General features: G+C 65.2%; 110 protein-coding genes and 1 tRNA gene (2 of these 111 only partly in view). 52 read left to right on the top strand and 59 right to left on the bottom strand.

The annotated features are described in order from the left end of the window. Positions 1-882: the 3' portion of a GntP family permease gene (locus QM615_RS08240; RefSeq protein ID WP_094640457.1), read on the top strand. Its footprint begins 522 nt before the window's first position; 882 of the gene's 1404 nt are visible here — the last part of the coding sequence; its start codon lies beyond the left edge, outside the window; the stop codon is at positions 880-882. Here the strand turns inward: QM615_RS08240 and QM615_RS08235 are convergent. Next, positions 879-1664 (bottom strand): SDR family oxidoreductase, encoded by a 786-nt coding sequence (locus QM615_RS08235; RefSeq protein ID WP_149406911.1) that lies wholly within the window; start codon positions 1662-1664, stop codon positions 879-881. The genes QM615_RS08240 and QM615_RS08235 overlap by 4 nt on opposite strands. Then, complete coding sequence (gene heR, locus QM615_RS08230; protein WP_149406910.1) at positions 1661-2443, bottom strand: heliorhodopsin HeR; 783 nt, start codon at positions 2441-2443, stop codon at positions 1661-1663. Before heR ends, QM615_RS08235 begins: the two co-directional genes overlap by 4 nt. A gap of 56 nt (positions 2444-2499) precedes the next feature. On the opposite strand from heR, the gene QM615_RS08225 reads away from it, so the two are divergent. Continuing rightward, the gene (locus QM615_RS08225; RefSeq protein ID WP_149406909.1) at positions 2500-3078 is read left to right on the top strand and encodes a TetR/AcrR family transcriptional regulator; all 579 of its coding nucleotides are present in this window, start codon (positions 2500-2502) and stop codon (positions 3076-3078) included. A gap of 7 nt (positions 3079-3085) precedes the next feature. On the opposite strand, the gene QM615_RS08220 is transcribed toward QM615_RS08225, so the two are convergent. Together QM615_RS08220 and QM615_RS08215 are read right to left on the bottom strand one after the other, a co-directional pair. Further along, the gene (locus tag QM615_RS08220; RefSeq protein WP_149406908.1) at positions 3086-3694 is read right to left on the bottom strand and encodes a YdeI/OmpD-associated family protein; all 609 of its coding nucleotides are present in this window, start codon (positions 3692-3694) and stop codon (positions 3086-3088) included. 40 nt (positions 3695-3734) lie between these two features. Further along, entirely contained in the window at positions 3735-4697 is a 963-nt protein-coding gene (locus tag QM615_RS08215) for an SMI1/KNR4 family protein (RefSeq protein WP_149406907.1), read from the bottom strand. Positions 4698-4827: 130 nt separating this feature from the next. Between QM615_RS08215 and QM615_RS08210 the strand changes: the two genes are divergently transcribed. Next, positions 4828-5298, top strand: a complete 471-nt coding sequence (locus QM615_RS08210; protein WP_188078737.1) for a YdeI/OmpD-associated family protein — start codon at positions 4828-4830, stop codon at positions 5296-5298. Positions 5299-5323: 25 nt separating this feature from the next. Here QM615_RS08210 and QM615_RS08205 read toward each other — a convergent pair whose 3' ends face one another. Continuing rightward, positions 5324-6028, bottom strand: a complete 705-nt coding sequence (locus tag QM615_RS08205) for a M50 family metallopeptidase (protein ID WP_094640494.1) — start codon at positions 6026-6028, stop codon at positions 5324-5326. A 109-nt stretch (positions 6029-6137) separates the two neighbouring features. On the opposite strand from QM615_RS08205, the gene QM615_RS08200 reads away from it, so the two are divergent. The 4 genes from QM615_RS08200 (at position 6138) to QM615_RS08185 (ending at position 11042) form a co-directional block, all read left to right on the top strand. Next, positions 6138-7151, top strand: a complete 1014-nt coding sequence (locus tag QM615_RS08200) for a Bug family tripartite tricarboxylate transporter substrate binding protein (protein ID WP_262498490.1) — start codon at positions 6138-6140, stop codon at positions 7149-7151. Between the two features lie 90 nt (positions 7152-7241). Beyond that, positions 7242-8627, top strand: a complete 1386-nt coding sequence (locus QM615_RS08195) for a GntP family permease (RefSeq protein WP_149406905.1) — start codon at positions 7242-7244, stop codon at positions 8625-8627. Positions 8628-8674: 47 nt separating this feature from the next. After that, positions 8675-10357 (top strand): sensor histidine kinase, encoded by a 1683-nt coding sequence (locus QM615_RS08190; RefSeq protein ID WP_410482247.1) that lies wholly within the window; start codon positions 8675-8677, stop codon positions 10355-10357. Continuing rightward, positions 10350-11042 carry a response regulator gene (locus QM615_RS08185; RefSeq protein ID WP_149406903.1) on the top strand — a complete coding sequence of 231 codons (693 nt, stop codon included), beginning with the start codon at positions 10350-10352 and terminating at the stop codon, positions 11040-11042. Before QM615_RS08190 ends, QM615_RS08185 begins: the two co-directional genes overlap by 8 nt. Before the next feature lie 17 nt (positions 11043-11059). Here QM615_RS08185 and QM615_RS08180 read toward each other — a convergent pair whose 3' ends face one another. From QM615_RS08180 to QM615_RS08165, 4 genes are all read right to left on the bottom strand, one after another. Further along, the gene (locus tag QM615_RS08180; RefSeq protein WP_149406902.1) at positions 11060-12016 is read right to left on the bottom strand and encodes an acyl-ACP desaturase; all 957 of its coding nucleotides are present in this window, start codon (positions 12014-12016) and stop codon (positions 11060-11062) included. A gap of 128 nt (positions 12017-12144) precedes the next feature. Continuing rightward, positions 12145-12579 (bottom strand): GtrA family protein, encoded by a 435-nt coding sequence (locus QM615_RS08175; RefSeq protein WP_149407082.1) that lies wholly within the window; start codon positions 12577-12579, stop codon positions 12145-12147. 164 nt (positions 12580-12743) lie between these two features. Further along, positions 12744-12911 carry a hypothetical protein gene (locus tag QM615_RS08170; protein ID WP_156516139.1) on the bottom strand — a complete coding sequence of 56 codons (168 nt, stop codon included), beginning with the start codon at positions 12909-12911 and terminating at the stop codon, positions 12744-12746. A gap of 107 nt (positions 12912-13018) precedes the next feature. Then, complete coding sequence (locus QM615_RS08165) at positions 13019-14404, bottom strand: maltokinase N-terminal cap-like domain-containing protein (RefSeq protein ID WP_149406901.1); 1386 nt, start codon at positions 14402-14404, stop codon at positions 13019-13021. Positions 14405-14561: 157 nt separating this feature from the next. Between QM615_RS08165 and QM615_RS08160 the strand changes: the two genes are divergently transcribed. Together QM615_RS08160 and QM615_RS08155 are read left to right on the top strand one after the other, a co-directional pair. After that, a complete protein-coding gene (locus QM615_RS08160) occupies positions 14562-15326 on the top strand; it encodes a pirin family protein (RefSeq protein ID WP_149406900.1) in 765 nt (254 codons plus the stop codon). Positions 15327-15438: 112 nt separating this feature from the next. After that, entirely contained in the window at positions 15439-15933 is a 495-nt protein-coding gene (locus QM615_RS08155) for a DUF4190 domain-containing protein (protein ID WP_283347237.1), read from the top strand. Between the two features lie 18 nt (positions 15934-15951). Here the strand turns inward: QM615_RS08155 and QM615_RS08150 are convergent, their stop codons facing one another. The 4 genes from QM615_RS08150 to QM615_RS08135 all read right to left on the bottom strand — a co-directional run bounded on the left by QM615_RS08150 (position 15952) and on the right by QM615_RS08135 (position 20241). Beyond that, entirely contained in the window at positions 15952-17070 is a 1119-nt protein-coding gene (locus QM615_RS08150; RefSeq protein WP_149406899.1) for a GGDEF domain-containing protein, read from the bottom strand. 101 nt (positions 17071-17171) lie between these two features. After that, the gene (locus QM615_RS08145) at positions 17172-18755 is read right to left on the bottom strand and encodes an ABC transporter permease (protein WP_262498488.1); all 1584 of its coding nucleotides are present in this window, start codon (positions 18753-18755) and stop codon (positions 17172-17174) included. Beyond that, the gene (locus QM615_RS08140; RefSeq protein ID WP_149406898.1) at positions 18752-19630 is read right to left on the bottom strand and encodes an ABC transporter ATP-binding protein; all 879 of its coding nucleotides are present in this window, start codon (positions 19628-19630) and stop codon (positions 18752-18754) included. The genes QM615_RS08145 and QM615_RS08140 overlap by 4 nt, the downstream gene beginning before the upstream one ends. Continuing rightward, positions 19627-20241 (bottom strand): TetR/AcrR family transcriptional regulator, encoded by a 615-nt coding sequence (locus QM615_RS08135; protein ID WP_149406897.1) that lies wholly within the window; start codon positions 20239-20241, stop codon positions 19627-19629. Before QM615_RS08135 ends, QM615_RS08140 begins: the two co-directional genes overlap by 4 nt. A gap of 54 nt (positions 20242-20295) precedes the next feature. Between QM615_RS08135 and QM615_RS08130 the strand changes: the two genes are divergently transcribed. Then, positions 20296-22254, top strand: a complete 1959-nt coding sequence (locus tag QM615_RS08130) for a M13 family metallopeptidase (RefSeq protein WP_149406896.1) — start codon at positions 20296-20298, stop codon at positions 22252-22254. Positions 22255-22287: 33 nt separating this feature from the next. Next, positions 22288-23598, top strand: a complete 1311-nt coding sequence (locus QM615_RS08125; protein ID WP_149406895.1) for a cytochrome P450 — start codon at positions 22288-22290, stop codon at positions 23596-23598. Here the strand turns inward: QM615_RS08125 and QM615_RS08120 are convergent. The 5 genes from QM615_RS08120 to QM615_RS08100 all read right to left on the bottom strand — a co-directional run bounded on the left by QM615_RS08120 (position 23576) and on the right by QM615_RS08100 (position 28875). Then, positions 23576-24655 carry an ABC transporter ATP-binding protein gene (locus tag QM615_RS08120; protein WP_149406894.1) on the bottom strand — a complete coding sequence of 360 codons (1080 nt, stop codon included), beginning with the start codon at positions 24653-24655 and terminating at the stop codon, positions 23576-23578. The genes QM615_RS08125 and QM615_RS08120 overlap by 23 nt on opposite strands. Beyond that, positions 24655-25980 (bottom strand): ABC transporter substrate-binding protein, encoded by a 1326-nt coding sequence (locus QM615_RS08115; RefSeq protein ID WP_149406893.1) that lies wholly within the window; start codon positions 25978-25980, stop codon positions 24655-24657. Before QM615_RS08115 ends, QM615_RS08120 begins: the two co-directional genes overlap by 1 nt. Before the next feature lie 28 nt (positions 25981-26008). Continuing rightward, positions 26009-26899, bottom strand: coding sequence for a carbohydrate ABC transporter permease (locus QM615_RS08110; protein WP_149406892.1), 891 nt, complete (start codon positions 26897-26899; stop codon positions 26009-26011). After that, positions 26896-27828: a carbohydrate ABC transporter permease gene (locus QM615_RS08105; protein ID WP_176460333.1), complete on the bottom strand. Its 933-nt coding sequence runs from the start codon at positions 27826-27828 to the stop codon at positions 26896-26898. The genes QM615_RS08110 and QM615_RS08105 overlap by 4 nt, the downstream gene beginning before the upstream one ends. Positions 27829-27963: 135 nt before the next feature. Further along, on the bottom strand, positions 27964-28875 hold the full coding sequence (locus QM615_RS08100) for a L,D-transpeptidase (protein WP_149406891.1): 912 nt from the start codon (positions 28873-28875) through the stop codon (positions 27964-27966). 296 nt (positions 28876-29171) lie between these two features. On the opposite strand from QM615_RS08100, the gene QM615_RS08095 reads away from it, so the two are divergent. Genes QM615_RS08095 through QM615_RS08080 form a run of 4 tightly spaced genes read left to right on the top strand, consistent with a single transcriptional unit; the run spans position 29172 to position 32294 of the window. Beyond that, positions 29172-29897 carry a glycosyltransferase family 2 protein gene (locus QM615_RS08095; protein WP_149406890.1) on the top strand — a complete coding sequence of 242 codons (726 nt, stop codon included), beginning with the start codon at positions 29172-29174 and terminating at the stop codon, positions 29895-29897. Then, positions 29894-30889, top strand: coding sequence for an acyl-CoA dehydrogenase family protein (locus QM615_RS08090; RefSeq protein WP_068048771.1), 996 nt, complete (start codon positions 29894-29896; stop codon positions 30887-30889). Before QM615_RS08095 ends, QM615_RS08090 begins: the two co-directional genes overlap by 4 nt. Continuing rightward, on the top strand, positions 30883-31632 hold the full coding sequence (locus QM615_RS08085) for a PIG-L deacetylase family protein (RefSeq protein WP_149406889.1): 750 nt from the start codon (positions 30883-30885) through the stop codon (positions 31630-31632). Before QM615_RS08090 ends, QM615_RS08085 begins: the two co-directional genes overlap by 7 nt. Further along, the gene (locus QM615_RS08080; protein ID WP_262498487.1) at positions 31629-32294 is read left to right on the top strand and encodes a class I SAM-dependent DNA methyltransferase; all 666 of its coding nucleotides are present in this window, start codon (positions 31629-31631) and stop codon (positions 32292-32294) included. The genes QM615_RS08085 and QM615_RS08080 overlap by 4 nt, the downstream gene beginning before the upstream one ends. A gap of 27 nt (positions 32295-32321) precedes the next feature. Here the strand turns inward: QM615_RS08080 and QM615_RS08075 are convergent, their stop codons facing one another. Together QM615_RS08075 and QM615_RS08070 are read right to left on the bottom strand one after the other, a co-directional pair. Continuing rightward, the gene (locus tag QM615_RS08075) at positions 32322-33062 is read right to left on the bottom strand and encodes a GAF and ANTAR domain-containing protein (protein ID WP_149407079.1); all 741 of its coding nucleotides are present in this window, start codon (positions 33060-33062) and stop codon (positions 32322-32324) included. A 118-nt stretch (positions 33063-33180) separates the two neighbouring features. Further along, positions 33181-34206, bottom strand: a complete 1026-nt coding sequence (locus QM615_RS08070; RefSeq protein WP_149406888.1) for a zinc-binding metallopeptidase family protein — start codon at positions 34204-34206, stop codon at positions 33181-33183. Positions 34207-34428: 222 nt separating this feature from the next. Here QM615_RS08070 and nhaA point away from each other — a divergent pair, with 222 nt between their 5' ends. Together nhaA and QM615_RS08060 are read left to right on the top strand one after the other, a co-directional pair. Beyond that, the gene (gene nhaA / locus QM615_RS08065) at positions 34429-36285 is read left to right on the top strand and encodes a Na+/H+ antiporter NhaA (protein WP_149406887.1); all 1857 of its coding nucleotides are present in this window, start codon (positions 34429-34431) and stop codon (positions 36283-36285) included. Positions 36286-36428: 143 nt separating this feature from the next. Next, positions 36429-36815 carry an SdpI family protein gene (locus QM615_RS08060; protein WP_149406886.1) on the top strand — a complete coding sequence of 129 codons (387 nt, stop codon included), beginning with the start codon at positions 36429-36431 and terminating at the stop codon, positions 36813-36815. Between the two features lie 130 nt (positions 36816-36945). Here QM615_RS08060 and QM615_RS08055 read toward each other — a convergent pair whose 3' ends face one another. Both QM615_RS08055 and QM615_RS08050 read right to left on the bottom strand, forming a co-directional pair. Next, positions 36946-38031, bottom strand: coding sequence for a DNA polymerase domain-containing protein (locus QM615_RS08055; RefSeq protein ID WP_149406885.1), 1086 nt, complete (start codon positions 38029-38031; stop codon positions 36946-36948). A gap of 2 nt (positions 38032-38033) precedes the next feature. Next, entirely contained in the window at positions 38034-39083 is a 1050-nt protein-coding gene (locus QM615_RS08050) for an ATP-dependent DNA ligase (RefSeq protein WP_094669158.1), read from the bottom strand. An 86-nt stretch (positions 39084-39169) separates the two neighbouring features. Between QM615_RS08050 and lppU the strand changes: the two genes are divergently transcribed. Then, a complete protein-coding gene (gene lppU, locus QM615_RS08045; protein WP_094669155.1) occupies positions 39170-39769 on the top strand; it encodes an LppU family putative lipoprotein in 600 nt (199 codons plus the stop codon). After that, positions 39766-41202 carry an MFS transporter gene (locus QM615_RS08040; RefSeq protein ID WP_149406884.1) on the top strand — a complete coding sequence of 479 codons (1437 nt, stop codon included), beginning with the start codon at positions 39766-39768 and terminating at the stop codon, positions 41200-41202. Before lppU ends, QM615_RS08040 begins: the two co-directional genes overlap by 4 nt. Positions 41203-41216: 14 nt before the next feature. Here the strand turns inward: QM615_RS08040 and QM615_RS08035 are convergent, their stop codons facing one another. Genes QM615_RS08035 through QM615_RS08020 form a run of 4 tightly spaced genes read right to left on the bottom strand, consistent with a single transcriptional unit; the run spans position 41217 to position 44389 of the window. Continuing rightward, positions 41217-42092: a universal stress protein gene (locus QM615_RS08035; protein WP_149406883.1), complete on the bottom strand. Its 876-nt coding sequence runs from the start codon at positions 42090-42092 to the stop codon at positions 41217-41219. Between the two features lie 37 nt (positions 42093-42129). After that, positions 42130-42492 carry a hypothetical protein gene (locus QM615_RS08030; RefSeq protein WP_149406882.1) on the bottom strand — a complete coding sequence of 121 codons (363 nt, stop codon included), beginning with the start codon at positions 42490-42492 and terminating at the stop codon, positions 42130-42132. After that, positions 42489-43391, bottom strand: a complete 903-nt coding sequence (locus QM615_RS08025; RefSeq protein WP_188078735.1) for a universal stress protein — start codon at positions 43389-43391, stop codon at positions 42489-42491. Before QM615_RS08025 ends, QM615_RS08030 begins: the two co-directional genes overlap by 4 nt. Beyond that, positions 43388-44389: an Acg family FMN-binding oxidoreductase gene (locus tag QM615_RS08020; RefSeq protein WP_149406880.1), complete on the bottom strand. Its 1002-nt coding sequence runs from the start codon at positions 44387-44389 to the stop codon at positions 43388-43390. The genes QM615_RS08025 and QM615_RS08020 overlap by 4 nt, the downstream gene beginning before the upstream one ends. A gap of 223 nt (positions 44390-44612) precedes the next feature. Between QM615_RS08020 and ilvD the strand changes: the two genes are divergently transcribed. Next, complete coding sequence (gene ilvD, locus QM615_RS08015) at positions 44613-46328, top strand: dihydroxy-acid dehydratase (RefSeq protein ID WP_094687186.1); 1716 nt, start codon at positions 44613-44615, stop codon at positions 46326-46328. Between the two features lie 205 nt (positions 46329-46533). Here ilvD and QM615_RS08010 read toward each other — a convergent pair whose 3' ends face one another. Next, positions 46534-48672, bottom strand: coding sequence for an MFS transporter (locus QM615_RS08010; protein ID WP_149406879.1), 2139 nt, complete (start codon positions 48670-48672; stop codon positions 46534-46536). Between the two features lie 138 nt (positions 48673-48810). Between QM615_RS08010 and QM615_RS08005 the strand changes: the two genes are divergently transcribed. Further along, on the top strand, positions 48811-49473 hold the full coding sequence (locus QM615_RS08005; protein ID WP_283347236.1) for a TetR/AcrR family transcriptional regulator: 663 nt from the start codon (positions 48811-48813) through the stop codon (positions 49471-49473). A gap of 82 nt (positions 49474-49555) precedes the next feature. Here QM615_RS08005 and QM615_RS08000 read toward each other — a convergent pair whose 3' ends face one another. Both QM615_RS08000 and QM615_RS07995 read right to left on the bottom strand, forming a co-directional pair. Next, positions 49556-50212 carry a chymotrypsin family serine protease gene (locus QM615_RS08000; RefSeq protein WP_149406877.1) on the bottom strand — a complete coding sequence of 219 codons (657 nt, stop codon included), beginning with the start codon at positions 50210-50212 and terminating at the stop codon, positions 49556-49558. Positions 50213-50278: 66 nt separating this feature from the next. After that, positions 50279-51004: a DUF6319 family protein gene (locus tag QM615_RS07995; protein WP_149406876.1), complete on the bottom strand. Its 726-nt coding sequence runs from the start codon at positions 51002-51004 to the stop codon at positions 50279-50281. Between the two features lie 395 nt (positions 51005-51399). Here QM615_RS07995 and QM615_RS07990 point away from each other — a divergent pair, with 395 nt between their 5' ends. The 3 genes from QM615_RS07990 to QM615_RS07980 are packed head-to-tail and all read left to right on the top strand — an operon-like array spanning position 51400 to position 56145. Next, positions 51400-53697: a glycerol-3-phosphate 1-O-acyltransferase gene (locus QM615_RS07990; RefSeq protein ID WP_283347235.1), complete on the top strand. Its 2298-nt coding sequence runs from the start codon at positions 51400-51402 to the stop codon at positions 53695-53697. Then, complete coding sequence (locus QM615_RS07985) at positions 53694-55121, top strand: HAD-IB family hydrolase (RefSeq protein WP_149406874.1); 1428 nt, start codon at positions 53694-53696, stop codon at positions 55119-55121. The genes QM615_RS07990 and QM615_RS07985 overlap by 4 nt, the downstream gene beginning before the upstream one ends. Continuing rightward, positions 55114-56145, top strand: a complete 1032-nt coding sequence (locus tag QM615_RS07980) for an adenylate/guanylate cyclase domain-containing protein (RefSeq protein WP_149406873.1) — start codon at positions 55114-55116, stop codon at positions 56143-56145. The genes QM615_RS07985 and QM615_RS07980 overlap by 8 nt, the downstream gene beginning before the upstream one ends. On the opposite strand, the gene QM615_RS07975 is transcribed toward QM615_RS07980, so the two are convergent. The 8 genes from QM615_RS07975 to QM615_RS07940 are packed head-to-tail and all read right to left on the bottom strand — an operon-like array spanning position 56127 to position 63494. Beyond that, positions 56127-57188, bottom strand: coding sequence for an MSMEG_0565 family glycosyltransferase (locus QM615_RS07975; protein WP_283347234.1), 1062 nt, complete (start codon positions 57186-57188; stop codon positions 56127-56129). The two genes, QM615_RS07980 and QM615_RS07975, sit on opposite strands and share 19 nt — an antisense overlap. Further along, a complete protein-coding gene (locus QM615_RS07970; RefSeq protein WP_037194809.1) occupies positions 57185-58036 on the bottom strand; it encodes a carbon-nitrogen hydrolase family protein in 852 nt (283 codons plus the stop codon). Before QM615_RS07970 ends, QM615_RS07975 begins: the two co-directional genes overlap by 4 nt. Positions 58037-58043: 7 nt before the next feature. Then, the gene (locus QM615_RS07965) at positions 58044-59318 is read right to left on the bottom strand and encodes an MSMEG_0569 family flavin-dependent oxidoreductase (RefSeq protein ID WP_283347233.1); all 1275 of its coding nucleotides are present in this window, start codon (positions 59316-59318) and stop codon (positions 58044-58046) included. Further along, entirely contained in the window at positions 59315-59605 is a 291-nt protein-coding gene (locus QM615_RS07960) for an MSMEG_0570 family nitrogen starvation response protein (RefSeq protein ID WP_283347232.1), read from the bottom strand. The genes QM615_RS07965 and QM615_RS07960 overlap by 4 nt, the downstream gene beginning before the upstream one ends. Beyond that, positions 59598-60491, bottom strand: a complete 894-nt coding sequence (locus QM615_RS07955; RefSeq protein ID WP_283347231.1) for a carbon-nitrogen hydrolase family protein — start codon at positions 60489-60491, stop codon at positions 59598-59600. The genes QM615_RS07960 and QM615_RS07955 overlap by 8 nt, the downstream gene beginning before the upstream one ends. Then, the gene (locus tag QM615_RS07950; protein ID WP_283347230.1) at positions 60488-61918 is read right to left on the bottom strand and encodes an MSMEG_0567/sll0787 family protein; all 1431 of its coding nucleotides are present in this window, start codon (positions 61916-61918) and stop codon (positions 60488-60490) included. Before QM615_RS07950 ends, QM615_RS07955 begins: the two co-directional genes overlap by 4 nt. Beyond that, positions 61905-62960, bottom strand: a complete 1056-nt coding sequence (locus tag QM615_RS07945) for an MSMEG_0568 family radical SAM protein (RefSeq protein WP_149406868.1) — start codon at positions 62958-62960, stop codon at positions 61905-61907. Before QM615_RS07945 ends, QM615_RS07950 begins: the two co-directional genes overlap by 14 nt. Before the next feature lie 9 nt (positions 62961-62969). After that, on the bottom strand, positions 62970-63494 hold the full coding sequence (locus QM615_RS07940) for an MSMEG_0572/Sll0783 family nitrogen starvation response protein (protein ID WP_068048684.1): 525 nt from the start codon (positions 63492-63494) through the stop codon (positions 62970-62972). 250 nt (positions 63495-63744) lie between these two features. Here QM615_RS07940 and QM615_RS07935 point away from each other — a divergent pair, with 250 nt between their 5' ends. Both QM615_RS07935 and QM615_RS07930 read left to right on the top strand, forming a co-directional pair. Then, positions 63745-64125 carry a hypothetical protein gene (locus QM615_RS07935; RefSeq protein ID WP_149406867.1) on the top strand — a complete coding sequence of 127 codons (381 nt, stop codon included), beginning with the start codon at positions 63745-63747 and terminating at the stop codon, positions 64123-64125. Continuing rightward, a complete protein-coding gene (locus QM615_RS07930; protein ID WP_283347229.1) occupies positions 64118-64522 on the top strand; it encodes a hypothetical protein in 405 nt (134 codons plus the stop codon). Before QM615_RS07935 ends, QM615_RS07930 begins: the two co-directional genes overlap by 8 nt. Before the next feature lie 158 nt (positions 64523-64680). On the opposite strand, the gene QM615_RS07925 is transcribed toward QM615_RS07930, so the two are convergent. Next, complete coding sequence (locus QM615_RS07925; RefSeq protein WP_179272040.1) at positions 64681-65109, bottom strand: type II toxin-antitoxin system Rv0910 family toxin; 429 nt, start codon at positions 65107-65109, stop codon at positions 64681-64683. 59 nt (positions 65110-65168) lie between these two features. On the opposite strand from QM615_RS07925, the gene QM615_RS07920 reads away from it, so the two are divergent. From QM615_RS07920 to QM615_RS07910, 3 genes are all read left to right on the top strand, one after another. Further along, complete coding sequence (locus tag QM615_RS07920; RefSeq protein ID WP_283347228.1) at positions 65169-67439, top strand: ATP-dependent DNA ligase; 2271 nt, start codon at positions 65169-65171, stop codon at positions 67437-67439. A 226-nt stretch (positions 67440-67665) separates the two neighbouring features. Further along, positions 67666-68880: a lipase family protein gene (locus QM615_RS07915; protein ID WP_068048673.1), complete on the top strand. Its 1215-nt coding sequence runs from the start codon at positions 67666-67668 to the stop codon at positions 68878-68880. Between the two features lie 85 nt (positions 68881-68965). Then, complete coding sequence (locus QM615_RS07910; protein WP_149406864.1) at positions 68966-69955, top strand: iron-siderophore ABC transporter substrate-binding protein; 990 nt, start codon at positions 68966-68968, stop codon at positions 69953-69955. Here the strand turns inward: QM615_RS07910 and QM615_RS07905 are convergent. The 5 genes from QM615_RS07905 to QM615_RS07885 form a co-directional block, all read right to left on the bottom strand. Beyond that, the gene (locus QM615_RS07905) at positions 69952-71817 is read right to left on the bottom strand and encodes an ABC transporter ATP-binding protein (RefSeq protein ID WP_149406863.1); all 1866 of its coding nucleotides are present in this window, start codon (positions 71815-71817) and stop codon (positions 69952-69954) included. The two genes, QM615_RS07910 and QM615_RS07905, sit on opposite strands and share 4 nt — an antisense overlap. 87 nt (positions 71818-71904) lie before the next feature. Then, a complete protein-coding gene (lon, locus tag QM615_RS07900) occupies positions 71905-74220 on the bottom strand; it encodes an endopeptidase La (protein WP_149406862.1) in 2316 nt (771 codons plus the stop codon). Between the two features lie 108 nt (positions 74221-74328). After that, on the bottom strand, positions 74329-75030 hold the full coding sequence (locus QM615_RS07895) for a type 1 glutamine amidotransferase domain-containing protein (protein ID WP_149406861.1): 702 nt from the start codon (positions 75028-75030) through the stop codon (positions 74329-74331). 45 nt (positions 75031-75075) lie between these two features. Then, the gene (locus tag QM615_RS07890) at positions 75076-75858 is read right to left on the bottom strand and encodes a putative protein N(5)-glutamine methyltransferase (RefSeq protein ID WP_149406860.1); all 783 of its coding nucleotides are present in this window, start codon (positions 75856-75858) and stop codon (positions 75076-75078) included. A 211-nt stretch (positions 75859-76069) separates the two neighbouring features. After that, entirely contained in the window at positions 76070-76279 is a 210-nt protein-coding gene (locus QM615_RS07885; RefSeq protein WP_149406859.1) for a helix-hairpin-helix domain-containing protein, read from the bottom strand. A 35-nt stretch (positions 76280-76314) separates the two neighbouring features. On the opposite strand from QM615_RS07885, the gene QM615_RS07880 reads away from it, so the two are divergent. After that, positions 76315-77202: an oxidoreductase gene (locus QM615_RS07880; protein WP_149406858.1), complete on the top strand. Its 888-nt coding sequence runs from the start codon at positions 76315-76317 to the stop codon at positions 77200-77202. Positions 77203-77212: 10 nt separating this feature from the next. On the opposite strand, the gene QM615_RS07875 is transcribed toward QM615_RS07880, so the two are convergent. Together QM615_RS07875 and QM615_RS07870 are read right to left on the bottom strand one after the other, a co-directional pair. After that, entirely contained in the window at positions 77213-78256 is a 1044-nt protein-coding gene (locus tag QM615_RS07875; protein ID WP_149406857.1) for a glycerophosphodiester phosphodiesterase family protein, read from the bottom strand. Positions 78257-78569: 313 nt separating this feature from the next. After that, complete coding sequence (locus QM615_RS07870; RefSeq protein ID WP_188078734.1) at positions 78570-79601, bottom strand: GGDEF domain-containing protein; 1032 nt, start codon at positions 79599-79601, stop codon at positions 78570-78572. 541 nt (positions 79602-80142) lie between these two features. Between QM615_RS07870 and QM615_RS07865 the strand changes: the two genes are divergently transcribed. Both QM615_RS07865 and QM615_RS07860 read left to right on the top strand, forming a co-directional pair. After that, the gene (locus QM615_RS07865) at positions 80143-80514 is read left to right on the top strand and encodes a hypothetical protein (protein ID WP_149406855.1); all 372 of its coding nucleotides are present in this window, start codon (positions 80143-80145) and stop codon (positions 80512-80514) included. Then, a complete protein-coding gene (locus tag QM615_RS07860) occupies positions 80511-81398 on the top strand; it encodes a pirin family protein (protein WP_149406854.1) in 888 nt (295 codons plus the stop codon). Before QM615_RS07865 ends, QM615_RS07860 begins: the two co-directional genes overlap by 4 nt. On the opposite strand, the gene QM615_RS07855 is transcribed toward QM615_RS07860, so the two are convergent. The 4 genes from QM615_RS07855 to QM615_RS07840 form a co-directional block, all read right to left on the bottom strand. Continuing rightward, the gene (locus QM615_RS07855; RefSeq protein ID WP_149406853.1) at positions 81366-82421 is read right to left on the bottom strand and encodes a hemolysin family protein; all 1056 of its coding nucleotides are present in this window, start codon (positions 82419-82421) and stop codon (positions 81366-81368) included. The genes QM615_RS07860 and QM615_RS07855 overlap by 33 nt on opposite strands. Continuing rightward, positions 82418-83827, bottom strand: coding sequence for a hemolysin family protein (locus QM615_RS07850; protein ID WP_223145655.1), 1410 nt, complete (start codon positions 83825-83827; stop codon positions 82418-82420). The genes QM615_RS07855 and QM615_RS07850 overlap by 4 nt, the downstream gene beginning before the upstream one ends. Positions 83828-83998: 171 nt before the next feature. Beyond that, a complete protein-coding gene (locus tag QM615_RS07845; protein ID WP_283347227.1) occupies positions 83999-84541 on the bottom strand; it encodes a ribonuclease H family protein in 543 nt (180 codons plus the stop codon). Between the two features lie 120 nt (positions 84542-84661). Continuing rightward, a complete protein-coding gene (locus QM615_RS07840) occupies positions 84662-85855 on the bottom strand; it encodes an MFS transporter (RefSeq protein WP_283347226.1) in 1194 nt (397 codons plus the stop codon). A gap of 176 nt (positions 85856-86031) precedes the next feature. Here QM615_RS07840 and QM615_RS07835 point away from each other — a divergent pair, with 176 nt between their 5' ends. The 5 genes from QM615_RS07835 (at position 86032) to QM615_RS07815 (ending at position 90605) form a co-directional block, all read left to right on the top strand. Then, positions 86032-86964 carry a DNA-3-methyladenine glycosylase family protein gene (locus tag QM615_RS07835; RefSeq protein WP_283347225.1) on the top strand — a complete coding sequence of 311 codons (933 nt, stop codon included), beginning with the start codon at positions 86032-86034 and terminating at the stop codon, positions 86962-86964. A 52-nt stretch (positions 86965-87016) separates the two neighbouring features. Next, entirely contained in the window at positions 87017-87961 is a 945-nt protein-coding gene (locus tag QM615_RS07830; protein WP_283347282.1) for an aldo/keto reductase, read from the top strand. A 60-nt stretch (positions 87962-88021) separates the two neighbouring features. Next, on the top strand, positions 88022-89287 hold the full coding sequence (locus QM615_RS07825) for a multidrug effflux MFS transporter (protein ID WP_394855441.1): 1266 nt from the start codon (positions 88022-88024) through the stop codon (positions 89285-89287). 39 nt (positions 89288-89326) lie between these two features. Further along, positions 89327-89803 carry a DUF309 domain-containing protein gene (locus QM615_RS07820; RefSeq protein ID WP_149406849.1) on the top strand — a complete coding sequence of 159 codons (477 nt, stop codon included), beginning with the start codon at positions 89327-89329 and terminating at the stop codon, positions 89801-89803. A 106-nt stretch (positions 89804-89909) separates the two neighbouring features. Then, positions 89910-90605, top strand: coding sequence for a condensation domain-containing protein (locus tag QM615_RS07815; protein ID WP_149406848.1), 696 nt, complete (start codon positions 89910-89912; stop codon positions 90603-90605). On the opposite strand, the gene QM615_RS07810 is transcribed toward QM615_RS07815, so the two are convergent. After that, complete coding sequence (locus QM615_RS07810) at positions 90583-91347, bottom strand: deoxyribonuclease IV (RefSeq protein WP_283347224.1); 765 nt, start codon at positions 91345-91347, stop codon at positions 90583-90585. The genes QM615_RS07815 and QM615_RS07810 overlap by 23 nt on opposite strands. A gap of 75 nt (positions 91348-91422) precedes the next feature. Here QM615_RS07810 and QM615_RS07805 point away from each other — a divergent pair, with 75 nt between their 5' ends. The 5 genes from QM615_RS07805 (at position 91423) to QM615_RS07785 (ending at position 99136) form a co-directional block, all read left to right on the top strand. Continuing rightward, positions 91423-92157 (top strand): ABC transporter ATP-binding protein, encoded by a 735-nt coding sequence (locus QM615_RS07805; protein ID WP_068048639.1) that lies wholly within the window; start codon positions 91423-91425, stop codon positions 92155-92157. A gap of 68 nt (positions 92158-92225) precedes the next feature. Continuing rightward, positions 92226-94748, top strand: a complete 2523-nt coding sequence (locus tag QM615_RS07800) for an ABC transporter permease (protein WP_283347223.1) — start codon at positions 92226-92228, stop codon at positions 94746-94748. Between the two features lie 183 nt (positions 94749-94931). Then, entirely contained in the window at positions 94932-97487 is a 2556-nt protein-coding gene (locus tag QM615_RS07795; protein ID WP_283347222.1) for an alpha/beta fold hydrolase, read from the top strand. A gap of 99 nt (positions 97488-97586) precedes the next feature. Further along, positions 97587-98501, top strand: a complete 915-nt coding sequence (locus QM615_RS07790; protein WP_149406843.1) for an alpha/beta fold hydrolase — start codon at positions 97587-97589, stop codon at positions 98499-98501. Beyond that, positions 98498-99136 (top strand): LON peptidase substrate-binding domain-containing protein, encoded by a 639-nt coding sequence (locus tag QM615_RS07785; protein WP_149406842.1) that lies wholly within the window; start codon positions 98498-98500, stop codon positions 99134-99136. The genes QM615_RS07790 and QM615_RS07785 overlap by 4 nt, the downstream gene beginning before the upstream one ends. A gap of 55 nt (positions 99137-99191) precedes the next feature. Here QM615_RS07785 and QM615_RS07780 read toward each other — a convergent pair. Next, a tRNA-Met gene (locus tag QM615_RS07780) sits at positions 99192-99265 on the bottom strand. Positions 99266-99342: 77 nt separating this feature from the next. Between QM615_RS07780 and QM615_RS07775 the strand changes: the two genes are divergently transcribed. Further along, entirely contained in the window at positions 99343-100122 is a 780-nt protein-coding gene (locus QM615_RS07775) for an enoyl-CoA hydratase/isomerase family protein (protein WP_283347221.1), read from the top strand. Here the strand turns inward: QM615_RS07775 and QM615_RS07770 are convergent. Beyond that, complete coding sequence (locus tag QM615_RS07770) at positions 100105-100722, bottom strand: DUF998 domain-containing protein (protein ID WP_188078732.1); 618 nt, start codon at positions 100720-100722, stop codon at positions 100105-100107. The two genes, QM615_RS07775 and QM615_RS07770, sit on opposite strands and share 18 nt — an antisense overlap. 101 nt (positions 100723-100823) lie before the next feature. On the opposite strand from QM615_RS07770, the gene QM615_RS07765 reads away from it, so the two are divergent. Next, positions 100824-101387 carry a TetR/AcrR family transcriptional regulator gene (locus tag QM615_RS07765; RefSeq protein ID WP_283347220.1) on the top strand — a complete coding sequence of 188 codons (564 nt, stop codon included), beginning with the start codon at positions 100824-100826 and terminating at the stop codon, positions 101385-101387. Next, positions 101384-102724 carry an ABC1 kinase family protein gene (locus QM615_RS07760; RefSeq protein ID WP_283347219.1) on the top strand — a complete coding sequence of 447 codons (1341 nt, stop codon included), beginning with the start codon at positions 101384-101386 and terminating at the stop codon, positions 102722-102724. The genes QM615_RS07765 and QM615_RS07760 overlap by 4 nt, the downstream gene beginning before the upstream one ends. A gap of 20 nt (positions 102725-102744) precedes the next feature. On the opposite strand, the gene QM615_RS07755 is transcribed toward QM615_RS07760, so the two are convergent. After that, entirely contained in the window at positions 102745-103722 is a 978-nt protein-coding gene (locus tag QM615_RS07755; protein WP_283347218.1) for an NADPH:quinone oxidoreductase family protein, read from the bottom strand. A 138-nt stretch (positions 103723-103860) separates the two neighbouring features. On the opposite strand from QM615_RS07755, the gene QM615_RS07750 reads away from it, so the two are divergent. Together QM615_RS07750 and QM615_RS07745 are read left to right on the top strand one after the other, a co-directional pair. Then, positions 103861-104547, top strand: a complete 687-nt coding sequence (locus tag QM615_RS07750; RefSeq protein WP_283347217.1) for a dienelactone hydrolase family protein — start codon at positions 103861-103863, stop codon at positions 104545-104547. Continuing rightward, positions 104534-105442: an amidohydrolase family protein gene (locus tag QM615_RS07745; RefSeq protein WP_283347216.1), complete on the top strand. Its 909-nt coding sequence runs from the start codon at positions 104534-104536 to the stop codon at positions 105440-105442. Before QM615_RS07750 ends, QM615_RS07745 begins: the two co-directional genes overlap by 14 nt. Positions 105443-105451: 9 nt before the next feature. Here the strand turns inward: QM615_RS07745 and QM615_RS07740 are convergent, their stop codons facing one another. Together QM615_RS07740 and QM615_RS07735 are read right to left on the bottom strand one after the other, a co-directional pair. Then, a complete protein-coding gene (locus tag QM615_RS07740; protein WP_269595660.1) occupies positions 105452-106297 on the bottom strand; it encodes a patatin-like phospholipase family protein in 846 nt (281 codons plus the stop codon). 28 nt (positions 106298-106325) lie between these two features. Then, a complete protein-coding gene (locus QM615_RS07735; RefSeq protein WP_283347215.1) occupies positions 106326-107180 on the bottom strand; it encodes an alpha/beta hydrolase in 855 nt (284 codons plus the stop codon). A gap of 174 nt (positions 107181-107354) precedes the next feature. Here QM615_RS07735 and QM615_RS07730 point away from each other — a divergent pair, with 174 nt between their 5' ends. Further along, positions 107355-108536, top strand: coding sequence for an alkane 1-monooxygenase (locus QM615_RS07730; protein WP_283347214.1), 1182 nt, complete (start codon positions 107355-107357; stop codon positions 108534-108536). Between the two features lie 7 nt (positions 108537-108543). Here the strand turns inward: QM615_RS07730 and QM615_RS07725 are convergent, their stop codons facing one another. Then, entirely contained in the window at positions 108544-109746 is a 1203-nt protein-coding gene (locus QM615_RS07725) for an ATP-binding protein (protein ID WP_068048586.1), read from the bottom strand. Between the two features lie 229 nt (positions 109747-109975). Between QM615_RS07725 and QM615_RS07720 the strand changes: the two genes are divergently transcribed. Then, positions 109976-110443, top strand: a complete 468-nt coding sequence (locus tag QM615_RS07720; protein ID WP_283347213.1) for an alpha-isopropylmalate synthase regulatory domain-containing protein — start codon at positions 109976-109978, stop codon at positions 110441-110443. A 78-nt stretch (positions 110444-110521) separates the two neighbouring features. On the opposite strand, the gene QM615_RS07715 is transcribed toward QM615_RS07720, so the two are convergent. Continuing rightward, a complete protein-coding gene (locus QM615_RS07715) occupies positions 110522-111037 on the bottom strand; it encodes a hypothetical protein (RefSeq protein ID WP_149406833.1) in 516 nt (171 codons plus the stop codon). 114 nt (positions 111038-111151) lie between these two features. On the opposite strand from QM615_RS07715, the gene QM615_RS07710 reads away from it, so the two are divergent. From QM615_RS07710 to QM615_RS07700, 3 genes are read left to right on the top strand one after another with little or no spacing between them, the layout of a single operon-like run. After that, entirely contained in the window at positions 111152-112051 is a 900-nt protein-coding gene (locus tag QM615_RS07710) for a metal-dependent hydrolase (protein ID WP_094669920.1), read from the top strand. Next, positions 112048-113154 carry a PDR/VanB family oxidoreductase gene (locus QM615_RS07705; protein ID WP_149406832.1) on the top strand — a complete coding sequence of 369 codons (1107 nt, stop codon included), beginning with the start codon at positions 112048-112050 and terminating at the stop codon, positions 113152-113154. The genes QM615_RS07710 and QM615_RS07705 overlap by 4 nt, the downstream gene beginning before the upstream one ends. Positions 113155-113166: 12 nt before the next feature. After that, on the top strand, positions 113167-114057 hold the full coding sequence (locus tag QM615_RS07700; RefSeq protein WP_149406831.1) for an alpha/beta fold hydrolase: 891 nt from the start codon (positions 113167-113169) through the stop codon (positions 114055-114057). A 10-nt stretch (positions 114058-114067) separates the two neighbouring features. On the opposite strand, the gene QM615_RS07695 is transcribed toward QM615_RS07700, so the two are convergent. Beyond that, positions 114068-115336 carry an LLM class flavin-dependent oxidoreductase gene (locus tag QM615_RS07695; protein WP_149406830.1) on the bottom strand — a complete coding sequence of 423 codons (1269 nt, stop codon included), beginning with the start codon at positions 115334-115336 and terminating at the stop codon, positions 114068-114070. A 1-nt stretch (position 115337) separates the two neighbouring features. Then, a protein-coding gene (locus QM615_RS07690) for a 3-oxoacyl-ACP reductase (RefSeq protein ID WP_149406829.1) crosses the window boundary here: on the bottom strand, positions 115338-115343 show its 3' end. Its footprint extends 756 nt past the window's final position; only the last 6 of its 762 coding nucleotides appear in the window; its start codon lies off the right edge, out of view; the stop codon is at positions 115338-115340.

Genomic DNA, 115343 nt, shown 5'->3' with positions numbered 1-115343 from the left:
ACCGAACTCCTCGGCGGCGACATCGGATCGGTACTGCTCGTCGGCGTTCCCGTTGCCGTCGTCTCCTGGTTCGTCGGCTCGTACCTCGTCGGTACCCAGCTCGGCAAGCGTTTCCACACCTTGCCTGCAGATCTCTTCTCCGACGGCGCTGCCAACTCCGAGGAGCACGACAAGGAAATGGCCGCGCTGCGCGATCCGGCTCCGAAGTTCGGTGCGGTGCTGTTCATTCTGCTGACGCCTCTGGTGTTGATCTCTCTCAACACCGTCGTCAACACACTGACCACGTCGGGTGTGCTGACCGGAGACGAGACCTGGGCCGCAGCGCTGACGCTCATCGGTCAGACACCGATCGCGCTGCTCATCACGCTGCTGCTGGCTCTGTTCATCCTCGCGCCGGGACGCTTCCCGGTGGCCGACGGTGCCAAGTACATGGATCAGGCGCTCGGGCCCATCTGCTCGATCATCCTGATCACCGGTGCCGGCGGCATGTTCGGTGGCGTGCTCCGGGCCAGCGGCATCGGGCAGTCGCTCACCTCCTCGCTGTCCGGCCTCGGACTGCCGATCCTGCTGCAGGCCTTCCTGATCGCCACCGCGCTACGCGTCGCGCAGGGTTCGGCCACCGTCGCTCTCACCACGACCGCCGGACTGATCTCGGTGCAGGTGGCCGAATTGGATCTGAGCAACTTCAAGATCGCGCTGTTGGTGTTCGCCCTGGCCGCTGGAGCCACCGTGCTCTCCCACGTCAACGACTCCGGCTTCTGGCTCGTCAGCCGCTTCTTCGGCATGGACGAGAAGACGACCCTCAAGACCTGGACCGTCATGGAAACGACACTGGGACTGGCGATCTTCGCCCTGGCATCGCTGCTGTGGGTGGTGTTCTAGCGGGGTGGACTGCCTCGATTGACGAGTCCGAGCAAGACCGACGGGGCGAGCCTCGACCCGATGATCGACACTCGGCCCAGTCCGATGGCGATCTCGTCGCGGCCTCTGTCGAGTCCGGCCATCGTCTTGTCGAGAAACTTCTCCAGCGGCATCGCCATCGGCGGCGCGCTGTCCATGCTGCGGTGCAACGGTGTGTCGACTATCGGCGGGACGAGTTCGACGACCTGAACGGTGGTTCGGCGCAGTTGATGCCGAAGACTGACGGTGAACGAATGCACGGCTGCCTTGGTCGCGGAGTACACGGGAGCGCCGGTGAGCGGAACGAAACCGAGGCCGGAGCCCACGTGCACCACCCTCGCGCGAGGAGCACGGCGCAGGAGGGGCAGCGCTGCCGAGGTGACGTTCACGAGGCCGGTGAAATTGGTGGCGATCTCGTCGGCGATGTCGACACTCTCCGGCTGCTCGTGCGCCGAGAAGTCCAGTGGGCGTTGGACTCCGGCATTGTTGATCAGAGTCGTCAGATGCGGAATCGAACCGGCGATCTCCGCTATCGCGCGGCCCACGGATTCCGGGTCGCAGACGTCCATGACGATCGGCGTCATGCCGGGGTGCTCCGCGGCCATCACACTCAGGCGCACGCTGTCGCGACCGGTGACGACGACGTGGGCCCCACGAGCGTGGAACCGGGTGGCGAGTCCGGCACCGATGCCCGATGTCGCGCCGGTGATGAGAACCACGTCGTCGTCGAAGGACCCCGGGTGTGACCTTCCGCGTCCGATCATGCGAGCGACCCGGCAACGATCTGCCAGGCCAGAGCAGATTTCGCGGCGAGGCTGAGTACGAGGTAGACGAACTCGCCGAATGCGTAGTCCCGCCACGGCCCGATCCTTCGGTACTGCAGCCATTGGTTGGCCGCGAAGCTCATGAAGAAGACGAACAGCGAGAAGAAGATTCCGTAGACGAACCCGGGAACTTCCGAGGCACCGACGAGGTTCACGGTGATCGCTACCCAGGGTGCGGCACCGGCGACACAGCCGAACCAGAACGCGGTGAGGTCCGGTCGCTGTCCAGGTGGGTTGAAGCGCTCCTGGAGCCAACCGAACAGGATCATCGCGACGTTGGCACCCACGATCGCGATCAGCGCGCTGATCTGCGTGATGCCGGCGTACAGGGCGATAAGGACCACCATGATCGTGGCGCTGACGCTGTACTCGAGCCATCGAAACGGGTTGATACCGCGAGAGAGGTTGCGTTCGTATGACTTTCGTAGTGGAACCCCGGTGACGAAGTGATCCACCGCCGCCAGTGCGAGGAAGACGGCGACGGCGATACCGATGGGAACCGCGAACGCTTCCTGCGCTTGCGGAACCACCGTTCCCGGCGGTCCCGCGGGGTAGGCGGTGGTCACATCGATGGCGAAGTCGGATGCGATGACGAGCACCGCGATGGCCTGAACAGCGTGCAGCGCGGACAGCGAGAGGTTCCAGATGCGGAGTCGCCTCAGCCTGTCCGGAGACAGAGGATGCTCGGTCGCGACGGCCGGGTGCGGAGTGCGTGCCATGACCGATAGCCTTACAGGTTGTAAGGCTGCTGACAAGGAGTGGTGGGGAGAACGCTGTGAAGACGGACGAAGAGCTGTCCGCTCGCCAACGGATCATGCTCGCCGCGATCGAATTGGCCGGCCAGCAGGGGACCGGGCGCATGACGATGTCCGCAGTAGCCGCGCGTGCGAAGGTGTCCCGACCTACTCTGTACAGCTACTTTCCGGACGTGCATCGGATTCTGGAAGCCTGGGTCGAGCAGGAAGTGGTGCGCGTCGAGGCGCGGCTTCAGGACGTGTTGGACCGGGGCGCAGGGTCGGATCCGATGACGGTGCTGGGTGACTACATCGACCTGCAGTTGAACTATTTCGTCGAATCCCCGACGAGGGCCCTGCTCACGGCGGCCGCACTGGGATCGCCGCCGCAGGCCGTCACCGGACACATCGAACGGTTCCGCGCAGACGTACACGGGCTGCTGTCGGTTCTGGGCAGGCAAGGACGTCTTCGGGCCGATGTGGACGTCGAGATGCTGGCCGGGCTTGTCATCGCGGGGATCACCTCGATGACCTCTCACGTGCTGGAGGAACAGCTATCGCCTACCGAGGCGCGACGCCGATTGCTGGACATCATCTTTCGAGGATCGCTTCGCGTGTGACGGTCGGCTACCCCGGCTGTCGGTCCCGCTTGGGTTGCCATCGAGCTGCGCGCTCGCCGATCGAAGCGAGCCGAGCAGTCTCGTGCACTCGAGAGGCTCGGGTCTCGGGCCGCTTGGCGGTCACGATCCACTCCAGAATCCCGCGACGCGCGGACGGCGGAAACTGGTTCCAATTATTTTCCGCATCAACGTGTTCGGCGAAGGCGGCGGCCAGGTCCTCGGGAACGATCAGATCCTCGACCTCGTCGAGAACGGTCCATGCTCCGTTGGCCACGGCAACCTGGACGGCGCGCTCTCCCGCCGGAAGCATCAGGCCTGCTTCACGAAGGGCCTCGATACGGATCTTGTTCGGACGGGACCACGCGCTCGCGGGTTTGCGGGGCGAGAAATACAACATGGTTCGCTCGTCGTCCAGCTTGCGGGGTCGACTGTCCACCCAGCCCACCGCGAGCGCTTCCGCGACGGCGTCGTCGTAGCTGATCGCCGGTTTTCCAGTGGCCTTCTTCCACGACACCAGCCACGCCGATTCCGCAGTTCCGTGATGGGCGGACAACCACGTCCGCCACTGCGCACGTGTCTCGGCATGCACTCTCGGTGCGTCGTCCATGACGGCCATGCGTATCCCTTCGTTCGTCGGGATCAGTCCAGCGCCCGTCTCACTCGTCCACTTCGAAGACGCATCCCCCGGATGGAAGCTCCAGGACGACGACGTCGTGATCTTCTCCGGTGACGATCGCGGTGTAGACCACCTCCGACCCATCCATCGACACCCACCAGTTCATGTTGGCACCGCGCACGCGCGGCACCTGCCGATATACCGCTCTGGCGTCCTCCACAACGGAATGCGGATGCAGCTTCCGAGCGGTATCGACGACGGTGCGACGGACATGGTCGAGACTGATCAGGTCGTCGTCGTCCGAGAGCTGCGATGGTCGAAAATCGATAAGCGGGAATGGCACTCGAACGACTGGCAGAGTAGCCGCGTATGCCATCGATCCCTCCGATAACGCGGGGTCACGCCAATGGAGCACGCCGTCAACGAACGTGGGCGTCACGTCGTCGTAGATCGCCGATCCGGTCTCGACGCTGCGGTGCACCGCTGCGATGTACTCGGTCAGCGAGTTGAACCAGGGCGCGCCTTGGTCTGCGGAATCGTACGAGAAACTGCGGATACAGCCTTGCCGAGCACCCGGGCGCGTGTCGACGTAAAGTGTGCTGCCTGAACCGTCTTCGGCGATGGGAACATATGCCGGGACGAACATCTCGGCCGTCTCACCTGCCTCCTGAGCAAGCACTTCGGCCGGCCAGTCCTCACCCAGATCGTCGATCGGATGCAGATTTTCGAGACTGAACCGGTGCCGATCCACAGCTCGGTCGAGCGAGCAGAGAGTGAAGTCCGGCAACACCGAGCCGACCGGAACGTAGTCCTCGCCGTAGGTTTCGTGCTGCCCGTCGTGCAGTCCGTAGAACTCTCGCAGTTCCGACGTCCACGGCGTGGTCTCACGTTCCGCGGCCTCGCGCTCATCCAATGTCCGTGGGGGCCGAATCGAGGCGGCGGTGACGGGCGCACGTTCACGAAGCATCGCCATGTATGCGGTCCATACCTCGGAGAGGTTCACGACTCGAATCTAATGGTTCTCGATCTGCAAGGGGGTTCGATGCGAGTCTCCATTCCGCAGAGATCGTTCGTTTATGCTGCGATCGTGGGCGAATTTTCCCTCAGCGGTGTGTCTACGATGCGAGGTAATCGTGAGTGATCGCATTCGATTCGACGGAGTGCTCGAACCGTTGACGTGGGGCAAGAACACGTATGCCATCGTCCGAGTCCCGGCAGAATTGGTCGAGGCCGCGAAGCGATGGCCGACGCGCCGGATCGACGGTTCGATCGACGGCCTCAGCCTCAACTTGGGACTGAACAAGGCTGATGCAGATGTGATGCCCGGGTCCTTCGTCTATGTCGGTGCGGGCCTTCAGCGCCGATTGGGCGTCAACATCGGTGATCTGTTGTCGTGCGAATTCGAGCCGGCCGACCCCGATCTGGTGCCGGTTCCGAAAGACCTCGAGCAGGCAATGGAGAACGCAGAGTGCACAGCGGCCTGGGAGCGCAAGCGCGCCAGCGAACGGCGCCAATTGTTGATGCCGATCGACAACGCGGCGCGCGAGCAGACCCGCGCAGATCGGGTGGCCCGACTGGTGAGGATGTTGACCGACAATTCGTAGACCGGTAGGACCACCCGGCTTCCCGTCACTGCACCGGCATCAGAATTCGCCACGCCCCCAACGCCAGTGAGCCGACGGTGACGAGCAGGAACAGGCCGACCCAGACGATGCCGGGGAGGAAGGTCAACCGAGCCAGCTGATCGGCGTCGGAGTCCCTGGCCCGTCCTGCGCTGCGTGATTTCTGCAGTTCGAGAACGGGACGCGGACCGGCGATCAGCAGGAAGAACGTGATGAAGTACGCCGCAGCGACCTGCTGCTCTCCGGTGCCCCACCAGGACACGACGAACAGGGCAGCTCCGACGACGACGAGCGAGAGCAGCCCGTAGATGTTGCGAATCATCAACAGCATCAACGCAATCGATACGACGCCGATCCACAACACCGCGACTGCATGCTGGGTTCCGAGCACGAACGCGGCGCCGAGACCGAGCAGCGACGGCCCCACGTAGCCGGCGAAGGTCATCGCGATCACGCCGAGGCCGGTGGGCTTGCCCTTCGAGATAGCGACGCCCGAGGTGTCGGAGTGCAGTCGCAGGCCCATCAGCTGTCGGCCGGTGATCAGCGCAACGAACAGGTGCGCACCCTCGTGCGCGATGGTCACGACATTGCGAGCGATGCGCCAGGTCTGCGGCAGTACCACGATGACAAGAGCGGCCAGCGCGGCAACTTGGACGATCCACACCGGCGGATCAGGACTCACCGCGGAAATGCGGTCCCAGAATTCGTTCACACCCCAGTATGCGGCAACGCCGAAGCACCGCAGGACCACAAAGAACTTTGTGATCATTGGTTACCTATGGGTGACGGCGGTCACGGCCGTGGGTCAAGATGAAAGCACGATGACGAATCCACCGAGCTCGATGACGCGACGGCGCGCGCTGGCGTGCCTGGCGACGTTGCCGATGGCATTCTCGGCCGGGTGTACCGGCTTCGGTCGGTCGACGACTCCGTCGGATCTACGGATGCTCATTCCCAACACTCCGGGCGGCGGTTACGACGTGACTGCCAGAACCGCGTCGCGCATTCTCGAGAAGCACGGCTTGACCGGGCCCATCGAGAAGTTCAACGTCATCGGCGGTGGCGGTTCCGTCGCGCTGGCCAGGCTCGTTCGTGAGACCGGCAACAGTGCGTTGATCGGCATGGTCGGGGTGGGTGTTGTCGGAGTCGCGCAGGTGGCCGAGGCACCTTGGGGACTGTCGGACGCCACCGCACTTGCACGGCTGGTGGACGAACCGGAGGCTCTCGTCGTTCGATCGGGCTCACCGATGCCGTCGTTGAATGGCTTCCTCGACGCCTGGCGTCGCGGACCGCAGCAGGTGGTCGTCGGCGTGGGCTCTGCGTTGGGCGGGCCCGATCACCTGTTCACCGTGGAGTTGGCCCGTGCAGCCGACATCGACACCGAGGCCCTGAACCTGGTGACGTTCGACGGTGCCGGTGATCTCCTCGCGGCAGTACTCGACGGCACTGTGGACGTGGGCGTGGCAGGCGCGGGTGAGTACATCGATCAAGTCGACAATGGTTCGCTTCGCATCCTCGCAGTATCGAAGCCGCCCGACGCACGGTCCCGCGGTGTCACCGCCGCGTACGACGCCCCGACACTCACCGAGTCCGGGATCCCGCTCGAATTCACCAATTGGCGCGGATTCGTAGCTCCACCCGGCATTTCGGACTCGGCCCGGAACGGCTTGGTCGACGCGCTGACCCGTATGCGCGACACCGACGAATGGCAGGCCGCGATGCCTCTGCGCGGTTGGACCGACTCGTTCCTCACTGGGGATGAGTTCTCGGAATTCATTGCGACAGAGGATATTCGAGTAAGAACCACCTTGGCCGAATTCGGCATCACCCGGTAACAACCACCCCGAACTGCCGATCGAGGTCGGCGTCCAACAGTGCACTGCGAGGTTTCGCCGTGCGCTGATCGAATCACGGAAGGACATCTCGTGGACGAATGGGTCCAAACCCTTTCCACAACGGCGCTGCTGTCGATCGCCGGTATCGCCATCGCGGTACTACTGCTGATGATCATCAAGCTGAAGGTACATCCGCTTCTGGCACTCGTGATCGTCTCTCTCGGAACGGCTTTCGCTGCGCGCATTCCGATCTCGGAGATCCAGGACGTACTGATCGACGGATTCGGTACCACCCTCGGTGAAGTTGCGCTTCTCGTGGGATTGGGTGCCATGTTCGGCCGGCTCGCCGAGATCAGCGGTGGAGCACAGGCGCTGTCCAGTGCGCTCGTCCGGAAGTTCGGCGACAAACGCGCCCCGTTCGCGCTGGGAGTCGCGTCGCTGCTGTTCGGGTTCCCGATCTTCTTCGACGCCGCTTTCATGGTGATGCTCCCCATCATCTTCGGCGTGGCTCGGCGGCTCGGTGGAAGCGTCCTGCTGTACGCCCTGCCCGCTGCAGCGGCACTGTCGACCATGCACGTGTTTCTGCCGCCGCACCCAGGTGCCGTCGCATCGACCATCCTGTTGGGCGGCGACGTCGGACTGACGATCCTGATCGGCATTCTCGTGGCAGTGCCCACCTGGTTCATCGCCGGGCATCTGTACGGCACCTTCATCGGCAAGCGGATCTATCTCCCGGTGCCGGATCTGCTGAGCGGTGGCCCGCAGGTGGAGACGGTGGAGAACCCTCCCAAGCCGGGTGTGATCATCGCGCTGCTCATGCTTCCGCTGCTGCTCATCTTCGCCAACACGGCGCTCACAACAGCGGCCAGAACCGGCAACCTCGACGAGAACTCGCCGCTGGTCACCGTCCCGCAGGTCATCGGATCCACACCCGTTGCCCTGCTCATCACGGTCATGGTCTCGATCTACGTGCTCGCACTTCGTCGCGGCCGCACGGCCACGTTCGTGGAAGATCTGCTCGACAACGCGCTCAAGCCGATTGCTCCCGTCGTACTCATCACCGGGGCCGGCGGGATGTTCGGCGCGGTGTTGCTCGCCAGCGGCATCGGTGACGCCCTCGCCGAGACGCTTCGCGACCTGGGCCTTCCGCTCATCGTCTCCACCTTCGCCGTCGCAGCCATCCTGCGCATCGCCCTCGGCACTGCCACCGTGGCCATCACCACGTCGGCCGGGCTCCTCGGTGCTTCGATCATGGCAGCGGGGCTGAACCCGGTACAGACGGTCGCGATGATTCTCGCCCTCGCTGCAGGGTCGTCGATCTTCCCCCATGTCAACGACGCCAGCTTCTGGCTCATCGGCAAGCTTCTGGGTATGGACGTCCCGACGACGTTCAAGACGTGGAGTGTCATCAAGACCCTGATCTCGCTCGTCGGGTTCGCCTTGTCGTCGGTCGTGTACGTCCTGGCGTCGATCTGACTCCGTACTCGACACGGTCGGAGGGGGTTGCAGGCATCATGAGGCACATGCGACGACGACCGGCACCGCGCAGCCTGGCAGGCCAGGTTCTGCTGTTGCAGCTGGTCGTCGTCGCCGTGGTCCTGGTCGCGGTAGCAGGCGTCTCGGTGCACCAGGCCGGTGCGGAATTCCGCGACACCCAGGGCGGACGCCTACTCGCCGTTGCCGAGAACCTCGCCTCGACTCCTGTTGTCCGCGAACAGGTTGCATCCGTCGAAGCAGACAAGGTCTTGGCACCGGAGGTGGACCGGGCCGTCGACCTGTCCGGGGCATCCGTCGCCGACGTCGTCGTGTTGGACGCGACCGACGTGGGCAGATCCGTGATCGTCGCTTCCTCCGTTCCGGATCGCGTCGGGATCGCCGGGGAACTCGGTGCGAGTGATGCCGAGGACGGACGGGCCTGGACCGGCGATGTCCGGGTCGACGGACAAGAATCGATCTCCGGTCACGTCCCGGTTCTCTCGCCGACAGGCGAGGTTCTGGCCGTGGTTGCCGTCAGCTCGACGTACCCGTCCACCTGGCGCCTCGTCGCCGATGCCGGGGCACCGCTGCTGTTGTATCTCGGACTCGGAGCAGTCCTCGGGCTCATCGGTTCCTTGCTGCTCTCTCGGCGTATCAAGACCCACACACGGGGGCTGGAGGTCGAGGAGATCGCCAGTCTCGCTGATCATCGAGAAGCGTTGCTGCACAGCATCGGTGAGGGGGTGATTGCAGTCAACACGGAGGGTGTGATCACGGTCCTCAACGACAGCGCCGCCGAACTCCTCGGCCTGACCGAGCATGCTTCCGGTGCAGCCACGGTGATCGGCCAGAGTATTCACGAGGTTCCCTTGGATCCAGTTGTCCGCCGGTACCTGATCGACGCCCAGGACAGCGGCGATGTGGTGCTCCCGACGGCGACGAGAATGCTGGTGCTCAGTCGGCGGTCGGCCTCGAGCAGGGGCCGACGTATCGGTACGGTCACCACCATGCGTGACAGCACCGAGCTGGCTCGGCTGCAGAGTCAGCTGTCCTCCCACAAGTCGGTCACCGACACATTGCGTGCGCAGACTCATGAATTCGCCAACCAGTTGCACACCATTTCGGGTCTGACTCAACTCGGCGACCACGACGCAGTGACGGACTTCGTCGGTGCGCTGACACGCCGTCGAGCGGAAATCAGTGACGCCGTCACCCGAAGTATCTCCGACCCGGCCGTCGCGGCATTGTTGATCGCGAAGACATCGTTGGCTGCCGAGACCGGTGTTGCGCTGGAACTGAATCCGACCTCTCGGCTGCGGACCTTGGATCCCATGCTCGCCACCGACATCATCACCGTGCTCGGCAACCTGATCGACAACGCCGTGGATGCGTCGACCGGAAGCACGGGTGCCCGCGTCGTGGTCGACATCGATGATTCCGACGGCATCGAGATGCAGGTCGCCGATTCCGGACCAGGTGTTCCCGACAGTATGCGCGCCGAAATCTTCTCGCGCGGCGTCACATCGAAGACGGAGACACCGGGAGGGCGAGGCATCGGACTCGCGCTCGTCCGGATCGTCAGCACCCAGCATGGTGGCACCGCCGAGGTCGACGATGCTCCGGGAACCGGCGGTGCACGATTCACCGTCCGTATTCCGTACGACCACGAATCACCGCGACACGGGAACGCGCGCGTGGCAGGCGTCGGAGGTGACGGGACAGATGAGTGAATCGGACCGCACCTACGAAGTCCTCGTCGTCGACGACGATTTCATGGTTGCAGACATACACCGACGATTCGTCGATGCCACCCCTGGTTTTCGCACCGTCGGCGTGGTTCATACCGCGGCAGATGCGGTCGCTGCAGTCCGCACGCTTGCACCCGATCTGGTGCTGCTCGACGTCCATCTCCCGGACCGTTCGGGTCTCGACGCGCTGCAACGCCTCCGCAGCGAAGGTAACGGCGTGGCAGTCGTCGTCGTCACCGCAGCCCGAGAACTGGACACCGTGCGCCGTGCCCTCCACGGTGGAGCGGCCGACTATCTGGTGAAGCCGTTCGAGTACCCACAATTACTGGACAAACTCGGAAACTTCCGCCGACGAGCTCGTGCGCTGTCGAGCTCGAAAGGCATGAACCAGTCGGTGATCGACTCGCTGTTCGGGGCACCGAGTCCGTCCGCGGGCCCGAGCCTGCCGAAGGGGCTGAGCCGGGAAACCGGGTCGCTGGTGCTACGGACAGTTCGCGAGGGCGGCGAGGTATCGGCCAGTGAATGCGCAGACCTCGCTGGTCTGTCGCGGGTGAGCGCGCGGCGATACCTGGAGCACTATGCCTCTACGGGGATCCTCACGGTCCGACTCGAATACGGCCGCGCCGGAAGGCCGGTACACCGATACCGAGCAACCGACTCGACCTGAACAGCGGCTTCGCTGCACTAGGAGGCGCGTGCTTCGGCCTTCGCGCGTTCGCGGGCGAGGGAGCGATCACGCATCTCCTCGAACTTGGTGGCCTGCCGCTCGAGGTCTTCGAGGAACGCGGCGAGTTCTTCGCGCTTGTTCTCCCCGCGTGCGGTGAAGTCGTTGCGCTCGAACACGCTCCACTTGCGCAGCACCGGCCAGACGACGTCCTCGAGGTGCTGACGCAGGTCGTAGATTCCGTGCTTGGCCATGAGCACACCGTTACGGCGGAAGTTCGGCATCCCGGCACCGGGCATGACGAAGTTCATCACGATGTCCGAGACAGCCTGCAACGTCTGATCGGGCGAGATGTCCATCGCTGCGCCGGTGATGTTGCGGTAGAAGATCATGTGCAGGTTCTCGTCGGCGGCGATGCGCTGGAGCATTCGGTCGGCGATCGGATCGTCGCAGACCTTGCCCGTGTTGCGGTGTGAGACGCGGGTGGCGAGTTCCTGGAAGGTCACGTAGGCGACCGAGTGCAGCAGACCGACCCCCGCACCGGCGGGCGAGACGTAGCCGTTGGTCATGTGGATCATGCGGGCTTCTTCGAGGGCGACGGGATCGACGCCGCGGGTGACGACGAGGTAGTCGCGCATGACGATGCCGTGGCGGTTCTCCTCGGCGGTCCAGCGACCGACCCAGGTTCCCCAGGCACCGTCCTGGGAGAAGTTCTCGGCGATCTCACGGTGGTAGGACGGCAGGTTGTCCTCGGTGAGCAGGTTGGTGATCATCGCGGCCTGTGCGACGTCGGAGAGCTTGGACTGCTCCGGGTCGTAGTCCTGGCCGCCGAGTGCGGCGAAGTTGCGACCTTCGTCCCACGGGACGTAGTCGTGAGGGTGCCACTCCCGCGCCATCGAGATGTGACGGTTCACATTGTCCTCGGCAGTGGGCACCAGCTCTTGCAGAAGCTCGAGTTGTGTCAGATCCCTGGCCATCGAGATGCCTCCTCGCGTTGACGTCAGCTCGCAAGCCTAGGGCGATCGATGCGCAACACGCGGAGTCTTGCCCGGATTCTGTTAGAGGTAGCAATCGATGTCTGCACGCAGTGGTGCAACGTCACAGCTCAGCGAGCGGCGAGACCGGAACCCGAGGACGCGAGCGTCGCCGGACGGAACACCCAGCCACGGAGTGCGAGGAACCGGGCGGATCCGAAGATGCCACCCACAGCGATGACGACCAGAACCTGGACGTACGTCGGCGCTGCCGGGAACAGGATGTGCACTGCGGCCAGTGAGGCGGTACTCAGACCAAGCCCGATCAGGGCCAGTCCCCCGGCTTCCCACTGCGTCTGGAACCAGCCGACACGACCGGCCGCATGAAAGGTGTGACGGCGGTGCAGCTCGTTGGCGAGCACGGTACTTGCGGCCACACCTGCGAGGTTGGCAGTGAACGATCCGAGAGAAGCGAGGGCGACGAACAACAGGGCGTACACACCGTTGCTCGATACCCCGACGATCACGAAGCGCGTGAACTGAGCGAGCACCGACTCGCCGAGCATCCGCGACCTGATGCGGGGCGCACAGCCCGACGACCCGGACGCGGCCGGAGCTTTCAGGGAAGTGCTCACGAGGACTCCAGTTGTAGAACCGGAAGCGTCGGTCGGCGCTTCGACTCGATACAACTCCGCCCGAGAACGAATTGGTCTCGGGCGTGACGGAAGTCTCAGGCCTTCGTGGAACTTTCTTCCCGAGCGCGCTTCTTGCGGTCCAGGTCGATGTTGAGACTGTTGGGCTTGATCGATGCGACGAACAACACCGCAACGAGCACGACCACCACGACGATGGTGATGACGACCACCGCGATGCCGAAAATTGCCAAGATACCGTTCATGTCCTGCCTCCCGTGTCAGGCAATACGGTACTTGTCGTAGACGGGCCGGTCGACCACGACCCCTGGGTCGTTACTGCAGGCTCCACTCCCGCCCCCCAGCTCACCGATCAGCTCACCAGGCGCGCCACGGCGCGCAGCGGCAACGACAGCCAGGTGGGCCGGTTGCGTGCCTCGTACAGAACTTCGTACACGGCCTTGTCCAGCTCGTATGCGCGCAACAGGTCGGCCTCCTCGCGGGGATCGTGCCCGGCCACCGAGGCGTAGCCGTCGAAGAATGCAGCGATGCTGCGGGCCGCCCACTTCTCGGCTCGCTCTCGCGCCGACTGGTCCTCGGGCAGATCGACCAGCAGGTGGTTGGCGGCGTAGTCGAACGAGCGCAACATTCCCGCCACGTCACGCAGAGCGCTGTCCATCTGCCGACGCTCGGCCAAGGTCTTCGCCGGCTCACCCTCGAAATCGATGAGCAGCCACCGTTCGGGAGTGCCCAACACCTGACCCAGATGCAGGTCGCCGTGGATGCGCTGCACCGTGGTGCTGTTCGACGCCTCCGCCCGCGAGATCAGTGCGGTCGCCGCCGGGATGTACTGCGCGATCTCCGGCACCACCCTGGCCACTCCCGAGATGCGGGCGAGGATCTCCTCGACGGCGGTGGATTCGACGGACCGTTCGGCGGTGCCCAGCACCGATGCGAGGTCGTGGTGCACCTGCGCCACGGCTGCTCCGATTCGGTGGGCGTCCGGGGCGAAATCTGCGGGCAGGTCTTCGATCGGCGTCTCCGGTGAGTCGAACACCTCCTGCACGCTGGCCAGCGCCGCAGTCCAGCCCTCGGCGGAGTTCGCAGCGAAATCCTGAGCCATGCCGAGTGTCGTGGGTTCACCGCCGACTTCGGTTTCCAGCCAGCCCCGAAGCGGTGCCACGTTGACGCTCCCCGCCTGCGCCAGCGCGCGATGCAGTTCCACATCCGGACTGATTCCCGGCGGCACCTGACGAAACAGCTTGAGCAACAGCAGATCACCGAGAATCACCGAGGTGTTGGACTGCTCGGCCCCGAGAACCCGACCACGCAGACCGCTCGGCACACTCGAACCGTCGACGACCTTGAATTCGATGCTGCCAGTAGCTTTTCCGGCGGCAAGCGCGTCTCCGTACAGGCCGATGATCTCGGGGTCGCGTAGACCGTCGTAGACGGCCACCTCGCCCGCCACGGGCAGCAACCACGGTCGGAGGTCGTCGGTCGGTTCGGTTCGGAAGCCCAGGGGCACCTGGTAGGTCTGCACCACGGCCGCGCCGTCCTGCGTCAACTGCACCTCCACCAGCAGATGCTCGGCCGCGAAGTGCGGTTCGTCTCGGAGCACGTCGCGCGCGACGATCCGCACCGAACTCACCGTCGAACCCTTTGCGCCGAACCACCGTTGACCTGGCAACCACGCCGCCAAAGCGTCCTCGAGCTGGGGTTCGACCGTGCGTGCCACACTCGAGCTGGAACCGACCATGAGAATCTCTCGCCGCCTTCTTCGGAGTTTGCGAAGCATGTGAGCGTACGTAGCGAAACCTACCCACTCCCGGTGCCGCCCACACACCGACGGCAAAGACACCCGAACGTTATGCAGGTCGTACGCCGGTGCACAGACATGCTCGTAGAGTGGTCTCATGTCCGCTCCACTGACCGCCCACATCGACGTACATCGCGCCGGTGATCGATCGAAAACCCGTGTGTCCTGGCTGGACTCGAAACATTCGTTCTCCTTCGGCCAGCACTACGACCCCGACAACACCCATCACGGACTGCTGCTGGTCAACAACGACGACATCGTCACTGCCGGTCAGGGATTCGAGACGCATCCGCATCGCGACATGGAGATCGTCACGTGGGTGATGCAGGGTTCACTGGTGCATCAGGACTCCATCGGGCACTCCGGAATCATCTATCCCGGCCTCGCGCAACGGATGACCGCGGGCAAGGGCATCATGCACTCCGAGAAGAACGACTCCTGGAGCATCGACGGCAACAGGCACACCGAACCCGTTCGCTTCGTGCAGATGTGGGTACTTCCGGACAGTCCCGGTGTCACTCCCGGGTACGAACAGCTCGAAATCGGCGACGAATTACTGCGAGGCGGCTTGGTCACCGTCGCGTCGGGGATGGACAAGCACCGCGGGCAGGCGGCGATCGGCATCTCACAGAAGTCGGCGGCACTGCACGCCGCCAGGCTGTTGCCCGGAAATTCGGCAACGGTGCCCGACGCCCCGTTCGTGCACCTGTTCGTCGCGCGCGGCACCGTCACGCTCGAGGGGGTGGGCGAGCTCTGGGAGGGCGACGCCGTCCGCATGAGTTCGACTGGTGGACAAACCATCACCGCTACCGAGCCGGCCGAGGTGCTGATCTGGGAGATGCACTCGCGACTCGGCGGTTGACGACCACGTTCGATGACAAGTTGATCACGGGAGCGCGTGGGGGTCTGTGCGCACCGGAGACACCTGCATACACTCCGAGCGTTCACGATCGCCGATTTCGGAGGTACTCAACGTGTCGAATCAGAATCCGCCGCCTGGAAACTATCCCCCGCCCGGAAACTATCCTTCACCTGGTGAGTACCCCCAGCAGGGCGGCACCCCCCAGCAGGGCGGGTACCCACAACAGCCGATAGCCCCGAAGAACACGGTCGGCACCGTGGCTCTGGTCCTGGCGATTCTGGGTTTGTTGTTCTCCTGGACCATCGTCGGCGGAATTCTTCTCGGCCTGATCGCCATCGTTCTCGGCTTCATCGGACGGTCCCGGTACAAGAAGCGCACCGCCACCAACGGCACCGTGTCACTCGTCGCGATCATTCTCGGCTTCGTGGCCGCAGCTCTGTCGATCGTTCTCGTCGTCGTCGGCGTCGGCCTGTTCAACGCAGTCGGTGGCCAGGACTTCACCGACTGCCTGAGCAACGCAGGCAGCGATACTGCGGCGCAACAGCAATGTGCCGACGAATTCCAGCAGAACGTCGAGAACCAATACGACGACTCGACTCCGAACTGAGTCGCAGCGTCGCTGCACTCACGTCTCGGTGCCTGAGGGAGTCCGATCGTTTCGGGGCGTCGAACCCGCCACGACCACCTGATTGCCGCCCTGCTGTTTGGCCTCGTACATCGCCGCGTCGGCACGTCGCAGCAACAGTGTGGTGAGTTCGACGACGTCGAAACCGATGCCTTCGGCAACGGGATACGTGCAGTGCGCGACGCCGATGCTCACTGTCAGTGGTGCGGGGTCGTCCGCGAAGTAGGCGGCAGATCGGTACTTCTCGGCCAGTGCGAGGGCCTCGTTCTCGGCCGATTTGGTCACCACCGCGAATTCTTCACCGCCCACCCGCGCGACCAGCACACCGTCCGTGGTCAACCGGCGTGCGACGAGCTGCAGGGCGGCGTCGCCCTGGTGGTGACCGAATCTGTCGTTGATCGACTTGAATCGGTCCACGTCGACGACCATCACCGACACATCGGTCGCACCGAGGAAATACACCGGTAGTGCCTCGTCGAGCCCTCGTCGGTTGCGCACCTGTGTGAGCGGGTCGAAGTTGGCCGACTGCGCCTGGACCTGCAGTTTGAGGAGCAGGTACTGGAAGAAGGTGGGGCCCATGAACGTGATGGGGACGAGCACCACGAGTTGCGCGACCGCCAGACCGTGATCGGCCTCGGGCGAGAGCAGGATCAGCACGAAGAACAGCGTCACGGCCGCTCCGGCCCACAGCAGGTGGAGCGCCATAACTTTCGGACTGTGGAAGAGCTGGACGTACACGCTGTTGGCAGCGAGCATCGCGAGGGCCACGAATGCGGTCTGCGGCGATCCGTAGGACAACAGAACCAGCGTTACTCCGATGTCCGAGTACGCGGCGAACATCATTGACACGCGCTTCGACGGCCACGGAGCCTTCAGCCAGGCGATACCGACCAGGAGTGTCGACACGATCGCAACGACGAAGACCGACCTGGCGATCGCCGAGGTCGGCGGGGCGTCGGTGAGCCAGAGCAGCGCAGCAGCACCGAGTCCGTACGTGAACGTGCTCAGAGCTGCAGCGAGGCGATACGGCGCGAGCGCACCGTGCAGCGCAAGGTAACTGACAACCGACTCGTAGCTGTGCGGCTGGTTCCACCAGGTGCGCAGGAATGTCGTTTGCACATAACCTCCATGCACGTTCCAGCCGACCATCACCGGACCGGACGCTTCGTCGTCGGACCGGGCCGGACATATCGGCCACGGAGAATGCTATTCGAACGCCGTCAGCCTCGGATGTCTCTTCGCCGGAATGCTGTGAAACCTCCTATGCCGACGACGATGGCAACCGCGACGAGCCAGCCGATCGGCACCAGGCTGAGCGTTGCTCCCGGCAGTCTCGCAACGTGGGTGAAGGGCGACAGATCGAGCCACGGCTGAGGTAAGCCGACCACGGACCCGACCTGGCCGAGCGCGACGAAACCGGCCAGAACGGCCCACAGGACGGTCGCGAATCGAGGAAGAGCGCCGAACAGTGCCACGCCGATGGCCGTCACCACCCATACGGCCGGCAGCTGACCTAGTGCACCGACCAGGACGGACGGCAGTTCGCCTGCGATGTCGCCGGTGGCCGACCCGTACGTCAGCCCGATGGTGAAACCGACGACCAGCAGCAGCCACGCTGCGCCGAGGACGGCGCACAGCAGGTGACCTGCCAGCCATCGCGCGCGCGAGACCCCGGTGGCCAGCACGATCTCGGCCAGGCCCGCCTCTTCCTCGCTGTGCAACCGCAGCAGGGCCGAGACAGCGAACGCGGCGACGACGACGCCCACGATGCTCAACACGGCGGCGATGAACGACTGTTCGACGGTGCTGCCACCGAACTTCTCCAGTGCGTCACCGATGGCAGCGCTGCTGCCGAGTTGGTCACCGATCCCGCCGGTGGACGATCCGATAGCGATGCCGAACAGAGCGAGCCCGACGGTCCAGACGGCAACGGTCCCGCGCGAGAGACGCCACGCGAGAGCGATCGGCCCGGACAGAGAGGGTAGGGCCGCTGCACGGCCGCGGCGTCCGGCCCGCAAGCCGGCACCGAGATCGCGTCGATTCGCAGCGGCGAACGCGGCGACGCAGAACGCTGTGGCGGTTGTCAGTGACAGCAGCATCGGCCACCACCGCTCGTCGGCGAACGGCCGCACCTGCGACGACCAGCCGATCGGCGAGAACCACGAGAGGGTGCCCGAGCCTGCGTCGCCGATCGCACGCGCTGCGAACGCCGCGGCCAGCACGCCGAGGGCGTAACCGCGAGCCGCTCGCGCCCCCGACGCCACCTGTGCCGCCACGGCCGCACAGCCGACGAATACCGCTCCGACCACGGCGACCGACGCCCCGTATGCGACGCTCCCGGCCACCGGGAGCCCGAATCCCCACAGCGAGATCGACGACAACGCGCCCGTCGCCGCCACCCCGCCGACCGCCGACAGCATCGCTGCCGCCAGACCCGCGTAACGTCCGACGGCCGTCGACCCGATCAGCTCGGTCCGACCCGCATCCTCCTCACCGCGGGTGTGCCGAACCACGGTGAGGATCGCCGCCAGCGGAACCAATGCCAACACCAGCCCCGATCGCCACGACACCAGGGCACCGAGATCGCTGCCGAAGATCGGGCCGACGAGCGCCGCCTGTGCCGGTGCCGACAGTGTGCCGCGATAGAAGGCCTGACGATCCGCCGCCGTCGGATACAGACCCTCGAAGCTGACCGCGTAGAGCAAGGGCAGCGCGCCGAGCAGAACGATCCACACCGGTGCCACCAGACGATCGCGGCGCAGATACAACCGCAGCAACGCCCCCGTTCCGGTCAGGGCATTCATGCGTAGTACCTCAGGAACAGTTCCTCGAGCGTCGGCGCGGAACTGGTCAAGCTCTGCACTCCCGCGTCGGCCAGCACGTGCATCGTCGCCGCGAGGGCGTCGTTCTCGACGGTGCAGGTGACGGAGGAACGGTCCACGCTCACCGCGCTCACACCGGGCAGTGTCGCCAGACCGTCGGGCACTCGGTCGAGCACCGCGGTGATCGTGGTGCGGGTCAGGTGCCGCATCGAGGCCAGAGTCCCGGTATCGACCGTCCGCCCCTCTCTGACGATGGTCACCGAACTGCACAGCGCATCCACCTCGGACAGGATGTGCGAAGACAACAGCACCGTGACTCCGCGTCGGGCAGCATCTTTCACGCAATCGCCGAAGTGCTGTTCCATCAGCGGATCGAGTCCCGATGTGGGTTCGTCGAGGATCAGCAACTCGACGTCGGAAGCCAGGGCCGAGATCAGCGCGACCTTCTGCCGATTGCCCTTGGAGTAGGTCCGGGTGCGTTTACCGGGGTCGAGGGAGAACCGTTCGAGCAGTTCGGCGCGGCGGGCGGGGTCGAGTCCGCCGCGCATCCGGCCGAGCAGATCGATCACCTCACCGCCGGTGAGCGACGGCCACAGGGTCACGTCGCCGGGAACGTAGGCCAGACGTCGATGCAGCGCCACGGTGTCGGCCCACGGGTCGCCGCCGAGCAACCGCACCTGTCCCGACGTGGGGCGGACGAGACCGAGCAGAACCCGAATGGTCGTGGATTTGCCTGCCCCGTTGGGGCCGAGGAATCCGTGCACCTCACCGGTCGGTACGTGCAGGTCGAGTCCGTCGAGCGCCCGGACCGAACCGAACGTCTTCACCAGCCCGTCCACGGAAATTGCTTCGGTCATGACGTGGCCTCCAGGTAGGTGTCCAAAGCCTGGGAGTCGGTGAACAATCCGTCGGTGTAGAGCTCGAGTGCAGGAAGCATGATCTCGTCACCGAGCGCGCTCAGGGCCTCCCGGAAATCGACGTCGGGGCCGGCCATCTGCACGTACAGCAGCAGTCCGCCGACGTTCTGCCGCGTCAGGAATCGGGCGCGTGCCGCAGGGTCTCGACTGGGTGTGAAACGGCCGTCGCGAACACCGTCGTCGATGTAGCGGACGGCGTCGGCGACCATGTGCTCGAACAACTCTCGTGCCAACGTGCCGCCCGCGGCGAAACTGCGGACGATGTAGGCCACGAGCGGTGCGTACTCGTCGATGGCCGCGAGCTGTTCCATCATCGCGGTGGGCGCGGCCGAGGCGGCCTTCGACTCCCGGATCACCCGCAGGACGTGCTCATCGCATGCAGTGCGCAGGCCGTCCTTGGACCCGAAGTGGTGGTTGAGCAGCCCGGGAGAGACACCTGCCGCTGTGGCGATGGACCGCACGCCCGCGGTGAAACCCTGCGAGCCGAACACGCCGATCGCGGTGTCACGGATTCGAGCCCTGGTACTGAGATCCTCCGACGCTGTACGCATGTACAGCACATTAAACACCCGTTCAATCGAGCGCAAGAGTGTAAAGATGGACGGATGACTTCAGTAGTGAACTCGGGCATCGATCTCAGCTACCAGGACGAGAACACACGCGCACAGGACGACCTGTTCGTGCACGTCAACGGCAAATGGCTCGACGAATACGCCATCCCGGCCGACCGAGCCGTCGACGGCGCATTCCGCACCTTGTACGACCGGGCCGAGGTCGACGTCCAGACCATCATCGAAGAGTCCGCCGCCGCGAACCCGCCCGCCGGAAGCGTCGCGCAGAAGATCGGCGACCTGTTCTCGAGCTTCATGGATGCCGACCGCGCGGAGCAGCTCGGCGTGACATCCATCGCCGACGAGCTCACCGCCATCTCCGACGCGGCCGACCTCGTCACCCTCGCGGGTGTTCTCGGCTCCCTGCAGCGCACGGGCGTCGGCGGGGCCATCGGACACTACGTCGACACCGACGCCAAGCAGTCCGACCGCTACCTCGTGCACTTCAGCCAGTCCGGAATCGGCCTGCCCGACGAGTCGTACTACCGCCAGGACGAGTACGCCGAGATCCGCGCGAGCTACATCGCGCACATCTCGAAGATGTTCGCGCTCAGCGGTATCGAGTACGACGCGCAGACGGTATTCGACCTCGAGCAGAAGATTGCCGCCGGTCACTGGGATGTCGTCGCCCGGCGTGATGCCGAGAAGAGCTACAACCTCGTCGATTTCGACACACTGGTCAAGAGCGGTGCCGGATTCAATTGGGCCGCATGGATTTCCGGGCTCGGCGCAACCACCGAGCAGTTCGCCGAGATCGTGGTTCGGCAGCCTCCGTTCCTCACCACTTTCGTCTCGCTGTGGAATTCCGAGGACATCGAAGCGTGGAAGGCGTGGCTGGCCTGGCGCGTCGTGCATTCACGGGCACCGTTTCTGACGAGCGCAATCGTCGACGAGAACTTCGCGTTCTACGGAACGACGCTGACCGGAACGGAGGAGAACCGCGAGCGCTGGAAGCGCGGCGTCTCCCTGGTGCAGGACGTGCTCGGTGAGGCCGTCGGAAAGCTGTACGTCGAACGCCACTTCCCGGCCGACTCCAAGGCTCGAATGAAGGTGCTGGTCGACAATCTCACCGAGGCGTACCGCCGCAACATCTCCGAGCTCGAATGGATGAGCCCGGAGACTCGGCAGAAGGCGTTGGACAAGCTGGGCAAGTTCACCCCCAAGATCGGCTACCCCGATCGGTGGCGTGATTACTCGGGCGTCGAGATCAGCGCCGACGACCTGCTCGGTAACTACCGCCGCGGCTACACCGCGGACTACCAGCGCGACCTCGACAAGCTCGGCGGACCCGTCGACCGCGACGAGTGGTTCATGACGCCCCAGACCGTCAACGCGTACTACAACCCCGGCATGAACGAGATCGTCTTTCCCGCAGCCATTCTGCAGCCACCGTTCTTCGACCCCGAGGCGGACGACGCGGCCAACTACGGCGGTATCGGAGCGGTGATCGGCCACGAGATCGGCCACGGATTCGACGATCAGGGTGCCAAGTACGACGGTGACGGCAACATGGTCGACTGGTGGACCGACAGCGACCGCACCGAATTCGGCAAGCGCACCACGGCCCTGATCGAGCAGTACAACGAGTTCGAGCCCAAGGCCCTGCCCGGCCACAAGGTGAACGGCGAGTTCACCATCAGCGAGAACATCGGCGACCTCGGTGGTCTGTCGATCGCCGTCGCCGCGTACGAGATCTCGCTCGAAGGCAAGGACGCCCCGGTGCTCGACGGTCTGACCGGCCTGCAGCGAGTGTTCTTCGGCTGGTCGCAGGTGTGGCGTACCAAGGCTCGCGACGCCGAGGCGATCCGCCGACTCGCCGTCGATCCGCACTCGCCGCCGGAGTTCCGCTGCAACGGCGTCGTGCGAAATCTCGACAGTTTTCACGAAGCATTCGACGTACAGCCCGGAGATGCGCTGTACTTGGACCCGGGGAAGCGCGTCAAGATCTGGTAATTCCAGGTAGGGCAATCGGGGAGGGAATTTCTGATGAGGGAATACGCACGCTGGCTTGCTGCTCACGGGGTGATTCGGTTCGCGGCCAAACGAGCAGCGGCTGCGGGCGATCCGCAGGCGATGCTGGTGGCCGATCCGGTGACGCGGGCCGATCCGACGCCGGTCTACGAGAAGCTGCGCGCCACCGCGCCGCTGGTGAAGACTCGAATCTCGAACATCACCGTGCATCATCGGGTGGCGTTCGACCTGCTGCGCTCGGACGACTTCCGCGTCACGCAGCTGGGTGCGACCCTTCCCGGGCCGTTGCGGTGGATCGAGCAGCACACCAGATCCGGCGCACTGCACCCGATTCTGCCGCCCTCACTGCTCTCGGTGGAGCCGCCGGACCACACCAGGTACCGGAAGCTGGTGTCCTCGGTCTTCACCGTCCGCGCGGTGCAGAAGATGCGCGATCAGGTGCAGGAAACGGCCGATGCTCTGCTCGACGAGCTGTCCGACGGCTCTCCGGTCGTGGACATCGTCGATCGCTACTGCGCGCGCCTGCCGGTTGCTGTGATCGGGCGGATCCTCGGTGTACCGGTCGAGGACAATCAGCGGGTTCTCGAATTCGGTGAGATGGCTGCACCCAGTCTCGACATCGGCTTGTCGTGGGATCAGTTCAAGCAGGTCGAGCGTGGCCTGATCGGATTCGACGCCTGGCTCTCGCAACACATCGCAGGACTGCGCCGCAATCCCGGTGACGATCTGATGAGTCAGCTGATCGCCGCGAAGGACGAGGGCGTCGGCCTCAACGACGAGGAGCTCCGGGCCACGGCGGGATTGGTGTTGGCCGCAGGTTTCGAAACCACCGTCAACCTCCTCGGCAGCGGAATCCAACTGCTGCTCGACAACCCCGACCAGCTCGCCGTACTGCAGCAGGACCCGTCGCACTGGCCGACGGCCATCGACGAAATGTTGCGGATGGAATCACCGGTACAGCTGACCGCACGGATGGCCAAGCGCGACGTCGAGGTCGAGGGAGTGACGGTGCACGAGGGCAAGCTCGTCGTGCTGGTGCTCGCCGGTGCCAATCGGGATCCGCTGGTGTTCGAGGACCCGGACAGGTTCGACGTCACCCGCGCCAATGCCGGCAAACACCTGTCGTTCTCGGGTGGACGCCACTACTGCCTCGGGGCAGCGCTCGCGAAGGCAGAATCCGAAGTGGGCTTGAAGGCGTTGTTCGACAGATTCCCCCACCTGCGCTCGGCAGGCGAAGGAACCCGTCGCAACACCCGCGTCCTGCACGGATGGGCCACGCTGCCCATCGATCTCGGTGAACCGGCTACGACAACCGCAGGCCGGTAACGGAGTCGAAGAAGAACAACTCGTCCAGCTTGGGCACCAGTCGAATGGTTTCGGCCAGGGAGATCGACAACTTGCGGTCGACGCGAACCGCGATGCGGCCGGAGGTTGTCGACCAACCGCCGTCGGTGCTGGGCGCGGAGGCATAGACGAACGACTCCGCACCCAGCTCCTCGATCAGCTCGACGGTGAGCTGCAACCCACCACCGTCACCCACCAGATCCCACGACTCCGGGCGGATACCGACAACGACGCGCTCGCCCGCCGAGGACGGGACCGGGATGCGCAATTCGCCGAGTACGGCCGCGCCGTCGCGCACGGGGGCGTCGACCAGATTCATTCCGGGTGACCCGATGAATCCCGCGACGAACGTGTTGACGGGGTTGTCGTACAGCTCCCGCGGAGCGGCGATCTGCTGCAGCTTTCCGTCGAGCAGAACCGCGACGCGATCACCCATCGTCATGGCCTCGACCTGATCGTGGGTGACGTACACCGTCGTGGTGCCCAGTCGTCTTTGCAGACCGGCGATCTGGGCTCTGGTCGACACTCGCAGCTTGGCGTCGAGGTTGGACAGCGGTTCGTCCATGCAGAACACCTTGGGTTGACGCACGATGGCGCGCCCCATGGCCACTCGCTGACGCTGCCCGCCGGAGAGCTTGCCGGGCTTGCGACCCAGCAACGGCTCGAGCTCGAGCATCCTCGCCGCGTCGAGTACTCGTGCTGCGGTGTCGGACTTGCTCATTCCGGCATTGCGCAGCGCAAATCCCATGTTGTCGCCGACGGTCATGTTGGGGTACAGCGCGTAGTTCTGGAACACCATCGCAACGTCCCTGGCCCGCGGAGCCAGCGAGGTGACGTCCACTCCGCCGATGTCGATACGGCCGCTTTCGACGGACTCGAGACCGGCGAGCATCCGCAGACTGGTCGACTTCCCACAGCCCGAAGGCCCGACGAGAACGATGAATTCACCGTCCGCGATGTCGAGTTCGAGATTGTCGACAGCGAGCGAATCGGCACCCGGGTACCGGTGCGAGACACCGGCGTAGTGAACGGCGGCCATTACTTCGGCAGCTTCGGGGTGATCTGGCGGTCGATGATCTGCTGCAGCTGATCCGAGATGGACGCGAACGTCGTTGCGACATCGGCGTTCTGCAGCGCGATCTGCTCGAGTCCGCTGCCGATGATCTTGTCGCCACCGGGGACGAACACGCGGGCGTAGTCCTGCGAGCGAGTCAGCGCCAATTGGTCGACGGCCGTCTTCGCGTTGGGGTTCGCCTCGAGGAATGCGATCTCCGACGGGTCCTGCTGTGCAGACTTACGGACCGGCATGTAGCCGGTGTTCTGCGAGAAGTAGGCGGTGTTGGCACCGTTGGTGACGAAGTCGATGAACTTGAGCGCGTTCACCTTTCGCTCCTCGGAGATCTTCGCCGGAATGGCCAGGCCGGCTCCACCGGTGGGGCAACCGGGGGTGCCGTCGGCGGCCGGCAGGAAGGCAGTACCGAACTCGAACGCGGCACCGGCCTTGATGGTGGAGAGGTCGCCCGTCGAGGCGATGGTGGACGCCAGGATGCCCGCGGCGAAGTCGTTGGCGATGTCGTTGGACACCGCCGCGTACTTCTTCGTGTGGATCATGTCCTGCAGGAACTTGCCTGCCGCAATGGTATTGGGGTCGTCGAACTTCAGCTCGAACTGATCGGAGTACGATCCGCCGAACGTCCAGATCGGTCCCTCGAACGTCCACCCGAGGTAGTCGACAGCGTTGCCCCAACCGTGAGCGAGCTTGCCGTCTCCGACGACGGCCTGGATGCGCGGGCCCCACTCGTCGAACTCCTGCCAGGTGGCCGGCCCGCGATCGGGCAGTCCGGCCTGCTGCCACACGGCCTTGTTGTAGTAGAACAGCGGCGTCGAACGCGCGTACGGCAAAGCCCAGTGGTTGCCGTTCCAGTTGTAGTCGGCCAGCAGCGAATCCACGTAATCGGACTGGTCGACGCCTGCTGCGGAAAAGTGCTTGTCGAGCGGCTCGATGGCACCGGTGAGCGCGTAGTTGAACCACCAGACGTCCGAGAGCACGACGACGTCGGGCACATCGTTGCCCGAGAGCGCCGCGTTGAACTTCTGCGACACCTCCTCGTAGTTCTTGCCACCGTCGATGAGATTGACCGTCAGGCCTGGGTTCTCCGCCTGGAAGCGCGAGATCAGTTCCCTCTCGAACTCCTGGGACTTGCCCGGGTGGTTCGACCAGAAGTTGATGGTGTTCGCATCGCCTTCGACAGCCTCGCCGCCCGACCCGCCCGACCCGGGGCCGCTGCACGCCGCGAGGGCTGCGGCGGCCGCAGCTGCGCCGGTGAGCGTGAGGAAGCCACGCCGATTGATGATGTGTGCCATGGTGTTCGACTCCTGATAGTGAGGTGAATCAGCCCTTGACCGCACCGGAGGTGAGGCCCTTGATCATGTGGCGTTGCAGGACGAGAAAGACGAGAAGAATCGGCAGAATGGTCAGCACCGTCGCGGCCATCACCGCGCCCCAGTTGGTGTAGCCCTCGCTGTTCTGGAGCAGCGTCAATCCCACCGGAAGCGGTGCGACCGAGGAGTCGTCGGACATCAGGAACGGCCAGAGGTATTCGTTCCATTCGGTGACGATCGTGATGATGGCGAAGGCCACCATGGTCGGGCCCGACAGCGGCAGGATCACCCGGAACATCAGCCGTACCGGCCCGGCACCGTCCATCCGCGCGGCTTCGATGATCTCGGGCGGCAACGACAGGAAGTGGTTGCGCATAAGGAAAGTACCGAAGGCGACGCCGGCCAGCGGAATGATGATGCCCTGGAACGAGTTCCGCCAACCCAACTCGGAGATGAGCGAGTAGTTGGAGATGACGGTGATCTGATTGGGCACCATGAGCGCGGCGATGATGACGAGAAAGACGATGTTCTTGCCCGGGAAGCGCAGGAACACCAGCCCGTAGGCGCTGAGTACCCCGAGGACGAACTTGATGGACGACACGGCCGTGGTGATGATGATGGAGTTGCGCAGGTAGGTGAAGAACGGCACCTCCGTCGTCGCCTCGTCGTAGTTCTGCGGGTGAAACACGCTGGGCCACCACGTGACCGGCTGCACGTAGATGTCCGGTCGATCCTTGAAGGAGGTGATCAGGATCCAGAACAGTGGCAGCCCGATCATCAGCAGGACGGCGACCATGGCCGCGTATCCGAGGATGTTCGCGCTGCGCCGCGCACGCTGCGGGTCGCGCGGCCCTGGCACTTTCTCCGGCGTCGCCGTATCGGGCTTGTCGGTCACAGTCATCGCTGATCGTCTCGATCCATGATTCGTACCTGCACGAGCGTGACGATCAACAGCACGAGGAACAGGATCGTCGCGACGGTGGCTCCGTAGCCGGCTCGGAAGTTGCGGAACGTCTCCTCGTAGACCTGGTAGACCATCGTGGTGGTGCCGGTGCCCAGCGGGCCGCCGCGCGTCATGACATTGATGATGTCGAAGACCTGCAGCGAGTTGAGCAGCACCGTGATCGACAGGAAGAACGTCGTCGGACGTAGTTGCGGCAGAAGCACTTTGCGGAACGTGGTCCAGCGGCTCGCCTGATCGATCTCGGCCGCTTCCATCAATTCCTTGCGCACGCCCTGCAGGGCCGCCAGGTAGATGACGAAGGTGTAGCCCAGGTTCTTCCACAGGTAGGTCACCGTGATCATGACCATCGCCCACTTCGGGTCCTGATAGAAGTCCGGAACCGCGCCCAGGCCGAGGCGTCGCATCAGATCCTGGACCAGCCCGAAGTTGGGGTCGAAGACGAATTGGAACGCGATGCCGATCGCGGCACCCGAGATGACGTACGGGGCGAAGACTGCGGATCGAACGAAGTTGCGGCCCCTGAGCTTTCGATCGAGCAGCAGCGCCAGCACCAGGCCGAGAACCAATGAGCCCACCACCGCGGCGACCGTGAACACGACGGTGTTGCCGACGATCTGCCAGGTGTCCTCGCGGGAGGCCCACTCGCGGTAGTTGTCGAAGCCGACGAACGTGGAGGTGGGCGAGGACAGGTTCCAGTCGAAGAACGAGAACTGGAAGTTCTCGACCAGCGGCCGATACGTGAACACGCCCAGCAGAACCAGGTTGGGGCCCACCAGAATCAGGAACAGTGCGTAATCGGTCCACGGTCGCGAGAAGAAACGCTTCTCGCGTGCCCTGGGCAGCACTCGTTCGGTTGTTGCACTCACTGCGAGGACTGTGCTCAGCCTCGGCCAACGAATGGTGAACTGAGCCCCAACGTCCCCTGTCGCTCAGGCCAATTGCTGCGCAGTGGTGCGGTTATGTGCCCGCTATGGCACCTGATCGCACCACTGCCGCAGGCACTAGCGGTTCCAGTCTCCGAGACCGTCGGATCCGCTCAGGGTGCCGCCGTCGGTGTTGACGACGATGACGGGGTCGCCCTTCTGGACGTTCTCGAAGAACCACTTGCCGTCTTCGGTGCTGACGTTGAGGCAGCCGTGCGAGGCGTTGGAGTAGCCCTGCTGCGATTCCGACCACGGGGCCGCGTGCACGAAGATGCCGCTGTAGGAGATGCGCGTCGCGTACTCGACGTACGTGCGGTAGCCCTCCTCGGAGTCGATCGGGACGCCGTACGTGGAGGAGTCCATGTACATGTCACGGAACCGCTCGCCGACGATGTAGGTGCCGTTGGGGGTTTCGTGTCCGACCTTGCCCATCGAGGTGGGCATGGTGCGGACGACCTCGCCGTTGCGGGTGACGGTGATCTGCTTGGTGTTGTCGTCGGCCGTGGTGATGATGGAGTCGCCGGTGGAGAATTCGGCTTTCGCTCCGCCTGCCTCGACGGTCACCTGGGTGTGCGCCGGGTAGAACTCGTTGGGCAGCCAGCGGACCTGGGTGTCGTTGATCCAATAGAAGTGGCCGTCGACGGACGGGTTCGTCGTGACGCGAATGGCTCGCAGGGCGGCGTCACGATCACCGATTGCCTCGTCGAAGCGGATGGCGATGGGCTGCGCGACTCCGACGACCTCGCCGCCGGAGGGGCTGATGCTCGGATCGGCGAAGTTCGCGGGCGCGAGCTGCGGGACGATCTGCTGCTGGGGAGCGGGCGCAGCCGGATCCGAGGACCCCGGCATGCCGGGAATGGAGACGTCCGGGCCGCCCGGCCACAGTGGCGCGGCCTGTGCCGAACCGAATGCGGCGGACGCAGCAAGGGCTGTACCTGCAACGATCGCGCCGATACGGGCGAATCTGCGTGTGCGAACCGGTGATGCCATGTAACCCGACCATCCTTCGTGCTGCGTCGCGATGCCCACCGACAGAGCTGTGCGTGAGCAAAGCCCATTAACACATACCGCCCCGACATTTGCTAATCGGATATTTCCGAAACGGGCGAAAGAAACCGCGAGTACGAGTATCTTCCCGCAACCGGTCCCGAGCACTGTCTTTGCAGGCCAGGACGCATGTGTCGGCAGCCGGGGAACGGGTATGTGCGAGGGGAGCACATCCCGTCCAGACACCGGCGGTTTCCGAAACGGACTCTTCTTCGTCCGGTGTCCGAAAAGGGTGGACCGTGATCTCCGATGCTTTCCCCCGTACCCCAGTCAGTCACATCGTCGTCGTCGTACCCGCACACAACGAGCAGGATCTGCTCGACGCCTGTCTGACGGCCCTGTCACGGGCGGAGCGCCGCGCAGTCGAAGTGGCGGCGGTGACCGTCTCGACGGTTGTCGTACTCGATGCCTGCACCGACGACTCGGCGCACATCGCGGCACGTCACCCGTCGGTGTCGGCGATCGAGGTAGCCCATCGCAACGTCGGAGCGGCCCGAGCCGCCGGGTTCGCGACCGGCTCGCGAGACGGCAGTCGGCTCGACGCCACCTGGTTCGTCACCACCGATGCGGACACCAGGGTGGGTGAGAACTGGCTGCTCGGCCATCTCCGGCATGCCGCCGAGGGCGCTCGAGCGATAGCGGGAACAGTGGCGGTCGATTTCGAGGGCCACGTCGAGGAGAACCTCGGGTTGCGATCGTCGTACGACGCGCACTACCGGCACGAATTCGGCCACCCACACGTGCACGGCGCCAACCTCGGCGTCCGAGCGACCGAGTACTTCTCCGTCGGGGGATTTGCACCTTTGACCACCGGCGAGGACCACGATCTGGTCCGACGCCTCGAGCTCGGCGGCATCGAGTGCCGTCGAGTGTGCGACATCCCTGTCACGACGTCGGGTCGCCTCAGCGGCAGAGCGCCCGACGGCATGGCCGGATTCCTACGTTCCCTGGAGGCCACCGCATGAGCGAGACCGATTTTCTCGAATCCACCGACCGCGCAGACATCGACACCGGTCTGCGCAACGCGTTCTTGGCGTTCGAGGCGGACGGTCGTCTCGACCTGGCGCTGCCCGGCTCGGGATACACCGATCTGCGCTGGCAGTCGCTCGCCGCCCTGAGCCGTCACAACACGGTGCTGGGCCGGTGGTCCGAAGCGCATACCGACGCGATCGCGATCCTGCACGAACTCGACGGCCCGACGCCACAGCGCGGTCAGATCTGGGGAGTGTGGGCTGCGGAACCGCCTGCTCCGATTCTCGAGGCGGTGCTGGAGGATTCGGGCTGGGTTCTCACCGGAACGAAGCCGTGGTGCTCGGGTGCGTCACTGTGTACGAACGCTCTGGTCACTGCGCGCGTCGAGGGAAGTCCTCGGCTGTTCGCCGTCGATCTGACGCATCCGGGCGCGACTCCGGTACCCGACACGTGGCATGCCGTGGGGATGAGCGAAAGCGATTCCGGCTCGGTTGCATTCGACAGCGTCCCGGCCGTTGCGGTCGGCGGACCGACCGATTACCTCACCCGTCCTGGCTTCTGGCACGGGGCCATCGGGGTGTCGGCCGCCTGGTTCGGTAGCGCGTGCGCAGTGGCGGACACGCTGCACGCCGCCGTCCGCACCAGGCCGGACCCGCACCGTGCCGCACATCTCGGTGCCATCGCAGCGGCACTCGGTGCGGCGTCGAGCGCACTGACCACCGCGGCCGCCGAAGTGGACGCCGATCCGTTCGACCGTTCCGGTCGAGCCCGGACCCGAGCCCGCATCGTGCGGGCAGTGGTCGAGGACGCGGCGACTCAGTGCATCGACCGCGTCGGTCGCGCTCTCGGTGCCGGCCCGCTGTGCAGCGATGCCGAGCACGCGCGGCGCGTTGCAGATCTGACCGTCTATCTGAGGCAGAGCCACGCCGAACGCGATCTCGAAGCCCTCGGGCAGGACATCGCCGAGGAGGACAACCCATGGTAGAGAACGCATTCGACGCCGAAGTCGATGTCGGTACCGCCGAGTCGGATTGGATGTCGGCCGACTGGTCCATCCCCGGTCTGCAGTGGAAGGACGTCGTCACGATGGTCGTCGTCGCCCCGCACCCGGACGACGAGGTACTCGGCGTCGGTGGCCTGCTGTCGTTGGCGGCCGCGGCAGGGGTCGACGTAAGGGTGGTCGCGGTGACCGACGGTGACGGCTCGCACCCCGGTTCCCCGACGGTGACGGCGGAGGATCTGCGGGCACGACGCCCCGTCGAGTCGGAACGCGCGTTGGCGGAGTTGGGAATCGACCACTCTCCGACGCGGTTGCAGATCGCCGACGGTGCCGTCGAGCAGCACGAGGGTGCGGTGGCCGACGCATTGATGCCGTTGCTCGACGCCACCCCGGGCACCTGGTGCCTGACGCCATGGCGCGGAGACGGTCATCCCGACCACGAAGCCACCGCGCGGGCCTGTCTCACTGCGGCGAACGCCGTCGGGATACCGGTGGTCGAGTACCCGATCTGGATGTGGCACTGGGCAACTCCGAACCATCCTGCAGTTCCGTGGACACGATGCCGCCGTGTCGATCTCCCGCCGCACGCTCTCGACGCCAAGCGCGCGTCCATCGAGCAGTTCGATTCTCAGATCCGGCCACTGTCAGATCACCCCGCGGATCGCGCGGTGTTGCCGCCGCACATATTGGCCCGCTACCGGCGACCGTTCGAGGTGGTGTTCGCATGAGCATGGATTCTCGGACGAGCCACGGTTCTCCGACCAGCTTGGGTGCCGACTACTTCCGCAATGTCTATGCGGCCAAGGACGATCCGTTCATGCTCGACAGCAAGTGGTACGAGCGGCGCAAGTACGCATTGACCATGGCCTCGCTGCCGAAGCCGCACTATCGGCGAGCCCTCGAACCCGGCTGCTCCATCGGCGTGCTCACCGAACAGCTGGTGACCCGGTGCGATCACGTGGTGTCGACCGATGTGGTGGACAGTGCTCTCGATTCGGCCCGCGCGCGTGTAGGTGAGACTGCCGCAGTCGAATTCGCGTTGTGGTCGTTGTCCGACCATTGGTCGGCATTGCCGACACCCGAGGAGACGTTCGATCTGATCGTCGTCAGCGAGGTCGGCTACTACCTCGACGCCGCGGATCTCGCATCGGCGATGACTCGCGCAGTCGATCACCTGGAAGCAGGGGGCACTCTGGTGGCCGCGCACTGGCGTCACGACGTGGACGACTATCCGATCTCGGGTGATCGTGTGCACGAGATCATCGCTGCAACATCAGGATTGGCGTTACTGAGTCGGTACTTGGACGAGGACGTTCGGATCGAGGTCTTCGTCGCCTCGGACGGTCCGGCGGTGTCGGTCGCGAGCACCGACGGCCTCGATGTGCGCTGACTGCGCTCGACCTCCAGGGGACAGGGCTCAGTCGGTCGATTTCGCGGCGTCGATGACCAGCTGTTCGGCGAGATCGGCGAGTTTGACGTTGGTGTCCTGAGACAGCTTGGCCAGCAAGGCGAATGCCGCCTGCGAGTTCAGGTTGTAGCGCTCCATCAACATGCCCTTGGCCTGACCGATCAGGTCTCGACTGGTCAACGCGGCCCTGATCTGCTGCTCCTCGCGGGCGGTGGAGAACGCGATGGCCGCGTGCGCTGCGAACAGCGAACCGATCGACTCGGCCTCGACACTGAACGCGTCGGTACGAGTGGAGTGCAGGTTCAGTGCGCCGAAGTTGACTCCCTCGACGTAGAGCTGGAAGCAGATCATGCTCTTGACCCCGAGCGCAGACGCCGCGTCGGCGAACTGCGGCCAGCGGGTGTCGCTGTCCATGTCGTCGATCCTGATGGTCGTCTGTTCGATTGCCGATTCGAGGCACGGTCCCTCGCCCAGCTGCTCCTGAATCTTGTCGCAGTGGCCGGCGGGCTCCCCACACAGCGCGGCGCTGTGTACGAACTTGCCCTGCAGCACGGTGGTGATGGACGCGAACTCGGCGGACGGCACATTGGCCACCGCGGACTCGGTGATGACGGCCAGAACTCGATCCGGATCCGAATGCTGACGCCGCAGCTTCTCGGCCACCTCGGCCAGTCGTCGACTCAGCTCGAAATCGGTGACCCGCGAGCGCGTGCCCGTCGAATCCATTGTCTGCTCGCTGATGGTCGTCACCTCGTCCTGATGTTGCACCAGCCCTGCTACTGCGCAGGGGCGCATCCCGGCATCGGCGGTGTGCCGACAACACAGGATACGCCCCTGAAAGCAAAGCTCAACGACCGTTAGCGGGGCATCAGAGTGTGCTGGGTGCGATCAGCGAGTGCACGAACCCGATTTTCTTCACGACGGTCGGCGGCAGCACGAACGGGTAGAGGTCCTGGTGTCCCATCGATCGGTTGATCTGGTTCAGCGCCCACGACAGCGGCAACCACCAGTCGACGATCTGATCGAAGCCGACGTCACCGGGCAACGGGCTCTCCAGCGTCGAACCGGCCGGTGCCATGCCGAACGCTGCGGCCGTGTCCAGGGTGTCGCGGATGTGCAGGTAGTGCGCAAACGTCTCGGCCCAGTCCTCGGCGGGGTGCATGGTGGCGTAGGACGAGACGTAGTTGTCTTCCCAGCCCTCGGGCGCACCTTCGCTGTAGTGGCGGTCGAGGGCGTCCTGGTAGCTCGAATCCGGATCCCCGAACAGCTCCTCGAAGGCCGCGCGATGCTCACCGTCTCCGACCAGCACCATTTGGTAATAGTGGCCGATCTCGTGCCGGAAGTGCCCGACGAGCGTGCGATACGGCTCGGACATCGCGACGCGCAACTGTTCGCGGTGCACGTCGTCTCCCTCGGCGAGGTCGAGGGTGATCAGGCCGTTGTCGTGGCCGGTCATCACCTGTTGTTCTGCGCTCGAGAGCAGATCGAACACCAGGCCGGTCGCGGTGTCCTCGTCCCGGCCCACGATGGGCAGTCCCAGTTCGGTCAGTTCGAGTACGACGCGACGCTTGTTGGTCTCGGCGTCGGCGTACGCGGCCATCGCGTCGACGTCGTCGTCGGCGGGGCGAGTGCGGGTGAGCCGGCAGGACACGCAGAGTTCGTCGGTGTCGGCGGTGTCGACGAGCCAGTTGCAACGCGCAGTGTTGAGGTTGGCGCACATCTTCCATGTGGCCCCGTCCACCTCTGCCTCGGCGACACCGTCGTCGGCCTTGTCCGGAAGCACCAGCAGGGCTCTGCTCGGCAGATGGAAGCCGAGTGCGCTCGAGCAGCTCAGACACAGTGAGTTCTCGAACGACAGCTTCTGTCCGCATTTGCGGCAGATGAAATCACGCATGGATGTTCCTTCGTGGCAGGGGTTGAGTCGGACTCGTATTCCCGTTTATGTGCGGACTAATGCCGTTTGTCGAATATGTCGTGCACATCTCTCGCCGCGCGGCGGATTCGGCGGCGCAATAACGTTACTCTGCGGGCTCCCACCTGCGTGGAAGCAAAGCGCCGACCGCCGCGTTGGTACAGACTGCTTCACAACACTCTCCGAGAGGACGCGGGCCGGAAGATGGCAGATCAGATCACGCCGACGAATCGGCCGATGGCGCGTTTCGTCGAACGGATCTCGCGAGCTCGCGGCGAGAGGAACAGCGAGACCCTGGCGGCGGGCTTTCTGCTCGCGGCGACACTCATCGCGCTGATCTGGGCCAATTCACCCTTCGGCGAGACCTATCAGTCGTTCTGGCACACGGAGCTGTCGATCACCATCGGCGAGCACGGCATCTCTCTCGACCTGGCCCACTGGGTCAACGACGGGCTCATGGCGCTGTTCTTCTTCGTCGTCGGCCTCGAAGTCAAGCGCGAGTTCGCGATGGGCGAGCTCACCGACCGATCCCGTGCCGCTATTCCGATCGTCGCTGCCGTTGCCGGCCTGGCCGCGCCTGCGTTGCTGTTCCTCGCCTTCAATCCGTCCGGGCCCGCCGCCCAGGCCTGGGGCGTCGTCATCTCCACCGACACTGCGTTCCTGCTCGGGGCGCTCGCCGTCCTCGGACCGAAGAAGGCTGCTCGGCTGCGCATCTTCCTGCTCACGCTCGCTGTCGCGGACGACGTGGGCGCGCTGGCGATCATCGCGTTCTTCTACACCGACAACCTCGACGTGGTGCCGCTGATCCTGGCGTTCGTCGGGCTCGGACTGATCTTCCTGCTGCGCCGGCTCGAGGTGTGGCGCGGAGTCGGCTACTTCGTCGTCGCACTGTTCACGTGGGTCGCAATGTACGAGTCCGGAGTGCACCCCACGCTTGCCGGAGTGATGATCGCGCTGATCCTTCCGGTCTACCCGCCGCGACGCACCGAGGTCGAACGCGCGTCGGATCTGACGCGCGCGTTCCGGCAGTCGCCCAATCCCGAATACGCCCGCGCGGCCCGCCTCGGACTCGATCGCGCGGTGTCGGTCAACGAACGTCTCATGCGGCTCTATCAGCCGTACACGGCGTTCATCATCGTGCCGATCTTCGCGCTCGCCAACGCCGGCGTGGTGCTGAGCTCGGAGACACTGAAAGCTGCATCGACCTCGACGCTCACCTGGGGCATCATCGCCGGACTCGTCCTCGGCAAGCTCGTCGGAATCACCGCGGCCTCTGCGGTTTTCGCGAAACTGCGGCCGTCGTCCCTGGCTCCGGGACTGACGCTGTCGCACATCGCCGGTGGTGCGGCGATGTCCGGCATCGGGTTCACGATCTCCCTGTTCATCATCGACCTCGCCCTCGACGACGAACTCCTGGCCGACGAGGCACGCGTGGGCGTGTTGGCCGCCTCGGTCATCGCGGCGGTGTTGGGCTGGCTCCTGTTCCGCATCGACGAGAAGATTCATCCGCCGAAAGCCGAGGCATCCCTGCGCATTCTGCGCCCGGTGAACGCCAAGCGCGATCACATCCGCGGTCCGGTGGACGCACCACTGACGATCGTGGAGTACGCGGATTTCGAGTGCCCGTTCTGCAGCAAGGCAACCGGCAGTGTCGCCGAGGTACGCAAACACTTCGGCGACGACCTGCGCTACGTCTACCGACACCTGCCGCTCGACGACTATCACCCGCACGCCCGCTACGCCGCGTACGCCAGCGAGGCCGCCGCAGCGCAGGGCAAGTTCTGGGAGATGGCCGATCTGTTGTTCCGCAACAGTGATGCTCTCGAACCCGACGACATCGACGGCTACGCACGCGAACTCGGCCTCGACATGGACAGATTCGAGGACGACATCCGCACCGGCGATCACGTCGTTCGCGTCGAGGACGACGAACTCGACGCATCGTCCTCGGACGTGGACGGCACCCCGACGTTTTACCTGGGACGCGGCGACAAGAACCTGACCAGGCACATCGGACCATACGATGCGGCGACGTTGATCCGAGAACTCGAATCCATGTGAGTCGTGGGCAAGGTTGCACAGAACACGGCTCGATCGACCGGATCCCGTCGATACGGCGTCGTAGTGTGCAACCTTGCCCGGCGACTCGAAGCAGACCGGACGGTATGCTGCAGTGAGGCGTACGGCAGCAGAAGGGACCGACCGTGGACGCAGAATCCGCGCGCGCGATAACGGGAGCGATTGCGCTGACACTGTTCGTGTTGTCGCTGACGGTGTACGTGACCGCACTGGTGACCAAAGACCCGGACCAAGAACCCAATTCGTTGATCGGCATCAAGACGCGGGCCACCAAGTCCAGCAAGGAAGCCTGGGTCGCCGGCCACAGAGCCGCATATCCCTACATGATGGCGGGCGCCACCCAGTGCCTCGCATCAGCGGTGTTGATCGCGGGGCTACTGATCCTGGGCTCCATCCCCGCCACGGCCATGCTGACGCTCTCGGTGGCCTTGGCGCTCGGCGGAGCCGTCGTCCTGACCTCGAGCGGAATCAAAGCCGATCGCGAAGCGAAAAGACATGTGCGCGTGGGGTGATGGATTTAAGGGCAGTCGCGACAGAGAAATCGCCATGGGGACCTCGCCCGGGCACGATTGCACAAAACACGGCTCGATCGACCGGATCCCGTCGATACGGCGTCGTAGTGTGCAACGTTGCCCGGCTCCGTCAGCTCTCCGTTCGATTCCCCTCCGCATCCCAGTGCTCAGCAACCTTTTTCGACGGCTGCACGCGTGGCGGTTCGCCGGGCATCTTGGGGTAATCCGGCGGGAAGTTCAGCTCCCCGCCCGGCAGTGTTTCCCACAGTTGCAGAAGGGGTTCGAGGGAGTAGGCCTGCTCGTCCATATCGGCCCACGGGTCACCGTCCTGAACCAGCTCCGGCACCGTGACGAGGTTGTATTCACGTGGATCGGTGACATCTGCCAACTGCGACCACGTCATCGGAGTGCTCACCGTCGCACCCGGCCGGGCCCGCAGACTCCACGCGCTGGCGATGGTTCGGTCTCGATTGTTCTGGTTGTAGTCGATGAAGATGCGTTCTCCGCGTTCCTCTTTCCACCAGTTGGTGGTCACTCCGTCGTCGCGCCGTTCCAGTTCGCGGCCCAGACCGATGGCCGCATGGCGCACCTGCTCGAAGGTGTACTGCGGCTCGATGCGAACGTAGATGTGAATGCCCCGATTCCCGCTCGTCTTCGGGTAGCCGCATAAACCCAGCTCCTGCAACAGCTCTCGGGTCACGTCGGCGACACGCAGGGCATCGGCGAACGTGGTTCCCGGCTGCGGATCGAGGTCAAGCCGGAGCTCGTCGGGATGGTCGACGTCCGGTCGTCGCACCGGCCACGGATGAAAGGTCAGCGTGCCCATTTGCGCCGCCCACACCAGCGACGCGGATTCGGACGGACACAGTTCCTCGGCGGTGCGCTTGCTGGGGAACGCGATCTTCACCGTCTCGATCCACTCGGGCGCACCCTTGGGCAACCGCTTCTGGTAGAAACCGTCGCCCTCCTTGTCCTGGGGGCCGAGTGCCAATCTCATGCCCTCGCGATAGCCGTCGGGCCACCGCTCCATCGCGGTGGGGCGGTCACCGATCGCCCGCATCAGTGGCTCCCCGACGGCCGCGAAGTACTCGCACACCTGCAGTTTGGTGATCTCCGGGGTGCGTTCGGTGGCCTCGAAGATCACGCGATCGGGGCTCGACACCCGCACTTCGCGTTCGCCGGCCTGCACGAACGCCGGTGGTGTTTTCGCGGCCATGGCTACCGTCCCCCGGCGATGACGTCGGCGACGTCGTAGCGCACCGGAACCTCGAGCTGGTCGTAGGCGCACGAGCGCGGCTCACGATCGGGTCGCCACCGCAGGAACCGCGCCACGTGCCGCAGCCGAGCCCCTTCCATCTGGTCGTAGGCCACCTCGATGACCCGCTCGATGCGCACCGGGATCCAGTTGCGGTCGTTGGACGAATTCCAGCGGGTCGCTTCACCGTCGTACGTGACGTCGTCGCCGAGCCGGAGCGGTTCGAGTTCTTCGAGCAGTTCCAGCCGTCGCTTGTCGGTGAAGGCCGACGCGCCGCCGATCATGCGTAGGTCGTCACCGTCGTACAGACCGAGGAGCAGAGATCCGATACCGTTGCCGGACTTGTGGATTCGGTAGCCGATCAACACACAGTCGGCGGTACGCGCATGCTTGATCTTGACCATCTCGCGCTTGTTCGGCAGATAGAGACCGTCGAGCTTCTTGGCCACCACACCGTCGAGCCCGGCACCCTCGAAACGCTCGAACCAATCCTCGGCCACCGCCGCATCGTCGGTGGCGGAGGTGACGTGACAGCTCGTCCCGCCGGTACCCACCGCGTCGAGCAGCCTCGCTCGCCGCGTCGAGAACGGCTCACCCGTCAGGTCCTCGTCGCCGACGGCCAACAGGTCGAAGCCGATGAACTGCGCAGGAGTCTTCTCCGCGAGCATGGTCACCCGACTCGCCGCGGGGTGAATCCGTTCGGACAGCGACTCCCAGTCCAAACGAGTGGATCCGTCCTTCTCGCGGGGTACGACGATCTCGCCGTCGACGACGATCTTCTCGGGCAGCTCGGCCTTGATCGCCTCCACCAACTCCGGGAAATAGCGTGCCAGGTCCTTACCGCCACGTGACCCCAGCACCACCTCGTCTCCGTCACGGAAGACGATCGCGCGAAACCCGTCCCATTTCGGCTCGTACGACCACACCGCGGGCCCGTCCTCGGGCTGTGCGGGCACCACTTTCGCGGCTTTGGCGAGCATCGGTGCGACCGGCACGGCAAGAGGAAGATCCACGCAGTTCATCCTGCCTCATGCAGCCGACGAGCGAGTCCGATATTTTCTACACGAGCACGGTCGAACCTACGAGGGCAGGACTCACCATGGCGTCATCCAGTCGTTCGGTCCGCGCTCTCGTGCTCGCGTTGTCCTCGTGCGCGGCGCTGATGCTCGGCGGATGCGCCTCGGAAGTGTCCGGTACCGCCGTCGCCATCTCCGGTGCCACCATTCCCGCCACCACGACCACCAACCCTCCCACCACCACACCTCAGACCGACATCGACGACGGCGGCAGTGTCGACATCGACGTGGAGATCGGCGAGTGCGTGGCCCTGGGCGGAACCGTCGACGAGGCGGCCATCGACAACGCGGCCTGCGGATCTCCGCAGTCCAACTACGTCGTCTTCGCCAAGACGCCCACCTCCGCCGAGTGCCCCGAGGATGCCGATCAGTACTACTACGAGACCTACTTCGACATCGAACAGGGAGCCCTGTGCCTCGACATCGACTGGCAGGTCGGTGGATGCATGGACCTGGTCGGTGAATTCGCTCAGCGGATCGACTGCGCGACCCCCGGTGCCGACACCCGCCGCGTCGTGACCATCCTGCAGGGCACCTCGTCCGTCGACGACTGCCCCGACCCCGCGCTGTACGGATTCGAGAAGGACTCACGCAACTTCGTCGTCTGCGTCGAACGGTTGTGACCGCCACCGACATCTCGGTCTCGAGCGCTCGGGGGCGCTGGATCGTCGCAGCCACGGTGCTCGGTTCGGCTCTGGCGATGCTCGACGCCACCGTGGTCAATATCGCGTTACCCGCGATCGGTCGCGATCTCGGTTCGGGCGTCACCGGTCTGCAGTGGACGCTGAGCGGTTACACGTTGACGCTGGCCTCGCTGATTCTGCTGGGCGGGTCCCTCGGTGACCGGCTGGGGCGCAGGCGGGTGTTCGTCTGGGGCACCGTCTGGTTCGCGGCCGCGTCGGTGCTGTGCGGGCTCGCTCCCAGCATCGAGGTGCTGGTCGCGGCGCGGCTGCTGCAGGGAGTAGGTGCGGCCTTGTTGACGCCGGGTTCTCTCGCGCTGATCTCGGCCTCCATCAGGGCCGAGGATCGAGGAGCTGCGATCGGTCTGTGGTCGGGTCTCGGCGGTGTCGCGTCCGCGGTCGGTCCGTTGCTCGGCGGCTGGTTGGTCGACGCCGTCGGCTGGCGTTCGGTGTTCCTCATCAACATCCCGCTCGCCGTCGTGGTCGTGTGGGTGGCAGCGAAACATGTTCCCGAGAGCCGAGATCCGCACGCATCCGGCCGACTCGACGTACCGGGAGCGGTGACCGTCGCGGCGGCGCTGGGTCTGCTCACATACGGTCTGATCGAGTCACATGCTCTCGCGCTCGCTCTGGGTGTCGTCGCGGCCGGGGTGTTCGTGGTGATCGAGCGTCGTTCGCACGATCCACTGGTTCCGCCGTCACTGTTCGCCTCCCGAGTGTTCCTGGCGGCCAACCTCGTCACCTTCGCCGTGTACGCGGCTCTGGGCGGCGTGTTCTTTCTTCTGGTGCTGCAGTTGCAGTTCGCCGTGGGCTACTCACCCATCGCGGCCGGGGTGGCCACGCTGCCGATCACCGCTCTCATGCTCGTCCTGTCCGCCCGCGCGGGCAGAATTGCCGGACGCATCGGACCTCGTGTTCCGATGACCGTCGGGCCGCTGCTCTCGGCACTGGGGCTGTTGCTGATGTTGCGCATCGGACCCGGATCCAGCTATGCCACAGACGTTCTGCCCGCGGTTCTCGTCTTCGGGCTCGGACTGTCCGCTCTGGTGGCCCCGCTGACCGGAGCGGTTCTGGGCGCGGTGTCCACCGATCGTGCCGGAATCGCGTCGGGTGTCAACAATGCCGTGGCCCGCACCAGCCAACTGCTCGCCGTAGCCGCGCTCCCTGCGCTCGCCGGTATCGCTGGATCCGATTACGCTGCGCCGGAGGTGTTCTCGGACGGCTTCCACACCGCCATGCTGATGTGCGCCGGATTGCTGGTGATCGGTGCGGTCATCGCGGCGGTACTGATCCGCGGCACCGGCGAGGACGCGTCGAACTGTCCCCCGCACTGCGACATCGGCTCACCACCACCTGCGTCGCGTCGGAGCGCGTGACTCACCGCACTGGGTCATCGCACGATCAGCACCGAGCAGTCGGCGTGGTGAACGAGATTCTGACTGACCGACCCCAGAATCGTCCCACGCAGAGCACCTCGACCCCGAGAACCCACCACGAGCATCGACGCCGACGCCGACATCGCGCGCAGGCCTCGCGTCGGGCTCGACTGCGCGCTCACAGTGCTCAGCGCAACCTCCGGATACTTCTCGTGCATCTTCTCCACATGCGTTTCGAGCCAATGCTTTTCGTGAGCGCGAATGCTCACCCAGTCGACGCCCTCGAATCCCGTCCCCAGACCCGGCTGGGCCGCGAATCCCCAGTAGTTCGCCGCGACCACCGGTGCACCGACGGTGTGGGCGAACTCGAGCGCTGCACTCAATGCTCGATCCGACTGCTCACTTCCGTCGACGCCCACCACGATGGGCCTGGCGGGATCGCTACTCTCCCCACCACGCACCAGCAGTACGGGGCAACGGGCGTGCGTGACGACCCGAAGGGTGTTGCTGCCCAACGTCAGGTCTCGTAGTGCACTCGACTTCCTCGATCCCAGCACGATCAATTCGGCATCGGCATTCGACAGGTACGACGCGATGGTGCCGTCGACGCTGACGATGTCGACGGACACGTCGGGTGCAACGTCGTGCATCGCTCCGGCCGCGCGGGTGAGATGCTTTCGCCCGATCATGCGGAGGTCCCGCTCGAGCGCACCGCCGTCGACGAACGCTGCCGATCCGTACCAATCCCCCTCGGGGACAGCGTGAATCAACCGAACGGACGAATGTGTCTTCGCGGCGTAGGCGGCGGCCCACAGCGCTGCGGCATCGGCCTCGGTGGAGCCGTCGATGCCCACCAGGATGGGAAGCACGCGGTCGGTGGAATTGCTCATGATGTGTTCCTGTCTCGATGGGAAGCCGTCGGGTCGGTCAGGGGTGGAACAGGGCAGATACTTCGTCGGTATCGATATCGGTGCGGCATCCGCTCGATTCGAGCTCGACGTAGAAGGTCTCGTAGCCGCGCGGGTCGGCCCCGCTGACACCGGTGCTGCGCCGCTCGAAGACGCGCACCCCCGGCCACCGGCCGAGCACCGCTGTTCTCAGATCGTGTCCGTCCGGGGAGGTTCCGGCGAGCGGTCCGTATTCGGCGATCATCACCGCGTACACGCTGCCGCCGGTCGACGCGGTGGTCACCGGAAACACCGTCGACCCTGTCGATGCCGGACTGTCGACGGTGATGGAATCGGTCTCCATCCGCCGGGTGCCTGCCGCTGCTCGTGCGTCGTTCGTCATCGTCGAGTCCCCGCTGTCGTCGTGTCTCTGCAGATCATCACCGGGCAGCGCGCGTGCCGCGTGAGGTTGCTACTGGTCGATCCGAACAGTGCCCTCGCCACCACTCCCCGTCCGTGACTGCCGACCACCACGAGGCCGGCGCGCTTGGACAGATCTATCAACAGATGCGCTGGATTACCCTGTTGCACAATATGTTCGACGGCTACGTCCGGATACTTCTCACTCCATCCGGCAAGACATTCCGACAGCAGCATTCGCTGCTCGCGCTCGATCTCGGCACTGTCGGGCGATCCAGGCAGAGAGAGCGCCGCCCCCTGGGACAACGAGCTCCAGGCAAGCGCGGCGATCATCGGCACACCCAACAACGACGCCAGATCGAAGGCCTGCTCGACGGCCACCTCACTCGTCGCGCTGCCGTCGATACCGACGAGGATCGGTGCGTAGACGGTGCCGACTCCCTCCCGCCAGACGATCACCGGACACAGGGCCGCGTTCGAGGTCTCCTGCGCCGTACTCCCGAACAACGCCGACACGATCGGGCCGGAACCGGAGTTGCCGACGACGAGCATGCGCGCGGTGCGGGAGTGCCCGACCATCATCGTGCATGCGGTCGCTTCCTCCACCGAGGTGGTCACGGCCAGATTCGGATGATGGGCCAGCACCGCGGTGGCAACGTCGGTGACGACGCGTTCGGCCGCGCGCCGCTGCTCGTCCCACACCTCCCTCGGCACCACCGTTGCGGGCCCGCCCATGTAGAACACGGGCTGCTGTACTGCCCCGGCGATCAGCAGCGGAGAATCCACCTTCTCGGCCAGGGTGGCCGCCCAGCGGGCAGCGTCGATACTGGCGGGCGAGCCGTCGACGCCGACAACGATTTTCTGGTGTCCTGCGAGAATCACGATCGTCTCCTGTTCGTTGCGCGGGCGGGTGCCGAGAGCACCGACGCGACCGCGTGTCGTGGGGTTCGGGGTGGCGGTGAGCCGATCATCGGTTTACCGACTCGAATCAGTACCTGCGCGACGCCTGTGCGTGCAGCGAGAGATTCGACCAAGCGCCTGCTACCCGACTGTTCCGTCATGTGCGTCAATGGGCACGTAGCCAGTCCGTCCGCTGTCGCTGCCAGGAGGAAGGCAGACATGGCTCGACCGCTCTGCAGCCAATCCAGGCGTTCGTCCGATGACGTCTCGAGCAGCACCACGGTGGATTCGTCCTCGACCGGCTCGTGTGTCACGGTCGCGGCGACCCGGTGCGGTTCGGGGAACACTCGTCCGACCTGCACCCTCGATGCATCCGCGCGGTTCGTCAGAGCCTCGGGCGGAATTCCTCCCGATCGGAACGCGTGCCCGGCCCACCATCTGATCTCCGCCTGATACGTCGCGTCGTACTTACGTACGCTCGCGCTCAGAGTCGATGCCTTCGCCAACGTCTCTTTGGACTCGGCCGACAGGACTGTCATCTCGGCGCCGTAGTGCTCCTGACCCAGGTATCGCGTCAGATCGCGATTGCTCGGCACCGGCCCGAACGCTCGCCGATCCGAGTACCGCCGATTGATCGCAGTGAGCAGGTCGAACTCGTGCGACCGGGGATGCGCGTCGTGTACGAAACGAACACGCGCGAGGTGATCCGGTGCACCCGGGGTCGGCAACAGGTCGATCTCTGCCGTCCACCTGTTGGCTGCCGCGGCCTTCTGCAGGTGGTCCAAGGCAGCCCCGCAGCTCATCACCATCTGCCGCTCGGTCGGGTCTATCGCCCCGAGCACGCGCGAGCTGTCGGTGTACAGATCGAGTACGTGCTCGGAGTAGATCCACCTCCACGGCTGACTGTTGTGCACCGACGGAGCGCGACACGCGAGCTCCACCAGCATCTCCACCACGGCCGTATCCGGCTGATCGTTCATCGTCTCTCCTCGGACTCCCACCGCGATGCGGTGACACACCCACTCTCTCCCCGAGCCGGTGGTGCTCGACAGGGCCATTCGTCACTCGATGAAGGGCACTCGAGACGTACGAGTTGGGTGCATGCCGATCGAGAGCCGCAACCACAGGTTTAGTGTTGACGGTGAATGCGACTCAGGAGCGGAACCTGAGGACGCGACCGTCCGCCGACCGCTCAGGAGAGTCATGACGACCCCGCAGAATCCCCACGAAGACATCGACGTCAAGCCGCGCAGTCGCGACGTCACCGACGGACTGGAGAAAACGGCAGCGCGCGGCATGCTCCGCGCCGTCGGGATGGGCGACGAAGACTGGGGCAAATCCCAGATCGGCGTCGCGTCGTCGTGGAACGAGATCACCCCGTGCAACCTCTCGCTCGAACGTCTGGCGAAGGCCGTCAAGAAGGGCGTCCACGCCGCCGGCGGCTACCCGCTGGAATTCGGCACCATTTCGGTGTCCGACGGTATCTCGATGGGTCACGAGGGCATGCACTTCTCGTTGGTCTCCCGTGAGGTGATCGCCGACAGCGTCGAAACCGTCATCAGCGCAGAGCGTCTCGACGGTTCCGTCCTGCTCGCCGGATGCGACAAGTCGCTGCCCGGAATGCTCATGGCCGCAGCGCGCCTGGACCTGGCGAGTGTTTTCCTCTACGCCGGCTCCACGTTGCCCGGGTTCGCGACCCTGTCCGACGGCAGCGAGCACCAGGTGACGATCATCGACGCCTTCGAGGCCGTCGGAGCCTGTTCGCGCGGATTGATGTCACGCGCCGACGTCGACACCATCGAACGCGCCATCTGCCCCGGCGAAGGTGCCTGCGGCGGAATGTACACCGCGAACACGATGGCCAGCGCAGCCGAAGCTATGGGAATGTCGCTGCCCGGCAGCGCATCTCCCCCCGCTCCCGATCGCCGACGCGACGGATTCGCGCATGCCAGCGGCGAGGCCGTCGTCGACCTCTTGCGACGCGGCATCCGCACCAGCGACATCCTCACCAAGGAAGCATTCGAGAACGCCATCGCCGTCGTCATGGCCTTCGGCGGCTCGACCAACGCGGTGCTGCACCTGCTCGCCATCGCACACGAGGCGCAGGTGGATCTGACCCTCGCCGACTTCACCCGCGTCGGCGCGAAGGTTCCGCACCTGGCCGACGTCAAGCCCTTCGGCAAGCACGTCATGACCGACGTCGACGCGATCGGCGGAGTTCCCGTCGTGATGAAGGCTCTGCTCGACGCAGGCCTGATGCACGGCGACTGCATGACGGTCACTGGAAAGACCGTGGCGGAGAACCTCGCTCACATCGCGCCCCCGGACCCCGACGGCAAGGTACTGCGCGCACTCGACAAGCCGATCCACCCGACGGGCGGCATCACCATCCTCGAAGGATCGCTCGCCCCCGGCGGAGCCGTCGTCAAGTCCGCAGGCTTCGACTCCGACGTCTTCGTCGGCACCGCACGAGTTTTCGAGCGTGAACGCGCGGCCATGGACGCCCTCGAAGACGGCACCATCGCAGCAGGCGACGTCGTGGTCATCCGCTACGAAGGACCCAAGGGCGGGCCGGGAATGCGCGAGATGCTCGCAATCACCGGAGCCATCAAGGGTGCGGGACTCGGCAAGGACGTCCTGCTGCTCACCGACGGCCGATTCTCCGGCGGCACCACGGGCCTGTGCGTCGGACACGTGGCACCCGAGGCAGTCGACGGCGGACCCATCGCCTTCGTCCGCGACGGGGACCAGATCCGACTCGACGTCGGCAAGGGCACCCTCGACTTGCTCGTCGACGCAGCCGAAATGGACTCCCGCGCACAGGGCTGGGCACCACTGCCGCCGCGCTACACCCGCGGAGTGTTGGCCAAATACTCCAAGCTGGTCGGATCCGCCTCGAACGGTGCGGTGCTGATCTAGCCGTCCCCTTCCCGCCCGCCCCCCCCTGCCCCCTGCCGCGTCAATGGACCATTGCATACGTCTCGGCGCTGCAATGGTCCATTCACGCAAGGACACCGTGCGCGTCGATGGCACTTTGCATACGTCTCGGCGGTGCAATGGTCCATTGACGCGGGCGGGGTTGGGTGCGCGGGCGGAAGGCGGGCCCGAGGCGGGCGGAGTGCGACTACAGCGGCATTGCCCACATGGAGCTCGAGCGTTCCTTGAATGCCGTGCAGTTGGCGTGTTGCTTACTGGCTCGCTGGTAGAAGGTCTGCAGCGGCTCGGTGAGTTCGGGCGGCTGAGGTGTGGGCGCAACCGGCAGATCGCTGAGTTCGAGGGCTGCGTCGAGGGCTTCCTCGGCCTCGACGCGTCGGGTGCGCGCCAGGTTGGACAGGGCGAGCTGGTGGATCGTCACGCGGTCGCCGGACTTGCTGTCCACCGTGGCCTGTCGGGCGACGGAGGCGTCGAACTCGTACACCTTCGAGGCCAGCTGATAGATGCTGGGACGCTCGAGCTCGGCGTCCACCAGAGCCGGCTCGGCCACGGTGTGCGCAGGTATCGGTGCGGTCTCCTCCGCGGTGCGCAACGCGTGCCGTGCGCCGGAATTCTGGGGCTTCGCCGACGGCCGCTCCAGTAGTTGCTCGAGCTCGGCAACCTCACGATCGGCTGCCGGGTCCTTCGCCGGCGGTGCGACGAACGGCACGATCGGCTCGAACTCGATCTTCTCCGACGACGTCGCCGCAGTCGCATTCTTGGACGGTATGAGCAGCGCGACGATCACCGTGCCGACGCCGAACACGACGGCGGCAACAACACTCGTGTGCACCACTGCGTCACCGAACGCCGCGACGGCATTGGCTTCGAGATTGTCGGCGAACCCACTGAGGAATGCGTTCTGGTCACGGATGACGTCGGAAACGATCACCGCACCGGCCAACGAATCCTGCGATGCCGCAAGCCCTTCCGCCGCCTGTCCGGTGTACTGGCCGTTCGGTTGCTTGCCGGGGAAGGTCTGCAGGAATCCTTCGATGCCCTGGCGGTAGGACGCGGCGAGCACCGATCCGAGCACAGCGATACCGAGCGATCCGCCGAGTTCGAGGGCGGTGTCGTTGAGGCCGCCGCCCACCCCGAGCTTACTGTCCGGGAACTCGCCCATGATGGAGTCGGTGCAGGGCGAGACGGACAGTCCGATTGCCAGACCGAGCAGCGTCAGCACCGGAAGAAAGTCGGAATACGTTGCCGTCGAATCGATCCCGATGAGCGAGACGACCGACAGCGTTCCCACGATCATGCCTGCGGTGACGGTGACGCGCGGTCCCAGTTTCGGCGTGAGCCACATCGTGATTCCGGATCCGACGAAGACCGCGCCGGCCAACGGCAGGAGGTGAACGCCGGTGGACACCGGACCGTAGCCGAGAGCGAACTGGAGATACTGGGCGACGAAGTAGATGGCGCCGAAAGTGACGAGGAAGAAGATCAGCACCGCGAGGGTGGCACCGCTGAGGATGCGGGAAGAGAACATCCGGACGTCGAGCAACGGATTGGGATGGCGCAGTTCCCATCCCACGAAGCCGACGACCGACAGCAGCCCGACGAGCGCGAAGTACAGAGGCCCGACCGTCCAGCCGAAGTGCATCCCCTCGATGATGGCGTACACGATGGTCGACACGGCCAGCACCGACAGCAGTCCACCGATCCAGTCGATCGCACCCGGGTCGACGGCCCGTGACGGCGGGACCAGCACGACGGCACCGACGATGGCGGCCAACGCGATCGGAACATTGATCAGGAACGTCGAGTGCCAGGTGAAGCTCTCGAGAAGCCAGCCCGCCAACAGCGGCCCGGCCGCGATCGCGAGTCCCGAGGTTGCCGCCCACACGGTGACAGCGGTGGCGCGTTCCCGCTTGGGAAAGGTCGCGACCAACAGCGACAGGGTGGCGGGCATGACGATGGCTGCGGCGACACCCATGACGATGCGGGCCAGGATCACCCCGAGGGTGGCATCGGTGAGTGCACCGGCCACAGATCCGGCGACGAAGATGATCAGGCCGAGAATCAGAGCGCCGCGGCGGCTGTAACGATCTCCGATCACCCCGCACAGCAACATCAACGACGCGTAAGGGACCGTATAGCCGTCGATCACCCATTGCAGGTCGCTACTCGTCAGACCGAGGTCGAGTGTCATCGACGGTGCGGCGACCAACAGGGACGTGTTGGCCATGACCACGATCAGCAGGCTCAGACACAACACCACCAGAGCCGACCAGCGTCGTGGGTACGGTTTGTGCATATCTTGGACAGGCGTCATCGCAAGCAGTGTCATCGTGTGTTCCCCCCCGTTGGCAAAGTGCGAGACACACCTTGCACAGTGCTGTGCAGCTTAGGAAGCGTCGGCTAGGATCGGCAATCTTTTGTGGCGGCAACCACACTCCCCGCCCGCGATCGTGCTAGTTGTTGTCCTGTGCGTAAGACGACGGAGTCGAGTTCGATTGCACGGGACGCAGCTGCGCCGCCCGTGCAACGACGTGACGCCCGGTCCAATCGAGCGCGAATTCTGCACGTTGCACAGGGGGTGCTGGCGGACAATCCCGATGCGACCATCAACGACGTCGCCGCCGCTGCGGGAGTGGTCCGGCGAACCGTGTACGCCCACTTCGCCTCTCGCGAAGCGTTGATCGACGGTATCGCCGTGGAAGCAGCGGAACGAATTTCGGCTGCGCTCAACCGCGTTCCTGCCGCAGACGAATCGGCGGTGACGGTGTTCGTTCGGCAGACACTGGCCCTGGCACGCGTCGGAGATCAGTACCGGCTGTTACTCGCGGTCGCACTGTCCGATCTGGGACACAACAGCATTCACGATCTACTGACTCCGATGCGCGAGTCGGCCGCCGCGGTCATCCGACGGGGACAGCGTGAGGGTGTGTTCTCCTCGTACCTCGCCGCCGAAGTGCTGATCCTCAATATCGAGGCCATTGCGCTGTCGATCCTCGACGCCACCAACGCAGGATTGATCGGCGACCCCGCCGGAGCGGCGACGACGTCGAGCCTGGTGCTGCTGGGAATCGCACCGGACGACGCGGAACGCATAGTCGCAGATGTTCGGTCGTCCGCCCGCGCCCGCTGAGAGCAGTACCGACCCCACGCACGACGAAGGCCCCGTCGCGGTGTGTTGCGCGAACGGGGCCTTCGGCCGAAAACGGGTGGATCTAGGGAGCTGGGACGAATCCTGCGCCGAGTCCGTTGCCCTGATCGACGTTGCGGAGGATCGCGTCGAAGTTGGTACCGACCTCGGGTCCGAAGCACGCCACGCCGAGGTAGGCATTGACCATGCCGACGAGGGTGTTGCCGACGACGACCGGGCTGCCCGAGTCACCTTCGACGACGCACAGCTGAGCCCAGGTCTCCTGCGACTGCAGGATGTCGCCGTAGGCGAGTCCGCAGGTGTTGCCGGTGGTACGGCCTTCCTTGCAGACGATGTTCGGGAACGCCGTCGGCGGGCCGACCTGCGAGATGGTCACGTTGCCGACGCGGTTGATCGGTGCGACCTTGTCACGCTGGAATTCGATCAGGGCGTAATCGAATTCCGGATTGGAGAACGCGATGCGGCCGACCTCACCGAGGGAGGTGTCGTACTCGGGGACGATGGAAGCGCCCGCCTGGCCGCAGTGGCCGGCGGTGAAGCCGACGAGATTTCCGTTGCGGTCGTTTCCGATCGTCGTCAGCGTGCACTCCGCCTGACCTCCGACGATGATCCCCGAGCCGCCGCCGAGAGCAGCTGGAGTGGCCGCGGATGCGGTCCCCACGCCGACGCTGGCTACGATTGCAGCCGCCCCCACGACGACGAGCATGAATTTCTTGAACATGTACTCCCTCTCAGCGGTGTCGGCAGAACCCTAGCAACAACAGGTGTACGAACACGAGCGAGTCGCTCATACGTCCTGCTCGAGGGCGGCAAGGGTGGTGCGCGCCTCCTCTAGTTGTCGGCTCAGTTCCGCGACGCGTCGAGCGGCTTCTTCGCGCGCGTGGGAGATGACGGCCTCGACTGCGTCGCGTGCGGTGGGATCGCCCAACTCCCGAACAGCGCGGCTCACCGACTCGGGGCTCACCGGTTGCGATTTGGTGGGCCGCTTCGCCCCCTGGGTGACCGTGACCGACCAATCGTTGTCGGCCCCCGCATGAATGGTGACGCTGACGCCGCCCGGCGCCTTCTTGGCTCGACGGGGAGCCGGACTCGGCGGTTGCACGGCCTTGGGGCGTTCCGCCACCGTCTTGGGCTGTGCCGGTTCCGCGTCGGGCCGAACCGCTACGGGTTTGGGTTGCACCGGCTCGGCGCTCCTTGCCGGCGGCGCCTGAGGCGGTGCCACCTTCTTCGCGGGCACGCGCTTGGCCGGCGCAGGCGGGGTTGCCGCGTCGCGAGTGATGCGCAGTTCCTCTGCCTCGTAGGGCAATTCGTCGTTGACACCCTTCGGGCTGATGGTGACCGTGGTGCCGTCGATCGAAACGACCTTCGCCGACGTACCCTCGGGCAGGCCCAGACTCGGGTTGGGTTCACGAAGATAGACGGTGGCGCGACGCCCCTCGGCGAGCGCGGCGGCCAGAGCCGTCAGGTTCTCGGGAGTCAACGAATCGTTCACGGCGCGCCCACGGGGTGGCATCGACTACCGGCCTTTCTCGAAAGTGTTTGCGAATACTGTCGCACACTTGCAGGTGAGATGCGGCCGGGGCAGCGCAGGGCGCGTCGGATCGGCGTATCGAGAGGGGGTTACCTGTTAATCCAAGTAACTGTAACCCCAAGTAACAGTAACTTGGATTAACACTTAGATTTGGTTGGCCGAGAGGGCCGATGCATCTCACTGTATACGACAGCCGGCCTGCGCGCCGCGCGCGCACTCGAGGTGCCATCGACCCCACCGGGGTACCCGCGAGTAGCCGCGCGACTCCCGGCGAGATCGGTGTCCCTGAACCACCTCACCGAACCGCCCTCGCACACGGTTTCTGCCGCGTAGCCTGGCGGCGTGCCTCCTTGCGAAGGTACGGAACAGGAGTTTCGATGTACCACCTCGACGCGGACGAACAGTCGCTCAGCGACGGTCCGCACGTGTATTTGCTCGACGCCAAATCCACCCTCGAGGTTCAGGCTCTGAATCAGTGGATCGACGCCACCACGCCGGACGGCGAACCGCGACCACCCTCGGTGGTGCTCTCCGGTGAGGCGAAAACGTCACTGTCGGACAGTGTTCGCGGCTACGCCGACGATCCGCTGCTGATCCCGCTGCGGGTGACTCTGTCCGATCGCAAGAGCGGCATTCTGCACCGAATCTTCGCGCCCCGTGGTCGGTCCAAGCCAACGCAGGTGTGGCAGCGATGGGTGGCAGGCGACGACCCCGACCACTCCGCGGTGTTGGTCGGTGAGCCCGCGACTCTCAGTGATCTGCAGGATCGGTTCGAGCGCGGCGGCGGCACGTCCCTGTCGTCGTTCATTCTTCGTCAGGCCAGTCTGGCGCTGGACAAGGCCGAGCGCGGCGTCATCGGCTCCGAGTACAAGATCCCGCGATTCGTCGTCGAGGACATGACGGAGCAGAAGAAGTTCCGGGACGGAATCACCGAACTCGCGGAGGAGGTCGGCCAGGATCGCGAGGCCGTCGACAAGCGCGTCCAGGACATCCTCGGCGAGATGGTCGCAACCGAGACCCGCCGCGCAGTCGAGATGTGGGGAACCCTCGGGGCCTACTTCTCGCGGGCGTACAAGGTGGACGTGGACCGCGATCAGCTGCAGAAGGTGCGCGAACTCAACAAGAACTATCCGTTGGTGTTCCTACCCAATCACCGCTCCTATCTCGACCCGCTCGTGCTGCGTCCGGCACTGTTGGCCGAAGGTCTGCCGCTCAACCACGTCATGGGCGGCATCAACGTCGGCTTCTGGCCGCTGGGTCCGATCGCCAAGCGCAGTGGCGTCGTGCTCATCCAGCGCAAGTTCTCCGACGCGATCTACAAGTGGACGCTGCGTCAGTACATGAGCTTCCTGCTGAGCAAGCGGTTCAACCTCGAGTGGTACATCGAGGGCGGCCGGAGCCGCACCGGGAAGCTCCGCCCGCCGCGGTTCGGCCTGCTGACCTATCTGGTGGACGCACTCGAGACCAGCGATGCCGAGGACGTGTACCTGGTTCCGACGTCCATCACCTACGACCGGCTGCACGAGGTCGGTGCGATGGCCGAGGAATCGCACGGCGCGAAGAAGCAGGCCGAGGGCATTCGGATGGCCATCGGGTACATCCGCGCGCAGGGCACGTTGCGCGGCAACGTGTACCTGAACTTCGGCGAGCCGATGTCGGTGGCGTCGATCGTCGCCGAGAACTCCGACAAGCGAGTGGCGGTGCAGAAGATCGCGCTCGGTGTCTCGCACGCGATCAACGACGCGACTCCGGTAACGCCGGCCGCATTGGTCACCATGGCCCTGCTGGGCATCGAGGATCGCGCCCTCAACGTCAACGAGATGTGGGCCATCATCGCCCCGCTCGCCCGCTACATCAAGCGCCGCAACCTGCCCACCGCGGGCGGCGTGGATATCGCCGACGTCGACGTCGTGCGCTCGGCCGTCATCGCACAGGTCAACGCCAACGTCGTCAAGCGTTTCGACGACGGTCCCGAGCCCCTGTTCTACCTGGCTCAGGACAAGCATCTGGTCGCAGCGTTCTTCCGCAACAACGCAATCCACTTCTTCGTCATGCGCGCCATCGGCGAGTTGGTCGTGCTGCCGACCAGCGGCGATTCGACGCCACTGACCCAGGAGTCGCTGTGGCAGTCGGCACTGCAGTTACGTGATCTGCTCAAGTTCGAGTTCTTCTTCGGCGACAAGAAGGACTTCGGCGAACGGCTCGAATCCGAGGTCGATCTCATCGACCCGGACTGGCGCGCCAACATCAGCGACCCCGAATATGCTGCACGGCAACTGCAGTCGCAGGATCTGCATCTGGCGCACCGCGTGTTGCAGCCGATCTTCGAGGCGTACCAGGTGGTTGCCGATCAGCTGATGTTGCTGCCGCAGAGCGGTGAGTTCGACAAGGCGAAGTTCATCACGGAATGCCTCGGTGCGGCTCAGGCCAGACGACTTCGTCAGCAGCTCGATCACAGCGAGTCGATCTCCGGCGAATTGTTCGATACAGCATTGCAATTGGCCGAGAATCGCGATCTCGTCGACTCCACGTCCGACGGTATAGCCCGGCGGCGTCGAGCATTCGCGCTCGAGATCGACGAGTGGGCACGCAAGGTACGCACGATCCGCGACATGGCCCACCAGATGCTGCGCGAGGTAGAACCGATCTCGGCCCCCGAGGAGAACAATTCATGACCGAGTTCGACGATCGACTGATCGCGATCGCCGCCGCTCCACCCGGCCGAGACACCGTTGCGTTCTTCGATCTGGACGGCACCCTGATCAACGGGTTCTCCGCCCGTGCAGTATTTCTCGAACGGCTCAAGACTCTCGACGTGACGGTCAAGGAACTGTGGGAGATATCGAGTGCCGTCGTCGAGATGCGGATGCGCAACTCCCCGGTCGACAACCTGATGGGCAAGGCCGTCCGGGGCCTGGAGGGCCGTCGGGAAGACGATCTGATGGAACAGGCAGACACGCTGTTCCGCAACGAGATCGCGCCGATGATCTACCCACAGGCCCGCATCCTCGTCGAAGCACACCGTCACGCCGGTCATCGACTGGTGATGGCCACCTCGGCCACGCCGTACCAGGCGCTGCCCGTACAGCAGGACATGATGTTCGAGACACTGCTGTGCACCACTCCGGTTGTCACCGACGGCATCCTGACCGGGGAGCTGGTCGGCGATTCGCTGTGGGGACCACGCAAGGCCCAGGCCGCGATCGACTACGCCGAACGTGAGGGAATCGCTCTCGCCGGCTGCTTCGCCTACTCCAACGGCGGTGAGGACATTCCACTGCTCGAGGCCGTCGGCCGTCCCATCGCCCTCAACCCGGATCCCGAGCTGCAGCGCTACGCCGCCAAGAAGAAGTGGCCCTCCCTCACGTTGGAGAGCCCCAAGCGCGGCACCGATCTGACCTCGGCCGTGCGCAGCACCGCAGCCCTGGGGTCGGTGCTGGCCAGCGCATCGATCGGCCTCGGCCTCGGGTTACTGACGCGCAGCAGGCGCAACGGAGCGAACATCACGAGCACCATTGCGCCGGACATCGCTCTGACCATTGCCGGAGTCAAGCTCGACGTCACCGGCACCGAGAACGCGTGGTCGGCGCGGCCTGCCGTGTTCATGTTCAACCATCAGAGCACCGCCGACTCGATCATCGTCACCTCCATTCTTCGACGGGACATCACCGCGGTCGCCAAACGAGAGCTCGAACGCGACCCACGATTCGCACTGCTCGGCAGGATTTTCGACGTCGCCTACGTCGATCGTGGTGATCCCTCTCAGGCGCGCGAGGCGATGCGTCCGGCCATAGAGAAATTGCACAGTGGCATTTCCGTCGCCATCGCGCCCGAGGGCACGCGGATGCCGACGTCGCGTCTCGGCCGATTCAAGAAGGGCGGCTTCCACCTGGCGATGCAGGCCGGAGTGCCCATCGTTCCCATCGTCATCCACAACGCGGGTGACGTGATGTGGAAAAAGGATTTCACCGTCCATTCCGGTACCGTCAAGGTCACCATCGGCGAGCCCATTCCCACCACGGACTGGGAGCCCGACAAGATCGACGCGTACGTGGACGATGTCCGTTCCTATTTCGACAGAACGTTGGGATATGCCTGAGAACCAGATCAACTCGGTGGTGCAAGCGGAGATCGAACGCAATCTCCTGGGTGGCACTCCGAAGTACACCCGGTCCGACATCGTCGACAGGTCGGGGTTGCCGCTCGAACGGGTAATCGCGCTGTGGATCGGCATGGGCTTTCCCATCCACACCGATACCGAGGCCGTCGTCTACACCGATGCGGACCTCGAGGCACTGAAGTTGATCACCGGACTCACCGAGCAGAAGGTCATCAAGCCCGAGATGGAGGTCGCGATCGCGCGCACTCTCGGCCAGTCGATGTCCAGACTCGCGGAATGGCAAGTGGGCGTGGTGAACTCTCACATCCTCGAGCGCATCACCAGCAGCGACGAGGACCAGAACGACATCGACGCCATCCGGCACAACGCCAGGGACATCGCTGCCGAGACGGTCCCCACCCTCGAAGCACTCCAGGCGTACACCTGGCGACGGCACTTGGCCGCGGCGGCCGGACGGTCCATCGCCGCTCCCGACGACGCCACCGACAGCCCCGTCATGGCCGTCGGCTTCGCGGACATGGTCGGCTACACCAGTCTGACGCGTCGACTCGACATCGGCGAACTGACCACGCTCCTCGAGGAGTTCGAGTCTCTCGCCACCAATATCATTGCGCGCGGGCGTGGTTCGGTGATCAAGAACGTCGGCGACGAGGTGATGTTCAGCGCGCAGACTCCCGAGGACGCCGCCCACATCGCTCTCGATCTGCAGGACGCGTTCGCCGAACAGGAAGACATGCCGGACCTGCGGGTCGGGCTGGCCTGGGGTCCGGTTCTCGCCCGTTACGGTGATCTGTACGGGTCGGTCGTCAACATCGCTGCGCGCCTGACCAGTTCGGCCAATCCGGGAACGACTCTCGTCGACACCGTCATGACCGAGGAACTGCGTCACGACTCCGAGTTCTACCTCAAATCGATTCGCTCACTACGGGTCAAGGGTTTCCACAAGCTCAAGCCCCATCGGCTCAAGCGCAACAAGCGCAGCGGTCACCGGAGCGAGGAGTAGAACTCCAGATGTTTACGCGCAGCCTCGTCCCACGTGAGGCTGTGCGCCAGCGTCAGGCCCGGTAACGGGTCCCGCGGTTCCCGCACGGCACGTTGAAGCTCGGCTGCCATGGTCTGCGCCGAGGACGCGTAGGTGACGCTGTTGCCGAACACTTCTCGCAGTACCGGCAGATCTCGCGCGACGACGGGAGTCGACGCCGCGAGTGCTTCCATGGCGGCCAGTCCGAAGCCCTCCTTGGTGGAGAAGAACGGCAGCACAGCAGCCTGTGCCACGAGATGCGGCAACTCGTCGTCGTCGACGGTACCGAGTATCACCGGTTCGATACCGAGTTCGGCTGCGCGGCGGTCGAATTCCGCGCGATAGTCGCGATAGTCGAACAGCGTCTCGCCGCCGGCGAAGACCAGCCTCAGGTCGTGCGCACGCAGCCGGGCGAAGGCGTCGAGTAGATCCAGGCTGCCTTTGCGCGGTTCGATACCTCCCACGGCGAGCACGTATCGGCCGAGCTTCTCGCGCCAGTGCGATCGGCCCGATTGCGCCGCTGCGGTGAACCTCTCGGCGTCGACGCCGTTGGGGATCACCGTGGGCTCGAATCCCCATCCGCGGCGAACGTCGCTCGCCACCGCCGCCGACACGCAGATGCGCGCGTACGGGGCGGTGATCGCGCGTTCGTGGCACGCGGCCAGCTCGGGCGTGGTGAACTCGTCCAGGTGATGGATGGTCCTGATGCAGCGGCCGACGGCATTGGCGGAGATGCAGTCCTGCGCATGGACGATGTCGTACTCCTCCGGTGTGAACGCCTGCCGCAGAACATCTATCGACCGCAGAATTCGTTCTCCGACGTTCTCCCCTTCCCGGTGCTCGAACGGGACCATTCTGATGTCGACGGCGGGGTCCACGTCACGAAAGAACGTACTGTCGCCACCGCGGCCGAGAGACCACACCGACACGTCCTGCCCGGCGCGCGCGAGCGCCTCGGCCAGCGCCAGTGTGTGCACCACTCCGCCGCGCGGCTTGGACGAGTAGGTCGACAGGCTGATCTTCACTGACCCGGCTTCTCCTGCAACAGATTCGGGTAAGCATCCACTCGACGCTCGGCCAGGTGATGCAGCCCCCGGCGCGCTCGGTCGACTTCGGCGTCGACATCGATCTCGTGCACCGCAAGGCCTCCTTTGGACCAGGTCCGCGCTAGTACGTCGCCACCGGGGCCGACGATCTTCGCCTGCCCGAGAAAGCGCAGCGAACCCATCACTCCGGTTTGATTGGACGAGACGAGCACCACCTGATTCTCGGCCGCGCGGGCTGCGTCGTACAGATCGAACAGACGGGACTGCCGATCGTTCGGAAGAGAAGACGCTCGATCCGTAACGCTGGCAGGCCACGCAGACAGGGCCGCAATGATTCTCGCGCCGTCGAGCGCCAACGTCCGCGCCGACTCCGGGAACGTCTTGTCGTAGTCGATCAGCATGCCCATCCGCCCCACCGGGGTGTCGAAGGCCTCGAAGTGGTCACCGGCCGCGTAGGCGAGCGACTCCCCGAGCGGTTGGTGCACCTTGCGATGACTACCCAGGATTCCGTCTCCGGTCAGACAGGCAGCAGCGTTGTACCGCAGACCTTTCGACAGCTCGGTGTAGCCGATGCAGATCGTCATGTTCCCGGCCGCGGCGATGATCGCCGCCAGTTCCGGACCGTCGGGATCGAGGGTGGGCGGCAGTTCCGCGGGATCCGGATTGCTCAGACTGTTGATGTAGCCCCCGAGGGACGCGTCGGGCAGCACCAGGAGATCGATGCCTTCTCGGGCCGCACTGGAGATGATCGTGGTGATCTTCAGTACGGCTCGGTCGACATCTCTCCCGAAATGCGCTGCCAGCGCGCCGATCTTGATGGGGGCCACGAGAAGCTCAGACCATCTGACTCTGGGGTTGTGCGGCACTGATCTCGAGACCGATCTGATCGGCGAGGAACGCAGCGTCCCTCGCCACCGAGGCGAATCGCCCCGAACCCCAGGTGTGCTGCCACGGCAGACCGAGGAAGTACAGGCCGGACACCGAGGTGACGCCTCGGTTGTGCGTCGGGTGGCCCTCGCCGTCGAACGCGCCGACCTTCAGCCATCGGTAGTCGGTGCGAAAGCCGACGGACCAGACGACGGCCTTGATATCGGCGGCGGCGAGGTCGAGTTCGGTGGTCTCGGTCTCCGGACGCCACACCGGAACGTAACGCTCCTCGCTCGGCGCGCTGATTCCCTCGCGCTCGATGTAGGCGTCGATGTTGTCCTTGATGCTCTCGGCCACGCGGTCCGCAGCGTCGAGGGATGCCTCGAGGGTGGGCGCGAACTGCAGAACGCCGTCCTCGACTCCCAGTAGGCGGCCGTAGAGTTTCATGCCCTCGGTGGCGAATGCGCGCAGGTCGATGTCTCGCCCACCGTCACGTCCGGTGACGTAGTGGTTCGTGTTCTCGCGTTTGCCGACGCCGCCGGGTTGATCTTCGATGGAGACATCGTAAACCCCCATGTCGTGCAACCAGGCGACACAGTCGCGGCCGCGATAGAAGCGCGCGACGCGGGGAGCGGTGCCCGCCACCAGATGGACGCGGCGGCCGTCGAGGTGCAGGTCCTCGGCAATCTGGGCACCGGACTGGCCGGTGCCGACCACCAGCACGTCGCCGTCCGGGAACTGGTGTGACCCGCGGTATTCGGAGGAGTGGATCTGGACGATGTCACGGGGAAGCTTCTCGGCGAACCTCGGGATTGTGGGGATGTGGTACCCACCGACGGCGACGACGATCTGATCGGCATGCATGGGGCCGGCGGAAGTCTGGAGGTCGAAGCCACCCGCCGCAGACTGGAGTGCTTGATCGACCGAAACGTGCTCTCGGACCGGTGCATCGAAGCTTTCCGCGTAGCGACGTACGAAGGCGTACACCTCGTCACGCTGCATGAATCCGTCGGGATCGTCACCGTCGTAGGAGTACCCGGGGAGCGCGCACTGCCAGTTCGGAGTAACGAGGGTGAAGTTGTCCCAGCGGGAGTCCTTCCACTCGTGCGCGATCGTCTCACGCTCCAACACCACATGTTCGATGCCACGCTGAGTCAGATGCCAGCTGATGGACAGGCCCGCCTGGCCACCGCCGATGACGATCACGGAGTAGTTTTCTGCTGCACTGTGATTGTCCGTCATAGCAATTCAGCTCCCGACATGCTCAGTACGCGAACGGCACCGGCCTCGTACGAGGCACTGACACCGTGAATCTCCTCCATCTGCTGCGCGGCCGAGGTGCACCGCATGCCGAACTTGGCGAGCACTCGATCGCTGGCGATCGTCAACGCCTCCGACGTCCGTTGCACGAACTCTGCCACCGGGTAGTCCTCGCCGGGCGTCAGATAGTCGTGCATCACCAGAGACGGTGAATAGCAGGACTGTTCGCGTCCGTCGGGCCATCGAACGAGGAACGACATCTCAGGCATGGATCGGCTCCTTCGTGATGGTCCGGTACACGGACGGTCGGCGATCACGAAGGTTGTACATGCCGCCGCCACGTGCTGCGCCGATGAGGGCAGCGACGTCGACGGTGGCCGTCGCCAAGCCGGGTTCGACGCCCGTGCCGGCGAGAATCTCCCCGCCGGGCCCGACGATCTTTGCGCTGCAGACGAATCGGAGAGATCCGAAGGTACCTGCCTGGTTGGCCGCGACCCAGATGATCTGATTCTCGAGAGCGCGAGCGCGGTCGTAGATGTCGAACCGCTGCTTCCAGCGGTCCTCTTCCATGTTGTCGACAGTGGCGGTGCGGGCCGTCGGCCAGGCCGAGATGGAGGCGACGATCTCGGCACCGTCGAGCGCCAGTTCCCTTGCTGCCTCCGGGAATCCCTTGTCGTAGCAGATCTGCATCCCCATGCGGCCGATCGGAGTGTCGAAGGCGGAGTAGCTGTCTCCCGCGTCGTAGCAGAGATTTTCACCCAGCGGCTGGTGCACCTTGCGGTACGAGCCGAGGATTCCACTGCCGTCGACCGTCACGGCGGCGTTGTAGCGAGTGTCGCCGTCCTTCTCGCAGAAGCCGAACGTGACGACGGTGTCACCGGCCATGTCGATGACGCGTCTGATCTCGGGGCCGTCGAGTTCGAGGGCCGGCGGCAGGGCTTTGAGTCGACGCTGACGTGATTCCTCGGTCTCGTCTCCTCCGCCGAGACTCGGCAGGTAGCCGCCGAGGCAGGCCTCGGGCAGGACGAGCAGCTGGCTACCGCGATTGCGCGATTCCTCGAGCAACGCGGCGATGGTGGCGTAACCCTGTTCCATGTCGCGTCCGAATTCGGCTGCGGCGACGGAAATAGTGATGGGCTTCGGGTGGGTGGTCATGCTTCTCCCAATCCGGTCACGGTGGACGTGACCGCGCGAGTGGTGATTCCGTCGGGCCATCGCAGTGCGACGCCCGGAATGTCGGTGAGCTCTCCGCAGACTGCGGACAGCGCAGGTCCGGACGGTGCAGTGGGTGCACCGGGACGGTCCGCGGTGATCATCGCGAACCCTGGAAAACACGTGATCCATTCGCCCATCGACGCTGCGTCGGGTTTCGGTATCGAGGCCACGTCGAGTACGGCGCCGGTCCCGCTCGCCTCGGCCAGCATTCCGGTGGTGCCGGCCAGGCCTGCCATCGAGACGTCCTTGGCGGCCTTGGGTGCGGTGCGGGAAACGAACGTCGCCATGGCCGTCAGTTCGCCGGAGTTCCGACGAGACGACGAATCCCATTGCCGACCATGGTATCCGCGTCGCCACTCGCCTTCGATGTCTGCGGTGAGCGTCAACCGATCGCCGACGCTTCCGCCACCGGCCGGCACCGGTCGCGAGGTCCGGCCGAGTGCGGTGACCGACAGTGACGACGGCACCCCGGCCTGGGTGTGGCCACCGAGCACCGGAACCTGCCACGCTGCAGAGGCGTTGGCGAGACCCCGGATGATGCGGGTCAGCCGACTCTGGGTGGGTGCGCCGACGGAATCGAGCATGCCGACGGCTCCTGCTCCCATCGCCGAGAGGTCGTTCAGATTGACCAGCGCGGCACACCAGCCGGCCCACTCGGGGTCGCGATCGACCATGGACGGGATGATCGCATCGCACGCTGCGATCATGTCGCTACCCGGGACCGGAACGCCGTCGTCGCCGCGAAAGCCTTTGGCACCGAGCCCGAGTGGCTGCGCTCGGAGAGGTGCAAGTACCCCGGCGAGCATCGCCTTGGTCGAGGAGACGAGCCGTTCGATCCGGTCGATCGGCCAGTACATCGCCACGTGCGTTGTGCCGGCAACCTCGACGTCGCCGCGGCGAATCCAGCCGAGGCGGGTGAACAGTTGCTCGTTGCTCTTCTGCACGGTCGCGTCGAAGCGAAGAACACCTCTGCTCTCGGCGTGAGCGCAGGCGGCCCGAACAAGGGCGGGCCCGACGCCGGAGGTGCGCGCCGAAGACGCGACCACGAGCCGGCTTCCCGCCCACCACCCCAGATCCGGTGCGGTGCAGGGTGCCAGCCGCACTCCGCCGAGCACGGTGCCGTCCCGATCGGTGGCGACCAGAACGACTGCTCGTGGGTCGTCGTCGATGTCGTCCTGATCGGTGCCGGCGAACAAGCCCTGTTCGGCAACGAAGGTCGCCCTCCGGAGTGCACGATAGGCGTCGAGCTCCGCTGTACTTCCGCACGGCTGGACGATGAACCCGGGCTCGACGACAGTGGTTGCAGTACCGGACAATCCGGCAAGGTCGCCCAGTTCCACGACACCGAACATGTCAGCCTCCCGCATTCTGCAGAACGCTGCACGCACCGCATGCCGCGCAGCCTGCCTTCTGTTCGGATCCGAGCATCGCCGCGGCCTGAAGTTCCTTGGCGACGCGTCGGGTGACGTTTTCGAGAACGTCTCGGCCGGGGGCCGTCGCTCGGTCGATGTCCACTGCCAACGTTCCGGCCAGCGGCCGGAACGGAACCACGAAGGGGTAGACCCCCATCTCGATCAGTTCTGCTGCGCCTGCGACCAATTCGTCGGGATCCTCACCGAGTCCCACCAGGATGTAAGTCGAAACCTGGTTTCGTCCGAAGACACGAACCGCTTCTTTCCACGCCGCGCGGTACTCGTCCATCGAGACCGAGGCCTTGCCCGGCATCCACCGGCGTCGAACGTCGTCGTCGAGAGATTCGACGTGGATGCCGATGGATTCGGCTCCGGCGTCGTACAGATCTTGGATCGTCTGCAGATCGCCGGGAGGTTCGCACTGCACCTGGATCGGCAGCTGTGGAACCACCGCCTTGATGGCGCGCACGCATCGGGCCAGGTGGCGAGCACCGCGGTCCTTTGCGGCCGAGGTGCCGGTCGTCATGACCATCTGTGTGACGCCGTCGAGTCGCACCGCCGCCTCGGCCACCTCGGCCAACTGCGCCGGGGTCTTGACCGCGATGGTGTCGCCGGCCTCGAGCGAGGCCTCGATGGAGCAGAAGCGACACCGCTGGTCGGCGTCGTAGCGGATGCACGTCTGCACCACTGTCGTAGCGAGGACGCTGGAGCCGTGCAGCTTGGCGATCTTCTCGTAGGCGACGCCGTCGGCGGTGGCGAGGTCGTAGAACTTCGGGCGATCGACGGCCTGAACATCGAGTCCGATGTCGTTGCCGTCGAACAACACTCGACCCTCTTCGAGAACGTACGGGCTGAGCGGATTGCGGGGGATGGCTGCGCCGAGGCCATCGATGCGGACATGTCCATCGTCACTCGGGCCTGCACCGGCAGTTCTGGACACCGGCGTTGCTCCTCGAATTCCGAGCAACGCCAGATCCACGCGTGTAGAGATGGACATCGAGATCCCCTAGACCATGTAGGTCGAATTGATGATGGCACCCTTGCGCGCGTAGTGGATCAACGCGTCCTGCACGTCCAGGGGGTGGGCCGGGATGACGCCCTCGATGAGGTCCTCTTCGCGGCCACCGTGCAGTGCGAGCCCGAAGCGGCAGCAGAACACGGTGCCGCCCTCGGCGATGAATGTCGCGAGCGAATCGTTGATGTTCTGCTCGCCCGGGAAGCCGGAGTCACCGGTCGTCGGAAAGCCCCGAGTGGCAAGGCAATTGATAGCGCCGGGGCCGTAGAAGTACATGGCCGACTCGAAGCCCTTGCGCAGAGCGCGGGTGGCCTGGAGCACAGCGACGAAGGAGACCGACGACTCGTGTGCGATGCCGTGCACCAGCGTGAAGTAGCTCTCGCCGTTCTCGGCCTTGTAGTCGGGGAAGATCTTGGTGGAGCCGTAGATGTTGCTGCCCTTGGGGAGTGAAGGGTGCGGGATCTCTTCGAGCGACTTCTTGATGTTCTCGGCGATGGCCTGGTCGATGTCTGACACGGGTGTCTCCTGAAGTTCGCAGAGCTGGCTGGATGAGGTGGACGCCTGTGGCCACCGTGGGAAGAAAGGTCATGTCCGGCGAGAGAGCAGATCCTCTGCGGGCATGGAACAAGTACAAGCCCCATCCATTTCCGATTGGTCACACCCGGAACAACGCCGTGTTTCGAGGGCCTCACAGTGTTGACGTGGCGTTACGCGGATAGTGTGGAGGTCGAACCACCCATCCACTCCGAACTTGACGAGGAACTCGATGATCGGCGCCGTCACCGGCTTGTTGTACGCGTTGTCCCTGGTCGTAGGCATCTGGGTGCTCGCGAAGCTCGCCATGAACCGACCGGTCCTGCTCAAGAACAAGTCCGATCGAGCCCTGTTCTGGACCATCGCTGCCACCGAGGCGGTCGTCGCGCTGCAGGCCGTCATCGGGTTCGTCATGATGTTCACCTCGGATCGAGACATACACCGGCTGACGTTCGGGTCCTACCTCGTCGGACTGCTGTTTCTGCTTCCGCTCGGGACGTGGTGGTCCCTGGGCGATCGCTCCCGCGGCGGCACCGCGGTACTGCTCGTTGCCGTCCTCACCCTCGCGGCCATGGTGCTGCGCCTGAGCCAGATCTGGGCCGGATATGCCTGACAACCTCCAGCAAGCAACGCGCACCGGATTCGGGCGCTTCCTGATCGCCGTCTACGCCGTGTTCGCCGTCGCGGCGACAGCACGCTCGATCGTGCAGCTCGCCACTCGATTCGACGACGCACCGGTGGCGTATCTGCTGTCGGCTTTCGCGGCAGTCGTCTACATCGTCGCCACGGTAGGACTGGCCCGAGCAACAGAAGCATCCCGACGAGTGGTGACGGTGTCCTGCATCATCGAACTCGTCGGAGTGGTCGGCATCGGTGCCCTCAGCTACATCCAGCCCCAGGACTTCCCGGAGCCGACGGTGTGGTCGCACTTCGGATCCGGGTACGTCTTCATCCCGGTGGTGCTCCCCATCGCGGGACTGTGGTGGTTGCGAAAGACTCGGCAGCGGTAGGGGTCTTCCGCAATTTTTGCTCCACTCGGACGGGTCGCACGCGGGAATCTCTCGATCGAGGCCTTGAGTGGAGCATCCTATGCAGTCTCCAGCCCCGCACCGAGACATCGGTGCGGGGCTGGAAGAGGTTGTCGTGCAGCTACTTCAGCAGAGACGTGTCAGCTCAATGCCGCCAGGTTCGCAACGGATTTCTTGACATCGGTGTCCAGCGCCCGCGCCACCACCGATCCCACCGGACCGAACAGCACACCCCCGCCGAACTTGGCGTCGAGTGTCAGCTCCGAACCACCCTCGGCCTCACGCACATGGACCGTCAGCGAGATCCGCACCCCGCCCTTGCCGCGGCCGGACATCTCGATCAACTTCGGCTCTTCGTACTCCGTGAAGGTCCAGTTGATCGTGTTCTTGAAGCCCTTGACCTTGACCAGCGACTCCACCTCGGTGCCCTTGCCGACCTTCTTCGGCGGTGGGCTGCACCATCCACCGTGAATGGTCATCCACTCGTCGAACCGATCGAGCGCGGAAGCTTTGTCCCACGCGCCCTGCGGATTTTCGGGCATCTGTACCGAGACACTGATCGTCGCCATGTATTCGAGCCTGTCACAACTCCCCCGCATCTTCAGACGGCGGCCGTTAACCTATGACGATGGCCACGCTCGAGATCGAGGGTCGGAAGGTCTCCGTCACCAACCTCGACAAAGTGCTGTTCCCCGAAACCGGCACCACCAAGGGCAGCATCATCGAGTACTACGTTGCCATCGCACCCGCCATGCTCCCGCACCTCGTCGGCCGAGCCGTGACCCGTAAGCGCTGGCCCAACGGCGTCGACCAGTCGTCGTTCTTCGAGAAGAACCTCGCTGCGTCTGCCCCCGACTGGCTCGATCGACGTTCGATGCAGCATTCCGACCGCGTCGTCACCTACCCACTGTTCTCCACCGCAGCCGATCTCGCGTGGCTCGGCCAGCAGGCGGCCATCGAAGCGCATGTGCCACAGTGGCGATTCGACGGCAACGATCCCGGCCCCGCCACCCGCATGGTCTTCGACCTCGATCCCGGTGACGACGTGGATCTCGCCCGGTGCGCCGAAGTCGCCTGCGAGATACGGGATCTGATCGGCGATATCGGGATGACTGCGTATCCGGTCACCAGCGGCAGCAAGGGAATTCACCTGTACGTCCCGCTGGAGAAACCGCTGTCGACTGCGGGGGCCTCCACCGTCGCCAAACGTGTTGCCACGCTGCTGGAAGAGCGTTCGCCGGATCGGGTGACGGCAACGATGGCGAAGGCGAAGCGAACCGGTCGGGTGTTCGTCGACTGGAGCCAGAACAACGGCAAGAAGACGACGGTCGCCCCGTACTCGCTACGCGGGCGAACGCTCCCCACCGTCGCAGCACCACGCACGTGGGACGAGCTGGAAGCGTCAGGCCTGCAACAGCTTCGGTTCGAGGAGGTGCTGGAACGATTCCAGGATCTCGGTGACCTACTGGCAGAACTGGACCCCACCATGGAGTCGGCACCCGAAAGTAGCTCTACCACAGACAAACTCGTCAAGTACCGCAGCATGCGCAGCGCCGACAAGACTCCCGAGCCGATACCGACCACCACCGAGCCGCAGGGCAACAACGACACCTTCGTCATCCAAGAGCATCATGCCCGACGGCTGCACTACGACTTCCGACTCGAACACGACGGCGTCCTGGTGTCGTGGGCCGTTCCGAAGAACATCCCGGTCGACCCGAAGCAGAATCGACTGGCGGTACACACCGAGGACCACCCGCTCGAATACGCGACATTCTCCGGACGAATACCCAAGGGCGAGTACGGCGGCGGCGACGTCTCGATCTGGGACAGCGGAACCTACGAACTCGAGAAGTGGCGAGACGACGAAGTCATCGTCGTCCTGCACGGACAGAAGGCGCGCGGGCGGTTCGCGCTGATCCGCACCAAGGGCAGCCAGTGGTTGATGCACCTGATGAAGGACGCACCCGACAAGCCCGAGCCCAAGAACATCTCACCGATGCTCGCGACCGCAGGCGACATCCGCGATCTTCCGAACGACGAGTGGTCGTTCGAGGGCAAGTGGGACGGGTTCCGCATCGTCGCCGAACTCACGCACGGTTCGATGACGCTACGCACGCGAAGCGGTAACGACTACACCGAGAAATTCGGTGCACTCCAATCTTTCGCAGACGACCTGGCCGAGCACGACGCCGTCGTCGACGGGGAAGTCGTCGTGTTCGACGACAGCGGTGTCAGCAGCTTCGAGAAACTGCAGAACGCGACCCGTGACGAGATCCGGTTCATCGCGTTCGATCTGCTTCACCTCGACGGCACGTCACTGCTGCGCAAGAAGTACTCGGATCGACGACGGTTGCTCGAACTTCTCACCACCGGACTCGACTCCGTGCTGGTGCCACCACGACTGACGGGGACCGCTGCGGATGCCATCGCCGAAAGCAGAGAGCGGGGCTGGGAAGGTGTCGTCGCCAAACGCACCGACTCCGTCTACCAACCCGGCAAGCGCGCCCACACCTGGATCAAGTTCAAGAACTGGCGAACCCAGGAAGTCGTCATCGGTGGGTGGCGTCGGGGACAGGGTCGCCGTTCCGGCGGGTTCGGATCGTTACTGATGGGCATTCCCGACGGGGAGCGACTGCGCTACGTGGGACGCGTCGGAACCGGGTTCGACGATCGTGCGCTCGATACGCTAGGTGCCCTCCTGGCCCCTCTCGAGGCGTCGGACAGTCCCTTCTCCTCGGTGTTGCCCCCGGCCGATCGGAACGGAGCGGTGTGGGTCGAGCCTGTACTCGTCGGCGAGGTTCGGTTCTACGAGGCCACGGAATCCGGCCATCTGCGGCATCCGAGCTGGCGTGGTCTGCGCCCGGACAAGGACCCGAAGGCGGTGCGTCAGGAATGACGAGAATGCCCCCGGTCGAATACTTGATTTCTACCGAAGAAACGAGCATAGGTAACGTTCGGTTGCCATAAAATGAGCGGATGCGTACCGTGGCGCACATCGTTTCCGGGGGAGCGTAACAAGTCACGAGTCGTCAGCTATAACGGTTTGCGGGCCGGCTCTATGGGGGCTTGCCAGATCACCGCAGCGCTCGTCGCTTCGGTTCAGGCACGGAGGGGTTTACCACATGCGGGTTCTCAAGTTGGCAGGCGCTGTCAGCATGACGGCGGTTGCTGTCCTGTGTTCGTCACTCGTCGGCGCAGGTCAGGCAGTTGCAGCGCCGTTGTATCCGACGCCTATCGCCGACGGCTTCTACTCTCCGCCAGTGGATCTCGATGCGCTTGCACCGGGCGACGTGATCTCGAGCCGCCCGATGCCCCCGCCCCCCGGATTCTTCGGCGTCGACGTGTGGCAGCTGAATTTCCGCTCCACCAATTCGGCCGGCGATCCCATCGCCGCAATCAATACCGTGTTGGTTCCGCAAAACAAAGCACCCAACGGGCCGGTGCTTTCCTACCAACACATCATCAATGCTCTCGGTCTCGAATGTGCACCTTCACAAGCGCTGTGGACGAACGACCCCAATCTCCAGATTCGTGAAGCACCCGCACTGAATGCAGTACTGCAGCGCGGCTGGACCGTCGTCATCGCCGATCACCTCGGACCCAACAGCGCTTACGGCGCCGCCAGGCTCGGCGGACAGATCGTGCTGGACAGCATTCGCGCCACTCAGCGCTTCGATCCCATCCAGGTTCAGCAGAGCCCGGTTGCGTTGGCCGGCTACTCCGGTGGCGGAATGGCCACAGCATGGGCAGCTGCGCTTCAGAACGACTACGCACCCGAGCTGAACATCGTCGGCAGCGCGAACGGTGGTGCTCCGATGAACCTCGAGCGCATGGCCCGAGATCTCGGTTTCGCCCCGCACCCCATGTTCGGTCTGGCGTTCGCTGCCGCGCTCGGAATCGAGCGCGAGTACCCCACCCGCATCCCGATCAGCTCTCAGCTCAACCCGCTCGGCAAGCAGATCGAGAGCCAGATCCAGAACGGGTGCACCAACGACATCATCGCGGCAGGCGCAGGCAAGAGCGCCATGGAGGTCGCTGGCACGCTGGACCTGATCAGCAGCCCGGAAGCGATTGCCGCCGTCAACGACAACAGCGTCGAGCTGTACCCCGGCGTACCGAAAGCACCGTACTTCGAGTGGCACAGCCCCTCCGATGCGTTGATCCCGGTCAGCGCCATCGACAACACGATTGCCCGGTACTGCCGCGCCGGAGTACTGGTGACCGAGGTGAAGGTGCCCAGCAACGATCACCTGACTGCTGCAGTGCTCGGTCTTCCGCAGGCACTCGAATGGATCGACCAGCGATTCGCCGGTGTACCGGCGACGTCCACCTGCTGATCGGGACGTCCGACCCCGGCACATGATCGACGCTTCGATGGGTCGGTTAGGCTAACCTCGCTAAGTTCCGTTGCGAGGAGACCCCATGAAGAAGTCCGTCCAGCTCGTCGTCGCCGGTGCCTCGGTTCTGGCGCTGGCCGTCGGCTGCTCGTCCACCGACGAGCCCGAACCCACCGGTAGCTCCGGAAGCGCCGAGGGATTCCCGGTCACCATCGATCACCGATTCGGTGAGACGGTCATCGACACCGAGCCCACCCGCGTCGTGACGATCGGGTTCAACGAGCAGGACTTCGCCCTCGCGCTCGGCGTCAAGCCCGTCGCGACCCGCGGCAACCTCAGCTACGACTACCGGCAGCGCCCATGGGCCCAGGAAGCGTTGGGCGGTACCGAGATTCCCGAGGTCGGCAGCACCGATCTCAACCTCGAGCAGATCGCCGCGCAGGCACCCGACCTGATCCTCGGCCCGTACTCCTTCATCGACCAGGGCCAGTACGACCAGCTCTCCGGGATGGCCCCGACGATCGCCGACATCGGCGGCTACGACAACGTGCCCGCCGCGACGTGGCAGCAGGAGTTCGCCGTCGTCGGCGAAGCACTCGGCAAGCAGCAGGAAGCACGGGACCAGACGGCCACGCTCGAGCAGAAGTTCGCCGACACCGAGGCCGAGAATCCTCAGTTCACCGGCAAGTCACTGTCTCTCGCGTTCGTCATGGACGACGGCAGCTACCTGCTGCTCGGCAAGGACGACATCCGCGCCCTGTTCTTCACCGACCTCGGCTTCGAGATTCCCGACGCCTCCGAGACCATCAGTCCCGAGAACCTCGACCGACTCGACACCGACGTCCTTGTCATCGCCGGCCAGAGCCGCGAGCAGCTGCAGGCCAACCCGATCATCGCCGCACTCGACGTCGTCGAGCAGGATCGAACCGTCTACATCGGCTCGTTCAGCACCGATCTGCCCTCGGCCCTGGGATATTCGAGTCCGCTCTCCCTGGACTACGCCATCGACGGATTCACCCCGATGCTCGCAGCGGCGACCGACGACGACCCGTCCACGGTGGTCCCGGACGCTTAACCGGATTGTGCGAACTGCGTCCGATGCAGCTCCTCGTAGCGGCCGCCCGCGGCGAGGAGCTCGTCGTGCGTGCCTCGCTCGGCTACTCGCCCGTCCTCGATCACCAGGATCACATCGGCTGCCCTGATGGTCGAGAGCCGGTGCGCGATGACCACCGACGTCTTTCCTTCCAACGCCTCGGCCAACGCAGCCTGCACGGCGGCCTCGGACGTCGAATCCAGTGACGCCGTTGCCTCGTCGAGAATGACGACTCGTGGTTGCGCGATCAGCAACCGGGCGATCGTCAGGCGCTGACGCTCACCGCCGGAGAGTCGGTACCCTCGCTCGCCGACGACGGTGTCCAGGCCGTCGGGCAGCGATCGCACGAGGTCGGCCAGCCGCGCCCTCGACAGCGCATCCCACAGTTCGTCGTCGGTTGCCTCGGGCCGAGGCAACAACAGATTCGACCGGATGCTCTCGTGGAACAGGTGACCGTCCTGGGTCACCATTCCCACTGTGCCGCGGACGGATTCGGCCGTCAGGTCTCGCACGTCGACTCCGCCGAGCCGGACCGCACCGCCGTCGACGTCGTACAGCCGTGCGATCAATTGTGCGATCGTGGACTTGCCCGCACCGGACGTACCGACCAGCGCGACCATTTGGCCGGGTTCGGCTCGGAACGAGACGCCGTGCAGCACTTCCTCTCCCCCTCGTGAATCCAGGGTCGCGACCTCCTCGAGGGAGGCGAGCGAGACCTTGTCCGCAGACGGGTACGCGAACCGAACGTCGTCGAGCTCGACGGCCACCGGCCCCGGCGGCAGAGTCTGTGCGTCCGGCTTGTCCGCGATGAGTGGAACCAGATCGAGCACCTCGAATACCCGCTCGAAACTCACCAGTGCGCTCATGATCTCCACCCGAGCACTTGCCAGCGCAGTCAGCGGGGAATACAGGCGAGCCAGCAGAAGAGACAGTGCCACAACCGAACCCGGGTCGAGCGTCCCCCGCAGGGCGTAGAAGCCGCCGAGCCCGTACACCACGGCCAGGGCCAGTGCCGAGACGAGAGTCAGCGCCGTCACGAACACCGTCTGCACCATGGCGCTGCGTACACCGATGTCTCGGACGCGCTTGGCGCGCACCGCGAACTCGACCGATTCCTGTTCGGGATGACCGAACAGTTTCACCAGTGTTGCTCCCGGTGCCGAGAATCGTTCGGTCATCTGCGTACTCATCGCCGAATTGTGCGCTGCCGCTTCACGTTGCAACCGCGCGAGGCGTCGACCCATCCGGCGAGCGGGAAGCACGAACACCGGAAGCAGAATCAATGCCAGAAGCGTGATCTGCCAGGAGATCCCGATCATCACCACCAGGGTCAGCACCAACGTCACCAGGTTGCTGACGACCCCGGACAGCGTGGTGCTGAATGCGCGCTGCGCTCCGATGACGTCGTTGTTGAGTCGACTCACCAGCGCACCGGTGCGGGTTCGGGTGAAGAACGCGATCGGCATGCGCTGCACGTGATCGAACACCGCGGTCCGCAGATCCAGGATCAAGCTCTCGCCGATGTTCGACGAGAGCCACCGATTGATCAGACCGACCACGGCGTCCACCAGAGCGATGGCCGCGATCGCAACGGCGAGCCACACCACCACCCGCAGCTCGCGCCCGTCGACGATGGCGTTGACCACCCGGCCGGCCAACACCGGCGTGGCCACGGCGAGAACGGCCAGGGCCACGCTGAGCACCAGGAACCCACCGAGGGCACGGCGATGCGGCGCAGCGAACGTCAGGATCCTGCGGGCCGTCACCTTCGAGAACGACGACTGAGTGTCCGGCCTGTTCATCGTGCGATACATCTGGTTCCAGGCGGTCATCTCCATGCTCATGTCATCAACCTCATGTCACCAACGTAGAACCTCGACATAGGTCGAGGTCAAGTGCGGATCCCCTTACCGACCTCAACTGCACCGAACTCACGCCGCCACGGTTGCGGCCGTCGGCTCCAGGGCGAGCGCGATGATGTCGGCGACGTCGGTCATCGGGCGAACATCCAACGCCTCCAACACCTCTGCGGGCACATCGTCCAGATCCGGTTCGTTGCGCGCCGGTATGAACACCGTCGTCAGGCCCGCCCGCTGCGCAGCCAACAATTTCTGCTTCACCCCGCCGATCGGCAGCACCCGACCGTTCAGCGTGACCTCACCGGTCATGCCGACATCCGAGCGCACCGGCCGTCCGGTAGCCATCGACACCAGGGCCGTCACCATCGTCACGCCCGCCGACGGACCGTCCTTCGGCACCGCGCCCGCCGGAACGTGCACGTGGATGCTGCGGTCGAGAGATTCCTGCGTTACGCCGAATCGTGCCGCGTGCGAGCGCACGTAGGACAGTGCGATCTGCGCGGACTCCTTCATCACGTCGCCGAGTTGACCGGTGAGCTTGAGACCCGGATCGCCATCGGTCGATGCAGCCTCGATGAACAGCACGTCGCCGCCGAGTCCGGTGACCGCCAGACCCGTTGCCACACCCGGCACTTCGGTGCGCTCGTGCGCCTCGGGGGTGAAGCGCGGACGACCGAGGTAGGTCACCAGGTCCGGCTCGTCGATGGACAGAACCTCGGTTGTGCCCACCAACTTCGTCGCGACCTTGCGCAGCGCCTTGGCCAGCAGGCGTTCGAGCTGGCGCACTCCCGGCTCACGGGTGTACTCGGCCGCGATCGTGCGCAACGCGGCGTCGGTGACCGTCACCTCCTCGGATGTGATTGCCGCCCTGTCCATCTGACGAGGGAGCAGGTAGTTCCGGGCGATGACGACCTTGTCGTCCTCGGTGTAGCCGTCGATGGTCACCAGTTCCATCCGGTCGAGCAACGGGCCGGGAATCTGGTCGATCACGTTGGCGGTGGCGAGGAACACCACGTCGGACAGGTCGAGATCCAGATCGAGGTAGTGATCACGGAATGTGTGATTCTGCGCCGGGTCGAGCACCTCGAGCAGAGCGGCGCTGGGGTCGCCGCGATAGTCCGAACCGACCTTGTCGATCTCGTCCAGCAGAACAACGGGATTCATCGATCCCGCCTCACCGATGGCCCGCACGATCCGGCCCGGCAACGCACCGACGTACGTACGACGGTGCCCGCGGATCTCGGCCTCGTCCCGGACGCCGCCGAGAGCGACGCGCACGAACTTCCGACCGAGCGCACGGGCCACCGACTCACCGAGCGAGGTCTTGCCGACTCCGGGCGGGCCCGCGAGCACCATGACGGCACCGGACCCACGCCCACCGACCGACTGCAGACCACGTTCGGAGCGACGCGCTCGGACGGCCAGGTACTCGACGATCCGATCCTTCACGTCGTCGAGTCCGTGGTGGTCGGCATCGAGAACCGCACGTGCAGAATCGATGTCGTTGTTGTCGGTGGTGGTGTTGTTCCACGGCAGATCGAGCACGGTGTCGAGCCACGTGCGGATCCAACCCGACTCCGGGCTCTGATCGCTGGCCCGTTCCAGTTTGCCGACCTCACGCAGCGCCTGTTCGCGCACCTTCTCGGGCAGGTCCGCAGCCTCGACACGGCCGCGGTAGTCGTCGGCACCGTCGGGCTCGTCCTCACCGAGTTCCTTGCGGATGGCCGCCAACTGCTGCCGGAGCAGGAATTCCTTCTGGGTCTTCTCCATGCCCTCGCGGACATCGCCGGAGATCTTGTCGTTGACCTCGACCTCGGCGAGATTGGCCCTGGTCCACTCGATGAGGGACGTCAGACGCGTTGCCACGTCCGGTGTTTCGAGAAGGTCCCGCTTCTGCACGTCGGTGAGATACGACGCGTAGCCGGCGGTATCGGCGATCGCGCCCGGGTCGGTGAGCTTGTTGACCGAGTCGATCACCTGCCAGGCGTCGCGACGTTGCAACATCGCCACCACGAGCTGCTTGTATTCGGCAGCAAGGGCTTTGAGGTCATCGCCTGCGGCCTCGTCCGGTACGGGTTCGGCTTCCACCCAGAGGGCAGCGCCGGGTCCGCTGACGCCGTGGCCTATGTGGGCGCGGCGGCCGGCCTTGATGACCGCGGCCGGACGGCCGTCGGCCAGGCGTCCCATCTGCACGATCGTGGCGAGAACGCCGTACGCGGCATAGCGGTCTTCGAGACGCGGCGCGACGAGCAACGTGTCATCGTTGCTCGCCTTCGCCGCGTCGACGGCGGCGCGCGCAGCCTCGTCGAGCTCGACGGGCACCACCATTCCGGGCAGGACGATCGGGTCGGTCAGAAAAAGCACGGGGACACGAACGGTTTCGGTCACTTCTCCTCCAAAAGATTGAGCTATTGGGGCTCAACTTCGAAAGCAGTAGTGATGTTCCCTTCGGTGTCCACTGTTCTCCGTGGGCAGAACGCCGACCGTCCAGACCTGCTACTTCAGCGCGCTGACCAGCTTCTCGGCGAGAGGACGCGTCGACGCCGGGTTCTGACCCGTGTAGAGGTTGCGGTCGACGACGACGTTGGGTGCCCAGGCATCGACGGAATCGAACTTCGCGCCGTTCTCGCGCAGCCGGGTTTCGAGCAGCCACGGGGCCTTCTCGGCGAGACCGGCCTGGGTCTCTTCCTCGTCGGTGAATCCGGTGAGCTCGTACCCGTCGAATGCCCAGGTTCCGTCACTGCGGACGGCAGGAAGAAGGGCTGCCGGTGCGTGGCACACCGCGGACACCACCTTGTTCGAGTCGAGGAAGTCGACAACCAGTGCACCGAAGCTCTCGGAGACGGCGAGGTCTTCCATCGGTCCGTGACCGCCGGGAACGAAGACGACGTCGAAGTCCGACGCCTTCTGCTCCTCGAGCTTTGCGGGCGAGGACAGGATCGACTCGATAGAGGCGAGGTAGCTCTTCTGATCCGCCACCTTCTCTTCGTCGCCGCCGTTGGCGTCGACCGCGAGGCTGCCCTGGTCGACGACCGGGGCCTTACCGCCCGGCGTGGCGACCGTGATGTCCCAGCCGGCATCGACGAACGTGCGATGGGACTCGACGAGCTCCTCGGCCCAGTATCCGGTGGGGTGCTTGCTTCCGTCGTTCAAGGTCCAGTGGTCGGCAGCGGTTACCGCGAACAGCAATGTAGTCATAGGCGAGGGATGCCACGCAGACCCGGGATCGAAACACCCGCTGGATCACCCCTCGCGCGTCGAACCGATCACCACAACGGCGTCGAGTGCTTCGGATTCCTCGATGCGACCGGTGAATCCGGCGTCGATCACGGTGTGCAGCGTCGAATACATCAGTGCTGCACTGGTTTCGACGAGGAGATGCCCGCCTGGGGCCAGCCATTGCGGCGCGTCGACGGCGACGCGACGATGAATCCCGGCACCGTCCGTACCGCCGTCGAGCGCGATGTGCGGCTCGTGGATCCGCGCCTCTCTCGGCATCAGCCCGATATCGCCGGTCGGGACGTAGGGAGCATTGACGACGATCGCGTCGAATCTGCCGTGCAGTTCCGGCGGCAGTGCGTCGTACAGGTCACCGCGGTGCACGTGACCGACCGGCACCGCGCCCCCGCCTGCATCGAGGTTGCGCCTGGCACACGCGACGGCGGCGGCGTCGATATCGGCGGCGTGCAATTCCATGACGCCACCGACCGACAGCCCTATTGCTCCAGAACCACAACACAGATCCAACAGCAGCGAAGGACGCAGCGCTGCAGCACATTCGACGAGAAACTCGGTACGGCGTCGCGGAACGAACACGCCCGGTTCGACGGCGATGCGTCGACCACAGAACGACACCCACCCGACAACGTGCTCGAGCGGTTCGCCGGCGATGCGGCGTGTGAGCATCTCTTGCAGCTGGGTCGGAGTGGACGCGGACTCGACGAGGATGTCGGCTTCCTCCTCGGCGAATACACACCCGGCAGCACGCAGCGAGGTCACCACCGCGTCGTACTCGAGTTCCGCCATGGACGGCCTCCTGAAATGCCGTGCGCCCAGCTGCTTCGTCGAAACACTGTAGCCCGGTATGTCGCAGGAGAGGAGAGTCCGATAAACGTGGATTCCACGGCCCATCGGATCTGCTCGGCCCTGGTAGGCACGCACGACGATGAAGTTTCGAGGCAGAACCGGCAGGTCGGCGCTGACGCGTCCGAGTCACTGGGTCTGAGGCTCGGGGCATTCAACCCAGCGATCGACCGGTCTGCTCCAGTGCTGCCTGGATGACTGCCAGCGATTTCGGACCGACACCGTGCAGTGTCTTCAGCTCGGCCGCGGGCACCCCGGCGAGATCGTCCAGGCACCGGTATCCCGCCGCGCGGAGTGCCCGAGACGCGGGATTTCCGGTGCCCTTCGGAAATTCCGCATGTTCGTCGGCTTCTGCTCTGCTCACGGGCACAGTCTAAAACAGACCGGTAGCCTGGCGGCGTGCCCGAAACCAAGCAGAGACGCGTTGTCATCACCGGTGCGAACACCGGTATCGGCTACTACACCGCCTTGGAGTTGGCGAAGCGAGGCGACCACGTGACGCTCGCGTGCCGCAACAAGGACAAGGCCGATGCCGCCGCGGCCAAAATTTCGGCGGAGGCACCCAACGGAACCGTCGACACCGCCACCCTGAATCTCGCCGACCTGGCCTCGGTTCGTGAGTACGCCGCGTCGGCACCGGAGTCGATCGACGTGCTGATCAACAACGCCGGCGTCATGATGCCTGCGTTGCGAACCGAGACGGCGGACGGGTTCGAGCTCCAGCTCGGCACCAATCATCTCGGCCACTTCGCCTTGACCGGCCTGCTGTTCCCCAAGCTCGCTGCGAACGCCAAGATCACCACCATCGCTTCCGTCGCGCACCGGCAGGGCCCCAAGCTCGATTTCGACAATCTACAGCTCGAACGCGGATACAACCCCCAGCGTGGGTACGCGAACTCCAAGCTTGCGAACATTCTGTTCGCGCTCGAACTCCAGCGCCGGATCGACAAGGCCGGACTGAAGATCACCAGCAATGCCGCGCACCCAGGAATCTCGGCCACCGAGCTGTACTCGAGCCCAGACGGTTTGGGCAGCAACAAGATCCTGTCCACTCTCGCTCCGATCGGACTGAAGTTCTTTTCGCAATCCGCCAGTGCCGGAGCACGTCCCACGCTTTATGCGGTCGACGTTGCGGGTGGCGGCACGTACAGCGGCCCCAAGTCCTTGTTCGAAACGCGCGGTAAGCCGGGCCCGGCGAGCATGACCAAGACCGCACAGGACCCCGCTCTTGCTGCGAAGCTGTGGGACGCCAGCGAGAAGTTGACCGGAGTCGGCTACCCGTTCTGACGGGGAATCGTCACAGGGCGGGCGCGGGCAATGCTAGTCCGCGCTCGCTCATGACGGTGCGCAATCGGTCGGGGTAATCGGTGATCAGGCCGTCGACGCCCAGATCCATCAGCGCGCGCATGGTGTCGGGATCGTCGACGGTCCACGGGATCACTCGTATTCCGCGCTCGTGCGCGGAGTCCACCATGTCCTGGGTGACGTAGAGCTCGAAGTCGGGGTCGCCGACCTTCCCGCTCTGCGGGGTCCCCTGCACCGGTGAGTACGCCGACGCTCCGAACGAATCGATCGCGGCAATCGCATCTCCACCGAAATCGTCGACGTCGATTCCGCCCAGCCACGGCGACGCACCGTCCTGGCCCACCTGCAAGAAGTCGCCGTTGGTCAGCGCCACCACCGGCACCTCGGGTTCGGCGTCGCGGACCAGTTTCAGTGCGCCCCAATCGAAACTCTGCACGGTGACCCGGTCCAGCATGTCTGCGTCGCGGATGGTCGCCAGAACCGTGTCGACGAATTGCTCGCGCGGAGCAGTTTCGGTGGGGCTGCCCGCCTCGACCTTGGTTTCGACGTTCAGCTTCACATCCGGCGCTTCGGCCGACTTCACCAGATCCAACACCTCGGTGAGGGTCGGCATTCGAGCGCCGGGCACGCGTCGTTGCTCCGGGTAGTCCGTGAGAGGTAGGGCTCCGCAGTCGAGAGTGCGGATCTGCGCGAATGTCAGTGTATTCACGAACTTCCCGACGTACGGAAACTCGGGGTCCCCCGGTGTGAGCGCACCGGTATCGACGCACTTGCTGTCAGAGACCTTGCGGTCGTGGGTGACGATCGCGATGCCGTCCTCGGTGATCTGAGTATCCAATTCGAGGGCGCTCACCCCGAGTTGCAGTGCGTTGGTGAACGATTCGATGGTGCTCTCGGTGACCAAGCCGAGTCCGCCGCGGTGCGCCTGCAGATCGAACGAGCCGAGCGGGGTCGGGTCCGCTGCCGTGTCCGTTCCGCACCCCGTCAACACCGCGAGGGGAACGCACACCAGAGGCAAGAATCGACCGAATCGCATGCTCGACGAGGCTACGGAGAGTCGGTGTCCACCCGGGTCCCTCGCAGTGAACTCCCGGTACCCTGCAGGTAGACGGAGATCGGTATTCGCAGCGTCGCAACATCTTTCGATGTTCTGCGAGCGAGAAGAACGATCCAGCAAGCACATCCCGAACAATCTGGGCAACAGCAGGATCCAGTAAACCTCGTGGACGTCGCCTACGACCGTGATGTGCGGGTCGACTTCCACGCCCTCGTCCCGCTGGATGAATTCGCCGTCGGATGTTCGGGTCTGGACACCGATCGATTGGTCAGCAGGCTCAGTGAGTTGGGCCCTACATCGACTCGAGCACCGTTCGATTTCCGCCGTTCGCCTTCGCCCGGTACATGAGGGAGTCCGCCGCGCGTGTGACGTCGTTGACCACGTCGACCCCTGATGTCCACGCGTCGGAATCGGGAGCGATCACGATTGCGCCTGCGCTCACTGTCACCGGTATCGGATCCGAGCAATCCGTCAGAGTGCCACTCACCTCGAGTACCAGTTCACACAGTTGTTCTGCCTCGCCGACGAGGACGGCCACGAACTCCTCGCCCCCGGTTCTCGCCACCACGCCCGATTTCCCGAGGTGACCGTGGAGACGGTCGGCAACGAGGACGATGACGGCATCACCCTGATCGTGTCCGTAGCGATCGTTGACGCTCTTGAACCGATCGATGTCGACCAGAACGAGAACGAATGCCAACCGCTCGCCGCGAGCGACCGACCACAGATCCTCGATGGCGTTCTGCAGTCCGCGTCTGTTCTTCATCCGTGTCAGCGGATCGATCTCGGATTGCCGTGCATCCTCGCAGACCAGCGACCAGGCGATCTGGGCGAAGATCGGGACACCCGACGTCGCACCTCCGGCGACGAGGACTGCGGCGATCGCATCCCACGGACCCCACAATCCCTGTACGTACGCGGCCGCCCCGATGTAGACGATCACCAGATTGGCGAACACGAGGTGCGCTACGAGCAGCCTCGGTCCGAGAAAGAAGGTGCACATCGACCCTGTCAGCGCGAAGAGGAACGTGCCGATCAGCGCCGACGTGGGTACATCGAGAAGAATCACCGACGCCAGACCGACATCGCCGAATACCAGGAAAGTCACCACCTGCCACTTGCGGTCCGGCAGCGGCCCGAACAGCAGATACACGATGGCGGCGCACTGCAGAACCAGGATGAAGATCACGTAGGCAACCGGACCCGATCCGGTCGGCCCGTTCGGTGAGGCCAGCATCAGCATCGACACGGCGGCGTACAGAGCCACACAGCTCGCGAACACGACTCGGATCAATCGGTGCAGCGGACGAGTCGACTTGTGCACGAAAATCCAGTCGAAATCGTGCGGAGCAGCGAACCAATGGCGGATGACCTGAGCCGCACTGGGTTGCGGACCGAGCGGTGGAACGGTGATGCTCGAGATCGATCTCGGCGACGAGACGGTGGTCGACCGTTTGCGGTGGCGACTACGTGTCTCGCCGTGTATCCGCCCCGAACGTGGTCGTAGGGACGCATTCGTTCGCTCGCCGTGGCGCGATGCGGGCAATCGAGAGTCTTCGTGCATGTGGCTCCCCTTGTGAAACGAACTGCCCAGGTGCGAAAGCGTACCGATCATCGTTTCGGCTCGCCCGAAATCTCCTGATCCGGTCTCGCCCAGCCTGCGTAGCGCTCGACGGTCGCGTGCCCAACCGGTGTGGACGTCGGTGCTCCACACACAAAGGGAGACACCCACTACTGACGGCGGTCGGGGGCGACAGCAGTAGCGGGTGTCTCATTGGACATTCGCAGCACCTCGCAAGGCGGATGGGTACCGGATGAGAAATTCTTTCGAAGTTTTTCGTCGACCCGAGGCATAGCCTGTGACCATGCCTTTCACAGCAGCGAATCACTACGATTTCACCGGCGACGACATCACCGGGACCCTCGATGCCCATCGATCCGCCGGCGTCTGGGCGGCACAACTCGTTCTGAGCGGACAGACGCTCGAGTCCACCGATGTCACTCGATCCGACCTGGGTTTCGAGGTTCGCACCGTCGTCGAAAATCTGTCGGACGGCAACCGGACCCACCTGCTGGTCGTACTGCCACGCGTCACCATCGACTCCGACGACGGCCAACCGGCCACCTTCACCTCGTATGCGGTGCTGTACACGGTCCACGGTGGATCGACCGAGGTGCACGGTGCGGCCGAGTCCTACGACGTGCGGCTACTCCGCGGAACCGCGTTGCACGTATGACCATCGAGATTCTCACCCCACGTGAGGTTCCCCTCGGCGGTCCTCGGGCCTTGAAGGTCCGGCGCACGCTCCCCCAGCGACAGCGTTCACTGATCGGCGCGTGGTGCTTCGCCGACCACTACGGCCCCGACACGTCGTCGATGGACGTACCGCCGCATCCGCACACCGGACTCCAGACCGTCAGCTGGCTGTTCTCCGGCGAGATCGAGCATCGCGACAGCGTCGGATCGCATGCCATGGTGCGGCCCGGAGAGCTGAACCTGATGACGGCCGGCTACGGCATCAGTCACTCCGAGACCTCCACCCCGCAGACCAAAATTCTGCACGGCATGCAACTGTGGGTGGCACTTCCAGCCCGATCTCGTTTCACCGAGCCGGCTTTCGAGCACTACGTGCCGCGGACTCACACGAGCCAGGGGCTGACCGCACGGGTATTTCTCGGCTCACTGCTCGGCGAGACCTCGCCGGTGGCCACGTTCACCCCACTCCTCGGAGTCGAGATCGTGCTCGACGCCGGAGCCCGCGTCACCCTCGACGTCGACCCGACGTTCGAGCACGGCGTCATCGTCGATCAGGGCACCGTGACGATGGACGAGACCGTCCTCGCCGCAGCCGAACTCGGTTATCGCGAACCGGGCGATTCGACGCTCGATCTGCACAATCCGACCCGAGAGCCGGTGCGGATGCTGCTGCTCGGTGGACCGCCGTTCGGGGAGCAGATCGTCATGTGGTGGAACTTCGTCGGCCGCAGCCACGAGGACGTCGTCGAGTATCGGGCCGCCTACGAGCGCGGCAGCGAGCAGTTCGGCACCGTCGAGGGCTATCCGGGATCTCGACTGCACGCACCTGCGCTACCCAACAGTCGGATGCAACCGCGCGGCTGAATTGTCCTGCTGTGCAGCACGAGCCGTGGGCAGTACCCGTTTGATGACGTCGGTGAGCGTGACGATGCCGAGGAACTGTCCGTCGGTCTCGACAACCGCGAGCTGAACGCTGCGGTTGCGCATCTGCCGTAGCAACTCGTACACCGGTGTCGATCCGTCGACCGAGTAGGCCTCCCGTGCGTAGTCGGCGGCGGGTTCCTCGGCGGCTGCCAGCAACGTGTCGCGCACGTGCACGACACCGGGCGTCGCGCCTGCGCTGTCGGTGAGCAGTACCCGCAGGTGACCGGACCGCAGCGCCGCGGCCTGCACGTCGGACACCGTGGCACCGTGCGGAACCGACGTCGCCTTGGAGTCGGGCACCGTGATCTTCTCGACGGTCAGCGTCTCGAGTTCGATCACCCGGGTGATCTGGGTTTGCAGTTCCGGTTCCAGTACGCCGACCTGCGACGAGTACTCGACGAGGTTGCGGATGGTCTCGGCGTCGCGGCCGCCGACCGCAGCGTTCTCGACCGGCTCCACTCCCGACCGTTGGACGAGCGTGTTGGCGATCTTGTTGACCCACACCAGGAACAGCCGGAAGGGGCGGATGAACGCCCGAGACGGCAACCCGATGATGGTGGCAGCGAGTTCGGGGTGTGCGATGGCCCAGGATTTCGGGGCCATCTCACCGATCACCAGATGCAGAAACGTCACGAGCAACAGCGACAGCGCGAACGCGGCGGTTCCGGCCAACCATCCCGGCACACCCCACGAGGTGAACACCGGGCCCAGCCAGGAATCGACGGCAGGCTTGGTGACGGCACCGAGAGCGAAGGTGCAGGCAGTGATGCCGAGCTGCGCGCCTGCCAGCATGATCGTCAACTCGTTCATTCCGCGCAGCGCGGCCCGAACCGATCGGCTCGTGCCTGCCTTCTCCTCCAGTCGATGCCTACGGGCACCGAGCAGCGCGAACTCGATGACGACGAAGAACGCACTCAGCGCGATGAGCAGTACCGTCACCGCGACGACGACCCACGCGTTCATCGCTCCGCGTCCTCGTCCGACTCCGACGACGCCTCGCTGCCGTCCGGCGAGTTCTCGTGCAGTCTGATTCTCAGCTCACTCGGCACGTGCCGGTCCACCTCGAGCACCTCGACTTCCAGGGACGGACGCGGCGGTTCGTCTTCCATCAGATCGGCTCCGAACACCGCGAGATCGATACGAACGGTGTCTCCGACCTCGGGCAGATTCCCGCCCTCCGCGATGAGCAGGCCGGCGAGCGTCTCGTAATCGCCTCGCGGCAACAGCATGTCGCGACCGATCGTGCGTTCGACCTCGTCGACGTGGACGTCGCCGTCCATGAGCCACACTCCGTCTTCCTGATCGTGCACGCCTGCGATGTCCTCGTCGTCGTGCTCGTCGGTGATCTCGCCGACCAATTCCTCGGCGAGATCCTCGATGGTGAGCACCCCGGCGAATCCGCCGTACTCGTCGATGACGCACGCCAGTTCGTTCTTGGTGCTGGACAACAACTCCAGGGCATCTTCGAGTGGCATGAGCTCCGGCACGATCAGCGGTGCCCGCATGATCTCGGTGACCGGCCGCGTGTCGTCGGGCGCAGCGGCCATCACCTCGGCCAGCTGCACCACACCGATCGGCTCCTCACGGTCGCCGATCACCGGATACCGGGTGTGCGCACGCACCATCCGCGCCCGCATCTCACCGATGGCAGTGGTGGGCGTGACCGCATCCACCCGAGTGCGAGGAATCATCGCGTGTGCGACATCGCGCTCGGGAAAGTCCAGGATGCGATCGAGCAGCAACGAGAGGTCCTCGGTCAGATCCCCGCTCGCGCGGGAGTCTTCGATGATGCTCTCCAGATCCTTCGCAGTGGCGCTGCTGTCCACGTCGTGCACCGGCTCGACTCGCAGCAGACGCAACATCGCGTTGGAGGATTTGTCGAAGAAGGTGATCAGCCAACCGAAGGCAGCCAGGTAGATGAGCGTCGAGCGGGCAAGGCGTCGGGACAGCGGATCGGGACTGGCGATGGCGAGATTCTTCGGATACAGCTCGCCGAAGATCATCTGCACGACGGTGGCGAGCACGAGAGCGCCAACCGTGCCGATGGAAATGCCCACCGCGATGGGCACTCCGGCACTGCTGAGCAGCTCGCCCAGCGATTCTCCGATGAACGGCTCGGCCACGTATCCGACCATCAGACCGGTGACGGTGATGCCCAGCTGCGCGCCCGACAGCATGAACGACGTGCGCTTGGTGACCTTCAGTGCCCGCTCGGCCGACGCGTCGCCCTTCTCGGCACCGGTACGCAGCGTCGCCCGGTCGACGGACATGTAAGCGAACTCCTGGGCGACGAAGTACCCGTTGGCCGCGATGATCGCGGCGGTGAGTACGAAGCCGAGGAGCAAGGAAAGCAGCGCGGTGATCACCATACGATCACGCGAGAACCAACGGCCGGAGCAGCGGCCACGGGTGGCCGAAAGAAGTCTATGGAGTGCACAGTGCGCTCGACGCCTCCGGTGTCAGAGAATCCGATTCGAGTGGAATGTCCAGATTCTACCGGCTGCCGTTGTCCAATTCTCGCGTCCGGGCGGGATGCCCGATCAGAACAGCGTCGGGACCGCGTCGTCGGACGTGGGCCGTGTCACCGGTGCCTGAGAGGCAGGGGCAGCAGCCACCGGAGCCGGTGTTGTCGCTACCGGTGCCGGCGTACCGGCGGCGGCCACGGCGCGTGCGGCCTCACCGGCCAAGGCGTCGGCCGCTTCGTTGAAGTGATTGCCGACGTGTCCGCGGACCCACCGGAACCGGACCGGACCCTCACGTTCGGTGATGGCTCGCTCGATGCTCTGCACCAGCTCCAGGTTGCGCACCGGAGTACCGCCCGCTGTTTTCCAGCCCTTGCGCTTCCAGCCCGCGAGCCATTCCGACGCGCACTTGATCGCGTACTGCGAGTCGGATTCGATCAACAGCGGCTCGGGGCCCGGGTGCGCCAGAACCGCCTCCAGCAGGGCCCTGAGCTCGGCAACCTGGTTGGTGCCCGAGGGCTCACCGCCGGAGTTGCTCGGCCCCGTGTGGTTGACCCACGCCCACCCGATTGCTCCGCCGGGGTTACGCAGACACGAGCCGTCCGTACTCACGATGATCACGGTCTCAGACCCTACTTCGGGGCACCGACAAACTCCGGGTGACTCGCGCACGAACACCGAGGTACTTGGCACTCGACTGCGCGGCAGTGCGAATTCGATTCCGGCGCACTGCCAACCGGGTCAGGCGTAGTGGGACTCCCTGGCCTTCCTGCCGTCGAGGGTGAGCAGCACGAACGCCACCGCCGCGAGCGCTGCGACGAGCGCGGAGAACACCAGTCCCGCAGTCACCAATCCCCATTCGTTCGCCGCAGCCCCGGCCCCGATGACCGGCAACGAGATGGCGACGTACAGCACCACGAAGAACGTCGAGGTCACTTCTGCTCGACGTTCCGGCGGAAGCCCAGCGGCGATGGCCGCCATACCGTTGCTGAACGTCACGCCCTGCCCGACGCCGCACAGCAGCGCCGCGATCACCAGGACCGGCAGCGACGTCAGGAGCAGCGACAGCGCCAGGACCACCAGCCCGATCGTCAGAACGAAGCAACCCCAGCGCTGCGCCGACGTCGGATCGGCCCGGCCCAGCAGGATCTGCGCGGTCGCGGATGCCGCGAAGACCGCGAACACCACGACACCGGTGACGGCATGGTTGTCGATCTGCAGCACCCCCGCGATGAATCCCGGTGATACCGCGGTGAACAGGCCGAGCACTGCGAAACCGGCGAAACCACCGATCGACGCGCGCAGAAAAGTGCCACGAACGTCCGCCGGTACGGACAGTCGTTGCATCTGCGGGCGCGCCCCCGCTGCGACCCGAACGGTTTCGGGAGCGAGAAACACCGCCAGAGCGGCCACCGCGAGCAGGCCGATGTCGACGAAGAAGGTCAGGCGTAGCGGTTGCGGAAGGTATTCGGCCAGCAACCCGGCCACCAGCGGACCCAGGCCGAGGCCGCCGATATTGGCCGCCGTGGCGATCGCCGGGGCACGATCCCGCCACTTGTCCGGCACCAGTTCGATCAGGGTCACCGTCGCGGTTCCGACGAAAATTCCAGCCGACAATCCGGACAGCACCCGCCCGATCACCAGCGCCGTGAGCGAGCCCGCAGTCACGAACACCACGGCACTGATCAGACCGAACCCGATGCCCGCCAACAGCATCGGACGACGACCGAGCGAATCCGACCACCGCCCGAAAGCCAGCAGGGCGGCGAGTACACCGACCGCGTACGCCGCGAACACCAGCGTGACGACGAATACGGAGAACCCGAACTCGACCTCGTACAACGCGTAGAGCGGCGTCGGCATGGTCGTACCCATCATCGCCACGACGAACGCGTACGCGACTCCGACGAACGATGCGGCACTCGATCGAGCCACGAAAATCCTCCTGACGCTGTAGACCTGGCCAGAGGCGGCGAGAGACTCCGTGCGGCACTCCTGCGCTCCGCGAGGCACTATGTATCTTGCCGTCGACGTTGCAACAGTGTCGACCGACGCCCTGACGGGGACCCACTCGGTCCGCATGGCCACGACCGTTCGGAGGTGACGAACCGATGCCCGACGACGCCGGTACCGACGGGATCGCGCGCCTGGTCACGTCCGAGCAGCGCATCGACGTCCGGATGTCGGTGTCGCCGTTGCGCCGTGGCGGCGGTGATCCCACCTACGAGTCGACGCCGGACGGCGGGATCTGGCGCACGTCGAGGATGAGTTCGGGCCCGGTGACCTACCGCCTGACACAGGTGTCGCCGACGAGCGCGCAGGTTCGAGCCTGGGGCCCCGGCGCACCCGAACTGTTGGACGCGGCACCCGCTCTGCTGGGGTTGGACGACGACGCCGGCACCTTCGCACCGGAGCATCCGATTCTCCGGGAAGCCCATCGGCAGCTACCGCACCTGCGACTGGGTCGAACCGGACTGGTACTCGAGGCCCTGATTCCGGCGATCATCGAACAACGCGTACACGGAATTTCGGCATTCGGATCGTGGCGGTACCTGGTGAGCAAGTTCGGCGACAAGGCACCGGGTCCGACGCCCAAGCCGATGTTCGTCTTCCCCACACCCGACGTGTGGCGCCGCATTCCGTCGTGGGACTACCACCGAGCCAACGTCGACCCGGCCCGATCCAAGACCATCGTCCGCGCTGCCTGCGCGGCCGGACGCCTGGAGGAGGCGTCGGGAATGACGCCCGAGGACGCTGCGCGCAGGCTGCGAGCCATCCCGGGCGTCGGTGTCTGGACGGCGGCCGAGACCGCGCAACGCGCCCTCGGGGATCCCGACGCATTGTCGGTGGGCGACTACCACCTGGCGTCGGTGGTGGGCTGGTCACTGCTGGGTAGACCGATCGACGACGCGGAGATGGTCGAGTATCTGCAGCCCCTGGCCCCGCATCGGCATCGCGCGATTCGGCTGCTGTACCTGAGCGGCAAGGCCACCAAGCCCAAATTCGGTCCGCGAACCGCTCTGGTGGACCACACGTGGCATTGAGCCCCGAACTGCTCGTACAGTCGAGTTGTACGCCAACGTAAGGGGTTTGTCCGTGGTTGCCATCGGCCGTTCCGATCTCGACATCTTTCCGCTCGCCCTCGGCGGGAACACCTTCGGCTGGACCAGCGACGAGGCTGCGTCCTTCGAGATTCTCGATGCGTTCACCGCGGGCGGAGGCAACTTCGTCGACACCGCGGATTCGTACTCGGCATTCGCCGACGGCAACTCCGGCGGCGAATCCGAAACCATCATCGGCAACTGGACCAGAGCCCGCGGAAACCGGGACGACGTCGTCATCGCCACCAAGGTCAGCCAGCATCCCGAGTTCCGCGGACTGGCCGCGGACAACATCCGGGCTGCCGCCGACGCGTCGCTGAGCCGGCTGCAGACCGACCACATCGACGTCTACTACGCGCACTACGACGACGAGAAGACCCCACTCGTGGAGTCCCTCGCCGCGTTCGACGGGTTGGTCGAAGCAGGCAAGGTCCGGCACGTCGCAATCTCGAACTACTCGCCTGCACGCGTTCGCGAGTGGCTGGAACTGACGAAGGAGAACGGTTTCGCTCCGCCGATCGCACTGCAGCCGCACTACAACCTCGTGGCCCGTCGCGATTACGAGGGCGAGCTGCAGAACCTGGCCGTCGAGAACGACCTCGGTGTGTTCCCGTACTTCTCCCTCGCCGCCGGGTTCCTGACGGGCAAGTACCGCACCCGCGAGGACTTGGCCGGCAAGCAGCGAGAACGACTGACCACCGGATACTTCTCCGATGCCGGTCTGGACGTGGTGCAGGGTCTGCGCGAGATCGCCGAATCCCGTGCGGCAGAGATCTCGAGCGTCGCGCTGGCCTGGCTGCTGGCCCGACCGGGAGTCACCGCCCCGATCGCGAGTGCGAGCAAGATATCTCAGCTACCGGCCCTGCTCGATGCGCCGGCGTTGGCTCTGACCAGCCAGGAAGTCGAGAAGCTGACGGTACTGTCCGATGCCGTGGCCTAGAACACGAAAGTTGTAGTCAGCAACGGGAACAGAACGAGTACCCCGGTTGCTGAACCTCGGGTGGCCCTAGCACCGAACACGTCAGCAACCGAGACAGCCGTAGCCGAAGCACAGGCAACGAAGACGTCCCCCGAGCCGACCTCCAAGGAACGCCTGCGGGTGATCCTGGTGCTCGGCGCGCTCATCGCGCTCGGCCCCTTGACCATCGACATGTATCTGCCGGCTCTTCCGGCGATCGCCGACGACCTGAACACGTCCTCGTCCGCCGTGCAGCTCACCCTCGCAGGCACCCTGGTCGGCCTTGCCCTCGGTCAGCTGATCATCGGGCCGCTGTCGGACATCGTCGGTCGACGGCTGCCACTCATCGTCGGCACCGGAGTGCACATCCTGGCCTCCGTGGCATGCATCGTGGCTCCCAACATCGCTGTTCTCGGTGGCCTTCGCGTCGTACAGGGTCTGGGTGCTGCGGCCGCAGCCGTGGTCGCGATGGCCATCGTGCGCGACCTGTTCAGCGGCCGCGCCGCCGCGACCGTCCTGTCCCGCCTGATGCTGGTCATGGGCGTCGCTCCCGTGCTGGCTCCGTCGCTGGGCGGTGGCGTGCTGCTGGTCGGATCGTGGCGTCTCGTGTTCGCGGCGCTGGCGATCATGGGTGTCGCTCTGATGACTCTTGCCATCGTCTCGCTCCGCGAAACGCTGCCACCCGAGCGTCGCCGCGCCAGCGGCGTCATGCCGGTACTGCGTACCTACCGTTCACTGCTGCGGGACGCCCAGTTCGTCGTTCTCGTCCTCGTCGCCGCACTGGCGATGGCCTCGCTGTTCGCGTACATCGCCGGGTCGTCGTTCGTCCTGCAGGAGGAGTTCGGCCTCGACGAGCAGCAGTTCGCGATCGTCTTCGCCGCCGGTGCCATCTCGCTCATCGGGGCTTCGCAGCTCAACGTCCTTCTGCTCGGACGCTTCGCACCGGTGCAGATCGTGCTGACGGCGCTGTCCTTCGCCGTGTTCGCGGGTGCTGTCATGACGGTCCTGGCGATCACCGGGGTCGGCGGCATGGCCGGATTCGTCGTCCCTCTGTGGTTCGTGCTCGGGGCCGTCGGATTCGTGATGCCCAACGCGCCCGCGCTCGCACTGTCCAGGCACGGTGAGGCAGCAGGCGGTGCCGCTGCCCTCCTCGGAGCAGCTCAGTTCGGACTCGGTGCCATCGTCGCGCCGATCGTCGGCGTGCTCGGAAACGACGCGATCGCTGTGGCCACCACGATGGTCGTGACCTCTGCTGCAGCGCTGATCGCGCTGGGTGTCATCACCGCGCGCTCGTCTTCCCACCGATGAGCACGGTGGTGCGGGCCACCACACACTAGGGTTTCCGCCATGGCCGAACGCGAACGTGATGCGCACGGTAAACCCCTCAATGCCAGGCCTCGTGACGGTCTTGGGCGTCCCATGGCTCGCGGTGGAAACGGAACCCCACGGGTGCCGGACGACCTTCGGCTTCCGCCCACCGCCGCTCTCGTCGAAGCGCAGAGATTCCTGGACGCGAACATGCCGTTCCATGCGCACGAGGTACTGGAAGGCACCTGGAAGAGCTGCCCGTCCGACGAGCGTCCGTTGTGGCAGGGCCTCGCCCAACTCGCCGTCGGGTTGACCCATCTGATGCGCGGCAATCGCGTCGGCGCCGCCTCGCTGCTTCGGCAGGGACACGACCGGCTCGTCGGCTTCGAGTGCAACCCACCGCATCACCTCGACGTCACCGGGCTGCTGACCTGGTCGGAGGGTCTGCTCGGCGAGCTCGAGACCGGAAGGTTGCCGGTCGCTCCCGGCATTCCGGCGCTGCGCGCCACCGGCTGAACCGATCCCGACAGGGGGCGTCCTGGCGTCCGATCACGGCTTGAGCTAGCCTGGCGAGGGTTAGGTAAGGCTAGGACAATCTGCACCGAAAGTGGGGTTCGTCGCCGTGACCGTGTTCGCACCGCTCAGACTCGTGCACCGCGAGACGATCAGTCCGGCTCAGCTCGGACGCACTCTCTGCACCGAGGTAGCCGAACAGGTTCCGTACTGGGTGGCCGTCCTGACTCCGGCGGAGCGGCCGTTGCTCACCGAACACACCGCAGTCCTCGAACAGACGTCGATGACGTTCACTCTGCCCGACGGCCGACACCACCGCCGCATTCTGCTGCTCGCCGCTCTGGGCTCGGCCGTGTCCACGTGGCAGAGAAACAACCGTCGCGGCTCCTCGGCCGGCGTGCTGGTGGACCTCGACCTCGAGAGCACCGGCGCACTTCACCCGGTCCGGCTTCCCACGCTTCCCGTCGACGCGCTCGCCGTCCCTTCGCACCGTGAGCACCTCGTCGACGAGGTCGCGAGGCGACTCGACTCGGTGCCGAACGGCGGCTGCGACTACGCGCTGGCCCGCAACTATCCCGCGCTGGCCTCGCGCGCAGGAGCACAGATCATCGTGCACGAGGATGCACTGGCAGAGCCCAGTCGCGATCACGCCATCGACATCGGGATCACCGTGACGGGTGCGGGTACCGCACTCGCGCGCATCGCCTGGGCTGCGAATCTGCCGGGCATCGACGAACTGATCCGGCTGTGGGCGTCGGCCGTGAACGACCTCGCTCTCACCACTACAGGCTCTTCAGCAGCCTGACGTCGTCTTCGATCCCCTCGGGCGGAGTCTCCAGGATCACCGGCGCGTCGGCCGCAAGTGCGACGGCGGTCAGAATCTCCGCGTCGACCGTCCCGGTGCCGAGATTGGCGTGCCGGTCCCTGGCCGAGTCGAACTCGTCGCGTGAGTTGTTCAGGTGCACCAGATCGATGCGTCCGGTGATGGCCTTGATCCGGTCGACCACGTCGACCAGATCCTCGCCCCCGGCCCACGCATGACAGGTGTCCAGGCAGAAGCCGGCACCGAATTCACCGATCGCGTCCCACAACCGGGCGATGTCGTCGAAGTGGCGTGCCATCGCGGAGTCTCCGCCTGCGGTGTTCTCGACGAAGATCGGCACGGCGAAGCCGCCCTGCTCCGCTTGGCGCTCGAACAGCTTGCGCCAGTTGTCGATTCCCTTGGCAGTGTCCTCACCCTCACGGACGTGGCCGCCGTGGACGACCAAACCGATGGCCCCGATCTCGGCCGCAGCAGCAGCCTGCTCGACGACGGCCTTGCGCGACGGAATGCGGATCCGATTGTTCAAGCTCGCCACATTGAGGACGTAGGACGAGTGCACCACCACGTCGACCGAGCCGTTCAGCAACGCCTCGCCCTGAGGATGTGGGGAGAGCTTGTTCCACTTCTGCGGATCGGTGAGGAACATCTGGACGAGGTCGACGCCGAGAGCCTCGGCCGTTCCGAGAGGGTCGCTGCTGTCGCGGACGTGGGCTCCGATGCGCATGACGCCCATCATAGGGGTGGTGTTCAGGGTCTCCCCTGATAGCGACGGGCGCGGAACGCTGGAACACTGGCACCCATGAGCGACATTGCCGCACGTGCGGTCGACGTATCGAAGGTCTACGGATCAGGGGACACCCAGGTCCACGCACTGTCCGGGGTGAGCGTCGAATTCGCTCGCGGAGAATTCACCGCCATCATGGGCCCCTCGGGTTCGGGCAAGTCCACGCTCATGCACTGCCTGGCCGGCTTGGACAACGCATCCTCGGGAACGGTGACCATCGGCGACACCGAGTTGACGGCGCTCTCCGACAAGGAGATGACCGGATTGCGAAGGGACCGAATCGGATTCGTGTTCCAGGCCTTCAACCTGGTGCCGACCCTCACCGCGCTGGAGAACATCACCCTGCCCCTCGACATCGCCGGTCGCACGCCGGACAAAGAATGGCTCGACACCGTGGTCGACCGACTCGGCCTGCGCGACCGCCTCGATCACCGCCCCAGCGAACTCTCGGGCGGACAGCAGCAGCGAGTGGCGTGCGCCCGCGCTCTGGCAGGCCGACCCGACATCGTGTTCGGCGACGAGCCCACCGGTAACCTGGACTCCCGCTCGTCCGGCGAGGTGCTGTCGATTCTGCGCACTGCCGCAGACGAATTCGATCAGACCGTCGTCATCGTCACGCACGATCCACGCGCGGCCAGTTACGCCGACCGCGTCGTGTTCCTCGCCGACGGCGCAGTTATCGATCAGCTGAACTCGCCCACGGCCGACGCCGTACTCGAGCGGATGAAGAAACTCGAGACGGTCCGATAATGGCGCACTCCATCGCCAAGAAATCTGTCTCCAACAAACCATCTCGACAAAAGTCGTCGGGCAATCCCATGCGCAAGGTGTCACTGAGAAACCTTGCCGCACACAAGGTTCGACTGGCACTGACCGTGCTGTCCGTCGTGCTCGGCACGGCATTCGTCGCGGGCTCGTTCGTGTTCACCGACACCCTTCAGCGCACCTTCTCCTCTCTGTTCGCCGATACCGCGCAGGGCGCGGATGTTCGAGTGAGCCCCGAGGACGCACGCTCGTCCGGCGTGCCGAACGAGGACATCGCGGCGATCTCGGCGTTGCCGAACGTGCGCGCCGTATCGCCGTACGTCGGCGGACAGTTGGTACTGCTGGGGTCCGACGGTGCCGCCGTACAGTCCGGTGGCGCACCGACCATCGGCGAGTCGTATCTCCCCGACGACCAACGACTCGGTGATCCGACCACCTTCGTCGACGGTTCGGCTCCCACCGCTCCCGGTCAGGTCGCGATCAACGCCGGTGGTGCCGAGCGCGCCGGACTGAAGGTGGGCGACGCCACCCAGGTCCTCGTGCCGTCCAAGGGCATCACCGACATCACGATCACCGGAATCTATTCGACAGCAACAGAATCCGGTGGATACATCGGGATCCAGTTCGTGCAGAGCCAGGCGAACGAGCTGTTCACCGACGGTGCCCACGTGCAGTACATCGACGTCGCAGGCAACGATCTCTCCGCGCAAGGGCTGACTCAGGGCGATCTTCGCGACGAGATCGCCGCGGCGTTCCCCGACCTGAAGGTCCAGACCGCCGCGGACGTACAGGCCGAGACTCAGGCCGAGGTCGAGTCGGCACTGTCGTTCATCAACTACTTCCTGCTGGCCTTCGGTGGGATCGCCCTGCTGGTCGGCACCTTCATCATCTACAACACGTTCTCGATGATCGTCGCTCAGCGCGTCCGCGAATTGGCACTGCTGCGCGCCGTCGGAGCCAGCCGCGGGCAGGTCAGCCGATCGGTCGTTCTCGAAGCTCTCGTTGTCGGCGTCATCGGCAGCATCCTCGGCTTCGTCGGCGGGGTAGGGCTGGCCTACGGGCTACGGGCACTGCTCAACGCCTTCGATCTGGGTCTGCCGTCGGGACCGTTGGCACTCGAGCCGCGCACCGTTGTCGTCGCGTTCGCCGTCGGCATCGTCGTCACCGTGCTGAGCGCGTACGCGCCGGCCCGGCGGGCAGCCAAGATTCCACCGGTCGCCGCGATGCGCGAGGAGTTCGCCTCTGCGGGTGACACCCTGCGTACCCGAACGTTCGTGGGCGTCGGCCTCGGAATCGCGGGCGCGGCCGCGTTGATCATCGGCGCGCAGTCGACCGGCGGGGCGGCCGCTGCCACGGTCGGCGCGGGAGCCGTCGCGCTGATCGTCGCCACCGCACTGGCCGCGCCGTCGCTGTCACGGCCGGTCGTCGGCGCACTCGGGGCCGTCATCACCCGTCCGTTCGGAGCGATCGGGCGACTGGCCAGGACCAATTCGGTTCGCAACCCAAGACGCACCGCGGCCACCGCCTTCGCCCTGATGCTCGGACTCATGCTCGTCACCGTTATCGGCGTGCTCGGATCCACCGCCAAGGCCAGCGTCGACTCACTCGTCGACACCGGGGTCGAGGCGGACTACATCCTCTCCGGCCCGCAGTCGATCGGCGTTCCGACCGGTGCCACCACGGCCGCGCAGCAGGTGACCGGCGTGGACCGTACTGCGGTGCTGCACCCGGTGTTCGTGACGATCGCAGGCCAGGAGGAGTTCGGCGCCGCGATCGACGGCTCCCCCGAGGGACTGCTCGAGCTGTCGATGGTCCAGGGCACGGCAGATCTGAACAGCAACGGGTTCTCGGTGTCGGAAACCGAAGCGGCGAGCCGCGGCTGGACCGTCGGAACCGAGGTCACCTTCGACACCGTCGACGGTGCGTCCGTCCCGGTGACGGTCACCGGGGTCTTCACCGACAATCCGCTGATCGGGAACTGGATAGTCTCGGGCGACATCTACCAGGAGGTGACGCCGTCGATCACCCGCTCGGACCTTCTGGTTCTCGTCAAGGCCGTACCCGGCAGCGACCTCGACACACTGCGCACCGACCTCGAAGCCGCGACCAAACCGTTCGTCGTCGTCCAGGTTCAAGACGTGGAGGAGTTCAAGGGTAGCCAGGGACAGCAGATCGACACGCTGCTCGCGGTGTTGTACGGCTTGCTGGCATTGGCCGTCGTCATCGCTGTGCTCGGCATCGTCAACACGCTGGCCTTGTCGGTGGTGGAGCGGCGTCGGGAGATCGGCATGCTGCGCGCGATAGGCATGCAGCGGCCGCAGGTCCGTCGCATCATCTATCTCGAGTCGCTGCTCATCGCGCTGTTCGGCGCGATCGTGGGCGTGGTCCTCGGAATCGCGTTCGGGTGGGGATTCGTGCAGACCCTGCGCGACGAGGGCCTGGGCACCATGACCGTGCCGTGGGGCCAGGTGGTGGCGATGCTGCTCGGATCGGCCGTTGTCGGTGTGTTGGCGGCACTGTGGCCTGCTGTGCGAGCCGCGCGTACGAAGCCGTTGGAGGCCATCGCGGACCTGTAGGGCCGAGCCCGAAACAGACCGGGCATTCCGCAACGTCACCCGATTGTTGTGGAATGTCCGGTTTTCCGCTTGCGCGAAAAGGTTCTGCACGTTTACCTTTGAGTCGGTAAAACAGTCTTCGAGCCGGTTTGTAGGTTTCAAACCGACTCCGACATCACGGGTCGGGCTCGTGCAAGGAGAATCATGTCGATTCAGGACATCGATGCGCCGACCCGTCTTTCACTGGCCCCACTGTGCCGGCCGGAACGCCGCGACACCCTGATGGCCCGCTACCGCGAGGTGGCTCACGCGCTGCCCGACGCCGTCGCACTCGATGTCGACGGCTCGTCCCTGACCTTCGACGAGCTCCTCCATCGCGCCTACTCTCTGGCTCGTAAGATCGCCACGCTCTTTCCTGCCGATTCTCGGCCGCTCGCCGTGGACACCGACGCGACGACGGACTCGATCGTGCTGATGCTGGCCGTCGTCGCTGCAGGTCATCCCCTGGTGCCGCTCGACCCCATGCTTCCCGCCGAGCGCCGCGCCACGATCATCGACCAAGCAGGTGCGACGGCGATCGACTCCACCACCGTCGCCGCCGCCATGGACTCGTGTGTGCCGCTGCCGACGCTGTTGGGCGACCACACCGCGGTGATCAACTACACCTCGGGATCCACCGGCACCGCCAAGGGCGTGATCCTCAGTCACCGCATGTGTCTGACCAAGGCATACGAAGTCGCCAGCGCGTTGGCGTTGGGCCCACACGACCGCGTGGGAAACTCGCTTCCGGTCAGCTTCGGTGCCGGCTTGAACACGTTGTTCGCGGGGTTGCTCAGCGGTGCCGCCGTGCACTGCCGCGACCCGAGGGCAGGTGTGCCCAGCAGCACCGTCGAGTGGACAGCCGCGCATTCCCTGACCACGCTGCACTGCTCGTCGTCGCTGCTGCGCGCAGTCGCCGCGGCCGATCACGGACCCACCGGGCGGGCCGTACCCACGCTGCGGGTGGTCATCACATACGGGGAATCCCTGCACGCCGACGATGCCGACGGTTTTCGGCGGCGATTCGACAGCCGCGCCACGGTGGTCAACTGGTACGCGACCACCGAGGCCGGTGCCGTCGCCTACAGCGAATACCCGATCGAACGAGCGCTGCCGTCGGGCTTTCTCCCTGCGGGCAGACCCATCGCAGGCAAGCTGGTCGAAGTCGTGACCTCCGACGGTTCGTCGTGTGCACCGGACGTGATCGGCGAGATACGGGTGACGTCGAACTGTTTGGCCGACGGCTACCTCGGCGGTGCCGGTCGGGATTCCCAGCGATTCGCCGCGCTCGGCGACGGTCTGTTCCGGTACCGCACCGGCGATCTGGGACGACTCGACGAACACGGGACGCTGCACCTGGCCGGCCGCATCGACGACGCCGTCAAGGTGCGCGGATACCTGGTGGAGCCGGCCGAGGTCGAGGCAGCACTGCGCGCCATGCCGGAGATCGGCGACGCAGCGGTGATCGGCAGGACTTCCGGCACCGATACCGACCTGGTTGCCTACGTGTGCTCGGCGCGTTCCGGTCGTCGACCCTCCGTGGGCGAGATCAGAGCGTCGCTGCGCCGGACGCTGCCGGAGTGGATGGTGCCCACCCACATCGTCGCGCTCGACGCGATGCCGCGCAACGAACGCGGCAAGCTCGACCGCGGCGCGCTGCCCGAGCCGGCCGATCGACGCGTCGAGCGCACCGCGGTCGGCCCGACCGAGTACATCGTGGCCGAGGCTGCGCGCACCGCGATCGGGCTGGACACCATCGGACGGGACGAGGATTTCCTGGCGCTGGGCGGAAACTCGCTGACCACCACGGCCATGCTGGCCCAACTCCGCGAGAACCTGAAGATCGATCTGACACCGGAGGACGTGTTCGCGGCGACCACTGTTCGAGAGTTGGCCGTGACAGTCGACGCCCGCCTCGAAGACGCGGCAACGGCGCGTCGACGCACTGCTGGCGAACACGATGTGCTCGTGCCGCTGCGCACAGAGGGAAGCAAGGCCCCGATCTTCCTGATCGGCGGTGCAGGTGTCGGTGCGATGGCATTTCTGAATCTCGTCAAGCACATCGACGCCGACCGGCCGGTGTACGCCCTGCAGGCGCATGGCCGCGGCAAGCGCGGACGACCGGACCGGACCATCCGGCGAACTGCGAAACGCTACGTCGACGCCGTTCGCACGGTCCAGCCGGACGGCCCGTTCCACCTGGTCGGCCATTCGCTCGGCGGCTGGATAGCCATCGCGATGGCGGAGGAGATCCGAGACTCCGGCCTGGGGTCTCCCCACCTGCTGCTCCTCGACACGCGGCTGTTTCGGCACCTGCTGGACAGGTTGCCCGGCGGTACCGAGGTTCCGGCTGCCCCGCCGGCTCAGACGCGTGAAGAGGCGGGCTTCCACCTCGGCCGGATCGGCACCGCGGCCCTCTGGTTGCGTATGCAGTGCGCCGGATTGCTGCGGTACCCGACGACGATGGAGTGGTTGGTCTTCGCAAGTATCGGGTACGTGGCGTTGAACAAGCATGTGCCGACACCGTGGTCGGGTTCGATGACCGTGGTTCGCACAGCGGAGAACGTGAAAGATCTCCGGTCGTGGCAGACGGTCGGCCGTGGTGAGCTGACCTTCGTCGACATCTCCGGAGATCACGTCGACATGTTGCGTGAACCGATGGCCGAGCACTTGGCCGAGACGATCGCGAACACCTTCGACGAAGCGGGCGTCGCGCGCTGATCGACGGTCTGTCGTTGTGTGGGCTCAGCTTGTACGTTTGTGCCAACGGCTCACCGAGCCACGCGCCGATCCGGGCATCACACGACGAGGAGGTCGACCATGAGTTCATCGTACGAATTGCAGTCGGTAGAACTACACAAGGACGTCCTGCGATACGTGGACATGGGCGACGGCCCACCCGTGATTCTGGTGCACGGCCTGCTCGGATCGCATCGGTCCTGGGGTCCGCAGCTCGAGCGTCTGTCGCAGAAGTATCGGGTCATCGCTCCGGACCTGTTCGGGCACGGAGACTCCGACAAGCCGTCCGGCGACTACTCGCTGAGTTCGCACGCGGCCACCATTCGCGATCTCATGGATCACCTGAATATCGACTCCGCACCGATGGTCGGTCATTCTCTCGGCGGCGGCATCGTCATGCAGCTGACGTATCTCTTTCCCGAGCGAGTCGATCGCCTCGCGCTGGTCAGCAGTGGCGGCCTCGGTCCGGAGGTGAGCCTGGTGCTCAAGGCAGCGACGCTGCCCGGCAGTGAGCTGGTGTTGCCACTGCTCGCATCGGACTGGTTCCGTAGGAATACCGAAAGCGCGCTGGCGCAATTGGGCAAATGGGGTCTGCCGGTCAAGCCCGGTCCCAGCATGGCCGAGACCTGGAGGTCGTTCCGGTCGGTCGCAGACCGCTCCACCCGTGGAGCGTTCCTGGCGTCGACGCGGGCCGTGGTGGGCCCGCGGGGGCAGACCGTGAGCGCGAAGCAACATTTCGAAAAGTTCGAGTCGATTCCGTCGCTGCTGGTCTGGGGCGGCAAGGACCGGATGATTCCCGCCAAGCACGCCGACAACATTCGACGTGAAGTTCCCAACAGTCGCGTCGAGATCTTTCCCGACGCCGGCCATTTTCCCCAGCTCGACGAGCCGGACTTCTTCTTCCGCTTGCTCGACGAGTTCCTCGGTGCCAACGAGTCCGACAAGAGCGCGCCTGCGGCCATCACCCCGGCGGCTGTTCCGTTGCAGCACCCGTGAGCGTGACCCCGATGTTCCCGCTCGGCAGCGTGCTGCTCCCCGGTGAACGCCTACCACTGCACATCTTCGAGCCGCGCTACCGAGCTCTGGTCCACGACTGCCTGAAGCAGGACGATCCGAGCTTCGGTGTGGTCCTCATCGCGCGTGGGCACGAGGCCGGTGGCGGCGACGTCCGGCACGATGTGGCCACGACGGCACACATCATCGGTCACGAGTCCATCGGCGACGGCCGGTATCTGCTCGAATGCGTCGGCGGCGAACGGATCAGGATCGACGCCTGGCTGCCGGACGATCCGTACCCACAGGCCGACGTTCGAGCGTGGCCGGACGAAGAGACCGATGCGGTGATCGCCGACACCGAGTTCGACGCCACTTGGGCGCGGGTCGAGGATCTCTACGAGCTGATCGGTCGACTCGAATCGTCGGAAGTCGTTTCCACGCCCGGTGTTCCGGATTTCCTGGGCCTGCCGATCTCGGCCGCCGAGAAGATCTGGTCGCTGGCGGCACTGATTCCGATGGGTCAGTCCGATCGACTCGACATCCTGTCTGCACCGAACGCCAGAGCGCGCAAGACCGCACTCGACGACGCCATCGAGAACGTCACGGCGGTCGTGCAGTTCAGACTGCAACCCTGATACCGACGAGACAAGTCAGGCCCGACATCATCGATGTCGGGCCTGACTTGTGTAGTAGCGGGGACAGGATTTGAACCTGCGACCTCTGGGTTATGAGCCCAGCGAGCTACCGAGCTGCTCCACCCCGCGTCGGGTGTTCACCACGCTACATGCCATCTCGGCAGTCTCCCAATCGCCAGGTCAGCCGCACGCTCTACCGTTCAGGTATGCCCAACGCGCCGTCTCCAGTCCTGACCTTTCCGCACGCCGCCGTCGCGCAGATCACGCTGAGCAACCCGCCGGTCAACGCGCTGACCCGTCCGGCGACGCGGCGACTGCGCGCCGTCCTTCTCGAGTTGGCCGACGACGCCGCGATTCGGGCGGTCGTTCTCACCGGCGACCGGGTGTTCAGCGCCGGCTCGGACATTTCCGAGATGCCCGAGATGCAGGACCGCGGTGACGTGCTCGCCCGCAAGAGCATTCTCGAGAACGCGACCCTCGAGATGCTCGACGATCTGCCGCTGCCGACGGTCGCGGCAATCCACGGATTCGCGTTGGGCGGCGGCCTCGAGTTGGCGCTGTGCTGCGACCTCGTCGTCGCCGACGCGGGGGCTCGACTCGGACTCCCGGAAATCGACCTCGGTGTGATCCCCAGCAGCGGCGGGTCGATGCGCGCGCTGCGGCGGGTGGGTCAGGCGCGTGCCGCCGAACTGGTGTTGCTCGGCGAGCCGATCTCGGCCGAGACTGCACTGGAGTGGGGTCTGATCAATCGGGTCGCTCCACGCGGGCAGTCGTTGTCGGTGGCACTGGGCTTGGCGCAGACGCTGGCGCACAAGTCCCGTTCTGCTGTTCGAGCGAACAAGCGTGCCCTCGCTCTCACGTTCGGCGAGTCCCCTGGCCTACCGGCGCAACGGGCATTGCCGGTGTTCGAGGAGGCGTTCGAGTCGGCGGACGGCAGGGAGGGCGTGCGCGCCTTTCTCGCCAAGGAGTCACCCGAGTTCGGATAGGCGACGCTTGACCAGAATCGTTGCGCCGGTGACGATCTCCCATCCGATGATGGTGTAGACCGAGATGCGCTCGAAGGTTCCGCCGCCGAGGATTCCGGTATCGGCGAGAAACAGGGTCAGCCCCACCAGACCGGCCACTCCGGCAGTCGCACTGCCCACGGTGTACCAGCGCGGCGCGCCGACGCGGCCGCCGTACCGACCTGCCGCCAGCAACACCAGATTGCCGCCGACGATAGCCATGCCTGCACCCACCGCATGGGGCGTCGAAGCCCCGTCCACCGAGGCGTGGGCGAGCCCGACGACGATGCTGCCGACACCGTGCACAACGGAGGTGCCGGCGACGATCCACCGCGCCCGGCCCTCGAAGAGCACGGACAGTCCAAGCCCCGCCAGGACGAAGAACGTGCCGTCGACGACGAAGCCGGTGTTCATCACCGCGTGCAGCGGCGAGATGTCGGGGATTCCGAGATCGCTGATGTTGTTGCGGGCGTAGCTGTACGGCCGGTCCGTCCAACCGAGTGCGGCGACGGCTTCGGCGGCCAGATAGGTCACTCCACCGACGAGGAAGGCCCCGGCGGCCAGGACGGTCGTTCTCTTCACAGCTGCACGTCCACTCCCGGAGCCCCGATGGGTCATTTCGCAGGCTCCACTCCCGGAGCCCCGATACACCTGGCGTGTACCGATTGGTACAGTACCGGCTCATGAGCGATCGCCACGACGTGGTGCCGATACTCGCAGGGGTGTTCCGCGACCACGGGTTCGACGGTTCCTCCCTCGCGGTCATCAGCAAACAGACCGGCCTGGGGAAAGGCAGTCTCTACCACTACTTTCCGCGTGGAAAGCAGGAGATGGCCGAGGCCGTCCTCGACGACGTGGAGCAGTGGTTCCACCACAACGTGTTCGAGCCGTTGCGACACGGCACCGATGCCGCGTCGACGACGCACGAGATGTTCGAGCAGACCGCGCGATACTTCCGGTCCAATCGTCTGGTGTGCCTGTTCGGCGCATTCACACTCGGTCTCGAACGTGCTGTGTTCTCGGGCCGCGTCGCAGCCCATTTCACCCACTGGATCGACGCGCTCACCCCGGTACTGAGCCGCCTGGGACACGGCGAATCGGCAGCCGAACTGGCCGAGGAGATCGTGGCCGGAATTCAGGGCGCACTGGTGCTCTCACGCGCCTCGGACGATGCGACGCGGTTCGATCGACTGTTGACGCGCCTGGAAGCCTCGGCGGCGCGCGTGCCGGTGGGGGTGCACGTATGAATCCCAAGCCCGCACCCCAGCTGAAGACGTTCGGAATACGAGAACTGCTGCGACTCATCGTCATCGGCACGGTATTGGCGTACTTCCAAGTCGTCGCGATCGGCCGCTGGGTGCGCGCGCCACGGCGCGGGTGGCCGCTGCACGCCTCGGAGGCCGTCGTCGACGCCTTCTTCGTTCTCGGCCCCACCTTCGTCAAGGTCGGGCAGCTGATGGGATCCTCGCCCGGGCTGTTTCCCAAGGTCCTCGCCGACACCTGCCTGCGCTGCCTCGACGAAGTGCCACCGTTTCCCGGGTCGCAGGCACGAGCGGTGATCGAGGCCGATCTGGGCCGCGGAATCGACGACCTGTTCTCCTCGTTCGACGACGTGCCGCTCTCGTCCGCCTCGGTCGCTCAGGTGCATCTGTGCGTGCGCCGTGACGACGGCCGCGAAGTGGTCATGAAGGTACAGCGGCGAGGCATCTATCACCGCATGAAGATCGACCTTCGTATCGCGTACCTCATCGCCCGCGGACTCGAGAAGTTCATTCCGTTCTTCGCCACGGCCAACGCGTCGGCGATCATCGTCGACCTGCACGCCGCCACCTTCGCCGAACTCGACAGCGCCGTGGAAGCGAAGCGTCAGGCCAGCTTTCGCGCGGCCATCGGCGCGTTCGGCGACAACGCCCACGTCACCGCGCCCGAGGTGTTCCTGGACTACTGCGGCGGCCGCGTCATCTGTATGGAACGCATGCACGGCTCCCCACTCGACCGCTACGAGCCAGGGGAGCAGTCCGAGCTCATCGTCCGCCGCGCCGCCAAGGTCTGGATGGAAGCCCTTGTGCTGCACGGTCTCTTCCACGGCGACGTGCATGCGGGCAACGTGTGGGTGCTCGACGACGGCAGGGTGGCATTCCTCGACTTCGGAGTCATGGGCGAGGTGGACGAGCAGTGGCGCGCACTGCTGCTCGATCTGTTTCACGCCACCGTGATCGACGGCGACTTCACCCGACTGGCCGGTACCGTCAAGCGGCTGGGAATCGTTGCCCCGCAGATGGGTTCGGACGCCGAGGTCGGGGCGATCCTGCAGTCGGTGTTCGCTCCGATGCTCTCGGCAACGCTCGCGCACTTCAGCCTGGCCGACTTCATTCGAGCGCTGGTGAACATGGGCAAGCAGTACAAGACGTCGAGCCCGGAGGAATTGATCCTGGTGGCCAAGCAACTCGGCTACTTCGAGAGATACGCCATCGAACTGGCCCCGAACTGGGCCCTGGGTACCGACCCGTTCGTGTTCAAGAACGTCTTTCCCGCCGAGATCGCGGCACTGGCCGAGGCGAGGGGTGTCGAGCTACCGGAATGAGCCGGCAGCTCGACCCAGCATCACCGAGTGAAGTCGAGCACCACTTTGCCTGCCGCAGTGCGGTTTTCCAGCGAGGCAATGGCAGCAGCAGCATCGGAAGCCGGGAACACCGACGGCTCCGGCGCACCGAGCGATCCATCGGCGAGGAGCGGTTCGATCTCGGCCCACTGAGTGGCGAGGTAACCCGGGCGCGTCATCCACCAGGCACCCCAACCGACGCCGACGACGTCGACGTTGTTGAGCAGCAGTCGATTGACCTTGACCGTCGGGATCTCACCACCGGTGAAGCCCAGCACCAGGATTCGGCCCGAGGGTGCGAGCGAGCGAATGCTGTCGGTGAACCGGTCACCACCCACCGGATCGACGACGACGTCGACGCCACGGCCGCCGGTCAGTTCCTTCACCGCGTCCTTCCAGCCGTCGACGAGAACGACGTCGGTGGCTCCGGCGGATCGTGCGATGTCGGCCTTGGCCTCCGAGCTCACCACAGCAATCACCCGAGATGCCCCGAGTACCGGAGCCATTCGCAGCGCGGAGGTTCCGATGCCCCCTGCTGCGCCGTGCACCAGAACCGTCTCGCCCGGTGCCAACCGGCCACGTTCCCGGAGCGCGAAGTGCACCGTCAGATCGTTGAACAACAACCCAGCCCCTGCGGAGAGCGACACCGACTCCGGCAGCGCGAACACCGTGTCCGGGGATACGACGGCGACCTCGGCCATACCGTCGCTCAGTCCTGTCAAGGCCGCTACTCGATCACCTGCGGAGAAGCCGGACTCCGGCGGAGCCGACCGAACGATGCCGGCGATCTCGCTGCCGGGGACGAACGGCAACTCGGGCTTGTACTGGTAGAGCCCGCGAGTGAGCAACGCATCGGGAAAAGCGACCCCGGCGGCATGGACCTCGATGACCACCGACCCGTCGCGCGCAGCAGGCTCGTCGATGTCCACCACACTCACCGAGTCGGGTCCGTCGAGGCTGGAGATCTGTACCGCGCGCATGAGTTGTCCTCTCGGTCGGGATCGTTCCCTGCACGCCACCGTACAAAACTGCAGCAATCACCGTCGCTACCGGCATCCACTCCTGCCTGCTGGGTCGTTCCGCAGGCTCCACTCCTGGTGGTGTGCTCCAATCGAAGGATGAACACCACTCCCCTCACCGTCGTCCGTCCCGACGGGGATGCCCGCGGCGGCGTCATCGTCATCCAGGAAGCCTTCGGCGTCACCGATCACATCGTCGACGTCTGCAACCGCCTCGCCGCCGCCGGTTGGGTCGCGGTCGCACCGCACCTGTTCCACCGGCAGGAGGGTGTGACCGTGTTGTCGTACTCGGACATGGATTCCGCGATGGCGGCAATCGGGCGGCTGCAGGCGGACGAGGTGGACTCCGACGTGGACGCGGCGGCGAGTGCGCTCGCCGAGCTCGGATTCGAGCCCTCGTCCATCGCGATCGTCGGCTTCTGCATGGGCGGCACCGTCGCGTTCCACACCGCTGTTCGACGGCAACTCGGTGCGGCAGCGACGTTCTACGGCGGCGGAATCGCCAAGGGCCGCTTCGGTTACCCCGCAATGGCGTCGGTGGGCGACGCACTGCAGACGCCCTGGCACGGATTCTTCGGGGATCTGGACGAGGGCATCCCCGTTCAGGAAGTCGAGACGCTGCGCGAGATCACCGCGACGGCGCCGGTCGACACGGAGATCACCCGCTACGAGCACGGCAAGCACGGATTCCACTGCAACGACCGCCCCGCCGTGTTCGACGCCGACGCCGCCGCCGACGCCTGGGGCAAGACGCTCGAGTGGTTCGACGCCCATGTCGCGCGCTGAGCCGCCCCGCTCCGGCGCCGAACTCGCAGACGAGACCGAAGGCATCGTCGCTTTCTGGACCGAACTGTCGCTGCCGGGACTGTTCGACGTCCACACGCACTTCATGCCGAAGAACGTGATGGACAAGGTGTGGAGTTACTTCGACAGCGCCGGGCCGCTGACCGGCAGCGTCTGGCCCATCTCCTACCGGTTCGCCGAAGAGCAACGGCTCGAGGTCATTCGGGGGTTCGGAGTCCGGCACTTCACGTCGATGATCTACCCGCACAAGCCGGCGATGGCAGCCTGGCTCAATTCCTGGGCAGCAGATTTCGCGGCGCGCACCCCCGACTGCCTGCACACCGCCACCTTCTACCCCGAGGACGGTGCCACCGAGTACGTCGAGCAGGCGTTGACGAGCGGTGCCCGAATCTTCAAGTCGCACATTCAGGTCGGGAACTATTCACCGAACGATCCCCTGCTCGACGGCGTCTGGGGCGCACTCTCGGACGCGCAGGCACCCGTGGTGATCCACTGCGGATCCGGTCCGGCACCCGGCACCCATACCGGCCCGGAGCCGATTGCGGCACTGCTGCAACGGTTTCCCGAGCTCCCGTTGATCATCGCGCACATGGGGATGCCGGAGTACGGCGACTTCCTCGATCTGGCCGATCGCTACCGGAACGTGCGGCTGGACACCACGATGTCGTTCACCGACTTCTCCGAGGCGAGCGCACCGTTTCCGAAACACGAACTGCCCCGGCTGGTCGACCTGCAGGATCGCATTCTGTTCGGCAGCGACTATCCGAACATCCCGTACCCGTATCTGCATGCCCTGCAGGCGGTGCGCCGACTGGACCTGGGAGACGACTGGGTTCGTGCAGTGTGCTGGGGGAACGGAGCCGCGCTGTTCGGCTAGAGAGGTTCTCTAGACCCAGAACTCGGCAATACGCTCGGCGATGGCATTGCCCTGCGCTCGTCCGGCGACGGCCGCAGCCGATCGGACCGCGATGTCGGTGGCATCGGGGCCGATCGCGGCCGCCGAATCTGCATCGGGGGCAATCACTTCCACCTTCGAGCCACCCTTGATCAGCCGCTCACGTTCGATGTCGAACGGATCGTGCTCCAGGTCGAGTGCTCCGACCCTGAACACCAGTACCTTCTCGAAACCGACTGCCAGATCCGCATTTTCGCTGGCGCGGATACCACCGTCGACGTAACGATGATCACCGATCGTCACCGGCGGCCACATTCCCGGGATGGCGCAGCTCGCGGCCACCGCATCGACCAACTGAACGCCCGAGCCACGATCGAGAACCCGATGCCGACCGCTCACCGCGTCGACCGTGACGATACGCAAATCGCGGTTCGGCCAGGAGTGCGACGGTAACCGTCGTTCGATGATGGCCCTGCGCTCACGCTCGCTGATCGTCGAGGCCGACAGCGCCTCGGTGCCGATACGCCTGCGCGTGTCGATGGCACTGCCGTCGGAGTTCTGGGCAGCCCGAGCCAACATGGAGACCAGCTCGTCGATGGTCGAGTCGGCATGCGGTTCGTGGTCCTGCTTCGCTTCGTCTGCCTGCCGCGCGAACAGCTCGGTCAAGGCGGCTCCGCTCGAGATCTGGGCTGCGACCGAGGACCCGGCCGAGGTCCCCAACAACATCTCGGCGTCGCTGACGTCGGCTCCGGCTTCTGCCAATCCCAGTAGGACACCCGTCTGCCACGCAATACCTGCGACTCCGCCGCCGCCCAATACGAGTGCTCGCCTGGTCATGGTCGTACCCCTTCTTCGAAAAGATCCGTCAGGAACTTACAGCGCCGGTGTGTACGCGTGGACGCAGCCAGTCGATGAGATCGTCGAGTACGCGCTCCTTCTCCGGTTCGTTGAACACTTCGTGGAACAGCCCGTCGTACGTTTTCAGGGTCAGGTCGTCGGATCCGGCGAGTTCGGCGATGAGCTCGCTGCCCGAGACGTCGGCCAAGCGATCCGCCGTCCCGTGCTGGAGCAGCACGGGGATCGTCAGCGACGGCAGGCGAGCAGGGAACGTATCCCCGACGCCCAGCATCGCCGCGGCCAGACCCGCCGAGACGCTGCCGTGGTAGCCCAAAGGGTCGGCGACATAGGCGTCGACGACGTCCTTGTCACGGGATACGAGGGTGGGATCGAGCTTGAGCACAGGGGCGGCCGGTACGAATCGTCCGAGGAACTTACCGACCGCCACCAGCGCTTTCGGTTGCCCGACGCTGGGGACGACGGCAGGGCCGGACAGCATCAGACCGTCGAGATCGGCCTGATGGTCGAGGGCGTAGGACAGTGCGATGGCACCGCCCATGCTGTGGCCGAGCAGGAAGGTGCGCTGATTCGGATGCTCGGAAGCTGCGATGCCGAACAGCGTGTGCAGGTCGTCGGTGAAGTCGGACCACTTGTCCAGTGACACCCGTTTGCCACCGGATCGGCCGTGTCCTCGGTGGTCGGGCGCGTAGACGACGAGGCCGAGCGAGCCCAGCCGTTCGATGACGTGCCGGTACCGACCCGCGTGCTCGGCCAGGCCGTGGGCGAGCACCACAATCCCGGTCGACGTGGTCTCGGGGGTCCAGACGTCGTAGACGATTCGGGTTCCGTGAACTCCGACGAACGACGACTCGACATGCTTCATCCGGTCACCGTACAAGGGCAGCGGGGCGTTCGACGGCCCATCGGAGAACCTACAAAATTTGCTTGGGTAACATATCCTGGTGGAACGAGCGATGTAGTTGTGACACGCCACTACCGTTTGTCCCCGCACCTCGGGGCACGGCACCGACCAGGACTCAGGAGTGAAGAATCCAGAATGCGTGATGAGTCCGCCACGAGCACGTCGCCGCGGTGGCGCGACCCAAAGCGCTACCTGTGGCCGCTGGGGCTGACGATTCCTCTCAGCCCGTTCCTGGCCTGGGGGCTGGTGACCCTTCTCGGCCCCGGTGCGTTCTGGACCCTCGGCCTGATGATCATGGGTGTCGCACTGCCTCTGGTGGACAAATTCGCCGGAGTGGACCGCAGCAATCCCCCGGACGAGGCGATCGCCGCGCTGGAGAAGGATCCGTACTACCGCTGGTGCGTCTATCTGTTCCTGCCGTTGCAGTACGCGGGTCTGGTTGCGGCCTGCTATCTCTGGGCGCACGGCCCGCTGGGAGTCCCGGAGCGGATCGGCCTGGCCATCACCGTCGGCATCGTCGGTGGGGTCGGCATCAACGCCGCGCACGAGCTGGGCCACAAGCGTGAGCGTCTGGAGCGATGGCTGTCGAAGGTGACACTGGCACAGTCCCTGTACGGCCACTTCTACGTCGAGCACAATCACGGCCACCACCTCCGCGTCGCCACCCCGGAGGATCCGGCGTCGGCAAAGTTCGGCGAGTCGTTCTGGAAGTTCTTGCCGCGCACGATCGTGCACGGCCTGCGCTCGGCCTGGGAGCTCGAGACTCGACGCCTCGCCCGCCAGGGCCTGTCTCCCTGGTCGTACCGAAACAACCTGTTCAATGCCGCGGCCATGAGCGTTGTGCTGTTCGGCGTGCTGATCGCCGTCTTCGGTGTGGTGACCGTGCCGTATCTGTTCCTGCAGGCTGCGATCGCGATCGTCCTCTACGAGGCAGCCAACTACCTCGAGCACTACGGGCTGCTGCGGCAGAAGCGCAAGAGCGGTCGATACGGCAAACCGACCCACCGCGACAGCTGGAACAGCGACCACCTGTGGAGCAACCTGTTTCTCTACCACCTGCAACGGCACAGCGACCATCACGCGAATCCGGTGCGCCGCTACCAGGCACTGCGCACCGTCGACGAGTCCCCACAGCTACCGGCCGGATATGCAGTGATGATCTTCTGCGCGCTGGTTCCGCCGTTGTGGCGCAAGGTGATGGATCAGCGACTGATCGACTTCTACGACGGCAACTCGGAGCTCGTCAACGTCGACCACTCCGACCCCAAGGCAGTGCGGAAACTCGAGCAACTGTGCGTCGAGCGCGCTGAGGCGTAGTGAGAGTTCACACCGCCGCAGGTTCGTCGGTCTGGGCCCGCAGGTAGCGACCGAAGTGCGGCACCGTGAACGCGATGGTTCCGCGCTCGGCCGAATAGATCAGGCCCTTCTTGATCAGTCCGTCGCGAGCCGGAGACAGCGATGCAGGCTTGCGCTTCAGCTCGGTCGCCACGGCCGAGGTCGGCACCGAGCCGTCGTCCACGGACAGTTCGGCCATCGCACGCATGTATTCACGCTCGGCAGGCGTCGCACGCTCGTAGCGAGATCCGAAGAATCCGACGGCCAATTCCTCCTCCGCCGTCGGAGCGGCGACGCGCACGTCCTCGACGGTGATCGGGGTGTCGGCCGCGAGATCCCACGTCGCCTTGCCGTAGGCCTGGACGAAGTACGGGTAGCCGTCAGCGGCTGCATACAGCGCGTCGAGCGCGTCGGGGGTGAATTCGACGTCCTCGCGGTCGGCCGGAGCGATCAACGCGAGGTCGGCCGCGGCTCGTTCCAGTCGGCCGATCCGGTGGTAACTGAACAGGCGCTCGGAGTAACTCTTGGATGCCGACAACACCGCAGGTAGGTGTGGCAGCCCGGCCCCGACGATGATCAGCGGCGCGGTGTCCTGACTGAGCTCGTGACAGGCCGCACACAACGCGGAGATGTCCGCGGCACCCAGATCCTGCATCTCGTCGATGAAGATGGCGATGCCCACGCCCACGTCGCCGGCCAGCGCGGAGGCGTCGAGCAGCAGTTCCACGAGGTCGATCTCGATGTCGCCGGAGTCGGCGCGGCCGGTCTTCGCCGGGACGTCGATGCCGGGCTGCCACCGCTCCCGCATGCCCTTGTCCGCGGTGGCGCGTAGGGCGAAGGCCTTGAGGACGCCGAGGAATTCGTCGACGCGTTCGGGATCGCGATGCGATGCCGCGATGCCGCGGACCGCCATGTGCAGCGCAGACGACAGCGGTCGACGCAGTTCCTGGTCCGGCCGAGCCTCGATCTTGCCGGTGCCCCAGCCGCGGGCGATGGCCGCGGATCGGAGTTGGTTGAGCAACACCGTCTTCCCGACGCCTCGCAGCCCGGTGAGTACGACGCTGCGTTCCGGCCGGCCGCGGGTGATGCGTTCGAGTACGACGTCGAAGGCGTCGAGCTGCTTCTTTCGGCCTGCGAGCTCGGGTGGGCGCTGGCCGGCGCCGGGGGCGTAGGGGTTACGCACGGGGTCCATGGGGCCAAAGTTACAACGAATCGTGCGATATATGCGGACATCTAGTTCGTGTCCTAGAGATCTGTATTCACTCGATACTTGCGCGCGACTGCGACGGAGGACTACTTTCTGGGGTGTGAAGCGCATTCTCGTAGTACGCCGCCGTAGCGGGGTCTGATTCGGACCGACCCCTCGCTGCGGGTCGTTGTGCTCTCTCGGTCCTCCCTTCACATTCGCCAGGACCACCCTCATGAATGCATTTGCTTCCACTCTCGCCACAGATCCGTTCCACGCCCGTTTCGGTTGCGCCCTGCCGCGCACGATGCGCGACGAGATCACCTGGCAACACATGTCGTGGACGAACTTCACCGACCGTTTCTCGCCCACCACCGGCCCTCTTCGACTGGGGTCATGGACTGCCGACAGTGCAGCTGGCGGTAGGACGGCTTTCGACGCGACCTTCGGCGTCGGCGACACGATCATCGCCTGTGCGGCAACGACTTACGGGCCGATCGAGGCCTTGACGTCGATGCTCCACGACGCCGGATTCCGCATCGAGATCCTCTCGTTCCACCAGCAGATCATCGGCGACGAGACCGCCACCTTCGTCCTCGCCGAGCACGACGGTCGCCGCGAATGGTCGATGGGCATGGATACCGACGCACACCTGTCGGCCGTGCGAGCCGTCATCGCCGGAGCGAACATTCTGCATCGGTAGCGGAATCGACGCCACGTCCTGCATCGGTAGCGCTTTCTTCGACGGTCTAGCGCGTATGCAAGACAGGCGAAGACTTTCCTAGGGCATCTCGATCGTCTCGGCGCGGCGCACCTCGGCCAGTGCGTACCGCAGATAGGTCTCGGCTCGGCCACGGCGCACCGCGAGCAGGTCTGCGACCACCAGCAACGCGTGCGCCGGACGCGGCCTCACTCGCGACTGCTCTTCGATGTCGGACACCCCCAGCGCTCCGGTGAGCACCTCGACGAACCCGTCGATGTCCAGGTTCGGCAGCCAGTCCGCTCCTCGTACGGTTCGGCCGAGGACCTCCTGGACGTTCTCGCCGGTCAATCCGTCGCTGTATACCTCTTCGAGCAACGTGCGTACCATCTCGGCATGCACGTGCCCGGCCTTTGCCGAGTCCGAGCGGCCCAACGATTCGACGGCATCGTCGAACGCCACCGAATTCTGCAAGGCGACAGCAGCCAGCGCATCGTTCGTGGCATCAGCGATGCGCCGAACTTCGGCGGGCCATTCGGCAGGCCAGGTGACGGGCATACGACTCGGGGGAGTCGACACGGGGGAGGAGTCGGTCATGACAGAAGTGTCTCATCGGATACCGTCACGGTTCCCTTTATCTGTTACCGGTGTTTATACTAAGTCTCGCACTGTGGCATCGGCCACACCTGCGAACGTGGAGGAGGTGGCTCGATGAGCGAACGGAAGATCGTCGCATCGGATCCCGGTGAAGTGATGCTGCAAGCCAGAAACGTCAAGTTCGACTGGAGCGATCTGCCGATGCACTGGGTGCCGGGCGATCCGTACACCACGCACGTACTCAACGTGCTGCATCTGCTGCTGCCCGCCGGCGAGCACTGGTTCGTCGACACGTTCAAGGAAGCCCTGCCGTACATCGACGACGAGAAGCTGCGCGACGACGTCATCGGCTTCATCGGCCAGGAAGCCGTGCACGCCGAGGCACACACCGGCGTCCTCGTGCATCTCCAGGCCAAAGGACTCGACCCGACGCCGTTCACCGACCAGATGGAGTGGGCCTTCGGCAAGGTCCTCGGCTCCGATTCGGTGACCAGCCTTCGATCGAAGAACAACCTGGTCGAGCGCTTGGCTCTGATCGCCGCGATCGAGCACGTGACGGCATTTCTCGGTGACTGGGTACTCAACGCCGACGGTCTCGACCGCGCGGGCATCCACCCCACCATGCTCGATCTGCTGCGCTGGCACGGTGCCGAGGAAGTAGAGCACCGCTCGGTCGCCTACGACACGCTGCGATACTTCGACAAGCGCGAGGTTCGCCGATTGCGTACGTTCGTCGTGGTCGTGCCGTTGATGGCCTACATCTGGATGCGCGGGATCATCTTCCTGATGAAGAACGACCCGGAGCTGCAGTCGGCCCCGAAGTCCGTCCGCAAGCCGCGCTCGGCACTGTGGCGGAAGTCGGTCAAACGCGGCACCCTGCCCGCGCTGACGCACGTCGGCCGCAGCATGTCGCGCTACCTCAAGAAGTCGTACCACCCCAGCCAGGAAGGCTCCACAGCTCAGGCCGTCCGGTACCTTGCGTCCTCGCCGGCCGCTCAGGCTGCAGCGAGGTGAAGCTGTCTTCACGGCGCGTCCCGCGGCTGCTCCCCAAGGATGCTCCGCCGGACCTGCGCGGGCGCGGACGTCCTGATCGCTCGATGCAGCTGCTCGGTACGTTTCTCAACGGGTACATGCAGGCGGCGGCCGGAGCGGAGTACAACGATGCCGTCGCCGGCCACAACCCCGATTCGGCGTTGAAGTTGGTCGTCACCGAACGCGAGATCGTCGCCGAGGACAACGATGTTGCAGCCCTCACCCTTGCGTCGCCGACGGGTGCACAGCTGCCCATCTGGCATCCGGGCTGTCATCTCGATCTGCACCTGCCCTCGGGCCGTCGCCGGCAGTACTCACTGTGCGGAAATCCCTCCGATCGCAGCTCCTATCGCATCGCGGTGCGCCGAATCCCTACCGGCGCAGGCGGATCCATCGAAATGCACGGACTGCAACCCGGCACCGAGGTCACCGTCCGTGGCCCCCGCAACGGATTCCCTTTCGTCGGCGACGGCAGCGCACTGTTCATCGCCGGCGGTATCGGGATCACTCCCATCATCGCGATGGTCCGCGCCGCAAGAATTCTCGGCATGGACTGGCAATTCGTGTACTGCGGTCGATCACGCGACACGATGCCCTTTCTCGACGAGATCGAGAGCTGGGAATCGGACCGGGTGTTCGTCCGCACCGACGACGTGTACGGGTACCCCACCGAGGGTGAATTGCTCGAGCGCGCACCCGCAGGCGGTGCCGTCTACTGCTGTGGCCCCACCCCCATGCTCGACGCAGTCCGCCGCGACTTTCGCCAGTGCCCCTCCACTGCACTGCATTTCGAGCGATTCGGTCCGCCGCCGATTCTCGACGGCACCCCGTTCGAGGTGCAGTTGATCAGCACGGGCGCCGTGCTCGACGTCGCCGCCGACGCCTCCGTGCTGACAGCGGTCAAGGAGCAGAAACCCAACGTCGCGTACTCGTGCCAGCAGGGCTTCTGCGGTACCTGCAAGGTACGGGTGCTCTCCGGTGAGCCCGAGCACCTGGAAAACAGACTGACGCCGGAAGAGCAGCGCGATCACATGCTCATCTGCGTTTCGCGCGCACGCAGCGGGCGTCTCGTACTCGATCTATAGAACGGAAAATAGTTGAGCAGCAACGCGGTTCGTACGACGGTCGTCAACGAGGGCATCCGCCTGGCGGTGTTCGAGAGCGGCAATCCCGACGGCGATCCCATCGTCCTCGTGCACGGCTGGCCCGATACTCACGAGCTGTGGAGCCACATCGTGCCGCAGCTCGAGGACCGCTTCCGGGTGATCAGCTACGACTCCCGCGGCGCAGGCGAGAGCTCGGTCCCCGCGGAGCAGTCGGCGTACAAGCTGGCCCGGCTCGCCTCGGATTTCTATGCCGTCGCCGATGCCGTCAGCCCCGACGCCCCAGTTCATGTGCTCGCCCACGACTGGGGTGCCGTCGAGGTATGGGAGGCCGCAGCCCAGCCCCAGGCGAAGGACCGAATTCGTTCGTACACATCGATTTCCGGGCCGAACCTCGATCACCTCGGCAAGTGGTCGCAGTCGCGCCTGCGCAAACCCACCCTCACCGGCATCAAACAGGTGCTCGCCCAGGTACGCGCGTCGTGGTACACCGTCACCTTCCACATCCCCGGCCTGTCCACGTTGCGCATCAAGCGGCAGTTCGCCAAGGGGTGGCCGGCGTTCCTCCAGGAGTTCTCGGGCGTCGATCCGAAGCTCGTCACCCAGAACCCCACACTGTGGTCGGATGCCACCAACGGCACCAAACTCTACCGGGCCAACATCATTCCGCTCCTGGGCAATCCACGTGAGCGGTACATCGACATCCCCGTGCACCTCATCGTCAACACCGAGGACGTCGCGGTGCGTCCGTACCACTACGACGACACCGGCAAGTGGGTGAAGAACCTCACGCGCAACGACATTCCGGCGGGACACTGGTCGCCGATCTCCCATGCCGACGACATCGCACGATTGACGAGGGAATTCATCGACTCGCTGGACTGATGTTCACGAATCACCCGGCCAGGTGCCCGCGTAGCGTCGACGCGGTGTAGTCGGCGCGAAACACACCGCGCCGCTGCAGGATCGGCACCACCTGATCGACGAAGTCCTCCAATGAGTCCGGGTAGCGCGGACACATCAGATTGAAGCCGTCGGCACCGCGGGCGATCCACGACTGCATCTCGTCGGCAATCGACTCCGGCGTGCCGATCATCGTCGCGTGGCCGCCGCCCGCGGCGAGGGTGCCGAGCAACTCCCGCACAGTCGGGGCGTCCTTCTCGATGATCCGCAGAATCGTCTCGTAGCGACCCTGCGGTCCGGCGAACTCGGCCGCCAGAGGCAGGGACGGTACCGGCGCGTCGAGTTCCCAGGCAGCGCAGTCCTGTCCGGTGAACGTCGACAGCATCGCCAGTGACTGCTCCGTGGGCAGCAGCTCATCGAGTTCGGCCTTCTTGCGGCGAGCCTCGTCCATCGTCGACCCGATGTACGTCACCAAACCCGGCATGATGCCCACTGTCGCGCTGTCGCGGCCCGCATGGCGGATTCTCGCCTTCACGTCGTTGTAATAGCTCTGCGCTGCAACGAGATCGTAGGCAACGGCATAGATCGCCTCGGCGTACTTCGCGGCCAGACCCCGGCCCGGGCCCGACGCGCCGGCCTGAAACAGCACCGGTCTCCCCTGCGGCGACCGCGGCACCGTCAACGGGCCGTCGACCCGAAAGTGTTTGCCGTCGTGGTCGATCGAGTGCACCTTCGCCGGATCGGCGTAGTGTCCGCTTCGATCGAGCGTCAACGCGTCGGCATCCCACGAATCCCACAGCGCCAGAGCAGTATCGACGAACTCCTCGGCGCGGGCATATCGCTCCTCACGAGCCGGGATGACGTCCATCCCGTGGTTGCGGGCTTCGGCGTCGAACATGGAGGTGACGACGTTCCAACCAGCACGGCCGCCACTGATGTGATCGAGTGACGCCAACATGCGTGCAGCGTGGAACGGTGTGTAGAACGTCGACGAGACCGTGGTGACGAGGCCGATGTGCGTGGTGGCCCGCGCCATGGCGGACAGCGCGGTGATCGGCTCGAGGAACCAGGTGCCTGCCCCGGCCGGGTCGCGTACCGAATGACCGTCGGCGAAGAACACCGCGTCGAACTTGCCCCGCTCGGCGAGCTGCGCGAGTTCCTCGTAGTACGAGATGTCGCCGAGATCCTCCACTCGCGAATCGGGGTGACGCCACGCCGCGCTGTGGTGGCCGCAACCGTAGAGAAAAGCGTTGAGGTGCATGTCAGTC

It is taken from the genome of Rhodococcus sp. IEGM 1341 (assembly GCF_030056895.1).
Taxonomy (GTDB): domain Bacteria; phylum Actinomycetota; class Actinomycetes; order Mycobacteriales; family Mycobacteriaceae; genus Rhodococcoides.
This window is presented reverse-complemented; position numbering and strand designations above follow the sequence as displayed.

What these genes read in the sequence shown, in the direction of transcription:
- QM615_RS07860 (WP_149406854.1), top strand. Translation starts at nt 80,511, where the DNA reads ATGACCATCGAGATTCTCACCCCACGTGAGGTTCCCCTCGGCGGTCCT.
- QM615_RS07920 (WP_283347228.1), top strand. Translation starts at nt 65,169, where the DNA reads ATGGCCACGCTCGAGATCGAGGGTCGGAAGGTCTCCGTCACCAACCTC.
- QM615_RS07730 (WP_283347214.1), top strand. Translation starts at nt 107,355, where the DNA reads ATGCGTGATGAGTCCGCCACGAGCACGTCGCCGCGGTGGCGCGACCCA.
- QM615_RS08035 (WP_149406883.1), bottom strand. Translation starts at nt 42,092, where the DNA reads ATGAGCAATTCCACCGACCGCGTGCTTCCCATCCTGGTGGGCATCGAC.
- QM615_RS07750 (WP_283347217.1), top strand. Translation starts at nt 103,861, where the DNA reads ATGAACACCACTCCCCTCACCGTCGTCCGTCCCGACGGGGATGCCCGC.
- heR (WP_149406910.1), bottom strand. Translation starts at nt 2,443, where the DNA reads ATGGCACGCACTCCGCACCCGGCCGTCGCGACCGAGCATCCTCTGTCT.
- QM615_RS08030 (WP_149406882.1), bottom strand. Translation starts at nt 42,492, where the DNA reads ATGACGAACGACGCACGAGCAGCGGCAGGCACCCGGCGGATGGAGACC.
- QM615_RS07910 (WP_149406864.1), top strand. Translation starts at nt 68,966, where the DNA reads ATGAAGAAGTCCGTCCAGCTCGTCGTCGCCGGTGCCTCGGTTCTGGCG.
- QM615_RS07760 (WP_283347219.1), top strand. Translation starts at nt 101,384, where the DNA reads ATGAATCCCAAGCCCGCACCCCAGCTGAAGACGTTCGGAATACGAGAA.
- QM615_RS08175 (WP_149407082.1), bottom strand. Translation starts at nt 12,579, where the DNA reads ATGCTCGGCGAGTCGGTGCTCGCTCAGTTCACGCGCTTCGTGATCGTC.
- QM615_RS07800 (WP_283347223.1), top strand. Translation starts at nt 92,226, where the DNA reads ATGCGCAAGGTGTCACTGAGAAACCTTGCCGCACACAAGGTTCGACTG.
- QM615_RS07850 (WP_223145655.1), bottom strand. Translation starts at nt 83,827, where the DNA reads ATGGTGATCACCGCGCTGCTTTCCTTGCTCCTCGGCTTCGTACTCACC.
- QM615_RS08140 (WP_149406898.1), bottom strand. Translation starts at nt 19,630, where the DNA reads ATGACCGAAGCAATTTCCGTGGACGGGCTGGTGAAGACGTTCGGTTCG.
- QM615_RS07980 (WP_149406873.1), top strand. Translation starts at nt 55,114, where the DNA reads ATGCCTGAGAACCAGATCAACTCGGTGGTGCAAGCGGAGATCGAACGC.
- QM615_RS08130 (WP_149406896.1), top strand. Translation starts at nt 20,296, where the DNA reads ATGACTTCAGTAGTGAACTCGGGCATCGATCTCAGCTACCAGGACGAG.
- QM615_RS08055 (WP_149406885.1), bottom strand. Translation starts at nt 38,031, where the DNA reads ATGGCCGCGAAAACACCACCGGCGTTCGTGCAGGCCGGCGAACGCGAA.
- QM615_RS07755 (WP_283347218.1), bottom strand. Translation starts at nt 103,722, where the DNA reads ATGCGCGCGGTACAGATCTCCAGCCTCGACGGACCCGACTCGGTGAGT.
- QM615_RS07765 (WP_283347220.1), top strand. Translation starts at nt 100,824, where the DNA reads ATGAGCGATCGCCACGACGTGGTGCCGATACTCGCAGGGGTGTTCCGC.
- QM615_RS08180 (WP_149406902.1), bottom strand. Translation starts at nt 12,016, where the DNA reads ATGGCCAGGGATCTGACACAACTCGAGCTTCTGCAAGAGCTGGTGCCC.
- QM615_RS07875 (WP_149406857.1), bottom strand. Translation starts at nt 78,256, where the DNA reads ATGCGATTCGGTCGATTCTTGCCTCTGGTGTGCGTTCCCCTCGCGGTG.
- QM615_RS07715 (WP_149406833.1), bottom strand. Translation starts at nt 111,037, where the DNA reads ATGACCGACTCCTCCCCCGTGTCGACTCCCCCGAGTCGTATGCCCGTC.
- QM615_RS07820 (WP_149406849.1), top strand. Translation starts at nt 89,327, where the DNA reads ATGGCCGAACGCGAACGTGATGCGCACGGTAAACCCCTCAATGCCAGG.
- QM615_RS07955 (WP_283347231.1), bottom strand. Translation starts at nt 60,491, where the DNA reads ATGACCACCCACCCGAAGCCCATCACTATTTCCGTCGCCGCAGCCGAA.
- QM615_RS07855 (WP_149406853.1), bottom strand. Translation starts at nt 82,421, where the DNA reads ATGAACGCGTGGGTCGTCGTCGCGGTGACGGTACTGCTCATCGCGCTG.
- QM615_RS08160 (WP_149406900.1), top strand. Translation starts at nt 14,562, where the DNA reads ATGTCCGCTCCACTGACCGCCCACATCGACGTACATCGCGCCGGTGAT.
- QM615_RS08080 (WP_262498487.1), top strand. Translation starts at nt 31,629, where the DNA reads ATGAGCATGGATTCTCGGACGAGCCACGGTTCTCCGACCAGCTTGGGT.
- QM615_RS07810 (WP_283347224.1), bottom strand. Translation starts at nt 91,347, where the DNA reads ATGCGCATCGGAGCCCACGTCCGCGACAGCAGCGACCCTCTCGGAACG.
- QM615_RS07990 (WP_283347235.1), top strand. Translation starts at nt 51,400, where the DNA reads ATGTACCACCTCGACGCGGACGAACAGTCGCTCAGCGACGGTCCGCAC.
- QM615_RS08125 (WP_149406895.1), top strand. Translation starts at nt 22,288, where the DNA reads ATGAGGGAATACGCACGCTGGCTTGCTGCTCACGGGGTGATTCGGTTC.
- QM615_RS08100 (WP_149406891.1), bottom strand. Translation starts at nt 28,875, where the DNA reads ATGGCATCACCGGTTCGCACACGCAGATTCGCCCGTATCGGCGCGATC.
- QM615_RS08190 (WP_410482247.1), top strand. Translation starts at nt 8,675, where the DNA reads ATGCGACGACGACCGGCACCGCGCAGCCTGGCAGGCCAGGTTCTGCTG.
- QM615_RS07735 (WP_283347215.1), bottom strand. Translation starts at nt 107,180, where the DNA reads ATGAAGCATGTCGAGTCGTCGTTCGTCGGAGTTCACGGAACCCGAATC.
- QM615_RS08120 (WP_149406894.1), bottom strand. Translation starts at nt 24,655, where the DNA reads ATGGCCGCCGTTCACTACGCCGGTGTCTCGCACCGGTACCCGGGTGCC.
- QM615_RS07835 (WP_283347225.1), top strand. Translation starts at nt 86,032, where the DNA reads ATGCCCGACGACGCCGGTACCGACGGGATCGCGCGCCTGGTCACGTCC.
- QM615_RS08020 (WP_149406880.1), bottom strand. Translation starts at nt 44,389, where the DNA reads ATGAACGATCAGCCGGATACGGCCGTGGTGGAGATGCTGGTGGAGCTC.
- QM615_RS07795 (WP_283347222.1), top strand. Translation starts at nt 94,932, where the DNA reads ATGTCGATTCAGGACATCGATGCGCCGACCCGTCTTTCACTGGCCCCA.
- QM615_RS08165 (WP_149406901.1), bottom strand. Translation starts at nt 14,404, where the DNA reads ATGGTCGGTTCCAGCTCGAGTGTGGCACGCACGGTCGAACCCCAGCTC.
- QM615_RS07740 (WP_269595660.1), bottom strand. Translation starts at nt 106,297, where the DNA reads ATGACCAGGCGAGCACTCGTATTGGGCGGCGGCGGAGTCGCAGGTATT.
- QM615_RS07965 (WP_283347233.1), bottom strand. Translation starts at nt 59,318, where the DNA reads ATGACGGACAATCACAGTGCAGCAGAAAACTACTCCGTGATCGTCATC.
- QM615_RS08000 (WP_149406877.1), bottom strand. Translation starts at nt 50,212, where the DNA reads ATGTTCAAGAAATTCATGCTCGTCGTCGTGGGGGCGGCTGCAATCGTA.
- QM615_RS07805 (WP_068048639.1), top strand. Translation starts at nt 91,423, where the DNA reads ATGAGCGACATTGCCGCACGTGCGGTCGACGTATCGAAGGTCTACGGA.
- QM615_RS07865 (WP_149406855.1), top strand. Translation starts at nt 80,143, where the DNA reads ATGCCTTTCACAGCAGCGAATCACTACGATTTCACCGGCGACGACATC.
- QM615_RS08010 (WP_149406879.1), bottom strand. Translation starts at nt 48,672, where the DNA reads ATGACACTGCTTGCGATGACGCCTGTCCAAGATATGCACAAACCGTAC.
- QM615_RS07895 (WP_149406861.1), bottom strand. Translation starts at nt 75,030, where the DNA reads ATGACTACATTGCTGTTCGCGGTAACCGCTGCCGACCACTGGACCTTG.
- QM615_RS08135 (WP_149406897.1), bottom strand. Translation starts at nt 20,241, where the DNA reads ATGCGTACAGCGTCGGAGGATCTCAGTACCAGGGCTCGAATCCGTGAC.
- QM615_RS08070 (WP_149406888.1), bottom strand. Translation starts at nt 34,206, where the DNA reads ATGCGTGATTTCATCTGCCGCAAATGCGGACAGAAGCTGTCGTTCGAG.
- QM615_RS07930 (WP_283347229.1), top strand. Translation starts at nt 64,118, where the DNA reads ATGCCTGACAACCTCCAGCAAGCAACGCGCACCGGATTCGGGCGCTTC.
- QM615_RS08185 (WP_149406903.1), top strand. Translation starts at nt 10,350, where the DNA reads ATGAGTGAATCGGACCGCACCTACGAAGTCCTCGTCGTCGACGACGAT.
- lppU (WP_094669155.1), top strand. Translation starts at nt 39,170, where the DNA reads ATGGCGTCATCCAGTCGTTCGGTCCGCGCTCTCGTGCTCGCGTTGTCC.
- QM615_RS08145 (WP_262498488.1), bottom strand. Translation starts at nt 18,755, where the DNA reads ATGAATGCCCTGACCGGAACGGGGGCGTTGCTGCGGTTGTATCTGCGC.
- QM615_RS08115 (WP_149406893.1), bottom strand. Translation starts at nt 25,980, where the DNA reads ATGGCACACATCATCAATCGGCGTGGCTTCCTCACGCTCACCGGCGCA.
- QM615_RS07905 (WP_149406863.1), bottom strand. Translation starts at nt 71,817, where the DNA reads ATGAGCATGGAGATGACCGCCTGGAACCAGATGTATCGCACGATGAAC.
- QM615_RS07710 (WP_094669920.1), top strand. Translation starts at nt 111,152, where the DNA reads ATGAGCGAACGGAAGATCGTCGCATCGGATCCCGGTGAAGTGATGCTG.
- QM615_RS07725 (WP_068048586.1), bottom strand. Translation starts at nt 109,746, where the DNA reads ATGGACCCCGTGCGTAACCCCTACGCCCCCGGCGCCGGCCAGCGCCCA.
- QM615_RS07960 (WP_283347232.1), bottom strand. Translation starts at nt 59,605, where the DNA reads ATGCCTGAGATGTCGTTCCTCGTTCGATGGCCCGACGGACGCGAACAG.
- QM615_RS07720 (WP_283347213.1), top strand. Translation starts at nt 109,976, where the DNA reads ATGAATGCATTTGCTTCCACTCTCGCCACAGATCCGTTCCACGCCCGT.
- QM615_RS08200 (WP_262498490.1), top strand. Translation starts at nt 6,138, where the DNA reads ATGACGAATCCACCGAGCTCGATGACGCGACGGCGCGCGCTGGCGTGC.
- QM615_RS08220 (WP_149406908.1), bottom strand. Translation starts at nt 3,694, where the DNA reads ATGGCCGTCATGGACGACGCACCGAGAGTGCATGCCGAGACACGTGCG.
- QM615_RS08235 (WP_149406911.1), bottom strand. Translation starts at nt 1,664, where the DNA reads ATGATCGGACGCGGAAGGTCACACCCGGGGTCCTTCGACGACGACGTG.
- nhaA (WP_149406887.1), top strand. Translation starts at nt 34,429, where the DNA reads ATGGCAGATCAGATCACGCCGACGAATCGGCCGATGGCGCGTTTCGTC.
- QM615_RS08170 (WP_156516139.1), bottom strand. Translation starts at nt 12,911, where the DNA reads ATGAACGGTATCTTGGCAATTTTCGGCATCGCGGTGGTCGTCATCACC.
- QM615_RS08110 (WP_149406892.1), bottom strand. Translation starts at nt 26,899, where the DNA reads ATGACTGTGACCGACAAGCCCGATACGGCGACGCCGGAGAAAGTGCCA.
- QM615_RS07890 (WP_149406860.1), bottom strand. Translation starts at nt 75,858, where the DNA reads ATGGCGGAACTCGAGTACGACGCGGTGGTGACCTCGCTGCGTGCTGCC.
- QM615_RS07915 (WP_068048673.1), top strand. Translation starts at nt 67,666, where the DNA reads ATGCGGGTTCTCAAGTTGGCAGGCGCTGTCAGCATGACGGCGGTTGCT.
- QM615_RS07985 (WP_149406874.1), top strand. Translation starts at nt 53,694, where the DNA reads ATGACCGAGTTCGACGATCGACTGATCGCGATCGCCGCCGCTCCACCC.
- QM615_RS07745 (WP_283347216.1), top strand. Translation starts at nt 104,534, where the DNA reads ATGTCGCGCGCTGAGCCGCCCCGCTCCGGCGCCGAACTCGCAGACGAG.
- QM615_RS07950 (WP_283347230.1), bottom strand. Translation starts at nt 61,918, where the DNA reads ATGCGGGAGGCTGACATGTTCGGTGTCGTGGAACTGGGCGACCTTGCC.
- QM615_RS08085 (WP_149406889.1), top strand. Translation starts at nt 30,883, where the DNA reads ATGGTAGAGAACGCATTCGACGCCGAAGTCGATGTCGGTACCGCCGAG.
- QM615_RS07935 (WP_149406867.1), top strand. Translation starts at nt 63,745, where the DNA reads ATGATCGGCGCCGTCACCGGCTTGTTGTACGCGTTGTCCCTGGTCGTA.
- QM615_RS07925 (WP_179272040.1), bottom strand. Translation starts at nt 65,109, where the DNA reads ATGGCGACGATCAGTGTCTCGGTACAGATGCCCGAAAATCCGCAGGGC.
- QM615_RS07775 (WP_283347221.1), top strand. Translation starts at nt 99,343, where the DNA reads ATGCCCAACGCGCCGTCTCCAGTCCTGACCTTTCCGCACGCCGCCGTC.
- QM615_RS07995 (WP_149406876.1), bottom strand. Translation starts at nt 51,004, where the DNA reads ATGCCACCCCGTGGGCGCGCCGTGAACGATTCGTTGACTCCCGAGAAC.
- QM615_RS07695 (WP_149406830.1), bottom strand. Translation starts at nt 115,336, where the DNA reads ATGCACCTCAACGCTTTTCTCTACGGTTGCGGCCACCACAGCGCGGCG.
- QM615_RS07790 (WP_149406843.1), top strand. Translation starts at nt 97,587, where the DNA reads ATGAGTTCATCGTACGAATTGCAGTCGGTAGAACTACACAAGGACGTC.
- ilvD (WP_094687186.1), top strand. Translation starts at nt 44,613, where the DNA reads ATGACGACCCCGCAGAATCCCCACGAAGACATCGACGTCAAGCCGCGC.
- QM615_RS07945 (WP_149406868.1), bottom strand. Translation starts at nt 62,960, where the DNA reads ATGTCCATCTCTACACGCGTGGATCTGGCGTTGCTCGGAATTCGAGGA.
- QM615_RS08090 (WP_068048771.1), top strand. Translation starts at nt 29,894, where the DNA reads ATGAGCGAGACCGATTTTCTCGAATCCACCGACCGCGCAGACATCGAC.